Annotated in this window: 104 protein-coding genes, 5 tRNA genes, 1 pseudogene and 1 other annotated feature (2 of these 111 running past the window's edge); of the genes and pseudogenes, 54 read left to right on the plus strand and 56 right to left on the minus strand. The window is 59.4% G+C overall.

All coding sequences use genetic code 11. The features are described from left to right. From sdiA to tcyJ, 5 genes are all read right to left on the minus strand, one after another. On the minus strand, nucleotides 1-442 hold the 5' portion of the coding sequence (gene sdiA, locus ABLU95_RS01665; protein WP_044524003.1) for a transcriptional regulator SdiA. The gene continues 281 nt to the left of window position 1, outside the view; only the first 442 of its 723 coding nucleotides appear in the window; it begins with the start codon at nucleotides 440-442; its stop codon lies off the left edge, out of view. Nucleotides 443-755: 313 nt separating this feature from the next. Continuing rightward, nucleotides 756-1,508, minus strand: coding sequence for an L-cystine ABC transporter ATP-binding protein TcyN (tcyN, locus tag ABLU95_RS01670; protein WP_004203465.1), 753 nt, complete (start codon nucleotides 1,506-1,508; stop codon nucleotides 756-758). Next, nucleotides 1,505-2,173, minus strand: coding sequence for a cystine ABC transporter permease (gene tcyL / locus ABLU95_RS01675; protein WP_008804215.1), 669 nt, complete (start codon nucleotides 2,171-2,173; stop codon nucleotides 1,505-1,507). The genes tcyN and tcyL overlap by 4 nt, the downstream gene beginning before the upstream one ends. 15 nt (nucleotides 2,174-2,188) lie before the next feature. Continuing rightward, a complete protein-coding gene (dcyD, locus tag ABLU95_RS01680; RefSeq protein ID WP_023290282.1) occupies nucleotides 2,189-3,175 on the minus strand; it encodes a D-cysteine desulfhydrase in 987 nt (328 codons plus the stop codon). Nucleotides 3,176-3,270: 95 nt separating this feature from the next. Next, nucleotides 3,271-4,071, minus strand: coding sequence for a cystine ABC transporter substrate-binding protein (tcyJ, locus tag ABLU95_RS01685; RefSeq protein WP_004203468.1), 801 nt, complete (start codon nucleotides 4,069-4,071; stop codon nucleotides 3,271-3,273). A 200-nt stretch (nucleotides 4,072-4,271) separates the two neighbouring features. Between tcyJ and amyA the strand changes: the two genes are divergently transcribed. After that, the gene (gene amyA, locus ABLU95_RS01690; RefSeq protein ID WP_102003949.1) at nucleotides 4,272-5,759 is read left to right on the plus strand and encodes an alpha-amylase; all 1,488 of its coding nucleotides are present in this window, start codon (nucleotides 4,272-4,274) and stop codon (nucleotides 5,757-5,759) included. Nucleotides 5,760-5,800: 41 nt separating this feature from the next. On the opposite strand, the gene yedD is transcribed toward amyA, so the two are convergent. Continuing rightward, a complete protein-coding gene (yedD, locus tag ABLU95_RS01695) occupies nucleotides 5,801-6,235 on the minus strand; it encodes a lipoprotein YedD (protein WP_072413406.1) in 435 nt (144 codons plus the stop codon). Nucleotides 6,236-6,609: 374 nt separating this feature from the next. On the opposite strand from yedD, the gene rcsA reads away from it, so the two are divergent. Beyond that, nucleotides 6,610-7,233 (plus strand): transcriptional regulator RcsA, encoded by a 624-nt coding sequence (rcsA, locus tag ABLU95_RS01700; RefSeq protein WP_023290286.1) that lies wholly within the window; start codon nucleotides 6,610-6,612, stop codon nucleotides 7,231-7,233. A gap of 32 nt (nucleotides 7,234-7,265) precedes the next feature. Here the strand turns inward: rcsA and dsrB are convergent, their stop codons facing one another. Next, a complete protein-coding gene (gene dsrB / locus ABLU95_RS01705; RefSeq protein ID WP_004203477.1) occupies nucleotides 7,266-7,457 on the minus strand; it encodes a protein DsrB in 192 nt (63 codons plus the stop codon). A gap of 136 nt (nucleotides 7,458-7,593) precedes the next feature. Between dsrB and yodD the strand changes: the two genes are divergently transcribed. Beyond that, nucleotides 7,594-7,815, plus strand: coding sequence for a YodD family peroxide/acid resistance protein (gene yodD / locus ABLU95_RS01710; RefSeq protein ID WP_004203478.1), 222 nt, complete (start codon nucleotides 7,594-7,596; stop codon nucleotides 7,813-7,815). A gap of 299 nt (nucleotides 7,816-8,114) precedes the next feature. Here yodD and dgcQ read toward each other — a convergent pair whose 3' ends face one another. Beyond that, nucleotides 8,115-9,794 (minus strand): cellulose biosynthesis regulator diguanylate cyclase DgcQ, encoded by a 1,680-nt coding sequence (gene dgcQ, locus ABLU95_RS01715; protein ID WP_023290287.1) that lies wholly within the window; start codon nucleotides 9,792-9,794, stop codon nucleotides 8,115-8,117. Nucleotides 9,795-9,910: 116 nt separating this feature from the next. Then, a complete protein-coding gene (locus tag ABLU95_RS01720) occupies nucleotides 9,911-10,822 on the minus strand; it encodes a DUF808 domain-containing protein (protein WP_044524012.1) in 912 nt (303 codons plus the stop codon). Between the two features lie 183 nt (nucleotides 10,823-11,005). Here ABLU95_RS01720 and yedA point away from each other — a divergent pair, with 183 nt between their 5' ends. Further along, nucleotides 11,006-11,917, plus strand: a complete 912-nt coding sequence (gene yedA / locus ABLU95_RS01725; protein WP_023290289.1) for a drug/metabolite exporter YedA — start codon at nucleotides 11,006-11,008, stop codon at nucleotides 11,915-11,917. On the opposite strand, the gene ABLU95_RS01730 is transcribed toward yedA, so the two are convergent. The 4 genes from ABLU95_RS01730 to drpB form a co-directional block, all read right to left on the minus strand. Further along, complete coding sequence (locus ABLU95_RS01730; RefSeq protein ID WP_130941698.1) at nucleotides 11,892-12,386, minus strand: very short patch repair endonuclease; 495 nt, start codon at nucleotides 12,384-12,386, stop codon at nucleotides 11,892-11,894. The two genes, yedA and ABLU95_RS01730, sit on opposite strands and share 26 nt — an antisense overlap. After that, nucleotides 12,367-13,767: a DNA cytosine methyltransferase gene (locus ABLU95_RS01735; RefSeq protein WP_241516523.1), complete on the minus strand. Its 1,401-nt coding sequence runs from the start codon at nucleotides 13,765-13,767 to the stop codon at nucleotides 12,367-12,369. Before ABLU95_RS01735 ends, ABLU95_RS01730 begins: the two co-directional genes overlap by 20 nt. Before the next feature lie 76 nt (nucleotides 13,768-13,843). Continuing rightward, nucleotides 13,844-14,554, minus strand: a complete 711-nt coding sequence (locus tag ABLU95_RS01740; protein WP_241516524.1) for a phosphohydrolase — start codon at nucleotides 14,552-14,554, stop codon at nucleotides 13,844-13,846. 41 nt (nucleotides 14,555-14,595) lie between these two features. After that, nucleotides 14,596-14,877, minus strand: a complete 282-nt coding sequence (gene drpB / locus ABLU95_RS01745; protein WP_032456337.1) for a cell division protein DrpB — start codon at nucleotides 14,875-14,877, stop codon at nucleotides 14,596-14,598. A 540-nt stretch (nucleotides 14,878-15,417) separates the two neighbouring features. Between drpB and ompC the strand changes: the two genes are divergently transcribed. Then, nucleotides 15,418-16,554, plus strand: coding sequence for a porin OmpC (ompC, locus tag ABLU95_RS01750; RefSeq protein ID WP_275256577.1), 1,137 nt, complete (start codon nucleotides 15,418-15,420; stop codon nucleotides 16,552-16,554). Nucleotides 16,555-16,829: 275 nt separating this feature from the next. Here ompC and ABLU95_RS01755 read toward each other — a convergent pair. Next, a tRNA-Ser gene (locus ABLU95_RS01755) sits at nucleotides 16,830-16,919 on the minus strand. Nucleotides 16,920-17,009: 90 nt separating this feature from the next. On the opposite strand from ABLU95_RS01755, the gene mtfA reads away from it, so the two are divergent. Next, nucleotides 17,010-17,810 (plus strand): DgsA anti-repressor MtfA, encoded by an 801-nt coding sequence (gene mtfA, locus ABLU95_RS01760; protein ID WP_072096628.1) that lies wholly within the window; start codon nucleotides 17,010-17,012, stop codon nucleotides 17,808-17,810. 100 nt (nucleotides 17,811-17,910) lie between these two features. Continuing rightward, nucleotides 17,911-17,986 (plus strand) — tRNA-Asn (locus ABLU95_RS01765). A gap of 279 nt (nucleotides 17,987-18,265) precedes the next feature. Here the strand turns inward: ABLU95_RS01765 and ABLU95_RS01770 are convergent. Continuing rightward, nucleotides 18,266-18,655, minus strand: coding sequence for a RidA family protein (locus tag ABLU95_RS01770; protein WP_261902248.1), 390 nt, complete (start codon nucleotides 18,653-18,655; stop codon nucleotides 18,266-18,268). Between the two features lie 140 nt (nucleotides 18,656-18,795). Between ABLU95_RS01770 and ABLU95_RS01775 the strand changes: the two genes are divergently transcribed. Next, nucleotides 18,796-19,716: a LysR family transcriptional regulator gene (locus ABLU95_RS01775; protein ID WP_131096040.1), complete on the plus strand. Its 921-nt coding sequence runs from the start codon at nucleotides 18,796-18,798 to the stop codon at nucleotides 19,714-19,716. A gap of 384 nt (nucleotides 19,717-20,100) precedes the next feature. Here ABLU95_RS01775 and ldtA read toward each other — a convergent pair whose 3' ends face one another. The 3 genes from ldtA to nac all read right to left on the minus strand — a co-directional run bounded on the left by ldtA (nucleotide 20,101) and on the right by nac (nucleotide 23,095). Continuing rightward, nucleotides 20,101-21,042, minus strand: coding sequence for a L,D-transpeptidase (gene ldtA / locus ABLU95_RS01780; RefSeq protein WP_023290298.1), 942 nt, complete (start codon nucleotides 21,040-21,042; stop codon nucleotides 20,101-20,103). Nucleotides 21,043-21,120: 78 nt separating this feature from the next. Then, nucleotides 21,121-22,071 carry an HTH-type transcriptional regulator Cbl gene (gene cbl / locus ABLU95_RS01785; protein WP_004180456.1) on the minus strand — a complete coding sequence of 317 codons (951 nt, stop codon included), beginning with the start codon at nucleotides 22,069-22,071 and terminating at the stop codon, nucleotides 21,121-21,123. A gap of 106 nt (nucleotides 22,072-22,177) precedes the next feature. Further along, on the minus strand, nucleotides 22,178-23,095 hold the full coding sequence (nac, locus tag ABLU95_RS01790) for a nitrogen assimilation transcriptional regulator NAC (RefSeq protein WP_004203498.1): 918 nt from the start codon (nucleotides 23,093-23,095) through the stop codon (nucleotides 22,178-22,180). Between the two features lie 330 nt (nucleotides 23,096-23,425). Here nac and ABLU95_RS01795 point away from each other — a divergent pair. Further along, nucleotides 23,426-23,501 (plus strand) — tRNA-Asn (locus tag ABLU95_RS01795). 94 nt (nucleotides 23,502-23,595) lie between these two features. On the opposite strand, the gene ABLU95_RS01800 is transcribed toward ABLU95_RS01795, so the two are convergent. Further along, on the minus strand, nucleotides 23,596-25,230 hold the full coding sequence (locus tag ABLU95_RS01800) for a Na+/H+ antiporter (RefSeq protein ID WP_348878663.1): 1,635 nt from the start codon (nucleotides 25,228-25,230) through the stop codon (nucleotides 23,596-23,598). A 469-nt stretch (nucleotides 25,231-25,699) separates the two neighbouring features. On the opposite strand from ABLU95_RS01800, the pseudogene ABLU95_RS01805 reads away from it, so the two are divergent. From ABLU95_RS01805 to ABLU95_RS01815, 3 genes and pseudogenes are all read left to right on the plus strand, one after another. Beyond that, nucleotides 25,700-26,525 (plus strand): annotated as a pseudogene (locus tag ABLU95_RS01805) (TetR/AcrR family transcriptional regulator). Next, a complete protein-coding gene (locus ABLU95_RS01810; protein ID WP_074442563.1) occupies nucleotides 26,464-27,378 on the plus strand; it encodes an MDR family oxidoreductase in 915 nt (304 codons plus the stop codon). Before ABLU95_RS01805 ends, ABLU95_RS01810 begins: the two are co-directional and overlap by 62 nt. Before the next feature lie 118 nt (nucleotides 27,379-27,496). Beyond that, nucleotides 27,497-28,429 carry a nucleoside recognition domain-containing protein gene (locus ABLU95_RS01815; RefSeq protein WP_048336040.1) on the plus strand — a complete coding sequence of 311 codons (933 nt, stop codon included), beginning with the start codon at nucleotides 27,497-27,499 and terminating at the stop codon, nucleotides 28,427-28,429. Here ABLU95_RS01815 and ABLU95_RS01820 read toward each other — a convergent pair. Next, entirely contained in the window at nucleotides 28,340-29,962 is a 1,623-nt protein-coding gene (locus ABLU95_RS01820) for an alpha/beta hydrolase (RefSeq protein WP_348878665.1), read from the minus strand. The two genes, ABLU95_RS01815 and ABLU95_RS01820, sit on opposite strands and share 90 nt — an antisense overlap. Nucleotides 29,963-30,233: 271 nt before the next feature. On the opposite strand from ABLU95_RS01820, the gene pmrD reads away from it, so the two are divergent. Further along, nucleotides 30,234-30,479: a signal transduction protein PmrD gene (pmrD, locus tag ABLU95_RS01825; protein WP_023290305.1), complete on the plus strand. Its 246-nt coding sequence runs from the start codon at nucleotides 30,234-30,236 to the stop codon at nucleotides 30,477-30,479. Nucleotides 30,480-30,608: 129 nt separating this feature from the next. Further along, a complete protein-coding gene (locus ABLU95_RS01830) occupies nucleotides 30,609-32,063 on the plus strand; it encodes an AMP nucleosidase (RefSeq protein ID WP_348878667.1) in 1,455 nt (484 codons plus the stop codon). Between the two features lie 168 nt (nucleotides 32,064-32,231). On the opposite strand, the gene ABLU95_RS01835 is transcribed toward ABLU95_RS01830, so the two are convergent. Next, nucleotides 32,232-32,307 (minus strand) — tRNA-Asn (locus ABLU95_RS01835). Nucleotides 32,308-32,433: 126 nt separating this feature from the next. Then, nucleotides 32,434-33,870, minus strand: coding sequence for an EmmdR/YeeO family multidrug/toxin efflux MATE transporter (locus tag ABLU95_RS01840; RefSeq protein ID WP_348878668.1), 1,437 nt, complete (start codon nucleotides 33,868-33,870; stop codon nucleotides 32,434-32,436). Nucleotides 33,871-34,063: 193 nt separating this feature from the next. Here ABLU95_RS01840 and ABLU95_RS01845 point away from each other — a divergent pair. Both ABLU95_RS01845 and ABLU95_RS01850 read left to right on the plus strand, forming a co-directional pair. Next, nucleotides 34,064-34,139, plus strand: a tRNA-Asn gene (locus ABLU95_RS01845). Between the two features lie 253 nt (nucleotides 34,140-34,392). Next, nucleotides 34,393-35,496 carry an AarF/UbiB family protein gene (locus ABLU95_RS01850; RefSeq protein ID WP_065881029.1) on the plus strand — a complete coding sequence of 368 codons (1,104 nt, stop codon included), beginning with the start codon at nucleotides 34,393-34,395 and terminating at the stop codon, nucleotides 35,494-35,496. On the opposite strand, the gene ABLU95_RS01855 is transcribed toward ABLU95_RS01850, so the two are convergent. The 3 genes from ABLU95_RS01855 to ABLU95_RS01865 form a co-directional block, all read right to left on the minus strand. Then, nucleotides 35,493-36,464 carry a sensor domain-containing diguanylate cyclase gene (locus tag ABLU95_RS01855; protein ID WP_023290317.1) on the minus strand — a complete coding sequence of 324 codons (972 nt, stop codon included), beginning with the start codon at nucleotides 36,462-36,464 and terminating at the stop codon, nucleotides 35,493-35,495. The two genes, ABLU95_RS01850 and ABLU95_RS01855, sit on opposite strands and share 4 nt — an antisense overlap. Before the next feature lie 204 nt (nucleotides 36,465-36,668). After that, nucleotides 36,669-37,505, minus strand: coding sequence for an alpha/beta hydrolase (locus ABLU95_RS01860; RefSeq protein WP_044524034.1), 837 nt, complete (start codon nucleotides 37,503-37,505; stop codon nucleotides 36,669-36,671). A gap of 192 nt (nucleotides 37,506-37,697) precedes the next feature. Further along, nucleotides 37,698-38,273 carry a hypothetical protein gene (locus ABLU95_RS01865; RefSeq protein WP_065881026.1) on the minus strand — a complete coding sequence of 192 codons (576 nt, stop codon included), beginning with the start codon at nucleotides 38,271-38,273 and terminating at the stop codon, nucleotides 37,698-37,700. A gap of 131 nt (nucleotides 38,274-38,404) precedes the next feature. Here ABLU95_RS01865 and ABLU95_RS01870 point away from each other — a divergent pair, with 131 nt between their 5' ends. Beyond that, nucleotides 38,405-39,319 carry a LysR substrate-binding domain-containing protein gene (locus tag ABLU95_RS01870; RefSeq protein WP_049013775.1) on the plus strand — a complete coding sequence of 305 codons (915 nt, stop codon included), beginning with the start codon at nucleotides 38,405-38,407 and terminating at the stop codon, nucleotides 39,317-39,319. Nucleotides 39,320-39,324: 5 nt separating this feature from the next. Here ABLU95_RS01870 and ABLU95_RS01875 read toward each other — a convergent pair whose 3' ends face one another. Beyond that, nucleotides 39,325-39,660 carry a DUF1869 domain-containing protein gene (locus tag ABLU95_RS01875; RefSeq protein ID WP_057216128.1) on the minus strand — a complete coding sequence of 112 codons (336 nt, stop codon included), beginning with the start codon at nucleotides 39,658-39,660 and terminating at the stop codon, nucleotides 39,325-39,327. Between the two features lie 4 nt (nucleotides 39,661-39,664). Next, on the minus strand, nucleotides 39,665-39,997 hold the full coding sequence (locus ABLU95_RS01880; RefSeq protein ID WP_002911866.1) for a DUF1971 domain-containing protein: 333 nt from the start codon (nucleotides 39,995-39,997) through the stop codon (nucleotides 39,665-39,667). A 97-nt stretch (nucleotides 39,998-40,094) separates the two neighbouring features. On the opposite strand from ABLU95_RS01880, the gene ABLU95_RS01885 reads away from it, so the two are divergent. After that, entirely contained in the window at nucleotides 40,095-40,250 is a 156-nt protein-coding gene (locus ABLU95_RS01885) for a hypothetical protein (RefSeq protein ID WP_348878727.1), read from the plus strand. On the opposite strand, the gene ABLU95_RS01890 is transcribed toward ABLU95_RS01885, so the two are convergent. Beyond that, a complete protein-coding gene (locus ABLU95_RS01890; protein ID WP_032428929.1) occupies nucleotides 40,221-42,131 on the minus strand; it encodes an EAL domain-containing protein in 1,911 nt (636 codons plus the stop codon). The two genes, ABLU95_RS01885 and ABLU95_RS01890, sit on opposite strands and share 30 nt — an antisense overlap. A gap of 10 nt (nucleotides 42,132-42,141) precedes the next feature. Then, nucleotides 42,142-42,603: a molybdopterin-dependent oxidoreductase gene (locus ABLU95_RS01895; RefSeq protein WP_023290323.1), complete on the minus strand. Its 462-nt coding sequence runs from the start codon at nucleotides 42,601-42,603 to the stop codon at nucleotides 42,142-42,144. Between the two features lie 341 nt (nucleotides 42,604-42,944). Between ABLU95_RS01895 and shiA the strand changes: the two genes are divergently transcribed. Together shiA and ABLU95_RS01905 are read left to right on the plus strand one after the other, a co-directional pair. Continuing rightward, nucleotides 42,945-44,264, plus strand: a complete 1,320-nt coding sequence (gene shiA, locus ABLU95_RS01900) for a shikimate transporter (protein ID WP_348878674.1) — start codon at nucleotides 42,945-42,947, stop codon at nucleotides 44,262-44,264. Nucleotides 44,265-44,310: 46 nt separating this feature from the next. Then, the gene (locus ABLU95_RS01905) at nucleotides 44,311-45,051 is read left to right on the plus strand and encodes a lipoate--protein ligase family protein (RefSeq protein ID WP_348878676.1); all 741 of its coding nucleotides are present in this window, start codon (nucleotides 44,311-44,313) and stop codon (nucleotides 45,049-45,051) included. On the opposite strand, the gene ABLU95_RS01910 is transcribed toward ABLU95_RS01905, so the two are convergent. Next, nucleotides 45,011-45,967 (minus strand): LysR family transcriptional regulator, encoded by a 957-nt coding sequence (locus ABLU95_RS01910; RefSeq protein ID WP_023290326.1) that lies wholly within the window; start codon nucleotides 45,965-45,967, stop codon nucleotides 45,011-45,013. The genes ABLU95_RS01905 and ABLU95_RS01910 overlap by 41 nt on opposite strands. A 116-nt stretch (nucleotides 45,968-46,083) precedes the next feature. On the opposite strand from ABLU95_RS01910, the gene ABLU95_RS01915 reads away from it, so the two are divergent. Continuing rightward, nucleotides 46,084-46,473 (plus strand): tautomerase family protein, encoded by a 390-nt coding sequence (locus ABLU95_RS01915; protein WP_023290327.1) that lies wholly within the window; start codon nucleotides 46,084-46,086, stop codon nucleotides 46,471-46,473. A 21-nt stretch (nucleotides 46,474-46,494) separates the two neighbouring features. On the opposite strand, the gene ABLU95_RS01920 is transcribed toward ABLU95_RS01915, so the two are convergent. Continuing rightward, nucleotides 46,495-47,226 carry an HPP family protein gene (locus ABLU95_RS01920; protein WP_065881018.1) on the minus strand — a complete coding sequence of 244 codons (732 nt, stop codon included), beginning with the start codon at nucleotides 47,224-47,226 and terminating at the stop codon, nucleotides 46,495-46,497. Between the two features lie 199 nt (nucleotides 47,227-47,425). Between ABLU95_RS01920 and ABLU95_RS01925 the strand changes: the two genes are divergently transcribed. After that, nucleotides 47,426-48,535, plus strand: coding sequence for an adenosylhomocysteinase (locus ABLU95_RS01925; protein ID WP_004203536.1), 1,110 nt, complete (start codon nucleotides 47,426-47,428; stop codon nucleotides 48,533-48,535). 45 nt (nucleotides 48,536-48,580) lie between these two features. Here ABLU95_RS01925 and cobT read toward each other — a convergent pair whose 3' ends face one another. The 6 genes from cobT to dacD all read right to left on the minus strand — a co-directional run bounded on the left by cobT (nucleotide 48,581) and on the right by dacD (nucleotide 54,198). Further along, on the minus strand, nucleotides 48,581-49,648 hold the full coding sequence (cobT, locus tag ABLU95_RS01930; RefSeq protein WP_348878678.1) for a nicotinate-nucleotide--dimethylbenzimidazole phosphoribosyltransferase: 1,068 nt from the start codon (nucleotides 49,646-49,648) through the stop codon (nucleotides 48,581-48,583). Nucleotides 49,649-49,675: 27 nt separating this feature from the next. Then, a complete protein-coding gene (cobS, locus tag ABLU95_RS01935; protein WP_023290330.1) occupies nucleotides 49,676-50,416 on the minus strand; it encodes an adenosylcobinamide-GDP ribazoletransferase in 741 nt (246 codons plus the stop codon). 311 nt (nucleotides 50,417-50,727) lie between these two features. Next, entirely contained in the window at nucleotides 50,728-51,051 is a 324-nt protein-coding gene (locus tag ABLU95_RS01940) for a DUF496 family protein (protein ID WP_002911883.1), read from the minus strand. A 167-nt stretch (nucleotides 51,052-51,218) separates the two neighbouring features. Next, a complete protein-coding gene (locus ABLU95_RS01945; RefSeq protein ID WP_004203544.1) occupies nucleotides 51,219-52,277 on the minus strand; it encodes an FUSC family protein in 1,059 nt (352 codons plus the stop codon). A gap of 98 nt (nucleotides 52,278-52,375) precedes the next feature. Continuing rightward, complete coding sequence (sbmC, locus tag ABLU95_RS01950) at nucleotides 52,376-52,849, minus strand: DNA gyrase inhibitor SbmC (protein ID WP_023290331.1); 474 nt, start codon at nucleotides 52,847-52,849, stop codon at nucleotides 52,376-52,378. Between the two features lie 185 nt (nucleotides 52,850-53,034). Next, the gene (gene dacD, locus ABLU95_RS01955) at nucleotides 53,035-54,198 is read right to left on the minus strand and encodes a serine-type D-Ala-D-Ala carboxypeptidase DacD (RefSeq protein ID WP_023290332.1); all 1,164 of its coding nucleotides are present in this window, start codon (nucleotides 54,196-54,198) and stop codon (nucleotides 53,035-53,037) included. A 180-nt stretch (nucleotides 54,199-54,378) separates the two neighbouring features. On the opposite strand from dacD, the gene sbcB reads away from it, so the two are divergent. Both sbcB and ABLU95_RS01965 read left to right on the plus strand, forming a co-directional pair. Then, nucleotides 54,379-55,803, plus strand: a complete 1,425-nt coding sequence (gene sbcB / locus ABLU95_RS01960; protein WP_348878681.1) for an exodeoxyribonuclease I — start codon at nucleotides 54,379-54,381, stop codon at nucleotides 55,801-55,803. Then, nucleotides 55,804-55,932 (plus strand): hypothetical protein, encoded by a 129-nt coding sequence (locus tag ABLU95_RS01965; RefSeq protein WP_256555546.1) that lies wholly within the window; start codon nucleotides 55,804-55,806, stop codon nucleotides 55,930-55,932. A 105-nt stretch (nucleotides 55,933-56,037) separates the two neighbouring features. Here the strand turns inward: ABLU95_RS01965 and fusA are convergent, their stop codons facing one another. Further along, nucleotides 56,038-58,140: an elongation factor G gene (fusA, locus tag ABLU95_RS01970; RefSeq protein ID WP_032453436.1), complete on the minus strand. Its 2,103-nt coding sequence runs from the start codon at nucleotides 58,138-58,140 to the stop codon at nucleotides 56,038-56,040. Nucleotides 58,141-58,380: 240 nt separating this feature from the next. On the opposite strand from fusA, the gene ABLU95_RS01975 reads away from it, so the two are divergent. Then, nucleotides 58,381-58,689, plus strand: coding sequence for a helix-turn-helix domain-containing protein (locus ABLU95_RS01975; RefSeq protein ID WP_023290335.1), 309 nt, complete (start codon nucleotides 58,381-58,383; stop codon nucleotides 58,687-58,689). A gap of 19 nt (nucleotides 58,690-58,708) precedes the next feature. Here ABLU95_RS01975 and nifJ read toward each other — a convergent pair whose 3' ends face one another. Next, entirely contained in the window at nucleotides 58,709-62,221 is a 3,513-nt protein-coding gene (nifJ, locus tag ABLU95_RS01980) for a pyruvate:ferredoxin (flavodoxin) oxidoreductase (RefSeq protein ID WP_348878685.1), read from the minus strand. A gap of 403 nt (nucleotides 62,222-62,624) precedes the next feature. On the opposite strand from nifJ, the gene nifH reads away from it, so the two are divergent. The 14 genes from nifH to nifM all read left to right on the plus strand — a co-directional run bounded on the left by nifH (nucleotide 62,625) and on the right by nifM (nucleotide 76,242). After that, nucleotides 62,625-63,506: a nitrogenase iron protein gene (gene nifH, locus ABLU95_RS01985; protein WP_004203553.1), complete on the plus strand. Its 882-nt coding sequence runs from the start codon at nucleotides 62,625-62,627 to the stop codon at nucleotides 63,504-63,506. 16 nt (nucleotides 63,507-63,522) lie between these two features. Then, complete coding sequence (gene nifD, locus ABLU95_RS01990; RefSeq protein WP_032456353.1) at nucleotides 63,523-64,971, plus strand: nitrogenase molybdenum-iron protein alpha chain; 1,449 nt, start codon at nucleotides 63,523-63,525, stop codon at nucleotides 64,969-64,971. Nucleotides 64,972-65,026: 55 nt separating this feature from the next. After that, the gene (nifK, locus tag ABLU95_RS01995) at nucleotides 65,027-66,589 is read left to right on the plus strand and encodes a nitrogenase molybdenum-iron protein subunit beta (protein WP_023290338.1); all 1,563 of its coding nucleotides are present in this window, start codon (nucleotides 65,027-65,029) and stop codon (nucleotides 66,587-66,589) included. A gap of 39 nt (nucleotides 66,590-66,628) precedes the next feature. Continuing rightward, nucleotides 66,629-66,847, plus strand: a complete 219-nt coding sequence (gene nifT / locus ABLU95_RS02000) for a putative nitrogen fixation protein NifT (RefSeq protein ID WP_004203557.1) — start codon at nucleotides 66,629-66,631, stop codon at nucleotides 66,845-66,847. 10 nt (nucleotides 66,848-66,857) lie between these two features. Further along, the gene (locus tag ABLU95_RS02005; protein WP_087848922.1) at nucleotides 66,858-67,520 is read left to right on the plus strand and encodes a NifB/NifX family molybdenum-iron cluster-binding protein; all 663 of its coding nucleotides are present in this window, start codon (nucleotides 66,858-66,860) and stop codon (nucleotides 67,518-67,520) included. Between the two features lie 586 nt (nucleotides 67,521-68,106). Beyond that, the gene (gene nifE, locus ABLU95_RS02010; RefSeq protein WP_065881004.1) at nucleotides 68,107-69,480 is read left to right on the plus strand and encodes a nitrogenase iron-molybdenum cofactor biosynthesis protein NifE; all 1,374 of its coding nucleotides are present in this window, start codon (nucleotides 68,107-68,109) and stop codon (nucleotides 69,478-69,480) included. 9 nt (nucleotides 69,481-69,489) lie between these two features. After that, nucleotides 69,490-70,875 carry a nitrogenase iron-molybdenum cofactor biosynthesis protein NifN gene (nifN, locus tag ABLU95_RS02015; protein WP_086076218.1) on the plus strand — a complete coding sequence of 462 codons (1,386 nt, stop codon included), beginning with the start codon at nucleotides 69,490-69,492 and terminating at the stop codon, nucleotides 70,873-70,875. Beyond that, complete coding sequence (locus tag ABLU95_RS02020; protein ID WP_065881000.1) at nucleotides 70,862-71,332, plus strand: NifB/NifX family molybdenum-iron cluster-binding protein; 471 nt, start codon at nucleotides 70,862-70,864, stop codon at nucleotides 71,330-71,332. Before nifN ends, ABLU95_RS02020 begins: the two co-directional genes overlap by 14 nt. Nucleotides 71,333-71,526: 194 nt before the next feature. After that, a complete protein-coding gene (gene nifU, locus ABLU95_RS02025; protein ID WP_086076217.1) occupies nucleotides 71,527-72,366 on the plus strand; it encodes a Fe-S cluster assembly protein NifU in 840 nt (279 codons plus the stop codon). Nucleotides 72,367-72,381: 15 nt separating this feature from the next. Continuing rightward, a complete protein-coding gene (gene nifS / locus ABLU95_RS02030; RefSeq protein WP_044524059.1) occupies nucleotides 72,382-73,584 on the plus strand; it encodes a cysteine desulfurase NifS in 1,203 nt (400 codons plus the stop codon). A 15-nt stretch (nucleotides 73,585-73,599) separates the two neighbouring features. Then, a complete protein-coding gene (gene nifV / locus ABLU95_RS02035) occupies nucleotides 73,600-74,742 on the plus strand; it encodes a homocitrate synthase (protein ID WP_023290345.1) in 1,143 nt (380 codons plus the stop codon). A 2-nt stretch (nucleotides 74,743-74,744) separates the two neighbouring features. Continuing rightward, the gene (locus ABLU95_RS02040) at nucleotides 74,745-75,002 is read left to right on the plus strand and encodes a nitrogenase-stabilizing/protective protein NifW (protein WP_023290346.1); all 258 of its coding nucleotides are present in this window, start codon (nucleotides 74,745-74,747) and stop codon (nucleotides 75,000-75,002) included. Continuing rightward, nucleotides 74,999-75,442, plus strand: a complete 444-nt coding sequence (locus ABLU95_RS02045; protein WP_023290347.1) for a nitrogen fixation protein NifZ — start codon at nucleotides 74,999-75,001, stop codon at nucleotides 75,440-75,442. Before ABLU95_RS02040 ends, ABLU95_RS02045 begins: the two co-directional genes overlap by 4 nt. After that, a complete protein-coding gene (gene nifM, locus ABLU95_RS02050; RefSeq protein WP_064154361.1) occupies nucleotides 75,442-76,242 on the plus strand; it encodes a nitrogen fixation protein NifM in 801 nt (266 codons plus the stop codon). The genes ABLU95_RS02045 and nifM overlap by 1 nt, the downstream gene beginning before the upstream one ends. A 22-nt stretch (nucleotides 76,243-76,264) precedes the next feature. On the opposite strand, the gene ABLU95_RS02055 is transcribed toward nifM, so the two are convergent. Then, entirely contained in the window at nucleotides 76,265-76,795 is a 531-nt protein-coding gene (locus ABLU95_RS02055) for a flavodoxin (RefSeq protein ID WP_023290349.1), read from the minus strand. A gap of 319 nt (nucleotides 76,796-77,114) precedes the next feature. On the opposite strand from ABLU95_RS02055, the gene nifL reads away from it, so the two are divergent. The 4 genes from nifL to ABLU95_RS02075 all read left to right on the plus strand — a co-directional run bounded on the left by nifL (nucleotide 77,115) and on the right by ABLU95_RS02075 (nucleotide 82,256). Then, complete coding sequence (gene nifL, locus ABLU95_RS02060) at nucleotides 77,115-78,599, plus strand: nitrogen fixation negative regulator NifL (RefSeq protein ID WP_023290350.1); 1,485 nt, start codon at nucleotides 77,115-77,117, stop codon at nucleotides 78,597-78,599. Next, entirely contained in the window at nucleotides 78,596-80,170 is a 1,575-nt protein-coding gene (gene nifA, locus ABLU95_RS02065) for a nif-specific transcriptional activator NifA (RefSeq protein WP_348878691.1), read from the plus strand. The genes nifL and nifA overlap by 4 nt, the downstream gene beginning before the upstream one ends. Nucleotides 80,171-80,334: 164 nt before the next feature. Beyond that, complete coding sequence (nifB, locus tag ABLU95_RS02070; protein ID WP_348878692.1) at nucleotides 80,335-81,741, plus strand: nitrogenase cofactor biosynthesis protein NifB; 1,407 nt, start codon at nucleotides 80,335-80,337, stop codon at nucleotides 81,739-81,741. Beyond that, nucleotides 81,741-82,256 (plus strand): nitrogen fixation protein NifQ, encoded by a 516-nt coding sequence (locus ABLU95_RS02075; RefSeq protein ID WP_101861986.1) that lies wholly within the window; start codon nucleotides 81,741-81,743, stop codon nucleotides 82,254-82,256. The genes nifB and ABLU95_RS02075 overlap by 1 nt, the downstream gene beginning before the upstream one ends. A gap of 1,170 nt (nucleotides 82,257-83,426) precedes the next feature. On the opposite strand, the gene plaP is transcribed toward ABLU95_RS02075, so the two are convergent. From plaP to ABLU95_RS02090, 3 genes are all read right to left on the minus strand, one after another. Then, nucleotides 83,427-84,785, minus strand: a complete 1,359-nt coding sequence (gene plaP / locus ABLU95_RS02080) for a putrescine/proton symporter PlaP (RefSeq protein ID WP_004203583.1) — start codon at nucleotides 84,783-84,785, stop codon at nucleotides 83,427-83,429. A 288-nt stretch (nucleotides 84,786-85,073) separates the two neighbouring features. Next, on the minus strand, nucleotides 85,074-85,964 hold the full coding sequence (locus ABLU95_RS02085; RefSeq protein ID WP_289553784.1) for a LysR family transcriptional regulator: 891 nt from the start codon (nucleotides 85,962-85,964) through the stop codon (nucleotides 85,074-85,076). A gap of 38 nt (nucleotides 85,965-86,002) precedes the next feature. Beyond that, entirely contained in the window at nucleotides 86,003-86,827 is an 825-nt protein-coding gene (locus tag ABLU95_RS02090) for an SDR family oxidoreductase (RefSeq protein ID WP_004152513.1), read from the minus strand. A gap of 176 nt (nucleotides 86,828-87,003) precedes the next feature. Between ABLU95_RS02090 and hisL the strand changes: the two genes are divergently transcribed. From hisL to hisIE, 9 genes are all read left to right on the plus strand, one after another. Beyond that, nucleotides 87,004-87,054 (plus strand): his operon leader peptide, encoded by a 51-nt coding sequence (hisL, locus tag ABLU95_RS02095; protein WP_004899375.1) that lies wholly within the window; start codon nucleotides 87,004-87,006, stop codon nucleotides 87,052-87,054. Further along, nucleotides 87,030-87,152: a sequence feature (His leader region), on the plus strand. It overlaps the preceding gene by 25 nt. Before the next feature lie 47 nt (nucleotides 87,153-87,199). After that, nucleotides 87,200-88,099, plus strand: coding sequence for an ATP phosphoribosyltransferase (hisG, locus tag ABLU95_RS02100; protein WP_002912152.1), 900 nt, complete (start codon nucleotides 87,200-87,202; stop codon nucleotides 88,097-88,099). Nucleotides 88,100-88,138: 39 nt separating this feature from the next. Then, on the plus strand, nucleotides 88,139-89,443 hold the full coding sequence (gene hisD / locus ABLU95_RS02105) for a histidinol dehydrogenase (RefSeq protein ID WP_348878698.1): 1,305 nt from the start codon (nucleotides 88,139-88,141) through the stop codon (nucleotides 89,441-89,443). Beyond that, nucleotides 89,440-90,501, plus strand: coding sequence for a histidinol-phosphate transaminase (gene hisC, locus ABLU95_RS02110; RefSeq protein WP_085551947.1), 1,062 nt, complete (start codon nucleotides 89,440-89,442; stop codon nucleotides 90,499-90,501). The genes hisD and hisC overlap by 4 nt, the downstream gene beginning before the upstream one ends. Continuing rightward, nucleotides 90,498-91,565, plus strand: a complete 1,068-nt coding sequence (hisB, locus tag ABLU95_RS02115; protein ID WP_017899706.1) for a bifunctional histidinol-phosphatase/imidazoleglycerol-phosphate dehydratase HisB — start codon at nucleotides 90,498-90,500, stop codon at nucleotides 91,563-91,565. The genes hisC and hisB overlap by 4 nt, the downstream gene beginning before the upstream one ends. Further along, nucleotides 91,565-92,155 (plus strand): imidazole glycerol phosphate synthase subunit HisH, encoded by a 591-nt coding sequence (gene hisH, locus ABLU95_RS02120; protein ID WP_002912227.1) that lies wholly within the window; start codon nucleotides 91,565-91,567, stop codon nucleotides 92,153-92,155. The genes hisB and hisH overlap by 1 nt, the downstream gene beginning before the upstream one ends. Beyond that, nucleotides 92,155-92,892: a 1-(5-phosphoribosyl)-5-[(5-phosphoribosylamino)methylideneamino]imidazole-4-carboxamide isomerase gene (gene hisA / locus ABLU95_RS02125; protein WP_032453443.1), complete on the plus strand. Its 738-nt coding sequence runs from the start codon at nucleotides 92,155-92,157 to the stop codon at nucleotides 92,890-92,892. The genes hisH and hisA overlap by 1 nt, the downstream gene beginning before the upstream one ends. Then, nucleotides 92,874-93,650: an imidazole glycerol phosphate synthase subunit HisF gene (gene hisF / locus ABLU95_RS02130; protein WP_017899707.1), complete on the plus strand. Its 777-nt coding sequence runs from the start codon at nucleotides 92,874-92,876 to the stop codon at nucleotides 93,648-93,650. The genes hisA and hisF overlap by 19 nt, the downstream gene beginning before the upstream one ends. Further along, a complete protein-coding gene (gene hisIE / locus ABLU95_RS02135; protein ID WP_004203593.1) occupies nucleotides 93,644-94,240 on the plus strand; it encodes a bifunctional phosphoribosyl-AMP cyclohydrolase/phosphoribosyl-ATP diphosphatase HisIE in 597 nt (198 codons plus the stop codon). The genes hisF and hisIE overlap by 7 nt, the downstream gene beginning before the upstream one ends. A 38-nt stretch (nucleotides 94,241-94,278) precedes the next feature. On the opposite strand, the gene wbdC is transcribed toward hisIE, so the two are convergent. The 8 genes from wbdC to ABLU95_RS02175 are packed head-to-tail and all read right to left on the minus strand — an operon-like array spanning nucleotide 94,279 to nucleotide 106,185. Beyond that, the gene (gene wbdC / locus ABLU95_RS02140) at nucleotides 94,279-95,394 is read right to left on the minus strand and encodes an N-acetyl-alpha-D-glucosaminyl-diphospho-ditrans,octacis-undecaprenol 3-alpha-mannosyltransferase WbdC (RefSeq protein ID WP_348878701.1); all 1,116 of its coding nucleotides are present in this window, start codon (nucleotides 95,392-95,394) and stop codon (nucleotides 94,279-94,281) included. A gap of 9 nt (nucleotides 95,395-95,403) precedes the next feature. Beyond that, the gene (locus ABLU95_RS02145; RefSeq protein ID WP_008804110.1) at nucleotides 95,404-96,549 is read right to left on the minus strand and encodes a glycosyltransferase family 1 protein; all 1,146 of its coding nucleotides are present in this window, start codon (nucleotides 96,547-96,549) and stop codon (nucleotides 95,404-95,406) included. Between the two features lie 46 nt (nucleotides 96,550-96,595). Then, the gene (wbdA, locus tag ABLU95_RS02150; RefSeq protein ID WP_348878703.1) at nucleotides 96,596-99,118 is read right to left on the minus strand and encodes a polymannosyl GlcNAc-diphospho-ditrans,octacis-undecaprenol 2,3-alpha-mannosylpolymerase WbdA; all 2,523 of its coding nucleotides are present in this window, start codon (nucleotides 99,116-99,118) and stop codon (nucleotides 96,596-96,598) included. Between the two features lie 10 nt (nucleotides 99,119-99,128). Next, nucleotides 99,129-101,255 carry a methyltransferase domain-containing protein gene (locus tag ABLU95_RS02155; protein WP_348878705.1) on the minus strand — a complete coding sequence of 709 codons (2,127 nt, stop codon included), beginning with the start codon at nucleotides 101,253-101,255 and terminating at the stop codon, nucleotides 99,129-99,131. Nucleotides 101,256-101,274: 19 nt separating this feature from the next. Then, nucleotides 101,275-102,570, minus strand: a complete 1,296-nt coding sequence (gene wzt, locus ABLU95_RS02160; protein ID WP_004203600.1) for an O9 family O-antigen export ABC transporter ATP-binding subunit — start codon at nucleotides 102,568-102,570, stop codon at nucleotides 101,275-101,277. Between the two features lie 2 nt (nucleotides 102,571-102,572). Continuing rightward, nucleotides 102,573-103,358, minus strand: coding sequence for an O9 family O-antigen export ABC transporter permease subunit (gene wzm, locus ABLU95_RS02165; protein WP_004203602.1), 786 nt, complete (start codon nucleotides 103,356-103,358; stop codon nucleotides 102,573-102,575). Between the two features lie 5 nt (nucleotides 103,359-103,363). After that, nucleotides 103,364-104,746, minus strand: a complete 1,383-nt coding sequence (gene rfbK, locus ABLU95_RS02170; RefSeq protein ID WP_012967600.1) for an O9 family phosphomannomutase RfbK — start codon at nucleotides 104,744-104,746, stop codon at nucleotides 103,364-103,366. Between the two features lie 23 nt (nucleotides 104,747-104,769). Continuing rightward, entirely contained in the window at nucleotides 104,770-106,185 is a 1,416-nt protein-coding gene (locus tag ABLU95_RS02175) for a mannose-1-phosphate guanylyltransferase/mannose-6-phosphate isomerase (protein ID WP_064154354.1), read from the minus strand. A 1,076-nt stretch (nucleotides 106,186-107,261) separates the two neighbouring features. On the opposite strand from ABLU95_RS02175, the gene ABLU95_RS02180 reads away from it, so the two are divergent. Together ABLU95_RS02180 and ABLU95_RS02185 are read left to right on the plus strand one after the other, a co-directional pair. Further along, nucleotides 107,262-108,266 carry an NAD-dependent epimerase gene (locus ABLU95_RS02180; protein WP_072422140.1) on the plus strand — a complete coding sequence of 335 codons (1,005 nt, stop codon included), beginning with the start codon at nucleotides 107,262-107,264 and terminating at the stop codon, nucleotides 108,264-108,266. Nucleotides 108,267-108,665: 399 nt separating this feature from the next. Further along, entirely contained in the window at nucleotides 108,666-108,788 is a 123-nt protein-coding gene (locus tag ABLU95_RS02185) for a small membrane protein (protein WP_000429184.1), read from the plus strand. Nucleotides 108,789-109,210: 422 nt separating this feature from the next. On the opposite strand, the gene ugd is transcribed toward ABLU95_RS02185, so the two are convergent. The 5 genes from ugd to rfbB all read right to left on the minus strand — a co-directional run. Further along, the gene (gene ugd / locus ABLU95_RS02190; protein ID WP_000704907.1) at nucleotides 109,211-110,377 is read right to left on the minus strand and encodes a UDP-glucose 6-dehydrogenase; all 1,167 of its coding nucleotides are present in this window, start codon (nucleotides 110,375-110,377) and stop codon (nucleotides 109,211-109,213) included. A 180-nt stretch (nucleotides 110,378-110,557) separates the two neighbouring features. After that, entirely contained in the window at nucleotides 110,558-111,112 is a 555-nt protein-coding gene (rfbC, locus tag ABLU95_RS02195) for a dTDP-4-dehydrorhamnose 3,5-epimerase (RefSeq protein WP_137916377.1), read from the minus strand. 14 nt (nucleotides 111,113-111,126) lie between these two features. Further along, nucleotides 111,127-112,017 (minus strand): dTDP-4-dehydrorhamnose reductase, encoded by an 891-nt coding sequence (gene rfbD, locus ABLU95_RS02200; RefSeq protein WP_214455854.1) that lies wholly within the window; start codon nucleotides 112,015-112,017, stop codon nucleotides 111,127-111,129. 31 nt (nucleotides 112,018-112,048) lie between these two features. Further along, nucleotides 112,049-112,918: a glucose-1-phosphate thymidylyltransferase RfbA gene (gene rfbA / locus ABLU95_RS02205; RefSeq protein ID WP_000676431.1), complete on the minus strand. Its 870-nt coding sequence runs from the start codon at nucleotides 112,916-112,918 to the stop codon at nucleotides 112,049-112,051. A gap of 26 nt (nucleotides 112,919-112,944) precedes the next feature. After that, nucleotides 112,945-113,698 carry the 3' portion of a dTDP-glucose 4,6-dehydratase gene (rfbB, locus tag ABLU95_RS02210; RefSeq protein WP_087824181.1) on the minus strand. 311 nt of this gene lie beyond the right edge of the window, so 754 of the gene's 1,065 nt are visible here — the last part of the coding sequence; its start codon lies off the right edge, out of view; it ends in the stop codon at nucleotides 112,945-112,947.

The raw sequence follows: 113,698 nt of genomic DNA on the forward strand, positions 1-113,698 counted from the left end.
CATCAGGATAAGCGTTCGGCAAACGGTTGTTCGCGGAGACGGAGAGAAAACCCTGAGCATGATTCGGCAACGTCAGACACTGTGTCACCCCTTTTTGCAAACCATGGTCGCGCGCCCCGTCCCATAATGCCTGCGCATCGCGAAACAGCCCATCTTCCCATGGCAGATGGCCACGCATAAAATTCTCCGGGCGTAACACGGGATCTATCGTGAAATAATTCTCTGCCTGGTAATGAGACATCCATGCGCGGGGATAGGTCGACTGAAACGTGACGCGGGGGCGAGTGAAAGGCACCGGGTGACGCACACAAAGCGTGTAGTAATCATATTCCAGCGTTTCTGTTTCTCGTTGCAGGAGATTATAAACCTCCTCACCGGCGGCCATGGACTGAAATTGATGCAGCATATCCCGCCGCCAGCTGAAAAAATCATTGTCCCTCATAGCTGTGCAAATAACTCCTGATTGATAATCATTATTATAAATACAGAAAACTAACACATAAATCTTATTTATATGTATAAAATATCGTAGCTGTCGCATTTATTAGCCTGAAGGCTTGCCTTTTTTCCGCTCGCTGCGCTGAAACTAAGGCCCTCCCTTCATTTTCTACACCCTACACGGGGGGATGGGAAGCGGTGTATACGGCCAGGGGAGTCAATAGCACGAAAATGTGATGATGGGGCGTTCCCCCGGCGTGGAAGCGGGCTGAACGCGGCGGCCCTCGCGATGGAGCGCCGCCGCGCCAGCGCCTGCTCTACTGCATCAGGAATTTTTCGAGGAACTGGCGGGTACGCGGCTGCTGAGGCGAGGCGAACAGCGCTTTGGCCTCGCCTTGTTCAACGATGCGTCCCTGATCCATAAAAATCGCCCGATCGGCAACGTCGCGAGCGAAGCTCATTTCATGGGTCACGATAACCATGGTGCGTTTCTCCTGCGCCAGCTGGCGGATGGTATTGAGCACCTCCCCTACCAGCTCAGGATCAAGGGCCGAGGTCGGTTCATCAAACAGGATCACGTCCGGACGCATGGCCAGCGCGCGAGCAATGGCGACCCGCTGCTGCTGACCGCCGGAGAGGCGGCGCGGATAGCTGTTCTCTTTGCCGCTGAGGCCTACCTTCGCCAGCAGATCGCGCGCCCGCGCCATCGACTCCTGCTTGTCTTCGCCTTTTACGATGACCGGCCCTTCAATAATGTTCTCCAGTACCGTCCGGTGGGGAAACAGGTTAAAGTTCTGGAAGACAAAACCCACGTGCTGGCGCAGCCGCCGAATAAGCCCTTTTTGCGGCCCGAGGCTGCGACCGGCGTCGATCGTCACATCGCCGACGCGGATAGTGCCACTCTCCGGTTGCTCCAGCAGATTAATGCTGCGCAGCAGGGTAGTCTTCCCCGAGCCGCTGGGACCGATGATCGCCACCACTTCGCCTTCCTGCACCTCCAGGTCGATACCGTGGAGCACCGTCTGGCCATGGAATTTTTTCACCAGGCTTTTTACTTCAATCGCACTCATTTCGGATCACGCTCCTGGCGGTTCAGCTGGTTTTCAAAATAGTTCTGCAGCGAGGAGAGTACCGTCGCCATCACCCAGTAGATCAGAGAGGCTGCCAGATACATGGTGAAGACCTCCAGCGTACGCGAGGTGATAAGCTGCGCCTGACGGAACAGCTCCGGCACCTGGATCGTCGCCGCCAGCGAGGTATCTTTTACCAGGCTGATAAAACTGTTAGAGAGCGGCGGCAAAGCGACCCGCGCCGCCTGGGGTAAAATAGCCCGACGCATTGTCTGCCACGGGGTCATACCGATACTGGCCGCCGCTTCCCATTGCCCTTTGTCAATCGAGGCGATGGCCGCGCGCAGGGTTTCCGCCGCGTAGGCCGCCGTGTTCAGCGACAGGCCGATCATCGCCGCCGGGATCGGGTCAAGTTCAATGCCAAACTGCGGCAAACCGTAGTAGATCATGAACAGCTGGGCGATAAGCGGTGTCCCGCGAAAAATGGAAATATACATGCGCGCCAGCCATTTTACCGGCCAGAGGGGCGACATGCGCATCAGCGCCAGGATAAAGCCCAGCACCAGGCCGAAAAACATCCCGCCAATGCTCAGCTGCAGCGTAAAGACGGCGCCTTTCAGCAGAAAAGGCGCGGAATCGATGACCAGTTGGATACTTTCTTGCATGCTGTGGTTTCTATATTAGACGTGAGGATGATAGGCAAACAGCGCCGGCGCTCCGCCGGTATGGACGAACAAAATCGGCCCTTCATCCTTAAAGCGCTTCTGCGTAATGCCATCGATAAGTCCGGCCATCGCTTTGCCGGTATAGACCGGGTCAAGCAAAATACCTTCCAGTTGCGCCAGCAGCTTCACGGCGGCCATCCCTTCCTCGTTTGGCGTCCCGTAGCCCGGTGCAAAGTAATCATCCCACAGGATGATCTCGGCTTTCGCCTGCAGCTCAAGGCTGTTGGCCACGGCCTGCTGCAGCGCCACCACTTTCGGCAGCTGGTCGGCAACAGCGCGCGACACCGTCACCCCGATCAGTTCCGCCTGCGGCATCAGCTGTTCAAGGCCGACCGCCAGGCCGGCATGGGTGCCGGCGCTCCCGGAGGCGACCACCACCGACGAAATCTCCACCGCGTCTTCGCACTGCTGGGCGATTTCCAGCGCGCTTTCCACATAGCCTAGCGCCCCAAGGGCGTTAGAGCCGCCGACCGGAATGACATACGGGCGGTACCCCTGCGCTTCGATACGGGTCGCCAGCTCGTCGAGCTGGGCCGCGGGATCGGTCAGGGCATCGCACATCTCAATCTGGGTATTAAACAGATCCAGCAGCAGGCGGTTGCCATTGCTCAGATAGTTCTCCGCCCGGGTGCCGATGGGATTTTCCAGCAGCGCTACGCAGTGCAGGCCCAGTTTGGCGGCGACCGCCGCCGTCTGGCGCACATGGTTAGACTGGATCGCGCCGGCGGTGATTAAGGTATCCGCCCCTTCGCGCAGCGCATCGGCGGCGAGAAACTCCAGCTTACGCAGTTTGTTGCCCCCCATCGCCAGCGGCGTCGTATCATCACGTTTGATAAAAATTTCGCGCCCGAGGTGATCGGACAGACGCGGCAGATACTCCAGCGGCGTCGGCGCGCCGATCAGTTCCAGACGCGGAAAGCGGGTTAAATTTTGCAGTGACATGGCCCCTCCTGACTCAGTTATGCTTCATTATGCACACAGTTACGCGCTAAATAAAAAAAGGCGCTTCCAGGAGCGCCTTTTTTCACCGCTGGCCGTTATTTTGTCACGTCAGCGCCAAACCATTTCTCGGACAGCGCCTTCAGGCTGCCATCTTTTTGCATATCCGCAATCGCGCCATCTACCGCTTTCAGCAGGTCATCGTTGCCTTTACGCAGCGCAACGCCAGCTTCCTGACGGGAGAACGCTTCGCCGGTGACCGCCAGCGTATTGTTGGTTTTCTTCACCAGATCCAGCGCCGCCAGACGGTCAACCAGAATGGCGTCAATACGGCCTACGCGCAGATCCTGGTATTTGGTCGGGTCGTCGTCATAGGTGCGGACATCCACGCCCTGGACGTTCTGACGCAGCCACTCTTCATAGTTAGTGCCCAGCCCGACGCCCACTTTCTTGCCTTTCAGATCCGCCGCGGTTTTAATCGCGCCTTCGTTGCCTTTCTTCACCAGCGCCTGCACACCGGAGATCGTGTACGGGGTAGAGAAATCGTATTTCTTCTTACGCTCATCGGAGATAGTGACCTGGTTAATCACCACGTCAATGCGTTTGGAGTCCAGCGAGGCCAGCATACCGTCCCACTTGGTCGGTTTGAGGTCGGCCTTCACGCCCAGATGTTTCGCCAGCTCGTTGGCGAACTCCACTTCAAAGCCGGTCAGCTTGCCGTCATCACCCTGGAAGCTAAAGGGAGGATAGGTGCCTTCGAGGCCCACGCGCAGCGTGCCGCGCTCTTTAATCTGATTGAGCAGGTTTTCCGCCGCAAAAGTTTTCACGCTAACGCCAGCCATCAAAACAACGGCCATTGCGCCCATCAGCGCTTGACGACCCAGAAGTGCTAATTTCATAGATACCCCGAAGATTAGGATTTTCCTGTAGTGTAAGGCGCTTAACGGCCCGACACCAACATCGTTACGCTACATCTTATGCAAATTTATTATATATGATCCGCTTTAGGGTATAGCGAAATTCAGGGCTTTCCTCACCCGTTTTGCGGGATATCTCCCATACTGCAAAGGTCAGCCTGTTGACGTCTGGAGCATGGAAGATGAAAAACCCCACCTTGTTGCAATGTTTTCACTGGTACTACCCCGCCGGCGGCGAACTGTGGCGTGAAGTCGAAGCGCTGGCCCCCAGTCTTAACGAAATCGGCATCAATATGGTCTGGTTGCCACCCGCCTACAAAGGCGCCTCGGGCGGTTATTCCGTCGGCTATGACACCTACGATCTCTTCGACCTCGGCGAGTTTGATCAAAAGGGCTCTGTCGCCACCAAATATGGCGATAAAACCCAGCTGCTGGCGGCGATCAACGCCCTGAAGGAGCACGACATCGCCGTGCTGCTGGACGTGGTGGTGAACCATAAAATGGGCGCCGATGAAAAAGAGGCCTTGCGCGTGCAGCGCGTCGATGAGCAGGATCGCACGCAAATTGACGAGACGATCATAGAGTGCGAGGCATGGACTCGCTATACCTTCCCGGTGCGCGCCGGGCAGTATTCGCAGTTTGTCTGGGACTACAAGTGTTTTAGCGGCATTGACCACATCGAGAATCCGACGGAAGACGGTGTATTTAAAATCGTCAACGACTACACCGGCGAAGGCTGGAATGAGCAGGTCGATGATGAGCTTGGCAACTTCGACTACCTGATGGGCGCTAATATCGATTTTCGTAATCACGCCGTCACCGAAGAGATCAAATACTGGGCGCGCTGGGTGATGGAGCAGACCGGCTGCGACGGTTTTCGTCTTGACGCCGTGAAGCATATCCCCGCCTGGTTTTACAAAGCATGGATCGAACATGTTCAGGAGGTGGCCCCGCAGCCGCTGTTTATTGTCGCGGAATACTGGTCCCATGAAGTGGAAAAGCTCCAGCAGTATATCGACCTCGTCGAGGGCAAGACGATGCTTTTCGATGCCCCGCTGCAGATGAAATTTCATGAAGCGTCCCGCCAGGGGCGCGATTACGACATGAGCCAGATTTTCAGCGGGACGCTGGTGGAAGCCGACCCCTTCCATGCCGTCACCCTGGTCACCAACCATGATACCCAGCCGCTGCAGGCGCTCGAGGCGCCGGTTGAGCCATGGTTTAAACCGCTGGCCTATGCGCTGATTCTGTTGCGTGAAAATGGCGTGCCCTCGGTCTTCTATGCCGATCTCTTCGGCGCTTCCTATGAAGATACCGGCGGCGACGGACAAACCTACGCCATAGAAATGCCTGTCATCGAGCAGCTACACGAACTGATCGACGCCCGTCAGCGCTTTGCCCACGGCGTGCAGACTCTCTGGTTCGATCACCCTAACTGCATTGCCTTCAGCCGCAGCGGCACCGACGAGGATCCCGGCTGCGTGGTGGTGATGTCCAATGGTGATGAGGGAGAAAAGACCCTGACGCTGGGCGAGAACTATGGCAACAAGCGCTGGCGGGATTTCCTGGGCAACCGGGAAGAGATTGTCGAAACCGACGACGAAGGCTGCGCAACCTTTACCTGTAACGGGGGAAGCGTCAGCGTGTGGGTGCTGGAGGCGGTGCTGTAGTCATCTGACGCCGGACGGGCCAGCAGTGGCCCGCCGGAACCTTAGCGCGCGGTGGTCGGCGCGCTGACCGGAGCGGCGGCACGCGCTTTAGCCCACGCCTTCTCGCACTCCGGGGTGAGACGTTCAACGCGGGTCAACGTCATACGATCGTAGGAAAGGGTATTGCCCTCGCGCTCGATCGGGTAGATATCCAGGGAAGCGGTCACGTTGTAGATATCGCTATCGCGGTTCATCAGTTTCCCCGGCTGGGCGATCACACGCTGCCACTGGCGGCAGTCGAAGGTGTCCCCTTCTTTGGTGACGATCAGGCTGGCGATGGCGTCCGGACTCATCATCTCGCTCTGCGGCCCTTTCGTCTGCCAGTAGCCTTCCAGGCCTGCCGGCGCTGGCGCTTTAACAACCTCTTCGTAACGATCAACCTGCACGCATCCGGCCAGCGCCAGCACCATGCCAGCAAAAACTAACTGTTTCATCATTCATCCCACAAGCTGATAAAAAAGTATTGTGGCATTAAAGCGTTAAGCCTTCCACCCCCGCCGCAGGCGGAGAAGCCGGGCAAAACACGGCCAGGCATCGCAGCCTTCATTTGAAATAAGGAAATTCTGAAAGTAAAAGAATGTTTGGGGCCTAACCATAGCATCCGTGGGCACTTTTTGTTTTTAATTCGCTCACACTACCGGTTCTTGACTTTACTTTAAGAGTTTTCCTGGCAAATTATATACAGAGATGCGGAATAGTTTAATGGAACTAATGGGTTCTTTCTTAAACCTACTATTATCACCGCCCGCAAGGACTGCTTCGCACAGCCAGTGTGAAGTGTATATCGTTACGTGTTGATTGAGGATGGGTCATGTCAACGATGATTATGGATTTGTGCAGTTATACCCGGTTGGGACTAACGGGATATCTGACCAGTCGGGGAATTAAAAAACAGGAAATCGTTGAGGTCAACTGCGCTGAGGATCTGCACAGGCATTGTGCGTCATGTTGCCCGGCGGTGGTGTTTCTGAATGAAGATTGCTTTGTGCATGATGATGAAAGTAATGGCATTATTCGCCAGATCATCACGCAAAACCCGGCGACGTTGTTTGTGATTTTTATGTCGCTGGCGAACATCCATTTTGACCGCTATCTACGGGTGCGTAAGAACCTGCTAATCAGCTCAAAATCGATCACTCCAAAAGACCTTGATGTCATTCTGGTTAATTATCTTAAATACAAGAACACGAGTCTGGGGCAGTTAAATTTACCGACGTTGTCGCTGAGCAAAACAGAATCAAATATGCTGCAAATGTGGATGGCCGGGCATGGTACTTCGCAAATTTCAACGCAAATGAACATCAAAGCGAAAACGGTATCATCGCATAAAGGCAATATTAAAAAGAAAATACAGACGCATAATAAGCAGGTGATTTACCACATCGTTCGGCTGACCGAAAACATTACCAGCGGTATTCAGGTGAATCTACGCTGAAACAAACTGGCGGTGGTCCCGCCAGTTCGGTTTTACGAGATTTCTTTTTCCACGAAGATCCCATCCGGGTGCCCTATTTCATTGAAAAACCAGATCCCCAGGGGATAGTCTTCCAGCGAAACCAGATACATCGTCCCTTCACTAAACGACTCAATTGCCAGCACTACGCCCGATCGACGTGGGCCACCGTCGGTCTTCACCGTGACACGATCGTTCACCTGCATAATCCATCTCCTCTCTATTTCCAGCCAGTGTAGAACAAAACCACGCCGCTCGCAGCGTCGCGGGCAGTGACTGGCGTTTTTTTAGACCGACTATACTTAAAGAGGCTTGAGCGACGCTCAGCGAGGGGGGGTAATGATGAAGAACCGATTGACAGACCAGACCGGGAACGACGTTGATGTCAACGTTGATGCTCTGCTGGCGGCGATTAATGAGATCAGCGAAAGCGAAGTCCATCGCATCCTCGATGACCCACAGCGCGCCAGTATCGATGGCCGCGGGGCGCATACCTGGCGTGAACTGGCGGAGGCATTTGAACTCGATATTCATGATTTCAGCGCCAGTGAAGCCAACCGCTAGCGATGGGCGAAAAAAATCCCGACTCGCAGGAGTCGGGATCAAACTTGCTAATGCAAGAAGCACTTGAAAATTCGTTACACCGGGAAATCCGATGCGTTGAAACATTATCCTCAATTATTTTGCATGACAAGCGATATTCATGGCGCAAAATATTGAGAAAGTTGGCGCTTCGCAGCAGAAAGGGCTGCAGGGCTGATGCGATAAGGCTTAGCCGCAAACCGGTTTCATTCGATAGCGCGATCCCCGTCGAAAACTTTAAGAAAAATCTCATTTTGCCTGATTCGGGCGAAACGTTTTGCTCACGCTTCGCTGCGATACCAGACCTGGTTGCGGCCATTTTGCTTGGCCAGATACAATCGACCATCGGCGACCGACTGCAGGGCTTCAAAGTGATACTCCCCCCGCTCTTCGCTGCCGCTCACCCCTAACGACGCGCTGACCCGCAGCGTCACGTTGTTATGCAAAAAGACCTCCCGGCCATGAATACGCAGGCGTAGCCGCTCCGCTACCGCCGCCGCTTCCTGCAGCGTGGTATTCGGCAGCACGACACAAAACTCCTCTCCGCCCACGCGGCCAAGCAAATCACCGTCCCGGACGGTGCCGGCAAGCGTACTGGCCACCATCGACAGCACTCTGTCACCCGCCTGATGGCCATAGCGATCGTTAATGCCCTTAAAGTGATCCAAATCGAGCTGGATGACCGCCAGCGGTCGTCCGCTGCGCTGGCAGTCGCTGGCTACCGCCATCGCCTTCTCAAACAGCGCCCCGCGATTGAGCAGGCGGGTTAAGGCATCGTGCCAGGCCTGCCACTCCAGGGAGGTCTGGAGAACGCTCATATTGCGGACCATACGGCGGATCACCAGCCAGGAGAGCAGTAGCATTAAGGTGAAGAGGATCCACATCAGGGTCAGGGCGATGGTGATGGTGCCAAAGTTGCCGCGTACGCCTTCCCGCAGAGTATGGATCCGCAGCAGCACGCCATCAAAATTGCGCAGTTTGGCCCAGCTGATATAGCGCGTCAGCAGACGCAGACCGCCCTGATTATCATGAGCAAACGCGCGGCTGAGCAGTTCCTGTTCGCGCGGCGACAGCAGCGTCAGGACATTCCCCGGCGCAGAAGAGGCCAGCAGGCTAAGATGGCTGTCATAAAGCTGGTATTCCCCCTCCTGCCCGCCCTGCATCGCGCTGATTAAAAATGCTTTTATTTCGCTGACTGAGAAATCCATCGCCAGCACGCCGCGCCAGTAACCGGCAAAATCCAGCGGTATCGAGGCGGTGACCACCTGCTCTTCCAGCTGCGGGTCATCGTCAGGAAAGGTTTGCCAGATAACGCCGCGGTGCGGATTGTTCCGCTGGGTCTGCCGGGTAAACCAGAGGGCGCTGATGGCGCGCGAATAGTAGGTCTTCACCTGCGATTCATCGCGCAGCGGCAGGGTCGAGGTGAAAAAACCGCTGCGGGAGATATATTGCATCCGCTCGGCAAAATCGCGATCATGCTGCGTCAGGTTTAACAGATAACCCAGCTCCAGCGTCGCCATCAGTTCATTGACCACCAGCGGATCGTCCGGCAAGAGCAGCGGGTGATCCCTGACGACGCCCTCCGAGACGCCAAACACCGGCAGCGTCCGGCGGTTGGGGAGCGCCACCCGCCAGGTCTCCTGGTGGCGTTGGCTCAGATAGCGCTGGCTGGCTTCGTGCAACACATCGACGTCGAGCGGGCGTTCAAGCGCGGACTGCATACCGTGGCGAAAAAACATCATCCTGTCGATGTTGAACTGCAGCAGGCCATCCATTTCATGCGCGACGTTAGCCAGATTATTGCGCTGGTTCGCCACGTAGGCCTCTTCCAGGACATTGATTTCGCGCCAGATCAGCAGCGTGGAGAAAAACAGCACCACGATAAAACAAATGTTAACCACATGCGCCGGGCGAGTCAGGTGGTAGAGTTTTTTCAACTTCAACCGTAGTGGCTTTTCCATCTTTCTCTCGCAGTACGTTGCGCAAATCTGACGTCGTCAGCACGCCCGGTCTCTGCCGATACCGGAGGCGCTTTTAGCGTAGACCACGCGGCGCCGTCATGCGGCGCCGCACCTGACTACTTCACCGCGCCACGCAGGCGACTGACCGCCTTGACGCCCGCCAGCACCACCGCGCCGATGATAAAACCCAGCACCAGATTAGCCACCATCGGCAGCAAGGCGGCCAACATGCCGCCCAGCCCCGCGCTCCAGTGCTCAATGGCATGGTGTAGCGGCGCAATACCGTGAACCACAATCCCGCCGCCCACGAGGAACATGGCCAGCGTTCCGACGATAGAGAGCACTTTCATCAGCCAGGGGGCCACGGTCAATAACCCTTTGCCCAGCCACTGCGCCAGGGTACTGCGTTTCTCCGCCAGCCAGTAGCCCATGTCATCCAGTTTGACGATCACCCCCACCAGGCCATAGACCCCGACGGTGACCAGAATCGCGATCCCCGACAGAATGAGGATCTGATTCAGCAGCGGCGCTTCCGCGACAATGCCGAGGGTGATGGCGACAATTTCCGCGGACAAAATAAAGTCGGTGCGGATCGCCCCTTTGACTTTGTCACGCTCAAAGGCCAGCGGATCACGATCCGCCAGCGCCTGAAGACGCTGCTGCCGTTGCGCTGGGTCCTCTTTGTGCTTACGCGCTTCCAGGCTGTGGAGCACCTTTTCCACCCCTTCAAAACAGAGAAACGCGCCGCCCAACATCAGCAGCGGCGTAATCGCCCAGGGAATGAAGGCGCTGATTAGCAGGGCCAGCGGCACGAGGATGATTTTATTGACGAACGACCCTTTCGCCACGCCCCAGACCACAGGCAGCTCACGATTTGCCCGCACGCCGGTCACCTGTTGGGCGTTGAGGGAGAGATCGTCGCCCAGCACCCCCGCCGTTTTTTTCGCCGCCAGCTTGCCCATCATGGAAATATCGTCCAGCAGCGTGGCGATATCATCGAGTAATGTTAAAAGACTACTTCCTGCCAAAATGATTTTCCTTCTCTTTTCATCAATGTCTCCCTCGAGTATGCGTTAAAAAACGGCCGCTGCCCAAGGTACAATTAGTCAATATAAATTTAACAACCTGACGCAAATTAAGCGCTCGCCAGCAGGATAGTTTTCACGTTTACTATATGTCCCCTTTCTATCTCTGCACCGTCGTGAGGAAGTATGTCTACCCGTCAGCTGTTACCGCTTATCGGGGCGCTGTTTGCGCTGTATATCATCTGGGGCTCTACCTATTTCGCCATCGCCGTCGGCGTCGCCAGCTGGCCGCCGCTGATGATGGCCGGAATTCGCTTTCTCTCTGCCGGCGTGCTGCTGCTGGGATGGCTGTTGGCCACCGGCCATAAACTGCCGGCCCGCGGACCGTTGCTTAACGCCGCGCTGATCGGGGTTTTGCTGCTGGCCGTCGGCAACGGCTTTGTCACCCTGGCCGAACATCAGCACGTTCCCTCCGGGATCGCCGCGGTCATGGTCGCCACCGTTCCGCTGTTCACCCTGTGCTTCAGCCGCTTTTTCGGCATCGCCACTCGTAAACTGGAATGGCTGGGGATTGCCATTGGCCTCGCGGGTATTGTGATGCTTAACAGCGGAGGCAACCTGAACGGCAACCCCTGGGGCGCGCTGCTGATCCTGATTGGCTCCCTGAGCTGGGCCTTCGGCTCGGTTTACGGCTCGCGGATCGAGCTGCCGACCGGCATGATGGCGGGGGCAATCGAGATGCTCGCCGCCGGGATCGTCCTGCTGGCCGCGTCATGGCTGAGCGGCGAAACCTTAACCCGTGTTCCGTCGTGGTCCGGGATCGCCGCTGTGGCCTACCTGGCTATCTTTGGCTCGCTGATTGCCATCAACGCCTACATGTTTTTGATCCGCAATGTCACCCCGGCAGTGGCCACCAGCTACGCCTATGTTAACCCGGTGGTGGCGGTTCTGCTTGGTACCGGATTCGGTGGCGAAAGCCTGTCCCTGATCGAGTGGCTGGCGCTGGCGGTGATTATTTTCGCCGTCGTGCTGGTGACGCTGGGGAAATATCTCTTCCCGGTTCGCAGCGAAGCTACCCCTTGTAAGGCGTCGAAATAAGCGCCAGTTCGCGGATCCCCTGGGTGTCGATCTGCGCGTCGTGTCCGGCGCCGCAGATCCACTCTTCCAGACGCTCGGTGAGCGCCTCGTCATTCAGCTTCAGCCGACCGCGCAGGGCGCATTCCCAGACGATAAGCACCCGCCAGCCCTGCTCGGCCAGCTTTTGCCGGTCACGGGCATCGCGCGCCACGTTGCCGGCGATCTTGTCCAGCCAGAACGCGGTCCGGGTAGCCGGCACCTTAAACAGGTAACAGTTATGGTGATGCCAGAAACAGCCGTGGGTAAAGATGACGCAACGGTAATCGGGTAAAGCGAAATCAGGGCGTCCCGGCAGCTCGCGATCCTGGGCAACAAAGGTGAATCCCGCCTGAGTCAACAGCGCCGCTATCCGCTTCTCGATCGCCGTATCGCGCGTGGCGATAGCCCGCATATTTTTACTGCGCGTGGCTTTATCGTGAACATCCGCCATCGTTATCACCCGTTTCGCGACGCGCCACCGCCTGAGCGATGCGCGGGGCCAGGAGCTTCGCCACCGCGGCGAAGACCGGAACCACCACCGAGTTGCCGAACTGACGATAGGCCTGGGTATCCGACACCGGGATGCGGAAACGCGCCCCCTGAGGCGATTCGAAGCCCATCAATCGGGCGCACTCCCGCGGCGTCAGCCGACGAGGACGCCGCTGTTGATTCTGCGGATCGTCAAAATGCGTCTCGCCCAGCGGCCGGTCCCAGCCGCGATCGACGAGAATTTCGGCGCCATCTTTATAGTAGCGGGCGGAGAGCGTCCGGGCCACGCTGTGGGGATTGGCGGGGTCCACCAGGCCATAACCAAAGCCATTGCCCCGCGCCTGATGCTTGCGGGCATATCGATAAAGATATTTCCACAGTACCGGCGTGAGGATAAATTTGGCATCCACCGTCGGCTCCAGCAGCTCGCCAAATGTTGGCCGAACCGTCGGGTATAGCGCCGCGATATCGCGCAGCGTAAACCCCTCGTGCAGCTGCAGATCGCGACGGAAGCCCACCAGCACGATGCGCTCCCGGTGCTGCGGTAAGAAATGGCGCCCGTCGATCACCTTCGGATCGTCCGGCCCGCTATGCCCGGCGTCAGCGACCTCATACCCCAGCTCATCCAGCGTCTGCATGATGATGCGGAAGGTCCGCCCCTGATCGTGGCTTTTGAGATTTTTAACATTCTCCAGCACAAAGATCGCCGGCTGACGGGCAGCGATAATTCTCACCACATCAAAAAACAGCGTCCCCTGGGTTTCGCAGGCAAAGCCGTGGGCGCGACCCATGGCATTTTTTTTCGACACGCCGGCGAGTGAGAAAGGCTGGCAGGGAAAGCCGGCCAGCAGCACATCATGCTGCGGGATAGTCTCGCGGATATGCTGCGCCGCCTCGTCATCGCTAACGTCGGGGCGATGGCTGAGGGTGATATCGCGAATATCTTCATTGAAACGGTGTTGCTGCGGATCACAATACCAGTTGGCCTTATAGGTGCGCACCGCATGCTTGTTCCACTCGCTGGTAAAGACGCACTGCCCGCCGATAGCTTCAAAACCGCTGCGGATCCCGCCGATACCGGCAAACAGATCGACAAAGCGGAATCCATAGTGCGGATGATGGGCCGGCGGCGACGGCAGCAGCGTCGCCAGATGAGCGACCTCCTGCGGACGCAAACGCGCTGCCGCGCGGCTGAGGGCCGCCACGCGCTTGAGGATCGCCGCGCTCCAGTGCTGCTCCCCGACGCTCACCAGTTCGGCGACCAGCGTTTTCACATCGTAGATCGTCATCAGCTGGCGCAGCAGCGCCTGAGCCTCTTCACCGGCCTGTTCCGTCAATGACAACGACCTGTTTTCCTTGCTTAACTTTTGTGGCATATCCTCAACCAGCGCGGACGATTTTTGCAGAGAGTACCATAAATCACTGGTCGGTTGACGGCTGCGGTACAAAGCGGCGTAAAACCGCCTCATCCAGCGCCAGGGGTTCCCCCTTCAGCTCCGCGCTGATCTTGGCCATAAACTCGACGAGGAAGCGCGCATTATGCTGCGCCATAGCCCTTCCTCCAGCGGTCTGCATGGTTTCCGGCAGGCGCAGGAGCTTGCACTGGAAATGGTCGAGGGCATATTTTCTGTCATCCAGCGCTCGCCGGTCGGCGAAAGGATCGTTGGCATCAAACAGAATGGTGTTCAGGGCGCCGGCGACGGCGAAGACCCGCGCCAGGCCAATCGCCCCCAGCGACTCGAGACGGTCGGCGTCCTGGACGATTTTCGCCTCCAGCGTGCGCGGCGGGATCGCCGCGCTAAAGCTGTGCGCCTCAATAGCATGGCTGACCGCCGCATAGCGGTCTGCGGGAAAATCGGTAAACGACGACTGCAAAATCGCCAGGGTTTTCTCGGCAGCCATCATCGAGGAGCGGCTTCGCTCCGGATGATTTTTAGGCAGACTGACAATGTCATGAAAATAGCAGGCCGTGAGAAGCACCAGCCTGTCGACTTCCACCTCCCCGGCGGCCAGCCGGGTGGCGGTGGCCCAGACGCGACGAAAATGGGACAGATCGTGCGCCGCATCCTCCTGGGCGTGGTGCGTCAGTATCCAGTGCTCAAATCGTTGCTGCCAGTCTACCAGGTTCATAGGCGTTCCTTATCTGAAGGTCAGCCTCGAGCATAGCAACTTTACGACCGATGATCCCGCCCGCTTCTGGCGGGCCGTGTATACCAGACGACAGCACCAAGGATCGCGCCAATGCCGGCGAGCACCAGCATCCCCAACAGGGCGCCAAGCCATTTCCCTGCCATTGTGCCAAAGTCGCCCTCCGCGCTGGCACCGGGAACGCTGTGAATTTTCCCTACCACCCACCAGTAACGCACAATTACCCAGACACAATATCCACAAAAGGCATACAACGCCCAGAGCGCGAGTTTGCCGCCCGGGCTGCGTTTTGCCTGCTCTTCCATCTCATTCTTCTCCGTGACAAATCATACTACTGCCACCCAAAACGTGACACGCATCACATTATACCGCCAACCTGCGCCACAGGCAGCAGTTTCATCCTTGTCTTCTGCACCCACTTATCACTTATTCTGCCAATGGAAATACGCAGGGGTGGTTTTTTTATTCTTTACCCACGGGCTTAAACATTAACGACACCCAGTCATGCCGTGTATTTAAATTATCCCTCCGCCGGCGGAATTGACTAATAAATTATATTTAAAGGCTGAATAACCAATTCACTGTAAATTAATACAAATAATTTCATTCAGTTAACCACGAACGCAACACAGCAACATAACCTATTGCTATACAACAAAATAATCATTAAAACAGATTCATTTAAATTTAATATAATGAACCACATAGAAATATTTTGTAATATCTTACATTATTTATTTACATATTTTATTTTAAATAAAAATGAACTTAGTCGTTAGTATCTTACAGGCATTCCGGAGGGATTGTCATAATTCACAGAAATTATTATTAAAAGGGAATATATAATGAAAAGAAAAGTACTGGCACTCATGGTACCGACATTACTCATGGTCAATGCCGTTAATGCTGCAGAAATTTATAACAACAACGCCAACAAACTGGACCTTTATGGGAAAGTCGCCGGCCTGCGTTACTTCTCTGACGACACCAGCGAGGACGGCGACCAGACCTATGCTCGCTTAGGCATCAAAGGCGAAACGCAGATCGCTTCCGAGTTAACCGGCTACGGTCAGTGGGAATACAATGTCAAAGCGAACACCAGCGAAGGGGAAGGCGCGAATTCATGGACTCGTCTGGCCTTCGCCGGTCTGAAGTTTGCTGACTATGGCTCACTGGACTATGGCCGTAACTACGGCGTGGTGTACGACATCGAATCCTGGACTGATATGCTGCCGGAATTCGGCGGCGATACCTACACCCAGACCGACGTTTACATGACCGGCCGCACCAACGGGGTGGCCACCTACCGTAACAGCGATTTCTTCGGCCTCGTCGACGGCCTGCATTTCGCCCTGCAGTATCAGGGGAATAATGAAAACGCCGGTTCTGGCGAAGGCACTAACAACGGCGGCGCTCGTAAACTGGCGCGGGAAAATGGCGACGGGTTTGGTATCTCCAGCTACTACGATCTCGATATGGGCATCAGCTTCGGGGCCGCCTACTCGGCTTCCGACCGTACCCATAACCAGCTGGCGGCAGCACGCAGCAGCCATATTTACGCTAACGGTGATAAAGCCGAGGCCTGGACCGTCGGCGCAAAATATGACGCCAACAACATCTATCTGGCCGCCATGTATGCGGAAACCCGCAACATGACCTTCTACGGCAACGGCGCTATTGCCAACAAGACGCAGAACTTTGAAGTCGTCGCCCAGTACCAGTTCGATGAGTATAATTTACCGCTGCGTCCATCCGTGGCCTATCTGCAATCGAAGGGGAAAGATCTTTACAACTACTCTCGCTATAGCGACAAGGATCTGGTCAAGTATGTCGACATCGGCATGACCTACTACTTCAATAAGAATATGTCCACCTATGTGGATTACAAAATCAACCTGCTGGATGAAGACGACCGCTTCTACCGCAACAACGGTATCTCGACCGATGATATCGTGGCCCTCGGTCTCGTTTACCAGTTCTGATCCCCATCAAAGCCCGCGCTCAGCGGGCTTTTTCTTGTTCCCGCTCCGTTGAGATCACTCTTTTCAACATTGCCGCTTTCCAGGCGTACCTTCCCTCTTTATGATGCGTTTAAGCTCGTTCGGGCAAATTGCGGCGGTAAGACCACAAAAGGACAAGGCGCACTACCGCGTCTTTACGCTGAAACCAGGACGATGATGATGGCGATACCCCAGCGCAGGCGTTATACCTGAAGCTAACGGTGTTATTGAAGGGGAATGGTTAGAGAAAGAATAGTTGGCGGAGAGAGGGGGATTTGAACCCCCGGTAGAGTTGCCCCTACTCCGGTTTTCGAGACCGGTCCGTTCAGCCGCTCCGGCATCTCTCCGCTGTTGTGGTTGCTATAATGCCAGGATCTTTGGCATTTTAATAGCTCCCGTTTCGGTAATCGTGTTCAAGTGACGACTTTGCGAGCAATATGATGTTTAAATGGCCCTGGAAAGCAGATGATGAGTCCGGCAACGCAGAGATGCCCTGGGAGCAAGCGCTTGCCATTCCGGTTTTAGCCCACCTTTCGCCCGCTGAGCAACACAAGCTGACGCAGATGGCTGCCCGTTTCTTACAGCAAAAACGTCTGGTGGCGCTTCAGGGGCTGGAGCTGACTCCGTTGCACCAGGCGCGGATAGCTATGCTCTTTTGCCTGCCGGTACTTGAGCTAGGGATTGAGTGGCTGGACGGTTTTCATGAAGTGCTGATCTACCCTGCCCCCTTTGTCGTGGATGATGAGTGGGAGGATGATATTGGTCTGGTCCACAACCAGCGGGTGGTGCAGTCGGGGCAAAGCTGGCAGCAGGGTCCCGTAGTGCTGAACTGGCTGGATATTCAGGACTCCTTTGATGCGTCAGGCTTTAACCTTGTGGTGCATGAGGTGGCGCATAAGCTTGATGCGCGAAATGGCGATCGGGCCAGCGGGGTGCCGCTGATCCCACTGCGCGAAGTCGCCGGCTGGGAGCACGATCTCCACGCGGCGATGAACAACATTCAGGATGAGATAGATCTGGTGGGGGAAAGCGCCGCCAGCATTGACGCCTATGCCGCCACCGATCCCGCGGAGTGCTTCGCCGTCCTTTCGGAATATTTTTTCAGCGCGCCTGAACTGTTCGCGCCCCGCTTCCCGGCCCTGTGGCAGCGTTTTTGCCATTTTTACCGCCAGGATCCGCTGGCGCGCAGACGTGAAAATGGCCTGCAGGACGAAGACGAGCGGCGCATTGTTCACTAAAACAACGTGTTGAGCTAAATTTAGCCATTTGAATCAGCAGGTTAATTTTAGTGTTGACACAAAAATGCCGGGCCAGTAGTATGCGCCTCGTTCACACGATTCCTCTGTAGTTCAGTCGGTAGAACGGCGGACTGTTAATCCGTATGTCACTGGTTCGAGTCCAGTCAGAGGAGCCAAATTTAAAAAGCCCGCTCAGGGAAACCTGAGCGGGCTTTTTGCTTTCCGTGAGCCCCCCGCCAGCGGGTATAAGCAGCATCGTACCGTTGGTACCGTCCAACGTTCCGTATGCGATCCCCGCAGGTGAAAAGCAGCGTCGCTGCTCCCAACCTTATGGCTACAGACTTTCGATCCGACGGTAACCACTGGGTCTACTGCTGGGTAGCAGACGATCCCGATTCGGCAGTTACCGCTACAGACAGCGCGGACTGCCCAACTGGCGGAAAGACCCTTAACGCTTAGGGTAGCCTGGCAATAACCTTAATCTCGAACTTAAATCCATAAAGCCACGTCACGCCGATCCCGGTCAGCGTAGGGTAAGGCGCTTCTCCCCAATATTCTGGCAGGATACTCCAGATAGCGTCGAGATTTGACTCAGGATCGACGACAAAGAGGGTAACGTCAACCACGTCCCTAAACGTGCAGCCCGCCGCTGCGAGCACAGCATTAAGATTTTTGAACGCCAGCCTGACCTGTGCTTTCAGATCGTGCTCAGGCGAACCATCCTCGTGGCTACCCACCTGCCCCGAAACAAACAAGAAACCATTGGATTTGATGGCCGGTGAATAACGATTGCGCTCATAGAGCGCCTGCCGACCGAGGGGAAAAACGGCTACGCGTGCTGTCATGTTTGTACCTTTATGCTGGGGCGAATTCAGCCCGGTGAATGTAAAGGCACTGTACAACGGCAAGATCGGGCGGATAAACAAGCGACTTTGTCCCTCATTGTTTGTAATATCCAAACAATCGATGAAATACAGGATAAGAAATGGATCGTTTCGATGCGATGCGCGCCTTTGCTCGGGTGGTGGAGGCAGGGAGCTTCACGAAGGCTGCCCAAACGCTTCATATGAGCAAAACCACGGTGACGCAACTTATTCAGCAACTGGAAGCGCGACTGCGCGTCAAATTGCTCCATCGCACCACCCGCAAGCTTGGGGTGACTCCCGATGGCGCGGTCTACTACGAGCGCGTCATCCGCCTGCTGGCGGACATGGAGGATGCTGAAAACAGCCTGTCCAGTGCGGCGATGACGCCCAGGGGAAGGCTACGGGTGGATGTGCCCAGTCCGCTAGCCCGCCTCATCCTGGTGCCGGCGCTACCGGCTTTCCACGCCCGCTACCCTGATATCCAGTTCGACATGGGCGTGAGCGACCGGAAGGTAGATCTGATCGGCGACAACGTGGATTGCATCCTGCGCGGTGGCGAAATCACCGACCAGTCCCTAATCGCACGCCATGTCGGCGATTTGCCAATCGGCGTCTACGTCGCCCCCCGTTATGTGGAACGCCTTGGCGCTCCCGCACACCCGCGAGAGCTGCAAAATACTGACCATTGCATAGTGGGATTCTTGTCCTCACGCACCAGTAAGATTGATCCTTTGGTACTGCGCAGTGAGAATGAACGTATTGAAATCACGGGCAACTACGTCCTTGCCGTGGATGATGGCAATGCTTACCTCGAAGCTGGGTTAGCTGGCTTAGGCGTGATTGCGCTGCCCAACTATATGGCGGCAGCGCATCAGGCCGTTGGCGCTTTGATTCCGTTATTTACACAATGGCGGATTAGCCCAATGCCTCTGTACCTGGCGTTTCCACCGAACCGCCATGTCAACGCCAAGCTGCGCGTTTTTATTGACTGGATCGTTGAAGTGATGCAGCAGCATGTCCCGATTGCCAACAATAAATAACGACATCCCAGCCCCCTGATTCGCTTATCAACGACGATGGGGGTCAGCGGTAGTGGGTGTGGTCAGGAGTGTTTTGACAATATGGATTCTGCAGCACTCATCAGTATTATATTCTGGATATTGGCTATCATAACGGGGATATTCGCTTTCATGGACAATGGCAGCCAAAAAAAAGATCCTCAGTAACAATATTAAGTCCATAGATATATTTGCAGACTTTATCATCTCCGCCTGAGCCTCTCCTGGCGCCCTCATTAACACGCCATCACCGCCACTGTTGATAAGTTAAGGATCGGTTTCCCGATCCTTATCCCCAACAACGTTGAATGCATCGACAGCAAAAGAGCCTTCTTACAATAGCCGTTAATCAGGCTAAACGACCCGCTACAAACTCCCCTGCGCCGCTGTGGCGCTGATATTCACCGGCATGCCGGAGCGGCGCTGCAGGGTTTGCTCGGCCTGCGAAGGACTCACTCCCGGTCCCTGAGTAAATTCGCGCAGCGCCGAGGTCATCGGCAAGGGGACTTTTCTGTCGGATTCAAATTCCGCCCGGTTGCGCGACAGCGGCTCGTGCACCTCCAGCCAGTGGCTGCCATCCGGTTCCACGGTGTACTTCACCGGCTGATCGATCAGCTGGACGCGCGTCCCCACCGGCACGTTATCAAACAGGAATTTAATGTCGTCATTGCGCAGGCGGATGCATCCCTGGCTGACGCGCAGCCCGATGCCAAAGTTGGCATTGGTGCCGTGGATGGCGTACAGCCTGCCGATATAGATCGCATACAGCCCCATCGGATTATCGGGGCCGGGCGGCACCATCGCCGGCAGGGTTTTGCCCTCTTTCGCATATTCACGGCGGGTATTGGCGGTCGGTACCCAGGTGGGCCCTTCCTGCTTGCGCTCTACCGCCGTCACCCAGTTACGCGGCGTTTCGCGTCCCGCCTGGCCAATGCCGATTGGCAGGACTTCCACGCTATTGCCCAGCGGCGGGTAATAATAGAGGCGCATCTCGGCGACGTTGATAACGATCCCCTCACGCACGGTGTCAGGCAAGATCAGCTGCTGCGGAATGGTCAGCGTCGAACCGGAGTGCGGCAAATAAACATCGACGCCGGGGTTCGCCTCCAGCATATTGCTCAACCCCTGGCCGTACTGGGCGGCAAAGCTTTCCAGTGGTTGAGTGTTGTTCTCCGGCACGGCAATGGTAAAAGCGCTGCCCACCAGACGGCTCCCCTCCGGCGGCAGCGGATAGCTGACGGCCAGCGCGCTGTGGCTGGCGAACAGCATCAGCGCCGAACAGAGTAATGTCACACGCCGCATCGTCATTTTCCCTTCCTCAGTCGCGACTCTCGTGTGTGAATTATAGCGGCATTTCCTCTCCCCGATCCGCTGGCCAGCATTTCCTTAAATCTGATAGTCGATAGCGGCCTCTTCCGGCTCCATCGCCTGGCGCTTGATCTCATCCAGCGACAGTCCGGCATTGCACAATTCGATAAAGCGCCAGACGTAATTACGCTGCAGCTGACCCCGCTTCAGTCCCAGCCATACGGTATTGGCATCAAACAGATGGCGGGTATCGAGCCGCGTAAAGGTGTCCGCTTCCCGGGCATCCCCGGACTGCTCGGCAACCAGCCCGACGCCCAGCCCCAGCTCGACGTAGGTCTTGATCACATCGGAATCCTGGGCGCTCAGCACAATATCCGGCATCAGCCCTTTGCGGTTGAAGGCCTCATCGATCCGCGAACGGCCGGTGATCCCCTGGCGATAGGTGATTAACGGCCAGCGGGCAATCGCCTCCAGCGTCAGAGGAGACACCTGGGTCAGGGGATGGTCTTTGGGTACCAGCAGGCTGTGATGCCAGCGGAACCAGGGGAAAGCCGCCAGCGTCGGGTCGTTGCTCAGACGCTCGCTGGCGATGCCGATATCCGCCCCGCCGTTATGCAGCAGCGCTTCGATTTCCTGCGGGGTGCCCTGCACCAGCTCGACGCGAACGTCGGAGAACAGCTCGCGGAAAGCTTTAATCACCGGGGGCAGGCTGTAGCGCGCCTGGGTATGGGTGGTGGCGATGGTTAAGACGCCGGAGGCATCGTTAGTGAAGAGATCCGCCAGCCGCCGGACGTTGCTGGCTTCATTGAGGATCCGCTCAGCAATGGATAACAGCGCTTTACCCGGCTCAGTCATGCCTAACAGGCGTTTGCCGCGACGGATAAAGATCTCAATCCCCAGCTCCTCTTCCAGTTCCCGGATATGGCGGCTGACGCCTGACTGCGAGGTATAGAGCATATTCGCGACTTCCGTCAGGTTGTAATCCTGACGGGCCGCCTCACGGATAATTTTCAGTTGCTGGAAGTTCACCCTTTCCTCCGGGCCAATGGACTTAACGTATCTGCTATTGTTAAAGTCTGTTGTCCCGGGTAACAAATAATAAAAACCAGCAACTTATTCCTTAAGAGAATATAGCCTAACTAACCAGCTGCAGTTCGCGGTTCTCCAGCGACGGACGGCTCACCAGAGACAGCAGGATCTCCTTCACCGCCTGCGCCTGCGGCGACAAACCGCCGCGCGCCGACATGTTCAGCGACAGCGACAGGCTCATTGACGGCGTGCTAATCCGCGCCATCCAGCCGTTCGCCGCGCCGCACAGGGAGCGGGCAGCGGATTCCGGCAGGACCGTCGCCCCCATGCCGCTGGCGATGGCCGCAGTCAGGGTGGTAATGGATTCGATCTCGCCGATAATTTTCGCCGACAGACGACGCAGGGTGAACGCCTCAGTGACCCGCGCCCGTACCGCGCTGTAATCTCGCGGCAGGAACAGGTTCATCTCCGCCACCGCCGTAAGGTCCACGCTCTGCCCCGGGCAGTCGCGGGTGCCGACCAGGTAGAGGTCTTCTTTCAGCAGCGGCTGACTGACGATGCCGGCCACCGGCGAACGCTCATACAGCACCGCCATATCCAGCTGGCCCGCCAGCAGCTTGTCATTCAGCGCAGTGCCGCTGCTCTCCTGCAGATAGACCATCACCTCGGGCAGCTCATTACGCACCGTCTGCAGCAACGGCATGGTAATGGCGGAGGCCGCTGTGCCCGGCGCCAGGCCGATCGAGACCTGGCCACGCAGCGTCTGGCCGACGTTATTGACCGCCAGCTGCGCCTGCTCACACTGGCGCAGGATGGTCCGCGCATGGGTATAAAGGATTTTACCGGCTTCCGTTGGCGTGACCCCTCGCTTGGTGCGTATCAGCAGCTGCTGGTCCATTTCACCTTCCAGGGTCGCGACCTGCTGGCTGAGGGCCGGTTGGGCGATGTGCAAGACTTCAGCGGCCTGGGTCAGACTGCCGATATCGACGATTTTCACAAAATATTTCAGTCGTCTTAAGTTCATTTTGCCTCCTGTAAGGAACGCCAGCGTCAACGCTGGAAGTATGATGAAACTGGTTTTGCAATTTGCTTGCCAGCTTTTCATTTCCGCTGCCGTTGCCCGCCACAGGCGGTGTTATAAGGGATAGTGATAGCAATCCGGTTTTTATTTGCCCGGTAAGCAGATTGTGGTATGCCCCATTAGGGGTACATTCGCACTACAACGGTGCAATCTGGTGAAAAAAACAGCGCATGCGCGGGGGTTGCTGAAATTGTCAGCAGTCGAACGCAATTCTTTGAATCAGGCTTTGACAAGGCCGGGTGGCATCGTTAATATGCGCCCCGTTCACACGATTCCTCTGTAGTTCAGTCGGTAGAACGGCGGACTGTTAATCCGTATGTCACTGGTTCGAGTCCAGTCAGAGGAGCCAAATTTAAAAAGCCTGCTTTCGAGCAGGCTTTTTGCTTTTCCGCGCCAGCTGCGCTGCCGGAAGGCGAAGGATCCCCCCTCCGGCGATGGCGCCCCTAGCGCAAGCTCTCTTCCTTCAGGTCTATCTCTCGCAGCACCTCATAAAAGGTGATATCGCTAATGTTGTGGGCGCGACGCAGCCGGAACAGCTCCTGACGCTGGGCGATAATGACCTCTCTTTGCATATATTTCTCCAGCCTGGCGCGCTTAGCCAGCTCCAGCCCGACGTCCTGCCCTTCGTCATTGTCGTTATAGTGCAGCCGACGCTGGTAGGTTTCCAGCAGCATATTACCGGCATCAGCCCGCAGGGCCTGCTCAGTCGGATCCTCCACCGGCTCGTCGAGTAGCGCATTCAGCCGGTTGATAGCCACTTCGGTCATGACGGCGCCAATATCGTCTTTGCCGGTGTCATGGGGTAAATCATCGGCAAGATAGCGGGTCATGAACGGCAGGCCGATAGCCGCCACCACCAGCGACATCAGGATCACCGCCATTGAGAGAAAGATCAGCAGTTCGCGGCCCGGGAATGGTGAACCATCCGCCAGCACCGCCGGCAGCGTCAGAATACCGGCGAGCGTCACGGAGCCTTTGACCCCCGCCAGCGCCATGACGGCGAGGATGCTGAATCGCGGACGGACGGTGATGGCTTTGCCCCGGCGTTTGCGGCGAAAAATGGTCAGCGTCATCGACAGCCATACCCAGGCGAAACGCATCAGACCGAGCGCGAGAGTGATGGCCACGGCGTACAGCAGCAGATACCAGGACGAAGGGACGCCGGCCTGGCTGGCTACCGCCGGCAACGTCCTGAGCATGCGGGGCAACTGCTCGCCCAGCATCAGGAAGATCATCCCGTTGAGGGTAGTCTGCAGCATGGACCACACCGCGCTGCTTTTCATGCGCGTCGCGGGTAGCCGGGGCCCCGACAGCTGTTCATAGTGCATCGCAATGCCGGCGGCGACGGCGGCAAGAATGCCTGAGACATGGAACGCCTCGGCCAGCAGGTAGGCGGCGAAGGGGATAAGCAGGCTGATCAGGATCTGGATGGCCGGCTCCTCGCGGGTGCGCCGTACCAGAAAGTTATTACATTTGCCTGTGACCCACACCACCACGAGCCCACTGAGGATGCCCCCGAACGCCATCAGGAAAAACTTCATCACCGCCTCTCCCGGGGAGAAGCTGCCGGTCAGCACCGCGGCGATGGCGAAATTAAAAGCGACGAGGCCCGAAGCATCGTTTAACAGCGATTCCCCTTCGAGGATATGCGCCATCCGGGAAGGCAGCGGCGAGCTGGCGGTCATTGCCGATACCGCCACCGGATCGGTGGGTGACAGAATCGCCGCCAGGGCAAACCCCGCCGCCACGGTGATCGCCGGAATAAGCCAGTGAATAAACAGGCCAATGCCGAGGATAGTGACCATCACCAGGCCTATCGCCAGCGATAGAATCGGCTTCATATCGCGGAAAAACGCGTCTTTCGGGATCCGCCAGCCATCGAGGAAAAGCAGCGGCGGGATAAACAACAGCAAAAAGATGTGCGGATCGAAATCGACCTGAAAACCACCGGCGGCCAGCGCGGCGCCCGCGGCGATCTGGATCAGCGGCAGCGGCACTTTAACGGGCAGAAGATGGGAAATGAACACCGTCACCACGATGGCCATCATAAAGACCAGCACAATTGCGATTAGCGACATTCATCCCCTCCTTTGACGGCAATATTCATTCTGTACATCAGGCTGTTATTCCTTTTTCGCAGGTGTGGTTTCGGCGGCGGGTTATTTATCCAGACGCCGATAATAAAGGACAGGCTTTCCTGTCTTGCGGGGTTATTATTTAAACTGAGGTGGCAACCGGCGCCCCTTCAGGGGGGACAATGTGTTTTATCATGCCGGAGTTGTCAATCCGCCAGAGTCTGCAAATCATCGCCAGCCCGGCAATATAATCGCTACCATTCATCCTTATCATTCCGTGGCGGCCAGAGAGATATATGGTCAGCGGATTGATATTCTCTGCAGCAGCCGCGCGGAGAACCACGCATTAATAATTGATGATAATCCGCGTCGCCTTCTGCCTCGAATTCCCGCCCTACTCTGCCATACATGGCTTGCCCCCCACCGGGATTGGGGGTACCCTGACAAACAATTAAACCATACGGTCTAAATGATGAATCCCGCTACCTCCGCCAACCAGAAGCCCCGCCGCGGCCGACCGCCCAAGGCCGATCGCCAGTTTGTCGACACGCGACAGGCGCTGATTCGCTCGGGCCTGGAGGTGCTGACCGAAACGGGCTATCTCGCGGCGGGTATTGATGCGGTGATCAGGAACATCGCCGTGCCGAAGGGGTCGTTTTACCACTGTTTCAAAAGCAAGGAGGCCTTTGGCCTCGCCGTGCTTGCCGCCTATGGCGACTACTTTGCGCATAAATTAGATAAATTCCTGCTGGACGACGCCGTGCCGCCGCTGGAACGGATGGCGGCCTTCGTGCGTGATGCCGGTCAGGGAATGGAGAAATACCAGTTTCGTCGCGGCTGCCTGGTAGGCAACCTGCTACAGGAAGCTCCCCTGTTGCCCGAGGCATTTCCCCAGCGGTTGCAGACCATCCTGGCGGCATGGGAGGCGCGCGTGGCCCGCTGCCTGCACGAGGCGCGGGCTGCCGGGACGATCGCCAGCGACACCTCGCCGGAGGCGCTGGCCCAGGTGTTCTGGATCGGCTGGGAAGGCGCGGTGATGCGCGCCAGGCTGGTCCAGTCCGCCGCTCCCCTTAACCAGTACTGGGATTTCTTTGCGCACACTATGATGACAATAACACCTGCACAGGACGGCGATAGCGCCGATAACTCCCTTCAGACGAGGAATACTCAGTCATGAAAGCATTAGTTCTGGACCAGATTGACAACCGCACCGTGGCCGCCGTCAAAGCGATTGACCTGCCCGCCCTCACCGAAGGCGACGTGCGGGTCGCCATCGACTGGTCGAGTCTCAACTATAAAGATGCCCTGGCGATCACCGGCAAAGGCAAAATCATCCGCCAGTTCCCGATGGTGCCGGGGATTGATTTTGCCGGCCGGGTAAGTGAAAGCCGCGACCCGCGCTTTGTTCCCGGCCAGGACGTGATCCTCACAGGCTGGGGCGTGGGCGAAAACCACTGGGGCGGTCTGGCCACCGAGGCCTGTGTCAAAGGCGACTGGCTGGTTGCCCTGCCGGAGGCGCTCAGCGCGCGCCAGGCGATGATCATCGGCACCGCCGGCTTCACCGCGATGCTGTGCGTCGATGCCCTCGTCAGCGCGGGCATCACCCCGGAAAGCGGTGATATCCTGGTCACCGGCGCCAGCGGCGGGGTCGGCAGCACCGCGGTGGTACTGCTGAAAGCGCTCGGCTACCGGGTGACGGCCGTATCGGGCCGCGAGTCGACGCACGACTACCTTCGCCAGCTCGGGGCCGACGCCATCCTGCCGCGCAGCGACTTTGCAGAGACCCGCCCGCTGGAGAAACAGCTGTGGGCGGGCGCGGTGGATACCGTTGGCGGCACGATGCTGGCCAAAGTGCTGGCGCAAACGCACTATCGCGGCTGCGTCGCCGCCTGCGGTCTGGCCGGGGGCTTCGATCTGCCAACCACCGTGATGCCGTTTATTCTGCGCAATGTGCGTCTGCAGGGGGTGGATTCGGTGATGGTGCCCACCGCAGAACGCGACGCGGTGTGGCAGCGTCTGGCCCAGCTGCTGCCGGAAAGCTACTACCAACAGGCAGCCACCGAAATCACGCTGGAGCAGGCGCCAGCGTATGCCGCAGATTTCCTCAGCAACAATATTCATGGCCGCACGCTGGTCAACATCGGCCAGTAATCCTCTCCTCCCGGCGCCCCACGGCGCCGGTCCCCGGGGCGATCCTGACATATCATTTCCTTCCCCACGGGATTATGATGACGCGAACGAATGGCTTTGCGAGTGGTAAAGAACGTAAATGGATGTCATAAGCATCATTATGGCGGCGGGCAAATCGTCCGTTGACGTCGCGCTGTATACGCTGTTGCCGATCATGGTGATCATGCTGATTATCATGAAATATCTGGAGGTCCGCGGCATCCTCGATGTGATTGTGCGCTGGGTTGCGCCATTGCTGAAGCCCTTCGGCTTAACCGGGATGAGCGCCTTCGCCCTGATCCAGATTAACTTTGTCAGCTTCGCCGCCCCGCTGGCCACGCTATCGATTATGGACAAACGCGGCGTTTCTGACCGGCAAATGGCCGCCACCCTGGCCATGGTCTTCGCCATGGGGCAAGGCAACGTCTTTTATCCCCTCACCCCTTTCGGCCTGCACTGGCTGGCCTCGATCGTTATCTCAGTGGTCGGCGGCCTGTGCGCGGCGGCGGTCGCCTGGCACGTCACCGGACGGCGCCTATCGGTCGCCGAGAACCCTCGCGCGGAAGCGCTGCCCAACGCCGAGCAGAACAGTCAGGGCATTCTGGCGGTGATCAACAGCGCCGGCTCCGACGCCATCCGCCTGGCGCTCGGCGCGGTGCCGATGCTGATCCTGTCGTTAACCATCGTCGGACTGCTGCAGGGCGCTGGCGTCATCGACCTGCTGCAGCAGCTACTGAAACCGGTGCTTGGCTGGCTGCATATTCCGCAGAACTTTGTGCTGCCGGCGCTGGTGAAGTGCGTCGCCGGGGGCACCGCTTATTTTGGCGTCATTTCCGAGCTGATCCAGCAGGGCAAAGTCACCGTCAGCCAGGTCAACGCCTCGGCAGGCCTGCTGATCCAGACCTTCGATCTGCCCGGGATCGGTATTTTCCTCGGCATCAGCTCACGGTTTGTCCGCCTGTTTCGCTTCGTGGCTCCCGCGGCGATCGTCGGCATTCTGCTGCGCACCGTCCTGCACCTGATCCTCTTTTAATGCCTCCGCGCTGGCCTGCGCCTTCAGGCAGGCCACCACCGCCGCCTGCTCGCCGCAGGCGATATGCTCATCGACGCGGGCCAGCATCCACGGAAAGAAAGGATTGGAGGTGACGCGCATTAACGTCTCCAGCCCCACGCTCAGCGTCCCGGTCTCTCCGCGCAGTGAAATGGTGCCCAGGCTAATGCCGTAGCGGTTCTTCTCGTCCGGCTCGCGACCATACAGCGAGTCGCTCAGGGGAAACGGCACTGCCACATGCGACAGGGAGTACATATCCGCCGGCCAGGCAAGGTGTAAGGGATAACGATGCTCTTCGCGTTCCTGCGCCAGCGTGGTACGGGCGATGGTCTGCAGGGTGTGCGCCGTCGCGTTGGTCACCACCGTCGTGGTATAGGCTCGCGGCGCCGGCGGCAACAGCGTATTCACCGCCGCATAGAGCGCGGGACGGAACAGGACCCGGAGATCCGCCGCCTGATTTATGTCGAACACCACCAGCTCGCTGCCGTTGTCCGGCAGGTAGCGATACAGGGACTCTACCACCGCCCGGGTGCTGACGGTGGAATCCATTACCGACTGAAAGGTGAGGACCGGCGGCAGCGCTTTCAGCGCCCCCTGACGGGACGCGCGAATGATCTGCTGCTGCAGCGCCTGGCTCAACAGCCAGGACTGTCTCGCCGCTTTTACCGGAAACGAGTTGTACTTGAACGGATTAAACTCAGGCGCCACGTTCAGCCAGGCCGCGCGGGCAAACGCCGGGAAGATGGACGGCAGCCCGGCGAGACCGGCAAAACGGGCAAACGCCGTCACGCCGATCATCGGCGACAGCAGGATAATCTGCTGCGGCTGGCGCAAGTGGCTGTCCTCCAGGCTATCGAGGGCATACTTGAGCGCCAGCGCGCCGCCGTTAGAGTAGCCGACCAGATGCAGCGGCACGTCCGCCCCGGCCAGGCGCGTCGCTTCGCGCACCGCCAGACGCGTTGCCGCCAGCCAGGTCTCCCAGTCAACGGCGGTTAACGCCCCCGGCGCGGTGCCGTGGCCCGGCAAACGCGGCGCCACCGCCACATAGCCCCGCTGCCGCCAGAGTTGCGCCAGATAGCGCACGCTGTAGGGCGAATCGGTCAGGCCATGGAGCAGCACCACGCTGCCGCGCGGCTTGCCCTGCGGCAACAGTATAAAAGAACGGTTCCAGTCCTGCGTAAACTGTCCCGGCCAGACGCGGCTGTGGCGATAAAAGCGGTTGACGGGGGTTTTATCTTCCTCCGGTAAAGCATCCGTCACCTCGCGCTGGAGATCGGCGAAAATGGTCTTCTCCCGCGCCAGATATTGGGCAAAGGTCGCCTGGTCGATCTCTTTGGCCGCCATCTCGTTGCCGCGCCAGGTATGCCAGCGATGCAGCGCCGGGCCGCGCTGCGACTCATAGATCCGTCCGGCGAGAAACACCACCAGCAGCGCCAGCACCGCAATGCTCCCTTTTTTCAGCAGTGAGCCGATAACGGTACCCGACGTTCGCCAGTGTCGTAATAGATGCTTCATAACGCTCTCTCTGATATTTACCGCATAGCCGGACGCATTCTGCCCTATTCCTGACAGGCGCTTCTCACGGTCTGCTTTTCAGCATAGTCATCGCTTCCGGCAAATTAAACCCGGCAGATCATTCCCTGCCGGCGAAAAAAAACCTACCGCTGAGATCAACGTTTGGTCGCCTATTTTTAAACACTGCATAAACCAGTGGGATAATCTTATTGTCAGATTTTTAAGAAACATGAATTATCGGCGGATGTGTCACCAGGAGAGGAAAAAACAGATGGAGTGGTGGGTAAAAAAAGTCCAGGATAATTCTCCGTCCAGCCCCTGCCGCGTCGTGCTCCAGAGCGGCGCACTGGAGATGATCGCTGAGATTGAAGCCTGTCGCCTCCGCCTGCGGGAAGGGGATAAACTCACACCGCTGGCCGATGCGCGCTATTGTCTGAATAATAATCCGGCGCAGACATTGAAGATCCGCAACGCCAGCCATTATAGCAGCGCGCGCTGGGCAAACGCCGGCAAATAAATCGAGTCCGGCCCCTGTGCCGGTATTGATCTGAGTATCTTCGCAACTGACAGATAAATTCCCCTTCGCCCTTTTCCCGCTGTGACATACTATCGGGAATGTCAGCAGACCTGAAACAAGGAGCGAATCATGAATAACAAGGCCGCCAGTCTGACCCCGGAACAAGCGCTTGCCGAGCTGGAAGCGCGCTATGAAGCTTCGGTCACGGCGTTGCGCAAAGCCATCGGCGACTATATTGACCATCATACGCTCCCTGATACCGAAGCCCGCGCGGAAGGCCTTTTTGTCTATCCGCAGCTGTCGGTCTCCTGGGACGGCGCCGATCATAAAGCCCTTAAAACGCGCGCCTGGGGACGTTTCACCCATGCCGGGTGCTATACCACTACCATCACCAACCCGAAACTGTTCCGCCACTATTTGCTCGAACAGTTGACCCTGCTGTATCAGGACTATGGCGCCCATATTAGCGTCGAGCTGTCACAGCATGAAATCCCCTACCCTTACGTGATAGACGGTTCCACCCTGACCCTTGACCGTTCGATGAGCGCCGGTCTGACGCGCTATTTTCCCACCACCGAGCTGTCGCAGATTGGCGATGAGACCGCGGACGGCCTGTTCCATCCTACCGAGTTCTATCCGCTGTCGCACTTTGACGCCCGCCGCGTCGATTTTTCGCTGGCGCGTCTGCGGCACTATACCGGCACCCCGGCGGAACACTTCCAGCCCTATGTGCTGTTCACCAACTATACCCGCTACGTGGATGAGTTTGTCAGCTGGGGCTGCAGCCAAATCCTCGATCCTGACAGCTCCTATATCGCCCTCTCCTGCGCCGGCGGGATCTGGATCACCGCCGAAACCGAAGCGCCGGAGCAGGCCATTTCCGATCTGGCGTGGAAGAAGCACCAGATGCCGGCCTGGCATCTGATCACCCACGACGGCAAAGGGATCACCCTGATTAACATTGGCGTCGGCCCGGCCAACGCCAAAACCATCTGCGACCACCTGGCGGTGCTGCGCCCGGATGTCTGGCTGATGATCGGCCACTGCGGCGGCCTGCGTGAAAGCCAGGCCATCGGCGACTATGTGCTGGCCCACGCCTATCTGCGCGACGACCATGTACTGGATGCGGTGCTGCCGCCGGATATTCCCATCCCCAGCATTGCCGAAGTGCAGCGCGCCCTGTACGACGCCACCAAGCAGGTGAGCGGGATGCCGGGCGAGGAAGTGAAGCAGCGGCTGCGTACCGGGACGGTGGTCACCACCGACGACCGTAACTGGGAGCTGCGCTATTCCGCTTCCGCGCTGCGCTTTAATCTCAGCCGCGCGGTGGCTATCGATATGGAGAGCGCGACCATCGCCGCCCAGGGCTATCGCTTCCGCGTCCCCTACGGCACGCTGCTCTGCGTCTCGGACAAGCCGCTGCACGGTGAGATCAAGCTCCCCGGTCAGGCCAACCGCTTCTATGAGGGGGCCATCTCTGAGCATCTGCAGATCGGCATTCGGGCCATCGACCTGCTGCGCGCCGAGGGGGATCACATGCACTCGCGTAAGCTACGCACCTTCAACGAACCGCCGTTCCGCTAACCGGCAACGGGGAAAGAGAGAGGAAAACGCTGGCGTTACCCGCAGGGGAGCGTCAGTGGCCGGGTGAGCGACACAAACGTCCCGGCGGTGGCTGCGGATGTTGAGTCCGCAAGGAAACGGACAGACAGAAAAGCAAAAAGCCTGCTCGAAAGCAGGCTTTTTTAAATTTGGCTCCTCTGACTGGACTCGAACCAGTGACATACGGATTAACAGTCCGCCGTTCTACCGACTGAACTACAGAGGAATCGTGTGAACGGGGCGCATATTAACGATGACGCCGGACGCTGTAAAGCCTGTTTTTAATAAAATGAATCGTTTGCCGAATTATTCCTCACTTTGCGCAAAAAATGGCGTTTATCCGGCAAACGGATCAGGTATCCGGCGTTGAGGCCTTCACCCGCGGGTACTTCCACAGCCATCGGCCGCTCACCATGCGGAAGTAAAACAGCGCGCCGCGCACTGCCCAGTCGAGCACCATCCCTAACCAGACGCCGATCACCCCCATCCCCAGCACGATACCCAGCGTATAGCCCGCCACCACCCGGCAGCCCCACATGCCGAGCATCGACACCCACATGGTATAGCGTACGTCACGGGCGCCTTTGAAGGCGCAGGGTAAAGTCCACGACAGCGACCAGATCGGCATAAACAGGGCGTTGAGCCACAGCAGCTGCTTCACCACCTCTTTTACGTCTTCTTCATGGGTATAGAACGAGACGATAAAGCCCGCGAACGGGGCGCTGCCCCAGGCAATCAGCGTCAGAATAATGGTCGACAGCCAGAACACATGCCAGGCCTGGAATTCCGCCTGGCCAATCTGCCCTTTCCCCAGCCGCTTGCCGGTAATGATCGTCGAGGCGGAGCCGAGGGCGTTGCCCGGCAGGTTAATCAGCGAGGCCACCGAAAAAGCAATGAAATTGCCGGCGATAACGTTGGTGCCCATCCCGGCGACAAACATCTGGGTCAGCAGCTTACCGCCATTGAACAGAACCGATTCGATACTGGCCGGGATGCCGATCCCCATCACCTCCCAGATAATGGCGAAGTTAAAGGGTTTGAAGTAGCCCTTCAGCGACAGCCGCAGCGCGGGATTGAGGCCCACCATCAGCACCCAGATAGTGGCGATGGCGCCAATATAGCGGGCAATGGTCAGCCCGAGACCGGCGCCGACAAAGCCCAGCCCCGGCCAGGAGAAGAGGCCATAGATGAGCACGCTGCTGATTAGGATATTGAGGATGTTCATCCCGCCGTTGATCAACAGCGGGATTTTGGTGGTCCCGGCGCCGCGCAGCGCCCCGCTGCCGATCAGCGCAATCGCCGCCGCCGGATAGCTCAGCACCGTCAGCTCGAGATAGGTCAGCGCCAGGTCCTTCACCTGCGGGGTGGCATCGCCGGCGACAAAATTAATAATCTCCTGACCAAAAGCGTGGATCACTCCCGCCAGCACAATAGAAAACAGGGTCATAATGGCCAGCGACTGGCGCGCGGCCGCTCTCGCCCGCCGCCGATCTCGCTTGCCGAGGCTAAAAGCCACCACCACCGTGGTACCCAGATCGATAGCGGCAAAAAACGACATGATCACCATGTTAAAGCTATCGGCCAGGCCCACCCCGGCCATGGCCTCTTTGCCCAGCCAGCTGACAAGGAAGGTGCTCAACACCCCCATCAACAGCACACAGGCATTTTCCAGCAGAATGGGCACAGCGAGGGGGCTGATTTCGCGCCAGTACAGCACACGATAACGCTGACGTTTTTTAAACCAGGATGTCCGTTCGACGGCCTGGCGTACGGCGGAGGTGACGTTCAAGAGAGACCTTAGTGAGAGATGTTGAAACAACATTTCAAATGATGATCGAGAAATGGATATCCTGCAAAGTATTTTTCCGTAATCATTGTCGGAAATGACAACAAATTGTTGATGGAAGCGGCAGTTGCACCTGAACGGGCGAATTGATGTTTGACAAAAGATTTTTCGCCGCTAAGATACGACTCCACACGATTCCTCTGTAGTTCAGTCGGTAGAACGGCGGACTGTTAATCCGTATGTCACTGGTTCGAGTCCAGTCAGAGGAGCCAAATTTAAAAAGCCTGCTTTCGAGCAGGCTTTTTGCTTTCTTGCGTCTCTGGCGTTAACTCAGAATCGCACCCAGCCTGGCAAACACCTCATTGACAACGGCGTCAGGGCCGCCGCCCTACGCCCCAGGTATCCTCCGTGAACGCGCCTCCGCTCAGCCTGAAAAAGCGCCTGGCGGTAGGATGATTTTGCTGACGCTTGCGGGTGAGATAGCGTGGATAAATCACTCTGTCCCATGTCTTTTAAGGAGGCGCCATGAACCTCAGACAACAGCAGCAGCAGGCGTTCGATCGCAGCGGAGAACCTCTTATCGTCGGCGACGTCAATCACTGTCCACTGCCGCCGGAGACCCTCGCCGCGCTGGCTGCGGATTCACCCTATGTGGTGCAGGTATACGGTTCGGGGCTGACCGGCGAGGTTTACCGGCTGCGCATCGCCGGCAAGGAGTACAATTTAAAGAAACGACGCGCCGTCGCCGGCGTTGCCAACCTTAACGGACAGTTGTCGTTTTTAAACGAGGTACAGCGCCGGCAGGCGCTGCAACGGCTGAAGGATGACCCAAATACCGCACCGCGCTTCACCCACATCGTCCCGACGCTGTATGCCGATTATCGCCTCGGCATCCTCCTCTCCCCCTGGATCGATGGCGAGCCGATTCACCAGCTGACCCCGCCGCTGATCGCTCAGCTGTTCACCACGCTGGAAGCCTGTGAGGAGCAGGGGCTGATGGAGTGGGATCTCTGTAGCGGGAACCTGCTGGTGGACCGGGAGGAGCAGCTGTGGCTGTTCGATTTTGGCTATATGTATCCCTTCGACCCGCTGAGAGAATTCAACAGCAACGGTCTGGCCGATCCCCTGTTTCACTTTGTCGAGCGCTTTGAGACCCGCTTCTTTTTTAGCTGGCTGATGACCCGGGTGCCCGATGCCGAACAGCAGCTGGCGCAGTATCGCGAGATGAAGCGGCTGGCGGTCGAAAGCTACCGGCGCAAGCTGGTGTGGCTTCGCGCCCGGCGGGCATCTCCGCAGGTGCAGGCTCATTTTCAGCAGATAACGGCGCGCTGGGAAACGGCGCTGGCGGACCCTGCCGCGCTGAGCCGGTTGTTTGCCCTGGAGGCCTTCCGCTCCCATGTGCTGGATATTGAAGACGACCTGCATGGCCAGTCCTGCACCTTGCTCACCCTGCAACGTATCGACTGGGTGATAGGCCAGCTGGAACAGCATTATCACTTTATCGCCGATCAGGGCGGCCTGTTTTATGACAACGCGGGGAAATCGCAGCAGGCGCTGCTCGGTGACTATGCGCAGAAGCGGCAGCAGGCGCAGGAGTACCTGCTGAATGCCGCCGCCGCAAAGGATTAACGACGCTCGCGCCCCTGTTTCTGCTTCGCCTGATACATCAGGCGGTCGGCAGTGGCCACCAGCGCGTTGAGACTGGGGTGGCTGGCGGGATCGTACTCCACGCAGCCCCAGGAGAAGGCCAGCTGCCAGGGGTGAGCCGCCTGCTGGTTGAAACGCGCCACGTTGTGGCTGAGCGTCTCCATCGCCGCCGCGGCATCGTGGCGGCTGGTATTGGCGAACAGAATAATAAACTCATCGCCCCCCTGCCTGGCGAGGATATCGGATTCACGGAAGGCGGCTTTCATCAAATCGGCGATGGCGATCAGCGCGCGATCGCCCTCTTCATGCCCCCAGGTATCGTTGATGTGCTTAAAGCGATCGAGGTCGACAAACGCCAGGCTGACCGGCTCATGACGGCGCTGGGCCGTCAGCAGGGCATACTCGGCCAGGGTGAGGAATCCCCGGCGGTTAAACAGTCCCGTCAGCTCATCAGAGGTTGCCGCATCCAGCACCTTGAACTCATCCTCCACGATCGCCGCCAGATCGCTTAAGATCTGCATTTCATGCGCGGAAAACGAACGCGGCTGATGGTCCATCAGACAAAATGACCCCACCGTCGCGCCATCCGGCAGCTGCACCGGATACCCGGCGTAAAAGCGGATAAACGGCGCCTGAATCACCAGCGGGTTGTCGTGAAAACGCTCGTCCTGCTGCATGTCGTTAACGATAAGCGGGTCGGTTTGCAAAATGGTATGGGCGCAAAATGAAATGTCTCTCGGCACCGTGTCCACATCCAGACCGGCACAGGATTTGATATGCAGCAGATCTTCCCCTACCAGGCTGATGGACGCCACCGGCAGGTTATACAGCGAACGGGCAAGCCTGGTCAGGCGATCAAAGCGTTCTTCTTTTCCGCTATTCAACAGCCCGGAAGAGCGAAGCGATTGCAGGCGACGCTGCTCGTCGGGATGAAGTCCGGCTAATTTCATTGTCTCTCTCTTGTCTCTTGCGCAGAATTCCACCGGGCTTCCCGCGGGAAACCCGGCGTTTTATCCTGCCAGGGGGAAAATAGTCGTCAGGTATCCCATGAGTTAAGCAGATTTCCCCTGCTCGTCAACCGGCGCGCCCCGGCGACGGGCGGCAGGGGCGCTGGCGGAAGGCCATTGCGGCATTCCGCCCGGCGAAAGGGAAGATCAGGCGCGGATAAACGCCAGCAGATCGGCGTTGATGGTATCGGCGTGGGAAGTGTGCATCCCGTGCGGGAAGCCAGGGTAAACGATCAGCTGGCTGTTGGGCAGCAGCTGGTCCTGCAGGATAGCGGCATTTTTATAGGGAACCACCTGATCGTCATCGCCCTGCATGACCAGCACCGGCAGCGTAATCGACTTAAGATCTTCGGTCTGGTCCGTTTCTGAAAACGCCTTAATACCTTCATAATGGGCTTTGGCGCTGCCGATCATCCCCTGTCGCCACCAGTTCTGGATCGTCCCCTGCGACACCTCCGCTCCTTCACGATTAAAGCCATAGAACGGGCCAGAGGCGACGTCGAGATAGAACTGGGCGCGGTTAGCCGCCAGCGCTTTGCGGAAACCGTCAAACACCTCGATCGGCGTGCCGCCAGGATTCTGTTCGGTTTTGACCATCAGCGGTGGAACGGCGCTGATGAGCACCGCCTTCGCCACCCGCCCCTGCGGCTGGCCGTAGCGGGCCACGTAGCGGGCGACCTGGCCGCCGCCGGTGGAGTGCCCGACGTGGACCGCATTGTGCAGATCCAAATGCTCCACTACCGCCGAGACGTCTGCCGCATAATGGTCCATATCATGCCCCTCGCTGACCTGATCGGAGCGGCCATGGCCCCGGCGGTCGATGGCGATGACCCGAAAGCCTTCGGCAAGGAAAAACAACATCTGGTTATCCCAGTCGTCGGCGCTTAACGGCCAGCCGTGATGAAAAACAATCGGCTGAGCTTCCTTTGGACCCCAGTCTTTGAAGTAAATATTGACGCCGTCTTGGGTGGTGACAAATGCCATGTTACAGACTCCTCTTTCAGGATAACCAGCCTGCAGGCCCGTGCCTGGACTGAATGCCGACGGCGGCCGGCTGAGAAGCCAGCCGCGCAGGAATGTGATGCCAGTAACAGTGTAGAAGAAATTTATCACCCCGCCGGTCGACTGATCCCGTTTCGCTTGATCGGCTCGCCTGAACCCGGCAAGCGGCGGCGGCTACGCCGCACTCTCCTGCTGGCGGATCCGCACAATCAGCGCGCCGAGCAGCGCCCAGTCCAGCAGCACGGCAAAGGCAAAGTTCACGCCGCCGCGTCCTGCCCCGGCGGTGTGCCAGGTCAGCAGCGTCGCCGCGATAGCGACAGCCACGCTCAGCGCCGTGGCGCCGCTGACGCGGCGACCCGACAGTGCCGCCCGCCCGGCGGCAATGCGCCAGGCGACAGCCGCCCCCGCGCTGCCGAACGTCACGCCGGGGAGGAGCGCCGGCCAGGCCTGGCCGCCATACCAGGCCACCAGCGCCAGCAGCCAGCCGGCCGCCGACACCAGGAAGGCCCAGCGCGTCGCCGTCAGGGGCGCCCGATAGAGCCAGGGCTGCGCGCGCGCGAATCCCCATCCGGCGCCGAAGGCAGCGATCAGGAGCGCCAGCAGACCCAGCGTGCCGCTCTCCCCGATAACGGGGGCCATGATGAACAGCAAGGCCCCGGCGGCGAAGACCACGCTGAGGGCGATGGCGCGACCGCGCGGGTCGATGGTTCCCCCCTCCTTCGCGACGGCATGGTGGTGTAAAACGTGCATATTCAGCTCCTGACACATTAAACGGCATGAAAATAACTCATGTCATCGTCTTTACATGCCCGTAGCCTATCGCCACTATACAGGGACACACAAACGCATAGTTTTCAGCCATAGATGAGAAAAACTCAGCCATGAGAACCCCCCGCCTGCCGCCGCTGGGTGCCCTGCGCGCCTTTCACGCCGTCGCTCGCCAGCGTAGTTTTAAACTGGCCGCCGGGGCGCTCGGCGTCAGCGCGACGGCGGTCAGCCATCAGATTAAACTGCTGGAATCGGTCCTGGAGTGCCGGGTCTGCGAACGCAGCGCGCAGGGCGTCAGCCTGACCGCCGATGGTGAGATCCTCTACGCCGCTACCCAGCGCGCCTTCAGCGCCCTGGAGCAGGCCGTCGTCCAGATAGCCCAGGCCCGCCAGCCGCCATCCTTAACCGTCACCACCACCTCCAATTTTCTCACCCACTGGCTGGTGCCACGGCTGGCGGACTTCACCGCCCGCTTTCCGGCTATCGACCTGCGTCTGCATACCAGCGTCGAACGGGTGGATCTGCATCTGGGCACCGTGGACGCCGCGATTCGCTATCGCGAAACGCCCGAGCCGGATCTGTGCTGTACCCTGCTGCATAAGGATCGCTTTATCGTGGTCGCCAGCCCGACGCTGGCCCTCAGCCGGCCTGACGATCTGGCGCAGGTGACGCTGTTTCACGTCGCCAACCGGCACGTACCGGCCGATTCGCCGAGCTGGGAGAACTGGCGTCGCCGCTATGGACCGCCGACGCTGAATATTGACGCGGGGTTAACCTTTAGCGATGAAACCCATGCCCTGCAGGCGGCGGTGGCCGGCCAGGGGGCGGTGATCGCCAGCGAACTGCTGGCGCGGGATCTGCTGCAGCGCGGGGTATTATCCGCGCCATTCAGCGGCGCATTGCCGGGCGCCAGCTACTATCTGGTCACCACCGAAGCGGCAGCGCAGCGGGCGGATATTATCGCGCTGCGGGAGTGGCTGGTGGGTCAGATGGCCCTGGGCGACAGCGGCCAGCCGGCAGCGGGATAGCGGCCTTACCAGCCGCAAACGTTGGTCTCTTCGTCGGACTCATAGCCGCGGACGATATTGATCAGCTCCTTCACCGCATCGGCCGCGGTAAGCGGGTCGCGCAGCGCCGCCAGCGAGGAAAAGCTTTTATCGACCGAGACGCCGTTATTGTTATTGGTGACCGTCAGCACAAACTCCCCCTCTAAATTGTCGTCCGGCAGATCGCTCAGCAGCCCATTAACGGCCTCCACCGCCTGCTGCGGAATATACAAGACCATCGGTTTGAGGAATATTTTTTCTTGTTTCCGCTGAAGCCGGCTATTCTCTACCGCTAAGGTGTAACCTTTATTTTCACTGTTCATAATTTTATCCCTCGATGAGAATTTTCGGATCAACATAGAAGTCGACATTAAAAACCGTGTCCTCGCTGAGCGCCTCAATGCAGTGCCATTTTTCCGGCGGAAAAACGCCAAACTGGCCGGCTTCAATGGTCAGGGTTTCAACCGGTTCGGGGCTGGTTTCATCGGCATAGCCGAGATAGCGGATCGCCCCCTGCATCACCGACAGCCGGGGATAGACCCCCTGGCGGGTGCCAGCGTCCAGATGGCGGCGCCAGATAGAGGCCGGGGCGGTCTCCTTAGTCCACAGCGGCGTGCTGCGGGTATGAACGTAATGGGTGGGAATAATAATTCGCTGCATGATTGCGCCTCACTTTACCGTCGCAAAAGATACGGTCAGAAATAGCCTATATGATGCATATCATATACCTCTTTCAAAGGTGAAGGATATTATTTTCCTGGCGAATTTTACCTCTACTCCTTTTTATACCCCTCTGGGATTAGCGCTAAGGGAAAATAAAAAAGGCGATTTCAGCTTGCTGAAATCGCCCGGAATAATATCTTTAAGGGCCTTCATATTTCATTTAACGCAGCGGACTCGGTTTGCCGATTAAATAGCCCTGCACCAGGTCGCAGCCCAGCGCCTGCAGCGAGGCCAACTGCTCTTCGGTCTCCACGCCTTCAGCCACAATGCGCATATGCAGGCTCTTTCCCATGCTGATAATCAGGCGCACGATATCCAGATCGTCTTTTTGCTCCGGAATATTGATAACAAACGAGCGGTCGATTTTGATTTTATCGAACGGGAAGTAGCTTAAACGCGACAACGAAGAATAGCCGGTACCAAAGTCATCGATGGAGATTTGAATGCCCTGCTCGCGCAGCTGGCTGAGAATTTCCAGCGAACGGGTGTTCTCATTGAACACATCCGACTCGGTGATCTCCAGATCCAGCCGTCGTGGATCGAGTCCAGTCTGCTGCAATACGCTGATAATGGTGTCGGTCAGCGAGGTGTTCATCAGCTGAATCGGTGAAACGTTGACCGAGACCTTGAGCGGCGTCGCCCAGCTGGCCGCTTCGGCACAGGCGGTTTTCAGCACCCACTCGCCGAGGGCATTGATAAGGCCGATTTTCTCTGCCACCGGGATAAACACCGTCGGCGGCACGGCGCCGCGCACCGGATGGAACCAGCGAACCAGCGCTTCATAACCGTAGATTTCGCGCGTAACGGTATCGGCGATCGGCTGGTAGTAGACTTTGAATTCGTCATGGGCCAGGGCCTGCAGCAGATCGTCTTCAAACGATTTATTCTCCTGCAGACGCTGCAGCATTCCGGGCCGGAAGATTTGCACATGGCCGCTGCCCTCTTTTTTCGCCTCATACAGGGCGAGGTCGGCGCACTTGTACAGATAATCGGTCCGGCTTTCGCCATCAGAGATCACGATCCCGATGCAGGCGTCGATATTAATCTGCGCATCGTAGATCTGATAGGGCTGGCTGATCTTCTCCCGGATAACATTGGCCCGCTCGAGCGCCATCTCTTCGGTCAGATCGTAAGAGAGCATCGCGAACTCATCGCCGCCGAGACGATACAGCGTCTCTGAGGTTTTACGGAAAAAAGAGAGGCGGCTGGCCAGATCCTGCAGCAGCTTATCGCCGGCGTCATGGCCGAGGGTATCGTTTACATCCTTAAAGCTGTCGAGGTCGAAAAGCATCACCACGGCGCAGCCATTATAGGGGCGCACCTGATTGACGATCTCCTGCAGACGCTGCCAGAAAGAGAGACGGTTTGGCATACCGGTCAGCGAATCATGGTAGGCATCGTACTGCAGTCGACGGTTCTGCACCTGCAGCTTCTCTTTCGAGGCCTGCAGATCGTTGGCCAGGGTTTTCATACGAACGTGGGCGCGCCGCAGGTTATTATTCTGCCGCAGCATCAGCAGGCCGAGGGAAATACACATGGCGATCAGCAGAATGGAGATCACCGAGTAGATATAATAGAGATGCTGAATTTTATCATGGGTGATATTAACGATATTAATATCTTGCGTCAGCGTGGCGGCCGCCATTGAGGTCAGGGGGCCATCCAGCTCGCTTAACACCGGCAGGATCGCTTTAACCTGCGCCGGCGTCATGGTATCAACTTGTTTATCAAGCAAATGGAGATTGCGGATCAGCGTGGCGACCACCGCCTTCCGCTGTTCGCTTTTATTAATAAAGCGACCCAGATCGCCCTCCTGCAGGAGTTCGATCTGGCTCATCATGATCTCGAGGCGCAGGCGCACCTCATCGTGGTCCGCCCCTTCGGCCCCAATCGCCATTCCCGCCAGACGAGACTCCAGTCGCATATATTCCGATACCATCTGCGACATTGACCACGAGTCCGTATAGCGGGTAAATTTTTGCAACTCACTTTGTCGCTCATGCACCAGATAAGTAATATATCCAGTCACAATAAACAACGACAAAATAATAGCCGTGAGTATTCGATTCAAGATCCGACCCTTACTCTATTATAATCTTAGAAACTTGCCAGGCCGATCGGGAATAATAGATCTGGTTCTGTAATTCAGCGCTGCTGTCGTAAGGGTAGACGATAAATAACGGGCCTTTATCCCGAACGCGCATATATTGGCCGTTCATTTTTAACGCCATAATGACCGGGAATTTATAAAAATCGTCCATCGGGATAATGGTGGTGTAGTCGTTGAGCGCCAGCACGCGGACGGATTGGCCTTTAGCGCCGACTAAATCCATGAGTTTATTAAGGGGAATGCCGTCAAAACGGACCTTGCCGGTGTACCAGGGGGTAGTGGTTTCCACCGTCTTCATGCCCAGCTTTTCCAGCATCGCGAGATCAAAAACCGCCTTGTCACCGACGTTCGTATTTCCGATTTTGCCGGAAATGGTCAGTACAGGTTTTCCTGTCGGCGCAGGCAGTTTTTCAGCATAAGCAGAAGGCAACATGACAGAACAAAATAAAACTGCAAGAAGTAGACGCATTTAACTCACCATTCCAGAGAAGGAGACATGTTAAGTGTAAACCATTTACGTCAATTCTTAAAAGGTGCTCCTCTTTGTTATCCGTTGATTTAATTAAAAGTATAAGCTTGCTGGCAAATTGCCAGAATGTTGAGTAAAGGGTGTGATTTCGCCCGCCTTTCCGGTCGCTTATTTTTGCACCAGCTCGCCGCTTAGCAGGCAAACTACTTTCCTCCACGGCCGCTGCGCGGTAGTCTCAGTGCAGACGCTACGCTAAAAGCGTCTCATTCCAATAACAACGAATTACGTGACTGACAGGACAGGGTATGGATTCAACAATAAGCGTGCAGCCCGGCGAGGCGCCGGATTCGCTGCATCGGGCCCGGCGGGCGGCATGGGGCAGCTTTGCCGGCGCCGTGGTCGACTGGTACGATTTTCTTCTCTATGGCATTACCGCCGCGCTGGTGTTCAACCGCGAATTTTTCCCGCAAATCAGCCCGGCGATGGGCACCCTTGCCGCGTTTGCCACCTTCGGCGTCGGGTTTCTTTTTCGCCCGCTGGGCGGGATTATCTTTGGCCACTTCGGCGACCGTCTCGGGCGCAAGCGGATGCTGATGATGACCGTCTGGATGATGGGTATCGCCACCGCCTGCATCGGCCTGCTCCCCTCATTCAGTCAGATCGGCTGGTGGGCGCCGGTGCTACTGGTGTTCCTGCGGGCGGTTCAGGGCTTTGCCGTCGGCGGCGAATGGGGCGGCGCAGCGCTGCTCTCGGTGGAGAACGCGCCGAAGGGAAAAAAAGCCTTTTACAGCAGCGGGGTGCAGGTGGGCTACGGCGTCGGCCTGCTGCTCTCCACCGGGCTGGTATCGCTGATCAGCAGCCTGACCACCGACGAGCAGTTCCTCAGCTGGGGCTGGCGCTTACCCTTCCTGTTCAGCGTGGCGCTGGTTCTGATTGCGCTGTGGATCCGTAACGGTATGGCCGAATCGCAGGAGTTTGAAGCCCAGCAGAGCCAGGCCAACGCGCAGCAGGTGAAAAAGCGACTGCCGGTGGTGGAAGCCCTGCTTCGCCATCCCGGGGCGTTTTTACTGATTATTGCCCTGCGGTTGTGCGAACTGCTGACCATGTACATCGTCACCGCCTTCGCCCTCAACTACTCGACGCAAAACCTCGGCCTGCCGCGCGAGCTGTTCCTCAACATCGGCCTGCTGGTGGGCGGCCTCAGCTGTCTGACTATCCCCTGCTTCGCCTGGCTGGCAGACCGCTTTGGCCGTCGGCGGATCTATATTACCGGGGCGCTGATCGGCACGCTGAGCGGTTTTCCGTTCTTTATGGCGCTGGAGAGTCAGTCCGTTTTCTGGATCCTGTTCTTCGCCCTGATGCTGGCCAATATCGCCCATGATATGGTGGTCTGCGTCCAGCAGCCGATGTTTACCGAGCTGTTCGGCGCCAGCTATCGCTACAGCGGCGCCGGCGTCGGCTACCAGGTGGCGAGCGTGGTCGGCGGCGGCTTTACGCCCTTTATCGCCGCGGCGCTGGTCACCTTCTCCGGGGGCTCCTGGCACAGCGTGGCCCTCTATCTGACCGCGGGATGCCTGCTGTCAGCGCTCACCGCGCTGCTGATGAAAAAGCATACCGTCGACTGACCAGCCTTCGGAGGGCGCGACCCGCGCCCTCCGGTAAGGAGAACGCATGTCTCTGTTGCCCCTGGCCGACTGCTGGCCACGCCGCTTTACCCCCGCCTCGCTGGCGCTGCAGTTTTGCGGGGACCCCACCCAGGCGGAACAACCGCTGTTTGCCAAAGCCGGCGCCGGCGAGGCCGTCGCCCAGCTCTGGCAGGCGCCGCAGGGATTCGTGGTGCCGGGGAGCTATCGTCAGTTTGCGGACCTGCCGGCGGTCAGCGCGCGTTTTGCCGCGCGGGGCTGGCCGGTATGGCTCCGCCGCTCCGGGGGCGGTCTGGTGCCCCAGGGGCCGGGGATTATCAACCTCAGCCTCGCCTGGCCGGTGCAGCAGCCGCTCGGCGAGGCCGCCGAACCCATCTATCACTCGCTGTGCGCTGTGCTGCAGCGCACCCTCGCGCGCTTCGGCGTTGCCAGCCACGCCCGGGCGGTGAGCGGTTCCTTTTGCGATGGCCGGTATAACCTCGCCTGCGGGGAGGGAGAGGAGGCGCGCAAGATTGTCGGTACCGCCCAGTACTGGCGGCCGCAGACGGCGAGCGGCGGCCATGTGGTGCTGGCCCATGCGGTGATCCTTATTGACGCCGACCTTAGCGCTGCGCATCAGGCGGCGAACGCCTTCGAAGCGCAGCTCGGTAGCGGGCGGGTCTACCGCGCCGACAAAACCGTCACCCTGGCGCAGTTGCTTCCCGGCGAGCGCCATCTGCTCCCCCGCTTCAGCGAGGCGCTGGCCCGGGAGCTGGACGCGGCTCGCTGAAGGTCGCTTTCAGGTAGCGGCTAAAGGTCTCCACCGCGCGCGACACCCGCGGAGTATAGGGCCGGATGACGTACAGCCGATCGGCGAACACCTCCACCGGCTGCCACGCCGGCAGCAGCTCCTGCACTAGCCCGCGGCCGATAGCCTCCCGGGCGCTAAAATCCGGCAGCAGCGCCACCCCCAACCCCGCCAGCACCGCATCGCGCAGCGACTCGCTGTTGTTGGTGGCGAACGGCCCCTGCACGTTGATGGTCACCCGCTCATCGGGCGTCTGGCGGGAGGCGAACGTCCACTGCGGGCGCTGGGGCCCACGGGGATAGGTCAGGCACTGGTGTTGACGCAGATCGTCGGGCATCTCCGGGCGGCCATGGCGGCGAATATAGTCGGCGGATGCGACGATCAGCGTGGCCGTGTGGCACAGCGGCCAGGCGACGTGGGTGTCCGGGAGCGCCTCGCGCCGACAGTGGCGGATGGCGAGGTCGAACCCTTCGCTGCCGAGAGAGACCAGCCGGTCGGTCACCTCCAGCTGCAGATGCAGCTGGGGATGCTGGTGCAAAAACGGTGCGATCGCCGGCACCAGCTGCTGACGGGAAAAGGCCACCGGCGCGGTCAGGCGCAGCGTCCCCCGCAGCGGCCCGCCCTCATCGCAGGCGCCGGTGAAAATATCCCGCAGCTGGCCAAACGGCTCACTGAGCTCCGCCACCAGCCGCAGCCCGTCGTCGCTGAGGCTGACGCTGCGGGTGGTGCGATGGACCAGCGTTTTACCGGTCACCCGCTCCAGCTCGCTGATTTTCTGGCTGATGGCCGACTTGCTGATCCCCAGCTTTTCCGCGGCCCGGGTATAGCTTTTCTGCTCTTCCAGCACCGTCAGCCAGTAAAGATGGGCCCAGTAACTCTCCGGACGACTCTCGCTCATATTGATTGTTCACCAGTAAAAACAATGTATTCAACTATAGCGGTTTTTGCCCGCGACGGCATCGGCTAGCATCCATATCAGACAGCGATTATTCCCTAACGATAAGGACCACCTGCATGCCATTACTGACTTTTGACCTGATTGAAGGCCGTACGGAACAGGAGATCAGAACCCTGCTGGATGCCGCTCATCGCGCCGTGCTGCGCGCCTTCGAGGTACCGGAACGCGACCGCTACCAGATTGTTCACGAAAACAAAGCCCACCATATGGTGATTGAAGATACTGGCCTCGGACTGACCCGCACGCGGGATCAGGTGGTGGTGCGGGTTTATACCAGCCCGCGCAGCGACGCGCAGAAGCAGCGTTTCTTCGCCATTCTGCAGGAGGAGCTGGCGGAGCACTGCGGCCTGAGCGGGGATGATGTGATGGTGTCGATTATCAGCAACCAGAAAGGCGACTGGAGTTTTGGCCGCGGGGTCGCGCAGTATCTTACCGGCGATCTCTAAGCCGCGGCCGGGAGGGCGCTGTCAGCGGCGGCCTGCCGCCGCGATGCGCTGGCGCGCCTGCTGTTCGATATTTTCCAGCAGTTCCTGGACATCGTCTTCGTCAATGTCGAGGAACTGGCCTTCCAGCAGGGCGGCGTGAATATCTTCCCGGGTAACCGAAATGCCCAGCGGCACCGCACGGGATTTGACCTCCTCCGCCGCCAGCGGATGGGGGTAGCGGCGGCCAACCAGATTGTTAAACACGATGGCCAGCAGCGCCAGCATCAGCGAGTTGAGCAGCACCGGCGTCAGCACAAAGTGATAGCCTTCGCTGTGTACCCCGGCGCCGCCGAGGATCGCCGTCAGGGCCACCGCGCCGCCGGGAGGATGCAGGCAGCGCAGAAAATACATCCCGGCGATGGCCAGCGCCGCCGCCAGCCCGCAGGCCAGCGCCGGGTCGGGCACCAGAATCCCCACCGTGACGCCGATCAGCGCCGACAGCACATTACCGCCGACAATCGACCACGGCTGCGCCAGCGGACTGCTCGGCACGCCAAACAGGAGTACCGCCGATGCGCCCATGGGGGCAATAAACCACAGGTTGACTTCGCCGAGCAGCCAGTGGCTGAACATGCTGGTCACCGCCAGCCCGGTGCCGGCGCCGATGGAGCCCAGCACAATATGCCGACGAGCCACCGGCAGCGCATGCGGCTTTAGCCGCCCAAGGAAAATCCGCAGCCGTGAAAACAGGCCCGCGGGAATAACACTTAACATCGCTTTATCGCTCAGATCATAGGAGTTACTTATATTTTATTTTCTTTTTTTAACCTTACATTAACAACCCTGTATTTAGCAGGGGATCGCGCGGGCGGCGATTTCCGGGCGGCACAGGGCTGTGAATTCTCGCCCGGGCTGATAGAATCCCTTTTCTGTCAGGGGGATACCCCTTTTGCGAACTGAAGGTCATAACCCAGTGAATAATAAAATCTCTTTAGCGAAAGAAGTGGCATGGGCCAGCCAGAATATGCCGCGTACCCTGCGTCAGGTCGCCGCCCTGCCCGACCTCAGCGGCGTCCGCCTTGCCTGCTGTATGCACCTCGACATGAAAATGATCCCGCTGGTGCAGGGGATCCTTGACAAGGGCGCTCAGGTCTTTTTAACCACCTGTAACCCCACCACCGTGCAGGACGACGTGGTGGCCTGGCTGGTGGAGCGCGGCGCCGAGGCCTGCGCCTGGCGCAATATGAGCGATGCCGACTGGCAACAGTCGTGGGAAAAAGCGATCGCCTGGCAGCCCACTCACCTGTGCGAAATGGGAGCCGATATCACCACCCTCCTCCATCAGCGCGGCGAGTTCGGCAACATCGTGGCGGGTCTGGAAGCCACCGGCTCCGGCGTCAATCGGCTGGGGGATATTCAGCCCGGCTATCCGATCTTTAACTGGGACGATCTGCCGGTCAAAGAGGGGCTACATAACCGCCATATGGTCGGACTCACCGCCTGGCACACCTTCTTCCAGACCACTCATCTCACCCTGCATGAGAAAAAAGTGCTGGTGATCGGCTACGGCCTGGTTGGCCAGGGCGTCGCGGCGGCGGCAAAAGCCTTTGGCGGCCAGGTGATGGTGGCGGAGATCGATCCTGCCCGTCGGCTGCAGGCGGCCTATGACGGCTGGCACGTGGTCGATCTCCAGGAGGCTATCGCCTCGGCGGACGTGGTAGCCACCGCGACAGGCGGTAAAAACGTGGTTAATCGCCAGGCGCTGGACCGGGCGAAAGCGGGCGTGTTTATCCTTAACGTCGGCCACGTGGCGGAAGAGATCGACGGCGAGTACCTGCGCCAGTACCCTCAGGAAGAGGTGATGCCGTATATCAACGCCTACCGCATGGCTGACAAAACCGTCTACCTGATGGCCAATGGCTCGATGCTCAACCTGACCGCCGGCTTCGGCGACAGCCTTAACGCCTTTGACGTCACCCTGGCGGTGATGGCCAGCGGTATCGGCCATATTGTCAGCGACGGTATGCGCGCCCCGGCGCAGGTTTACCTACTGCCGCAGGCGGTCTGGCAGCAGGCGCTGTAAACGCAGCGCATCGTCCCCCTATAGTGGAGACGATGCGCTTTTTCATCAGGACGCTGGCGCGCTGTCGGGCAGCACAATGTTGCTCTGCGCCAGGGTCCCCATCTGGTGGTACATCGCGCTGGCGGCATCCAGCAGGTGCATGGCCAGCGCCGCGCCGCTGCCCTCCCCCAGCCGCATGTCCATATCGAGATACGGGCGCAGACCCAGCGCGTCGAGGGCGATCCGCGCCCCTTTCTCCGCCGACAGGTGCGAAGGGATAAGATACGGGTGCGCCGCCGGGGCCATGCGGCAGGCCGCCAGAGCCGAAGCGTAGGAGAGGAAGCCATCCAGCACCACCGGCAGGCCGCAGGAGGCCGCCCCGAGGATCACCCCGGTCATACCCACCAGATCAAAACCGCCCACCTTAGCCAGCACGTCCAGCCCGTCCGCCGGGTTCGGCTGGTTATGAGCGATCGCCTGGCGCACCACCGCCACCTTATGGCCCCGCTGCGCCAGCGGCAGATTGGCCCCGCAGCCCACCACCGCGTCGGGGTCGCTGCCGGTCAGGACGCTGATCGTCGCAGCGGCCGGGGTGGTATTGGCCATCCCCAGCTCCCCCACGCCAAAGACTTTCACCCCGTCGGCGGCGAGCTGGCGGGCGAAACGCATGCTGGCCAGCAGCACCGTCTCCGCCTGCTGACGGCTCATCGCCGCCGTCCGGGCGATATTCCCGCTACCGCGGGCCACCTTGAGGTTGATCAGGCCCGGCAGCGGCTCGGCGTCGATGCCGACATCCACCACCTCCACTCTCACGCCGGCCTGCGCCGCCAGCACGCAGACGCCGGTGTTGCCCCGCACCATATTGCCGGCATGAATGGCCGTCACCGCCTGCGGGGAAGGGGTCACGCCTTCATGCCAGACGCCGTGGTCGGCGCACATGACCACGATGGCTTTTTCAGTCAGCGCCAGCTGCCCCTGCAGCCCCGGCAGACCGGCCAGCTGTACCGCCAGGCTCTCCAGACGGCCAAGGCTGCCGGGCGGCTTTAACAGGCCATCAATATGCTGCTGCGCGCGCGCCATGCCCGTCACATCGGGCTGCGGAATGAAAGCCAATAACGCCGAAAGTGTTTCCATTCTGTTCCTCACCGTTGATGCCAGGCCTTACAGTAGCGCCAGTAAAAAGAGTAATTCACCCAGCTCGATCGCCGCTCCGAGGGTATCCCCGGTCTGCCCGCCGAGGGTTCGCTTCAGCGCCCACCCCAGACCCCAGATCAGCACCAGGGCGATCAACGCGGCGCGCAGCCCCTGCAGCCCCAGCAGGGCGGTGGCCAGCGCGATCGCCAGCGCCATCGTCACCAGCGTCTGCTGCAGGCTAATTTTGCCAATAAACAGATTGCCCAGCCCTTTTTCCCGCGCATAGCGATGGCGATACATCAGCAGCACCGCCATTCCGCGACCGACGGCGCAGGCCGCCGCCAGCGCCGCGATGGGGTTGACATCGCGCAGCAGCAGTTCGCCGACCACCAGCACCTTCGCCACCAGCACAAAAATCAGCGCCAGCCCGCCGTGGGTACCCAGCCGGCTGTCGCGCATGATCTCCAGCATTCGATCGCGGGTGCGGGCGGAGAAGATGCCGTCGCAGGTATCGGCCAGCCCGTCAAGGTGAAATCCGCCGGTGAGCAGCGCCAGCGCCAGCGCGCCGAACAGCGCCGCCAGCGGGACGCCGCACCACGGCTGCAGGAGGTACACCACCGCGCCGGCGATGGCGCCGAGCAGTAAACCGACCAGCGGGAAGGTGACGATACTGCGCTGGTACTGTTCGATCTCCAGGCCCTGAGATAACCGCGCCGGGACCGGCAGACGGCTGATAAACGAGAGTGCGGCAAAGAATGACTTAATCACGTGGGGTTGACTCCTGTCGGCGAAAGCAGCGGAAGAGATTCTGTCGCGCCCGGTCAGCACCTGAGTTTGTCTTCTGGCGAATCGATCGTCGGAGAGGTGAGAGGTGTTGAGATATCGCCCTGACGCCGCTGCGTCAGATGCCCGGCCAGGATGAGAGAAACCTTTCCGATATCAATACGTTTTCGCGGGGCAGTATAGCAAAGAGTCGGTGCAGAGAGGCAGTTGCCGGGACAAAGTTTTCGCAGAAAAAGAGACGGGAGGGGGTAGTGCAGAACAGCCCGGCGACGCTGACCGCCGCCGGACAGCTGGGATTAGCCTTCGACTTTGGCTTCACCCATCACTTTCAGTTTTTTAGAGATGTCGCGGCGCTCTTTGGACAGCTCGGCATTCTTGATGATGTAGTCATCAACGCGGTCTTCGTAATCGCTCTTCATGCTGGCGATGATGCCCTGGATGGCTTCCACGCTCATGCCCGGTTTGATGTAGTCGCTGAGGTTGTCCAGCAGCAGAACGCGCTTCTGGTTATCACGGATCTTTTTCTCAACGTCCTGAATTTCACGCTGCAGTTTGTTCTTACGCCGGTACAGACGAACAAACTCCAGTACGTCCTGGAAAGAAGGCTTAGTTGTTTCCATTTTTACACCCCTAATAATTGAGATTCGGATTCGTAAAGCGACTGCGTTATAGGGCTAACATAACTGCTAGCAGTCGCTGATGACAATGTTTTTTCCTTTGCGTTTATCATAACCCTAAACGCTGCTGAATCGAAACAACCCGTGCAGTTACCCGGTGCATCTGGTGCTTATTTGCGCAACGCGCGGCAGATCAGATGCGACAGCAGCTCCAGCTGGCGCGCCAGTTCAATAGAGAGCCAAACATAGCCATGGATCGGGGTTTCCGCCAGGCTATCGTCACCCTGCTCTTTCATCAGCTGGCGCAGTTCGAGGACGATTTCATTCAGCTTTTCATTATTGGCGCGCACAGGCTGAGGGTTCCCTTCGTACAGCGCGTGGGCGATGGCCAAAAGCGTCTGCTGGGTCATCTGCTGCGTCTCCCGCAGGGTGTGCGCATTGAGCATGACGAAGTGGCCCGGACGGGTTGCCCACCAGGCGTTGATCTGCAGCTCCAGCATGCACACGAGGTTGCGGCTGACGGTCTGGATAGCCTCGAAGATCGCCTTCTGGATGTGCGTCTCTTTGCTGGCGGGGGTGATCAGCCCGCGCATTTTGACGACGTCGTTGAGCGCCTGTTGGAGATGCTTTTCCAGCCGCGGCCGATCCACCAGATTTGGCGAGAAGCCGGCCTGGTAGAGGCGGTTGAAGTTAGTGACATAGCTGGCCATCTGGATGCGCCAGTGGATAAACGCCCGCTGCGGCCAGATACCGGTAAACAGCATCGCCAGCAGCGAGCCGAAGATCACGTCGCCGCTTCGCCACAGGGCGGTATGCATATCGCCCGGCGGCGCCCCGACCACCACCGACAGGGTGATGCCGATCAGCAGCGCCTGATAGGGTTTCTTGCCCAGCGCCAGCCAGCCGCAGAGGAACATCGCCGCCGCGCACCAGAGGACCATCAGCGGCAGGGAAATAAGCTCAAGCTTGAGCGCCACCAGCCCCAGCGCCGAGCCGAGGATCGTGCCGCCGATGCGCTGAAACGCCCGCGGCACGACGTTGCCCCAGAAGGAGATCGGCCCCATCACCACCACCAGGGTGATGAGAGGCCAGGTCCCCTCAGGCACGTTCAGCAGCCGCACCAGCAAAAAGGTGAGCACAAAGGCCAGCGCAATCCGCACACCATGCACCACCCGATAATGGCGATACAAACGGATCTCAAATGGCTTGAGTGATTTATCAGCGCGCACAACCCTCTCCGGCAAAACGAAAAGGCCAATTGTAACTGCTTTTTCGCCCGGAGCGTGCCGGGAATGTAAAAATCCTTGTCCGGAACAGGGGTAAATCGCTACGACGCGACGCGGGCGACGGGAACATACATGTCGATATCCCAGTAGCCGTCGTGGTTGCCGTCGTTAAGATAGACCTCAAAGCAGGGCTGGGGGGCGATGCGATACGCCGTGCTCTGCAGCAGGCTGTCGAAAAACTGCCTCCACGGGGTGGCGAAGTCGTGATCCACCACCCGCGCGCGGGCGCAGGCGTAATCCCCGCCGGCAATCGCCGTTATGATCACCCCTTCGCTGTTAGCGGGAATGACGTAATCCTCGTCAACCGCGACCACGGTGGCGCAGCGCAGTTTTTCCGCCGGCACGTCCTCCGGGTTATCGTAGTAGACGGCAAGCCACTCGCGGGCGGGCACCTGCTGGCCTTCAACCCACATCATCAGTTGCTCAAACCCCTGCCTGACGGTTTGATCCCAGGGCCCAACCAGATGGAAACCGGCAATGGTTTTCTTGCCGAGGGGGGTGACGCTGTAGTTCATCTTGCCTCCTTTGGAGATAAATGACTGTATGAATATACAGTTAATTTAACAGGAGATCCCCCCTCAGTATGTGCGCGAATTCACAGAGTCGCCATTGCGGCTGATGAAAAAAACGGCGATGTTGTCACCGTGTCTGCCGGGCGGCAGGCGAAAAAAAACCGCCTGCAAAGAGGCGGTTGGCGTGGTTACAGCTCGTGGTGCAGGTAATCGCTCATTCGCGAGAACACCCCGCCTTTATTAATGCTTTCGAGGGTGACCAACGGATAGTGGCCCACGACCTTGTCGCCGTCATACAGCGAAATCTCGCCGACCCGCTGGTTGGCGGCGATCGGCGCCTCCAGATCCTTTTTATCCAGCACGTATTTCGCCTTAATCCGCGACACTTCCGCCTTAGGCAGCGCTAACCAGAAATCCTGATCGGTGCCGAGCTTAATCTGCTCTTTATCGCCGTACCAGATGCGCTCGCTGCCGACCTTCTGCCCCTTCTGCAGCACCTGCACGGTGTCGAAGTTTTGCTGCCCCCAGTGCAGCAGTTTCGCGGCCTGCTGCTCGCGGCCTTTCGGGCTGTCGGCCCCCATCACCACGGCGATCAGCCGACGCTGGCCATCCACCGCCGAGGCGATCAGGTTGAACCCGGCGCCCGACGTGTGTCCGGTTTTCAGGCCATCGACGTTCAGGGTTTTATCCCATAGCAGACCGTTACGGTTTTGCTGGGTAATGCCGTTCCACGTCAGGCTTTTCTGGCTGTACATGTGGTAGACGTCAGGCTCGCCATGGATAATCGCCCGCGACAGCACCGCCAAGTCATAGGCCGAACTGTGCTGGCCCGGGGCATCGAGGCCGTGGACGGTTTCGAAATGGGTATCCTGCAGATGCAGTTTTTCGACATACTGATTCATCAGGGCGACAAACTGCGGCTGACCGCCGGCGACATAGTCGGCCAGCGCGACGCAGGCGTCGTTGCCGGAGTCGACAATCAGCCCGCGGCTGAGGTCGCGGACGCTGACGCGATCCCCTGGCTTTAAGAACATCAGGGATGACCCGTCGAACACCGGGTTGCCCTTCGCCCAGGCGTCTTTCCCCACGGTGACGATATCGTCAAAGGTGATACGATGGCTGTCGATGGCGCGATCGACCACGTAGCCGGTCATTAATTTGGTCAGGCTGGCAGGATTGCGCTGCTGATGTTCGTTACCCGCGGTCAGTACCTGACCGGTGGTGTAATCCATCAGCACCCAGGAGCCAGCCTGAATGGAAGGCGGCGCGACCGTAGCAGGTAAGTCGACGGCAAATGCGCAGGAAACGCTCGAAGCGAGCAAAGATACAGCAATAAACAAACGGCCTTTCAACGGCATATCCTCTAGATTTACAGATCCGCCGTCCTTTTTACGGAACTTCGCGTTTCATATCAGGGTTTAATTGCAAGAAAATATGACACGGCGGAGGATGTTGCTTGCCGTTACCCTTCTGATGACCGGGCAAATCGTTTACCATACCGGTCGCACGCCACCACGGATAATGAACAGACTATGCAAGACAGCGTCAACCAGCCCGGATTTTTATTCCACGATTATGAAACCTTCGGCACCAGCCCTTCCCTTGACCGGCCGGCGCAGTTCGCCGCCATCCGCACCGACGCGGAGCTGAACGTGCTGGGCGAGCCCGAGGTGTTTTACTGCAAGCCCGCTGACGATTACCTGCCGCAGCCGCAGGCGGTAATGATCACCGGGATCACCCCGCAGGAAGCGCTGGCCAAAGGGGATAACGAGGCCGCGTTTGCCCGCCGCATCCACGATCTGTTCACGGTGCCGCAAACCTGCATCGTCGGCTATAACAACGTGCGCTTTGATGACGAAGTGACGCGGAATATCTTCTATCGCAACTTCTATGACCCTTATGCCTGGAGCTGGCAGCACGATAACTCGCGCTGGGATCTGCTCGACGTGATGCGCGCCTGCTATGCCCTGCGTCCGGAAGGGATCGCCTGGCCGGAAAATGACGAGGGTCTGCCGAGCTTCCGCCTTGAACATCTGACCGTCGCCAACGGTATTGAACACCAGAACGCCCATGACGCGATGGCCGACGTGTACGCCACCATCGCCATGGCGAAGCTGGTGAAAACCCGGCAGCCGCGGCTGTTTGACTATCTCTACAGCCACCGCAATAAGCGCAAGCTGGCGACGCTCATCGACGTACCGCAGATGAAGCCGCTGGTGCATGTCTCCGGCATGTTCGGCGCCGCGCGCGGCAACACCAGCCTGGTGGCGCCCCTGGCCTGGCATCCGGAAAACCGCAATGCGGTGATTATGGTCGATCTGGCAGGGGATATGGCGCCGCTGCTGGAGCTGGATGCGGACGCCCTGCGCGAGCGGCTTTACACCCCGCGCGCCGAGCTTGGCGATCTGCCGGCGGCGCCGATTAAGCTGGTGCATTTGAACAAATGTCCGGTGCTGGCCCAGGCCAATACCCTGCGCCCGCAGGATGCCGACCGGCTGGGGATCTCCATTCAGCGCTGTCTGGAGAATGCCCAGCTGCTGCGGGCGAATCCGCAGGTGCGGGAGAAAGTGGTGGCGGTGTATGCCGAAGCCGAGCCGTTCATGCCGTCCGAAAACGTCGACGCCCAGCTTTACAATGGGTTCTTTAGCGATGCCGACCGCGCGGCGATGAAAATCGTGCTGGAAACCGAACCGCGCAATCTGCCGGCGCTGGATATCACCTTCGCCGACAAGCGCATCGAACGCCTGCTGTTTAACTACCGGGCGCGCAACTTCCCCGGCACGCTCGATGAACATGAGCAGCAGCGCTGGTTAGAGCACCGTCGTCAGGTATTTACGCCTGAGTTTTTGCAGGCCTATGCCGATGAACTGCAGATGCTGTATCAGCAGTATGCGGATGATAAAGAGAAGCTGGCGCAGCTGAAGGCGCTGTGGCAGTACGCGCAGGATATTGTCTGATTGGCTGAAATTCCCGGGTTGCGGCTAACGCCTTACCCGGGCTACAAACTGTATCAGCTGTATGCGGATGATAAAGAGAAGCTGGCGCAGCTGAAGGCGCTGTGGCAGTACGCACAGGATATTGTCTGATTGGCTAAAATTCCCGGGTTGCGGCTAACGCCTTACCCGGGCTACAAACGATGGCTGGACTCGTAGCCCGGGTAAGACGCCTCGCGTCGCACCCGGGAACGTTGCTTAACTTTTCGCGCGGCTGGCGATGATTTCATCCGCTACGTTGCGCGGCGCTTCCGCGTAGTGGTGGAACTCCATGCTGTAGGTTGCTCGTCCCTGAGACATCGAGCGCAGCGTGGTGGAATAACCAAACATCTCCGCCAGCGGCACATCGGCGCGGATGATCTGGCTGCCGAAGCGCTCTTCCATCCCCTGCACCATCCCGCGACGGGAAGAGAGATCGCCCATGATATTCCCGGCGTACTCTTCCGGCGTTTCCACCTCCACGTGCATCACCGGCTCAAGGATCACCGGGTCCGCTTTGCGCGCCCCTTCCCGGAAGCCGAAGATCGCCGCCATGCGGAACGCCATCTCCGAGGAGTCCACATCGTGGTACGATCCGAAGGTCAGGGTCGCTTTCACGTCAACCACCGGATAGCCCGCCAGCACGCCCGTGCCCATCGCTTCGCGCAGCCCTTTCTCCACGGAAGGGATGTACTCGCGCGGCACTACCCCGCCTTTGGTGGCGTCCTCGAAGACGAAACCGCTGCCCGGCTCCAGCGGCTCAAGGGTCAGCACGACGTGCCCGTACTGTCCTTTACCGCCGGACTGGCGCACAAATTTGCCCTCCACGTCCGTCACTTTCTTGCGCAGGGTTTCGCGGTAGGTGACCTGCGGACGACCAATGTTGGCCTCGACGTTAAACTCGCGCTTCATCCGGTCGACAATGATCTCCAGATGCAGCTCGCCCATGCCGGAGATAATCGTCTGGCCGGACTCTTCATCGGTATGCAAACGGAACGACGGATCTTCTGCCGCCAGTCGCTGCAGCGCGATGCCCATTTTCTCCTGGTCCGCTTTGGTCTTCGGCTCAATCGCCAGCGAAATCACCGGCTCCGGAAACTCCATCCGCTCAAGGGTAATCACCGCATCCGGGTCGCATAACGTATCGCCGGTAGTGACATCCTTCAGCCCAACGCAGGCCGCGATATCTCCGGCGTGCAGTTCGTCCACTTCGTGGCGATCGTTGGCCTGCATCAGGACGATACGCCCGATGCGCTCTTTCTTGCCCTTCACCGGGTTCCATACCGCATCGCCTTTCTTCAGCGTCCCGGAGTAGACGCGGATAAAGGTCAACTGGCCGACGTAGGGGTCGGTCATCAGTTTGAACGCCAGCGCCGACAGCGGCTCATCGTCGCTCGGATGGCGTTCCGCCGGCTGGCCTTTCTCATCCACGCCCTGTATCGCCGGAATATCCAGCGGCGACGGCATCAGCTCCACCACCGCGTCGAGCATGCGCTGCACGCCTTTGTTTTTAAAGGCGCTACCGCAGAGCACCGCCTGGATTTCACCCTTCACCGTGCGCTGGCGCAGACCGGCGACGATCTCCGCCTCGTCCAGCTCGCCGGTTTCGAGGTATTTATCCATCAGCGCGTCGCTGGCCTCCGCCGCCGCCGAGACCATTTTCTCCCGCCACTCGCGGGCAGTCGCCAGCAGATCGTCAGGGACCGGCCCGTAGCTGAAGGTCATGCCCTGGGTGGCGTCATCCCACAGGATGGCGCGCATTTTCACCAGGTCGACGACGCCGGTGAAATGCTCTTCGGCGCCAATGGGGATGACAATCGGCACCGGGTTGGCCTTCAGGCGGTCGATCATCATCTGCACCACGCGGAAGAAGTCCGCGCCGGGGCGGTCCATCTTGTTGACGAAGGCCAGCCGAGGGACATGGTATTTATTCGCCTGGCGCCAGACGGTCTCCGACTGGGGCTGCACCCCGCCGACGGAGTCATACACCATCACCGCGCCGTCGAGCACGCGCATGGAACGTTCCACCTCAATGGTGAAATCCACGTGCCCCGGGGTGTCGATGATATTGATCCGGTGCGGCTCGAAGCTGCGGTCCATACCCGGCCAGAAGCAGCTCACCGCCGCCGAGGTAATGGTGATCCCACGCTCTTGCTCCTGGGCCATCCAGTCGGTGGTTGCCGCGCCATCGTGTACTTCACCCAGCTTATGGCTCATCCCGGTGTAAAACAGGATGCGCTCGGTGGTGGTGGTTTTACCGGCATCGATATGCGCGGAGATACCGATGTTGCGATAACGTTCGAGGGGGATGGGTCGGGGCATGATGCGTCCTTAGTCGTTTTGACTGTCAGTCTGCGGTCGGAATGATCCGCAGTTCATTTCACTGCCGCTTATGATAGTACAATTGTACGAGTATATTCGAACTATTTTTACTATTATTATGATTGGTCAGGTTGCGGCGGCGCGCGTGGCATGAGAACAGGAGTTTGGGTATAGTAGCCGCCAGCCGCCGATACGGGCTGCGGCAGCCATGCGCCGCGCCACCGCCGACACAGGATTATTATGATCGCCAATCACCCCGAACGAGAACAAATTCGCCTGGAAAATGTCCTTTCCGCGCTCGGCAACCCGCTGCGACTGGAGATCATCCGCACGCTGGCCGACGGCAGCGAGCAGAGCTGCAACGCTCTGCGTCAGGAAGAGGTGGCCAAGTCCACCATGACCCACCACTGGCGCGTCCTGCGCGACAGCGGTGTGATCTGGCAGCGGCCTCAGGGACGGGAAAATATGATTTCGCTGCGCCGGGAAGATCTGGATGCCCGTTTTCCCGGCCTGCTGGATACGCTGCTGAACGTGATGCAGCAGTCGTGAATCGCTAACCTGCTGCCTGCTACTCCCCCGCCAGCCGCTGGTACTGCCTGAAACGGGCCCGGGCATCCTCCTCCGTTTGCCGGAACAGCGCGTCCGCCAGATCCGGGGTGGTTTTGTGCAGCGCGGCATAGCGCACCTCGCCAAGCAGAAAGTCGCGGAAGCTCTCTTCCGGCTCTTCGGAGTCCAGTATAAACGGCGTTTTGCCCTCGGCTTCGCGCTGTGGATGGTAGCGCCACAGGTGCCAGTATCCCGCCTCCACCGCCCGCTTCGCCTCGCGCTGACTGCAGCGCATCCCGGCTTTCAGGCCGTGGTTGATACAGGCGGCGTAGGCGATCACCAGCGACGGTCCCGGCCAGGCTTCAGCCTCGGCGATGGCCCGCAGGGTCTGATCTTTATCAGCGCCCATGGCGATCTGCGCAACGTAAACATTGCCGTAGCTCATCGCCATCATGCCGAGATCTTTTTTCCGCGTGCGTTTCCCCTGGGCGGCAAACTTGGCGATCGCCGCCACCGGGGTCGATTTGGACGACTGGCCGCCGGTGTTGGAGTAGACCTCGGTATCGAACACCAGAATATTGACGTCTTCCCCGCTGGCCAGCACATGATCGAGACCGCCGAAGCCGATATCGTAGGCCCAGCCGTCGCCGCCGAAGATCCACTGCGAACGCCGGACGAAATAGTCACGGTTCTGCCAGAGCTGCTCCAGCAGCGGAACCCCCTCTTTTTCCGCCGCCAGCAACGCACTGAGGCGGTCCGCACGCTCGCGGGTCCCCTCCCCCTCGTCCTGCTGCGCCAGCCATTGCCGCATCGCGGCGTGAAGCGCGTCGCTGACCGGCAGCGCCAGGGCGCGAGTCATCTCCCCGGCGATCTGTTGGCGGATCGCCTGGCCGCCGAGCATCATGCCCAGCCCGAACTCGGCGTTGTCCTCAAACAGCGAGTTTGCCCAGGCCGGCCCGTGGCCGCGGTGGTTGGTGGTATAGGGCATCGAAGGCGCGCTGGCGCCCCAGATCGAAGAGCAGCCGGTGGCGTTGGCGATCAGCATCCGGTCGCCAAACAGCTGGGTGATCAGCCGGGCATAGGGCGTTTCGCCACAGCCCGCGCAGGCGCCGGAAAACTCCAGCAGCGGCGTTTCGAACTGGCTGCCTTTGACCGTCGTTTTGCGAAACGGGTTGTCTTTTGGCGCCAGCCCCAGCGCGTAGTCCCAGACCGGGGCCATCGCGCGCTGGCTGTCGAGGGAGGCCATCTGCAGCGCCTTGCCGCGCGACGGGCAGCTCTCCACGCAGTTGCCGCAGCCGGAGCAGTCCAGCGGCGAGATAGCCAGATGATAGTGGTAGTCTTTGGCCCCCTGGGCCGGTTTGCTCAGCAGCCCGGCGGGCGCCGTATCCTGTTCTTCAGCGTTCAGCAACGCCGGGCGGATCGCCGCATGCGGGCAGACGAAGGCGCACTGGTTACACTGGGTGCAGCCGTCGGGCTGCCAGACCGGCACCTCCAGGGCAATGCCGCGCTTCTCCCAGGCGGCGGTGCCGGAGGGAAAGGTGCCGTCTTCCATCCCGGCGAAGGCGCTCACCGGCAGCAGGTCGCCGCGCTGGCGGTTCATGGGCTGCAGAATATCGCGGATGAAGTCCGGCATCAGGGTTGTCGCCTGGGGCGCCGGCGCATCGAGGGTCGCCCAGTGGGCGGGAACCGTCACCCGACGCAGCGCCGCCATCCCCAGCTCGATCGCCCGCTGGTTCATCTCAATGACGCTCGCCCCTTTGCTGCCATAGCTTTTCTCCACCGCCTGCTTGAGATAGTCCGCCGCAGTTTGCGGATCGATAATCGCCGTCAGCTTAAAGAACGCCGCCTGCATCAGCATGTTAAAGCGCCCGCCGAGGCCCAGCTCGCGGGCGATGTCCACGGCGTTGAGGGTATAAAAGTCGATCTTTTCCTGCGCCAGATAGCGCCGAACGCTGACCGGCAGGTGCTGCTCCAGCTCCGCCTCGGACCAGCTGCAGTTGAGCAAAAAGGTGCCTCCCGGCTTCAGCCCCTCCAGCAGGTCGTAGCGGTCGACATAGGATTGCTGAGAGCAGGCGATAAAATCGGCCCGTTGGATCAGGTAGGGCGAGGTGATTGGCCGGTCGCCAAAGCGCAGGTGCGAGACGGTGATCCCCCCGGACTTTTTCGAGTCGTAGGAAAAGTAGGCCTGAGCATAGAGCGGCGTGTTATCGCCGATGATCTTGATGGCGCTTTTGTTCGCCCCGACGGTGCCGTCCGAGCCCATGCCCCAGAATTTGCAGGCGGTGATCCCGGCGTGGGAGACCGCCAGCGGCACCTGCCGGGCGGGCAGCGAGGTAAAGGTGACGTCATCGACAATGCCCAGGGTAAACCCGTCCTTCGGCAGCGGCTGCCGAAGATTGTCAAACACCGCGGCGATATCGTTGGGCAGCACATCCTTACCGCCGAGGGCGTAGCGGCCGCCGACAATCAGCGGCGCATCGTCGCGTTGATAGAAAGCGTTTTTGACGTCGAGGCACAGCGGTTCCGCCTGCGCCCCCGGCTCTTTGGTGCGGTCAAGGACGGCAATGCGCTGCACGCTGGCGGGCAGTTGCGCGAAAAAGTGCGCCAGCGAGAACGGGCGATAGAGATGAACGCTGAGCAGCCCCACCTTCTCCCCCGCCGCATTCAGCGCATCCACCACCTCCTGGACGGTGTCGCACACTGAGCCCATGGCGATAATCACCCGCTCGGCGTCCGGCGCGCCGTGGTAATTAAACAGGTGATATTCCCGCCCGGTGAGCGCGGTGATCTTCGCCATATAGCTTTCCACCAGATCGGGCAGCGCGAGGTAGAAGCGGTTACCGGCCTCCCGCTCCTGGAAGTAGATATCCGGGTTTTGCGCGGTGCCGCGGATCACCGGGTGATCCGGATGCAGCGCCTGACGACGAAAGCGCTCCAGCGCCGGGCGGTCCAGCAGCGCCGCCAGTTGCTCATACTCCAGCACCTCGATCTTCTGTATTTCGTGCGAAGTGCGAAAGCCGTCGAAGAAGTTGATAAAGGGTATCCGCCCGGCGATCGCCGCCAGATGCGCCACCGCCGACAGGTCCATCACCTGCTGAACGTTATTCTCCACCAGCATGGCGCAGCCGGTCTGGCGCACCGCCATCACATCCTGATGGTCGCCAAAAATATTCAGCGAATTGGTCGCCAGCGCCCGGGCGCTAACGTGAAAGACGCCCGGCAGCAGCTCCCCGGCAATTTTGTACAAATTTGGGATCATCAGCAGCAGTCCCTGCGACGCGGTGTAGGTGGTGGTGAGCGCCCCCGCCTGCAGCGCGCCGTGCACCGCCCCGGCGGCGCCGGCTTCAGACTGCATCTCCATCAGGCGCACCGGCCGACCAAAGAGGTTCTTTTTCCCCTTAGCGGCCCATTCATCGACATTCTCCGCCATCGGGGTGGAGGGGGTAATGGGATAGATGGCCGCCACGTCGGTAAAGGCGTAGGAGATCCAGGCCGCCGCCGCGTTGCCATCCATTGTTTTCATGTTTCCGGACATCGTTCAATCCTCGAAGGTGAGCGTTCTCTTTACCGCGACAGCCCGCGGCAAACCCTGTTTCCTCTTCAAGCACAGCCTGTGCCAGCTCGCGGATTGCCGCCTGTCGCTTATTAATTCAACAGGTTAAGGGAAGAGAGGCGCAGGTCCGTCCGGCGGAATTGCGGGGAATAAGACACAGGGCGCGACAAGCTGTTGAACAGGCGACAAAGCGCCGCGCCGGGCCGGTGGCGGGAAATTGTTCTGTTTCGCACATTTGGTGGCGTTATTGTGCCGTTTGCGCAGGCCCCCGGCGCGGCCGGTTTACAGAAAACACTTATTTATCAGCAGACTGCATAAAAAATCACAGCTGGTATGTTCCCTGCACTTCTCTGCTGGCAAACACTCAACAACAGGAGAAGTCACCATGACCATGCGTCAATGCGCTATCTACGGTAAAGGCGGTATCGGTAAATCAACCACCACCCAGAATCTCGTCGCGGCCCTCGCCGAGATGGGTAAGAAAGTAATGATCGTCGGCTGCGATCCGAAGGCGGACTCCACCCGTCTGATCCTCCACGCGAAAGCCCAGAACACCATTATGGAGATGGCGGCGGAAGTGGGCTCGGTCGAGGATCTGGAGCTCGAAGACGTACTGCAAATCGGCTATGGCGATGTACGTTGCGCCGAATCCGGCGGCCCGGAGCCAGGCGTTGGCTGCGCCGGACGCGGGGTGATCACCGCCATCAACTTCCTCGAAGAAGAAGGCGCCTATGAAGAAGATCTGGATTTCGTCTTCTATGACGTCCTCGGCGACGTGGTCTGCGGCGGCTTCGCCATGCCGATCCGCGAAAACAAAGCCCAGGAGATCTACATCGTCTGCTCCGGGGAGATGATGGCGATGTATGCCGCCAACAATATCTCCAAGGGGATCGTGAAGTACGCCAAATCCGGCAAGGTACGCCTCGGCGGCCTGATCTGTAACTCGCGCAAAACCGACCGCGAAGACGAGCTGATCATCGCCCTGGCGGAGAAGCTCGGCACCCAGATGATCCACTTTGTTCCCCGCGACAACATTGTGCAGCGCGCAGAGATCCGCCGAATGACGGTGATCGAGTACGACCCGACCTGTCAGCAGGCCAACGAATATCGTCAGCTGGCGCAGAAGATCGTCAATAACACCAAAAAAGTGGTGCCGACCCCCTGCACCATGGACGAGCTGGAGTCGCTGCTGATGGAGTTCGGCATCATGGAAGAAGAAGACACCAGCATCATTGGTAAAACCGCCGCTGAAGAAAACGCGGCCTGAGCACAGGATCCTCACCATGACCAACGCAACAGGCGAACGTAACCTTGCGCTCATCCAGGAAGTCCTGGAGGTGTTTCCCGAAACCGCGCGCAAAGAGCGCAGAAAGCACATGATGATCAGCGATCCGCAGATGGAGAGCGTCGGCAAGTGCATTATCTCGAACCGTAAATCGCAGCCCGGGGTGATGACCGTGCGCGGCTGCGCCTACGCCGGCTCGAAAGGGGTGGTGTTTGGGCCGATTAAAGACATGGCCCATATCTCGCACGGCCCCATCGGCTGCGGCCAGTACTCGCGCGCCGGACGGCGCAACTACTATACCGGCGTCAGCGGCGTCGACAGCTTCGGCACCCTGAACTTCACCTCAGATTTTCAGGAGCGCGATATTGTCTTCGGCGGCGATAAAAAGCTGAGCAAACTGATTGAAGAGATGGAGCTGCTGTTCCCGCTGACCAAAGGGATCACTATCCAGTCGGAGTGCCCGGTGGGCCTCATCGGCGATGACATCAGCGCCGTGGCCAACGCCAGCAGCAAGGCGCTGGATAAACCGGTGATCCCGGTGCGCTGCGAAGGCTTTCGCGGCGTCTCGCAGTCGCTGGGCCACCATATCGCCAACGACGTGGTGCGCGACTGGGTGCTGAACAACCGCGAAGGGCAGCCGTTTGCCAGCACCCCGTACGATGTCGCCATCATTGGCGATTACAACATCGGCGGCGACGCCTGGGCCTCGCGCATTCTGCTGGAGGAGATGGGGTTGCGCGTAGTGGCGCAGTGGTCCGGCGACGGTACTCTGGTGGAGATGGAGAACACCCCGTTCGTTAAGCTAAACCTCGTCCACTGCTACCGCTCGATGAACTATATCGCCCGCCATATGGAGGAGAAACATCAGATCCCGTGGATGGAATATAACTTCTTCGGCCCGACCAAAATCGCCGAATCGCTGCGCAAGATCGCCGATCAATTTGATGACACCATTCGCGCCAATGCGGAAGCGGTGATCGCCAAATATGAGGGGCAGATGGCGGCCATCATCGCCAAATATCGCCCGCGGCTGGAGGGGCGCAAAGTGCTGCTGTACATGGGGGGGCTGCGGCCGCGCCACGTCATCGGCGCCTATGAGGATCTCGGGATGGAGATCATCGCCGCCGGCTACGAGTTTGCCCATAACGATGATTACGACCGCACCCTGCCGGACCTGAAAGAGGGCACTCTGCTGTTTGACGATGCCAGCAGCTATGAGCTGGAGGCCTTCGTCAAAGCGCTGAAGCCCGACCTCATCGGCTCCGGGATCAAAGAGAAATATATCTTCCAGAAAATGGGGGTGCCGTTCCGCCAGATGCACTCCTGGGACTATTCCGGCCCCTATCACGGCTATGACGGCTTCGCCATCTTTGCTCGCGATATGGATATGACCCTGAACAATCCGGCGTGGAACGAACTGACTGCCCCGTGGCTGAAGTCTGCGTGATTGCCCCTTCACTGTCCCGTCAGTCCACCGATTTGTGGCGCGGGAGGAGAACACCATGAGCCAAACGATCGATAAAATTCACAGCTGTTATCCGCTGTTTGAACAGGATGAATACCAGACCCTGTTCCAGAACAAAAAGAGCCTTGAAGAGGCGCACGACGCGCAGCGCGTCCAGGAGGTATTTGCCTGGACCACCACCGCCGAGTATGAAGCGCTGAACTTCCAGCGCGAGGCTTTGACCGTCGACCCGGCCAAAGCCTGCCAGCCGCTCGGCGCCGTACTCTGCGCGCTGGGGTTCGCCGGCACCCTGCCCTACGTCCACGGCTCTCAGGGCTGCGTCGCCTATTTCCGCACCTACTTTAACCGCCATTTTAAGGAGCCGGTGGCTTGCGTCTCCGACTCGATGACCGAGGACGCGGCGGTGTTCGGCGGCAACAACAACATGAATCTGGGCCTGCAGAATGCCAGCGCGTTGTATAAACCCGAGATTATCGCCGTCTCCACCACCTGCATGGCCGAGGTGATCGGCGACGATCTGCAGGCGTTTATCGCCAACGCCAAAAAAGAGGGATTTGTTGACGACAGTATCGCTATTCCTTACGCCCATACCCCCAGCTTTATCGGCAGCCATGTCACCGGCTGGGACAATATGTTCGAAGGGTTCGCGAAGACCTTTACCGCTGACTACGCCGGGCAGCCGGGCAAACTGCAAAAGCTCAATCTGGTGACCGGATTTGAGACCTATCTCGGCAACTTCCGCGTGCTGAAGCGGATGATGGCGCAGATGGATGTCCCCTGCAGCCTGCTCTCCGACCCTTCAGAGGTGCTCGACACCCCCGCCGACGGCCATTACCGGATGTACGCCGGCGGCACCAGCCAGCAGGAGATCAAAACCGCGCCGGACGCCATTGACACCCTGCTGCTGCAGCCATGGCAGCTGGTGAAAAGCAAAAAGGTGGTTCAGGAGATGTGGAATCAGCCCGCCACGGAGGTAGCCGTTCCGTTGGGTCTGGCCGCTACCGACGCGCTGCTGATGACCGTCAGTCAGCTGACCGGCAAACCGATCGCCGACGCCCTGACCCTTGAGCGCGGCCGGCTGGTGGACATGATGCTGGACTCCCACACCTGGCTGCACGGCAAAAAATTCGGCCTCTACGGCGATCCGGATTTCGTGATGGGCCTGACGCGCTTCCTGCTGGAGCTGGGCTGCGAGCCGACGGTGATCCTCAGCCATAACGCCAATAAACGCTGGCAAAAGGCGATGAAGAAAATGCTCGACGCCTCGCCATACGGCCAGGACAGCGAAGTATTCATCAACTGCGACCTGTGGCACTTCCGGTCGCTGATGTTCACCCGTCAGCCGGACTTTATGATCGGTAACTCCTACGGCAAGTTTATCCAGCGCGATACCCTGGCGAAGGGCAAAGCCTTCGAAGTGCCGCTGATCCGTCTCGGCTTTCCGCTGTTCGACCGCCATCATCTGCACCGCCAGACCACCTGGGGCTATGAAGGCGCGATGAACATCGTCACGACGCTGGTGAACGCCGTGCTGGAAAAACTGGACCACGACACCAGCCAGCTGGGCAAAACCGATTACAGCTTCGACCTCGTTCGTTAACCATCAGGCGCCCCGCCGCAGGCGGGGCCAGGAGGGAGTATGCCCATCGTGATTTTCCGTGAGCGCGGCGAGGCGCTGTATGCCTATATCGCCAAACAGGATCTGGAGGCCCGGGTGCTTCAGGTCGAACATGACGAGACGGACCGCTGGGGCGGCGCGATTGCCCTTGAAGGGGGACGTCGCTACTACGTCAATCCGCAGCCGGGGCGGCCGGTCTTTCCGATAAGCCTGCGCGCCACCCGCAGCACGCTGCTATAAGGAGCTGGAAATGTCCGATAACGATACCCTTTTCTGGCGTCTGCTGGCGCTGTTCCAGACGCTGCCGGAGCTGCAGCCGGTGCAAGTCGTCGACTGGCTGGCGCAGGAGTGCGGCGAAACCTTGACCCCGGAACGGTTAACCACCCTGACGCAGCCTCAGCTGGCCGCCAGCTTTCCTTCGGCGACGGCGGTGATGTCCCCGGCCCGCTGGGCGCGGGTCATCGCCTGCCTGCAGGGGGCGCTGCCCGGCCATTTGCGCATCGCCCGGTCACCCCAGCGGACGCCCCAGCTGCGGGTCGCCTTTTGTTCGCAGGATGGCCTGGTCATCAATGGTCATTTTGGCCAGAACCGGCTGTTTTTTATCTATGCCTTCGATGACCAGGGCGGCTGGCTGGCGGATCTGCGCCGCTATGCCTCCCCTTCGGCGACGTCTGACGCCAGCGAGATGCGCGCCAGGCTGCTGGAGGATTGCCATTTGCTGTTTTGCCAGGAGATCGGCGGGCCTGCCGCCGCGAGGTTGATCCGCCATCAGATCCATCCGATGAAAGCGCCGCCGGGCACGACGATCCAGGCCCAGTGCGAGGCGATCAATACGCTGCTGGCCGGCCGTTTGCCGCCGTGGCTGGCGAAGCGCCTCAACCGGGATAACCCTCTGGAGGAACGTGTTTTTTAATCGTTGTGTTGTGCTTGTTGCCCGCCGACCCCGCGGGCCTTTTTTTGCCCCTGCAGGTGACATCCTTTCTTTCAGCAAGGCAAGCGCCGCAGGACAGGGACAAAAGTGACAGCGGGGGGTTAGGCGCATCAGGAAAATTGGCGAGAACGCAGGCGCGCATCCAGGACTGGCCGCCAGGACGGCGGCCAGAGGGCGGTCGAGACAAGGATGTCGAGTCCGCCCGTTCCGCCAGATGAAGCCGGAGTGGAGCGGACCGCGCAGCGGCAATTTTCAGCGCCATGCGGGGGGTCATGGGGGGCGGGCGAAACGCCCCCCATGCCGTTCACCCGCAGAGGGCGCGATGAAATAGTGAGGAAGGTCGGTGAACGGAATATTCCACCTTATCGACGCTTCCCGTCATTCGCCAATATGCGGCAATACTGTCGCGGTAAATCCAGTTATCAGCGCGATAAATCATGCCTTACCCCTGTTTGATTGTTGCCTTTGTCGCAAAGCCCACAACCCTTTTTCCTTAAAAATCAACCCCCCTCTCCCTGGAGCGCGAATTGCATCACCTCCCCGGTCTCCCACCGTCAACGAGGTCACTATGAAGGGAAAGGAAATTCTGGCGCTGCTGGACGAACCCGCCTGCGAGCACAACCAGAAGCAAAAATCCGGCTGCAGCGCCCCTAAGCCCGGCGCCACCGCCGGCGGCTGCGCCTTCGACGGCGCGCAGATAACGCTCCTGCCCATCGCCGACGTCGCGCACCTGGTGCACGGCCCTATCGGCTGCGCGGGAAGCTCGTGGGATAACCGCGGCAGCGTCAGCGCCGGCCCGGCCCTCAACCGGCTCGGCTTTACCACCGATCTCAACGAACAGGATGTGATTATGGGCCGCGGCGAACGCCGCCTGTTCCATGCCGTGCGTCACATCGTCGACCGCTATCGCCCGGCGGCGGTCTTTATCTACAACACCTGCGTACCGGCGATGGAAGGCGATGACATTGAGGCGGTGTGCCAGGCCGCGCAGACCGCCACCGGCGTCCCGGTCATCGCCATTGACGCCGCCGGCTTCTACGGCAGCAAAAATCTTGGCAACCGGATGGCGGGCGACGTAATGCTCAGGCAGGTGATTGGCCAGCGCGAACCCGCCCCATGGCCGGACAACACGCCCTTTGCCCCGGCCCAGCGCCACGATATCGGCCTGATTGGCGAATTCAATATCGCCGGCGAGTTCTGGCAGGTCCAGCCGCTGCTCGACGAGCTGGGGATCCGCGTCCTCGGCAGCCTCTCCGGCGACGGCCGCTTTGCCGAGATCCAGACCCTGCACCGGGCGCAGGCCAATATGCTGGTGTGCTCGCGAGCGCTGATCAACGTCGCCCGGGGGCTGGAGCTACGCTACGGCACGCCGTGGTTTGAAGGCAGCTTCTACGGGATCCGCGCCACCTCCGACGCCTTGCGCCAGCTGGCGGCGCTGCTGGGGGATGACGACCTGTGCCGCCGCACCGAGGCGCTGATCGCCCGTGAAGAGCAGGCAGCGGAGCAGGCGCTAGCGCCGTGGCGCGAGCAGCTCCGCGGGCGCAAAGTGCTGCTCTACACCGGCGGCGTGAAATCCTGGTCGGTGGTCTCGGCCCTGCAGGATCTCGGCATGACCGTGGTGGCCACCGGCACGCGGAAATCCACCGAGGAGGACAAACAGCGGATCCGGGAGCTGATGGGCGACGAAGCGGTGATGCTTGAGGAGGGCAACGCCCGCACCCTGCTCGACGTGGTGTACCGCTATCAGGCGGATCTGATGATCGCCGGCGGACGCAATATGTACACCGCCTGGAAAGCCCGGCTGCCGTTCCTCGATATCAATCAGGAGCGGGAGCACGCCTACGCTGGCTACCAGGGCATCATCACCCTCGCCCGCCAGCTCTGTCTGACCCTCGCCAGCCCCGTCTGGCCGCAAACGCATGCCCGCGCCCCGTGGCACTAGGAGAACACCATGGCAGACCTTATCCGTAGCGAAAAACCGCTGGCGGTGAGCCCGATTAAAACCGGGCAACCGCTCGGGGCGATCCTCGCCAGCCTTGGGCTGGCCCAGGCCATCCCGCTGGTCCACGGCGCCCAGGGCTGCAGCGCCTTCGCCAAAGTTTTCTTTATTCAGCATTTTCATGACCCGGTGCCCCTGCAGTCGACGGCCATGGATCCGACCGCCACGATCATGGGCGCCGACGGCAATATCTTCACCGCGCTCGATACCCTCTGCCAGCGCCACAGTCCGCAGGCCATTGTGCTGCTCAGCACCGGTCTGGCGGAGGCGCAGGGCAGCGATATCGCCCGGGTGGTACGCCAGTTTCGCGAGGCGCATCCCCGCCATAACGGCGTGGCGATCCTCACCGTCAACACCCCGGATTTTTTTGGCTCCATGGAAAACGGCTACAGCGCGGTGATCGAGAGCATCATCGAGCAGTGGGTGGCGCCGACGCCGCGTCCGGGGCAGCGGCCCCGGCGGGTCAACCTGCTGGTCAGCCACCTCTGTTCGCCAGGGGATATCGAATGGCTGAGCCGCTGCGTGGAGGCCTTTGGCCTGCAGCCGGTGGTCCTGCCGGACCTCTCGCTGTCGATGGATGGCCACCTGGGTCAGGGGGATTTTACGCCCCTGACCCAGGGCGGCGCCTCGCTGCGCCAGATTGCGCAGATGGGCCAGAGCCTGGGCAGCTTCGCCATCGGCGTGTCACTGCAGCGGGCGGCATCGCTCCTGAGCCAGCGCAGCCGCGGAGAGGTGATCGCCCTGCCGCACCTGATGACCCTCGACCACTGCGATACCTTTATTCATCAACTGGCGAAGCTGTCCGGGCGCCGCGTACCGGCCTGGATTGAGCGCCAGCGCGGCCAGCTGCAGGATGCGATGATCGACTGCCATATGTGGCTGCAGGGCCAACGCATGGCGATGGCCGCGGAGGGCGACCTGCTGGCGGCCTGGTGTGATTTCGCCCGCAGCCAGGGGATACAGCCCGGCCCGCTGGTCGCCCCCACCAGCCACCCCAGCCTGCGCCAGCTGCCGGTCGAGCGGGTGGTGCCGGGGGATCTGGAGGATCTCCAGCAGCTGCTGAGCCAGCAACCCGCCGATCTGCTGGTGGCTAACTCTCACGCCCGCGATCTGGCGGAGCAGTTTGCCCTGCCACTGATCCGCGTCGGCTTTCCCCTTTTCGATCGGCTCGGCGAATTTCGCCGGGTCCGCCAGGGATACACCGGCATGCGCGACACGCTGTTTGAGCTGGCCAATCTGGTGCGCGACCGCCATCACCACACCGCCCTCTACCGATCGCCGCTTCGCCAGGGCGCCGACCCCCAGCAAGCTTCAGGAGACGATTATGCAGCCCATTAACCGTCAGTTTGAGATGGTCCACGCCGACGAGTGGTCGATGAAAGTCGCCTTCGCCAGCTCCGATTACCGCCATGTCGATCAGCATTTTGGCGCCACGCCGCGGCTGGTGGTCTACGGCGTCAAGGCGGATCGGGTCACCCTGCTGCGGGTGGTGGAGTTCCCGGTCGTCAGCGGCCATCAGACCGAGAAAATTGCCGAGCGCATCCACGCCCTGGAGGATTGCGTCACCCTGTTCTGCGTGGCGATTGGCGAGGCGGTTTTTCGCCAGCTGCTGCAGGTGGGCGTCCGCGCCGAACGGGTTCCCGATCAGACCACCATCCTCGGCTTACTGCAGGAGATCCAGCTCTCCTGGTATGAAAAAGCGCAGCGCCGCAGCGCGCGGCAACGCGATCCGCAGCGCTTTAACCGCCTGCTGGAGGAGCAGACGTGGCGGGAGGAGCCCGACCCGCAGCCCTGAGCCTGTCGTTTATGTGACAAAGCCCACAAAACGCCACAACAGTGTCGGCTCTGTCGGGGGCGGTTAACCCGCCAGGTCATTAACAAATAAGGTTTTTATGCGTTGGTACCGCAATTGCTTGGGGAACAGTACCACCGCCAGTCTGCGGTGCACCGCGCCCCGGCGTTTTCGTCATCATCCCTGGAGCTGACAGCATGTGGAACTACTCCGAGAAAGTGAAAGACCATTTTTTTCATCCCCGCAACGCGCGCGTGGTCGACAACGCCAACGCGGTGGGCGATGTGGGTTCATTAAGCTGCGGCGATGCGCTGCGCCTGATGCTGCGGGTTGATCCGCACACCGAGATCATCGAGGAGGCCGGCTTCCAGACCTTCGGCTGCGGCAGCGCCATCGCCTCCTCTTCCGCGCTGACGGAGCTGATTATCGGCCACACCCTGACCGAAGCCGGGCAGATCACCAACCAGCAGATCGCCGACTACCTCGACGGCCTGCCGCCGGAGAAAATGCACTGCTCGGTGATGGGCCAGGAGGCGCTGCGTGCGGCTATCGCCCATTTTCGCGGCGAAAGCCTTGAGGAGGAGCATGAGGAGGGCAAGCTGATCTGTAAATGCTTCGGCGTCGACGAAGGACATATTCGCCGGGCCGTGGTGAACAACGGCCTGACCACCCTCGAGGAGGTGATCAACTACACCAAGGCCGGCGGGGGCTGTACCACCTGCCATGAAAAAATTGAGCTGGCGCTGGCGGCGATCCTCGCCCAACAGCCGCCCGCCCCCCTGCCGGCGGAGACGGCCCACGATGCGCAGTGGCAAAGCGTGGTCGATACCATCAACGAGCTGCGCCCGCACATTCAGGCCGACGGCGGCGACATGACGCTGGTGAGCGTCACCCCGCGCCAGGTCACCGTCAGCCTCTCCGGCAGCTGCAGCGGCTGCATGATGACCGACATGACCCTCGCCTGGCTGCAGCAAAAGCTGATGGAGCGCACCGGAAGCTACATGGACGTGGTGGCGGCCCCGGCCGCGGTTAACTAACCCCAGGGGGACACAATGAAACCTGTTTATCTCGATAACAACGCCACCACCCGTCTCGACCCGATGGTTCTCGACGCGATGATGCCCTTTTTGACCGACTTTTACGGCAATCCCTCGTCGATTCACGATTTTGGTCTGCCGGCGCAGGCCGCCCTTGAACGGGCGCACCAGCAGGTGGCCGCTCTGCTCGGGGCCGACTACCCCAGCGAGATCATTTTTACCTCCTGCGCCACCGAGGCCACGACCACCGCCATCGCCTCAGCGGTGGCCCTGATGCCGGAGCGGCGCGAGATCATCACCAGCGCGGTCGAACATCCCGCCACCCTGGCGGTGTGCGAACAGCTGGAGCGCCAGGGATACCTGATCCACCGTATCGCCGTGGATCGGCAGGGCGCTCTGGATATGGCGCAGTTTCGGGCGGCGCTTAGCCCACGCGTGGCGCTGGTCAGCATCATGTGGGCCAATAACGAAACCGGCGTCATGTTCCCGGTGCCCGAGCTGGCGGAGCTGGCCCATGAGCAGGGCGCGCTGTTTCACTGCGACGCCGTGCAGGTGGTGGGCAAAATCCCGATGGCGCTCAGCCAGACGCGGATCGATATGCTCTCCTGCTCGGCGCATAAATTCCACGGCCCCAAAGGGGTGGGCTGCCTCTGGCTGCGGCGGGGAACGCGTTTTCGCCCGCTGCTGCGCGGCGGCCACCAGGCGCATGGCCGGCGGGCCGGGACGGAAAATATCAGCGGCATTGTCGGCATGGGCGCCGCCAGCGAGCTGGCGCAGGTCCACCTCCCGGGCATGGCGCAGATTAGCCAGCTGCGCGATCGCCTTGAACATCATCTCCTGAGCGCCATTCCGGCGGTAACGGTGATGGGCGGCAGCCAGCCGCGGGTGCCCGGCACGCTTAATCTGGCCTTCGAGTGCATTGAAGGCGAGGCGATCCTGCTGCTGATGAATCAGGCCGGGATCGCCGCCTCCAGCGGCAGCGCCTGCACCTCCGGCTCGCTGGAGCCGTCGCACGTCATGCGGGCGATGAATATCCCTTACACCGCGGCCCACGGCACCGTTCGCTTCTCCCTCTCGCGCTACACCCGGGAAAAAGAGATCGACTACGTCATCGCCGCCCTGCCTCCTGTTATCGACCGGCTGCGCGCCCTGTCGCCCTACTGGCGAAACGGCCAGCCGCTCCTGCAGGATGGCGCCTTCGCGCCGGTCTTCGGTTAAGACGGAGAGACGACAATGGGACGCGTACTGATCAATGACACCACCCTGCGCGATGGCGAACAGAGTCCCGGCGTGGCCTTCCAGGCCAGTGAAAAAATCGCCATCGCCGAGGCGCTGTACGCGGCGGGGATCGAGGCGCTGGAGGTCGGCACCCCGGCGATGGGCGAGGAGGAGTGCGCCCGTATCCGGCTGGTGCGCCGTCAGCTCCCGGGCGCCACGCTGATGACCTGGTGCCGGATGCAGGCCGGCGAAATTCGCCTGAGCGCCGAGCTGGGCATGGACTGGGTGGATATCTCCATCCCCGCCTCCGACAAGCTGCGGCAGTACAAACTGCGCGAGAGCTTACCGCTGCTGCTGGAGCGGCTGACGGGTCTGATCCACCTCGCCCATACCCTTGGCCTGAAGGTCTGCATTGGCTGTGAGGACGCCTCGCGGGCCAGCGACGCGACGCTACGGGATATTGCCCGGCAGGCCGGCGAGGCGGGGGCTGCCCGTCTGCGCTATGCCGACACCGTCGGTATCCTCGACCCGTTTACCACCGCGGCGCAGATCGCCGCCCTGCGTAACGTCTGGCCCGGCGAACTCGAGATGCACGCCCATAACGATCTCGGGCTGGCCACCGCCAACACCCTCGCGGCGGTACGCGCCGGGGCCACCAGCGTGAACACCACCGTGCTGGGCCTGGGCGAACGGGCGGGCAACGCGGCGCTGGAAACGGTGGCGCTCGGGCTGGAACGCTGCCTGGGCGTCGAGACCGGGGTGCGTTTCACCGCCCTGCCGGCGCTGTGCGAACAGGTGGCCCTCGCCACCCGCCGCCCTGTCGATCCCCAGCAGCCGCTGGTGGGCGAGCTGGTTTTTACCCATGAGTCCGGCGTGCACGTCGCGGCGCTGCTGCGCGACAGCGAGAGCTATCAGGCGATCGACCCCGCCCTGCTGGGCCGCGGCTATCGGCTGGTGCTGGGCAAACACTCCGGTCGCCAGGCGGTTAACGGCGTCTTCGACCGGATGGGCTATCACCTGACGTCAGCGCAAATTGACCAGCTGCTGCCGGCGCTCCGCCACTTTGCGGAAACCGGCAAACGCAGCCCGCGGGATGATGAGCTGGCGGCAATCTATCACGCGCTCTGCGGCGCCGAAACGCTGCAGGCCAGGGGGTAAGCATGGAGTGGTTTTATCAGATCCCCGGCGTAGACGACCTGCGCTCCGCCGACGCCTTCTTTCAGTTTTTCGCCGTTCCCTACCAGCCCGAGCGTCTGGCCCATTGCAGCCTGCCGGTGCTGGCCGCCTTTCACCGCAAGCTGCGGGCGGAAGTTCCCCTGCTCAACCAGCTGGAGGAGAACCCGCGCGCCCACTGGCTGCTGGCGCGCCGGCTGCTGGCGGAGAGTTATCAGCAGCAGTTCGAGGAGAACACGCCATGAGACCCACATTTACCTTTAGCGAAGCGGTCCGCGTCGTGCGCGCCATCCGTAACGATGGCACCTATGCGGGCCTGCCGTCCGGCGCCCTGCTGGTGCGCCGGGGCAGCATCGGCTATGTCCGCGACTGGGGGGTATTCTTGCAGGACCAGGTCATCTACCAGGTCCACTTCCCGGAGAGCGACCGGATCGTCGGCTGCCGCGAACAGGAGCTGATTGCCGGCGATCGTCCCTGGCTGGCGGGGAATCTGCAGTATGGCGATAACGTCACCTGCCAGACGGCGCTGACGTTGCAGGGCGAAGTGGTGGTCAACGTCGGTCAGCAGGGGCGTATTGAGGCCACCGATCGGGGCGAGCGCGGGGACGGCTATATCGTCGACTTCGGCGGCCGCTGGTTCCAGGTTCCGGTGACCGCGCTGGCCCTGGCAGAGGAGGAAGAATAATGCAGCCATGGCAACGATTTGGCCGGCGGCGGCTGGCGCAGAGCCGCTGGAACTGCGAACCGGCGGCCATCGCCGCGGCGGACCGGGAGGCCTTCGAGGCGGCCTGGCAGCGTCAGGCCAGCGTGGAGCAGGCGCTGGTCGCCGAGGTCGCGGCAGAGGCGATCCCCGCCGCGCTACGGGAAGGCCTCGCCGCTTCGCTGCGCCTCTGGCTGGATGAGGGCGGATTTACGCCGCCGGAGCGGGCGGCCATCGTCCTGCACCATGCCCGGCTGGAAACCGCCTTCGCCGGGATTGCCAGCCAGGCGCCGCTGCCGGATCCCACCGCGGTGCAGGCGTGGTATCTGCGGCATCAGGCGCAGTTTAGGCGCCCGGAACAGCGGTTGACCCGCCATCTGCTGCTCACCGTCGATGGCGATGAGCAGGCGGTTTACTCGCGCATCCAGGCGCTTCATGGGCAAATCGCGGCCTCCCGCGAGGCGTTTGCGCCGCTGGCCCAGCGACACTCCCACTGCCCGAGCGCGCTGGACGGCGGGCGACTGGGGTGGATCGGGCGGGGGTTGCTCTATCCGCAGCTGGAGGAGGCCCTGTTTGCGCTGACGGAAAATGCGCTGAGCGCGCCGGTGGCCAGCGAGCTGGGCTGGCACCTGGTATGGTGCGAAGCCATCCGCCCCGCCGCGCCGATGACGCCTGAACAGGCGCTGGAAAGCGCCCGTGAATACCTCATTCAACAGAGCCAGCGCCGCCACCAGCGCCAGTGGCTGGCTGAGATGTTAGCGCGCCAGCCGGGGCTGTGCGGGTAGCCGACAGGCCACCCGCCAGCGTCTACAGCAGGTGCGGTTTGATCTCCTCAAGCCAGGTCGCCAGACGCGTTTCGGTCTCGTCGAACTGGTTATCCTGGTCCAGCACCAGCCCGACAAACCGCTCCCCCTCCAGCGCCGATGAGGCGCTGAACTCATACCCCTCGTTCGGCCAGCTGCCGATCATCGTCGCCCCGCGGGCGCGCAGGGCGTCGTACAGCGGCCGCAGCCCGCTGGCGAAGTTATCGGGATAGCCGCGCTGATCGCCGAGGCCAAACAGCGCCACCGTTTTTCCCTGCAGGCTGACGTCGCCGAGGTTGCGGATAAACTCTGCCCACGACTCACTCTCGCCCCCGGCCTCAAGGCCCGGCAGCTGGCCGTCGCCCAGCGTCGGCGTGCCCAGCAGCAGGGCCGGGTAGGCCAGCAGGTCCGCCAGCGTGGCGCGGTTAATATTGACCGGGGCGGCGGCGGCCTCCCCCAGCTGCTTGTGGATCAGTTTCGCGATCTTGCGGGTTTTACCGGTATCGGTGCCAAAGAAAATGCCAATGTTCGCCATAGTACGCTCCTGTCGGAATGGTGTCGGAAATAGGGATTACCGCAGGGGTATTGCGAAGGCTGTGCCAGGTTGCCCTGCACCGTGACGGCTCATCCCTGCCCCATCAGGATCGCTTCCCGCCGCCGCAGCGCCCGCGCAAGGCGCCCCCGGCGGACCGAAAGGTAAAAATCAGCGGATTTTCCCCCTGTCGGATCAATGTTTCGTTCGGTCGTTTCGATAAGGGCGCACCGTTTGCATGGTTATCCGGGTTCGGCTCAGCCCGCCGCGATCCGCGCAGGGTGTCGGACAATTTGTCATAACTGCGACACAGGAGTTTGCGATGACCCTGAATATGATGCTCGATAACGCCGCGCCGGAAGCCATCGCCGGCGCGCTGACTCAACAACATCCGGGGCTGTTTTTTACCATGGTGGAACAGGCCTCAGTGGCGATTTCCCTCACCGACGCCAGCGCCAGGATCATCTACGCCAACCCGGCGTTTTGCCGCCAGACCGGCTATTCGCTGGCGCAATTGTTAAATCAGAACCCGCGCCTGCTGGCCAGCAGCCAGACGCCGCGCGAGATCTATCAGGAGATGTGGCATACCCTGCTCCAGCGTCAGCCGTGGCGCGGCCAGCTGATTAACCAGCGGCGGGACGGCGGCCTGTACCTGGTGGAGATTGACATCACTCCGGTGCTCAGTCCGCAAGGGGAACTGGAGCATTATCTGGCGATGCAGCGGGATATCAGCGTCAGCTATACCCTGGAGCAGCGGCTGCGCAACCATATGACTCTGATGGAGGCGGTGCTGAATAATATTCCCGCCGCCGTGGTGGTAGTGGACGAGCAGGATCGGGTGGTGATGGACAACCTTGCCTATAAAACCTTCTGCGCCGACTGCGGCGGCCGGGAGCTGCTCACCGAGCTGCAGGTCTCCCCAGGCCGGATGACGCCCGGCGTGGAGCAGATCCTGCCGGTGGCGATCCGCGGGGCCGCGCGCTGGCTGTCGGTGACCTGCTGGCCGCTGCCCGGCGTCAGCGAAGAGGCCAGCCGCTACTTTATCGACAGCGCCCTGGCGCGAACCCTGGTGGTGATCGCCGACTGTACCCAGCAGCGCCAGCAGCAGGAGCAGGGCCGCCTCGACCGGCTGAAGCAGCAAATGACCGCCGGCAAGCTGCTGGCGGCGATCCGCGAGTCGCTGGACGCCGCGCTGATCCAGCTGAACTGCCCGATTAACATGCTGGCGGCGGCCCGTCGGCTGAACGGCGAGAGCAGCGGCAACGTGGCGCTGGAGGCCGCCTGGCGCGAAGGGGAAGAGGCGATGGCCCGGCTCCAGCGCTGTCGCCCGTCGCTGGATCTCGAAAACCCCGCCGTCTGGCCGCTGCAGCCCTTTTTCGACGACCTGTGCGCCCTCTACCGCACCCGCTTCGATGCCGAGGGGCTGCAGCTGGACATGGCCTCGCCGCATCTGATCGGCTTTGGCCAGCGCACTCAGCTGCTGGCGTGCTTAAGCCTGTGGTTCGACCGCACCCTGGCCCTCGCCGCCGAGCTGCCTTCCGTCCCGCTGGCGATGCAGCTCTATGCCGAGGAAAACGACGGCTGGCTGGCGCTGTACCTGACCGACAACGTGCCGCTGCTGCAGGTGCGCTACGCCCACTCCCCCGACGCGCTGAATTCGCCGGGCAAAGGCATGGAGCTGCGGCTGATCCAGACCCTGGTGGCGCACCATCGCGGGGCCATCGAGCTGACTTCCCGGCCGCAGGGCGGCACCTGCCTGACCCTGCGTTTCCCGCTGTTTAACACCCTGACCGGAGGTGAAGCATGATCCCCGAATCCGACCCGGACACCACCGTCAGACGCTTCGACCTCTCTCAGCAGTTCACCGCCATGCAGCGGATAAGCGTGGTGCTGAGCCGCGCCACCGAGGCCAGCAAAACGCTGCAGGAGGTGCTCAGCGTATTGCACAACGATGCCTTTATGCAGCACGGGATGATCTGTCTGTACGACAGCGAGCAGGAGATCCTCAGTATCGAAGCGCTGCAGCAAACCGAGCAGCAGACTCTCCCCGGCAGCGCGCAGATCCGCTATCGTCCCGGCGAGGGGCTGGTGGGGACGGTGCTGGCCCAGGGGCAATCGCTGGTGCTGCCCCGGGTCGCCGACGATCAGCGTTTTCTCGACCGCCTGAGCCTCTACGATTACGATCTGCCGTTTATCGCCGTGCCGCTAATGGGGCCCAACGCCCGGCCCATGGGAGTGCTGGCGGCCCAGCCGATGGCGCGCCAGGAAGAGCGGCTGCCGGCCTGCACCCGCTTTCTCGAAACCGTCGCCAACCTCATCGCCCAGACCATCCGGCTGATGATCCTCCCGGCCTCCGCCACCCTGCCGGGCCGCCAGCCGCCGAAGGTGGAACGGCCGCCGGCCTGCTCGTCGTCGCGCGGGGTGGGCCTTGACAATATGGTCGGCAAGAGCCCGGCGATGCGCCAGATCGTGGAGGTGATCCGCCAGGTTTCGCGCTGGGACACCACTGTGCTGGTACGCGGCGAAAGCGGCACCGGGAAAGAGCTGATCGCCAATGCCATCCACCACCATTCCCCGCGGGCTAGCGCCGCCTTCGTCAAATTTAACTGCGCGGCGCTGCCGGACAACCTGCTGGAAAGCGAACTGTTCGGCCATGAAAAAGGCGCTTTTACCGGCGCGGTGCGCCAGCGTAAGGGGCGTTTTGAGCTGGCGGATGGCGGCACCCTGTTCCTCGACGAGATTGGCGAAAGCAGCGCCTCGTTCCAGGCTAAGCTGCTGCGCATCCTGCAGGAGGGAGAGATGGAGCGGGTCGGCGGCGATGAGACCCTGCGGGTGAATGTCCGCATCATCGCCGCCACCAACCGCCACCTGGAGGAGGAGGTCCGGTTGGGCCACTTCCGCGAGGATCTTTACTATCGCCTGAACGTGATGCCCATCGCCCTGCCCCCGCTACGCGAACGTCAGGAGGACATCGCCGAGCTGGCGCACTTTCTGGTGCGCAAAATTGGCCAGCATCAGGGGCGCACGCTGCGGATCAGCGAGGGGGCGATCCGTCTGCTGATGGAGTACAGCTGGCCGGGCAATGTTCGCGAACTGGAGAACTGCCTCGAACGATCGGCGGTGATGTCCGAGAGCGGCCTGATCGATCGCGACGTGATCCTCTTCACCCACCAGGAACGTCCGGCCAAAGCCCTGCCCGCCAGCGGGCCGGCGGAAGACAGCTGGCTGGACAACAGCCTGGACGAACGCCAGCGGCTGATCGCCGCGCTGGAAAAAGCCGGCTGGGTGCAGGCCAAGGCGGCGCGGCTGCTGGGGATGACGCCGCGCCAGGTCGCCTACCGGATCCAGATCATGGATATCACCCTGCCGCGTCTGTAAGCCACGGTGTCAGGTTCAGGACATTGTCGCCTGCGCGGCGGGAACGCGACAATATTTTGCCGCAGGGATGCGGAATAACACCTTTCTTTTCAGCATGATAAAAAATCCCTCTCTGGTATGCCCTTTGCAGCAGGAAGGTATCGCCCAACCATGAAGGTACGACCATGACTTCCTGCTCTTCTTTTTCCGGCGGCAACGCCTGTCAGTCGGCGGACGCCAGCGCGTTAGCGCCGCGGGTGGCCGATAAGGTCGCCGCGCACCCCTGCTACTCCCGCAGCGGGCACCACCGTTTCGCCCGGATGCATCTCCCGGTCGCCCCGGCCTGCAATCTGCAGTGCAACTACTGCAACCGTAAATTCGACTGCAGCAATGAATCCCGCCCCGGGGTGTCTTCGACGCTGCTGACCCCCGAGCAGGCGGTGCTGAAAGTGCGCCAGGTGGCCCAGGCCATCCCGCAGCTGTCGGTGGTCGGCATTGCCGGGCCCGGCGATCCGCTGGCCAATATGACCCGCACCTTCCGCACCCTGGAGCTGGTCCGCGATCAGCTTCCGGACCTGAAATTATGCCTGTCGACCAACGGGCTGATGCTGCCCGACGCGGTGGATCGCCTGCTGGAGGTCGGTGTGGATCACGTTACGGTGACCATCAATACGCTGGATGCCGGCATCGCCGGACAAATCTACGCCTGGCTGTGGCTCGACGGCGAACGCTACTGCGGGCGGGAAGCCGGGGAGATCCTGATAGCCCGCCAGCTGGAGGGGGTCCGCAGGCTGACCAACGCCGGGGTGCTGGTCAAGATAAACTCGGTGCTGATCCCGGGGATCAACGACAGCGGCATGGCCGAGGTCAGCCGTTGTTTGCGGGAAAGCGGCGCGTTTATTCACAATATTATGCCGCTGATTGCCAGACCGGAGCACGGCACGGTCTTTGGCCTCAACGGCCAGCCAGAGCCGGACGCCGGGATGCTCGCCGCGATCCGCAGCCAGTGCGGGGCCGCGATGCCGCAGATGACGCATTGCCACCAGTGCCGCGCCGACGCCATCGGCATGCTGGGCGAAGACCGCAGCCAGCAGTTTACCCAGCTGCCGGACCCGAACAGCCTCCCCGACTGGCTGCCCATCCTCCATCAGCGCGCCGAACTTCATGCCAGCCTCGCCACCCGGGGAGAGTCGGAGGCCGATGATGCCTGTCTGGTGGCCGTGGCCTCCAGCCGCGGCGAGGTAATTGATTGTCATTTTGGCCATGCCGACCGCTTCTCGATCTACAGCCTGTCTGCCGCCGGCATGGTGCTGGTGGGCGAGCGCTTTACGCCGAAATATTGCCGCGGCGAGGAGGAGTGCGAGCCGCAGGAGAGCGAAGCCAGACTGGCGGCGCTCCTCGCGCTGCTCGCCGACGTGAAAGCGGTGTTCTGCGTGCGTATCGGCCATACGCCATGGCAACAGCTCGAGCGACAGGGCATTGAGCCGCAGGTGGACGGCGCGTGGCGGTCGGTCGCCGAGGTGCTGCCCGCCTGGTGGCAGCGGCGGCGACAGAGCCTGGCGACATCGCGCCTGCGTCAGGGGGTCGCCTGATGGCGCCGGTCGACTGGTTGACCCACCTGTGGCGACGATATCACGCCGGAAAAGGCTGCTTTCCGCTGCGCATGGGGCTAAGCGTCGAGGCGTGGCTGGCCCTGCAGCAGCGGCTGGGCGAGGTGGCGACGCCGCTGGACAGCGAGGCGCTGAGCCGCCGCCGGCTGATGACGGAGCTGAATGCCACCCGCGACGAAGAGCGCCGCCAGCTGGCGCGATGGCTGGCGGAGTGGATCGCGCCGGGAGCCGAACCGATGGCGCCGATCGTCGCCGGGGCGGCGCTGGCGTTTAATCATCTATGGGAGGATCTGGGTCTGGATTCGCGGGCGGAACTGGGCCGGCTGATGAGCGACTGCTTTCCGCAGCTGGTGGCGCAGAATGTCCACCATATGCGCTGGAAGAAGTTCTTTTATCGCCAGCGCTGCCTGCAGTCGCAGGGGGAGATCGTCTGCCGCTCGCCGAGCTGCGACGAATGCCTGGAGCGTAGCCTCTGCTTCGAACCGCCGCCGCAATAGACACCCCGCAGGTGCCCCAAAAATGCCCCTGTTTTACCGCTTTACGCGGATTTCTGCCGGGTGGCGCTTCGCTTACCCGGCCTACAAAACCATCTACCTATCAGAAGGTTACTCAACACCCCAGGTCCGGCAAGCGCCGCGCCGCCGGGCAAGGACAGCGGGCGCGATGCCGCTTGTGTGCCGGGTGGCGCTTCGCTTACCCGGCCTACAACGCCATTTACCTATCAGAAGGTTACTCAACACCCCAGACCCGGCAAGCGCCGCCGGGCAAGGACAGCAGGCGCGGAGCCGCTTGTGTGCCGGGTGGCGGCTACGCCTTACCCGGCCTACAACGCCATTTACCTATCAGAAGGTTACTCAACACCCCAGGTCCGGCAAGCGCCGCGCCGCCGGGCAAGGACAGCGGGCGCGGTGCCGCTTGTGTGCCGGATGGCGGCTGCGCCTTACCCGGCCTGGAGTTCGTGCGACCTGTCGTTAATTTATTCACCAGCCTTGCTGAAACTGCCGGTGCTGGCGGCCTCAAAATCGCTGAGACGTTCCCGGAAGGCCGGGGCAGCCCGCATGGATGCGGGCTGAGGGCCGTGTTTTGCACGGACGCTGCCTCGGCCCGACCCGAAGCCTGCAGGGATAAGTCGAAGGGACCGCGCAGCGGCGATTTTGCTGGCCGGAGCCCGGGGGCACAGGGGGCGGCGGCGACTGGCCGCCCCCTGTGCGCTCCCTGCGCCACAAAAAACAGAGTGCAGAAAAATTAACCGGAAGCGCAATGTGCGCTGAAGCCACAGATAACATAAATGACCACACGGCGTTGCTTCCCCTCACCCTGGCCCTCTCCCCAAGGGAGAGGGAACCGTCCGGCCATCGTTTCCGTGGCCAACATATTGCCGGGTGGTGGCTGCGCCTGACCCGGCCTACGGAGTCTGAGAACGTGGTAAACCGATAACAGTCTCCACCGCCGCCGGGCAATACATCAGGCTCCGTGCCCAATATGTTGCCGGGTGGCGCTTCGCTTACCCGGCCTACATCACCATTAAATTTCAGAAGGTTAACCATCACCGTAGGCCCGCGCAAGCGCAGCGTCGCCGGGCAAAAAAGCAGCCCCAGACGCAGACAGCAGACGAAAAAAAACCGGAGGTTTCCCTCCGGCTTTTCTCATTCACATCACGCTACGCCTTACGCCACGTCTTCGTACTGCGGCACCGGGTTGCGGAAGCTTTTGGTCACGCAGGCCAGATAGACCAGACCGATACCGGCCCAGATCAGGCCCAGAATCATCGAGCTCTCTTCCAGGTTGACCCACAGCGCGCCGACGGTCAGGGCGCCGCACATCGGCAGGAACAGATACTGGAAGTGGTCTTTCAGCGTCTTGTTGCGTTTCTCACGGATCCAGAACTGCGAAATCACCGACAGGTTAACGAAGGTAAACGCCACCAGCGCACCAAAGTTAATCAGCGCCGTCGCCATCACCAGGTCGAAGTTAATCGCCAGCAGGGCGATAGCGCCGACCAGGATGATGTTCATCGCCGGGGTGCGCCAGGTCGGGTGCACATAGCCGAAGAAGCTTTTAGGGAACACGCCGTCACGGCCCATCACGTACATCAGACGCGCCACGCCAGCGTGCGCCGCCATACCGGACGCCAGTACGGTAATGGTGGAGAAGATCAGCGCGCCAACCTGGAAGGCTTTACCTGCCACGTAGAGCATAATTTCCGGCTGTGACGCATCCGGATCTTTAAAGCGCGAGATATCCGGGAAGTACAGCTGCAGGAAATAGGTGGCAAAGATGAAGATCAGGCCGCCGATCAGCGCGGTCAGGAAGATCGCGCGCGGAATGACGCGCTCTGCATCTTTGGTCTCTTCAGACAGGTTGCTGATGCCGTCGAAGCCGGTAAACGAGAAGCACAGGATTGTCGCCCCGGTAATCATCGGGATCACGTGCGCGTCACCGGACCAGAACGGACGGCTGCTGGCCAGCGTACCGGCGCCTTCGCCGCCAAACACGCCATAAATCACCATGCCGAGGATAACGGCAATCAGCACCACCTGCAGCACCACGATCACGGTGTTGAAGTTGGCCACAGATTTAATGCTGCGCAGGTTAAAGGCGGTCATAAAGGCGACCAGCGCGATAACAAACACCCACGACGGAATCGAAGGCACCAGCGCTTCAAAATAGATTTTCGCCAGCAGAATGTTGATCATCGGCGCGAACAGGTAGTCGAGCAGCGAGGACCAACCCACCATAAAGCCAACGGTCGGGCTGATGGATTTCTGCGCATAGGTATACGCCGAGCCGGCGGACGGGTAACGACGTACCAGCTTGCCATAGCTCAGGGCAGTAAACAGGATAGCGATTAACGCAAAGGCGTAGGCCGTCGGCACGTGACCGTCGGTCATACCAGAGACGATACCAAACGTATCGAACAGCGTCATCGGCTGCATATAGGCCAGGCCCATCATTACAACCGGAACTAACGTAAGTGTTTTACGTAATTCCACGCGAGAGGTATTTGGAGTAGCGTTATGCGACATAGTTATCCCCTTTTACGGTGAACGCCAGCGCGTAAGCAAAAAATTGCCCCATTTCTTTCTATTCCTCAGCGACAACGACTGTCGGTTTTTAGTAAATATCTATCCGGTACGAAGCCCGGCCTCTTGGTATTGAATGATGTGTCTTTCGACCAAAAAAATAACCGACACTTTAAAAAAAGCGTCGGCTAGTCTCTGGTTTTCAGGCCGCATATTTTGCAACAATATCAACGGCGTTGACAAGATGTTATGAAGTTCATTGCGTGAGCATAATTTTTAAGATGCTAATATCTATACGATTTCCGTATGATAAATTGTAAAAATAGCACTATTTGCTAATAGCGCTTCGCGCCACCATTTCCCGGCCAAACCGCAGGCGGCGTCATTCCAGGCGATCCACGCGCGCTGACGAGGCGACAGCCCGCGCACGGCCAGGCTAACCAGCTCGCCGCTCTCCAGCAGCCCCTGCACCTGATAACGCGGCAGGCAGCTCCACCCCAGCCCCATGCGCAGCAGCGCCAGCTGCCCCGCGGCGTCACACACCGTCAGGGTCTCCTGATCGGCGAGCAGCGCCCCGCCCTCGCCGGTGGCCACCGCGCGGTAACGCCGCAGGGTTCGCCAGCTCAACGGGGCGCGGCGCTCCGCCAGAGGATGCTGCGGGGAGACCACCAGCAGCAGCTCCAGCTCGCCAAGGGGAAGATAATCATAGCCACTTAACGGCGGCGGCTCGCCGAGCGCCCCCAGCAGGAGATCGGCCTGCCCTTCCGTCAAGGGCCGCCAGTCCAGCAGCGAGGGGGTCAGCGTGAAGCGCAGCCGTGTCAGCGGCTGCTGTTGATAAAAGGCGGCGATCAGCGGCGCGAGTTGCGCCACGGGAAAGGTGCTGTCCACCGCCAGGCGGAGGGTATGTTCCCACCCCTGCTGCAGCTTAACCGCCCGGATCTCCAGTTCGCGGGCGATGTGCAACACTTCCCGCCCTTTCTCCAGCAACATCTGTCCGGTGGGGGTAAAGCGCGCGCGGTGGCCGCTGCGGTCGAGCAGCTGAATATTGAGATCGCTTTCCAGCCGGTGAATGGTGTAGCTCAGCGCCGAGGGCGTTTTAAAGAGCTTTGCCGACGCCGCGGCAAAGCTCCCCTCTTTTTCCAGCGCGTCGAGGATCACGAGGACATCCAGCAGTGGTTTCATCGCTACCCCCTTACGGTATGCGAATCACCGCTGGCGGATCACTCCATCGGCATCACCAGCGGATCGGGGTACTGGTACTCAAACCCCAGCTCATTGCAGATACGATTGCCATCCACAATCTTGCCCTGGCCGCCGTCCGGGCTGTCGCTGAAGACCGGCGGCGGCAGCCCCAGCTCGCGGGCCATCTGCGGATAAAAGAGGCCGCGCGCCGGATGGCGGGGCGCACATAGATTATAGATGTGCCCGCCCTTCGGAGCCTGCAGCAGCAGTTCGATGGCGGCCACCACATCCTGCAAATGCACCAGGTTGACCACGTGCTGGCCATCCGGCGCCGACTTGCCGGCGAAAAAACGCCCCGGATGGCGGGACGGCCCCACCAGCCCGGCCAGGCGCAGAATATCCACCGAGGTCCCCGGCAGATTGTGCAGCCAGTCCTCCAGCTCCTTGAGCACCTGCCCGCTGGCGGTTTGCGGCAGGCGCGGGGAGTTCTCTTTCACCGTACCGTTGACGTTGCCATACACCGAGGTGGAGCTGGTGAAGACGATCCGCGGAATATGGTACGCCAGCGCGGTATCGACGATCTCCTGCACCGCCTGCAGATAAAACCCTTCCCCTGCCCCGGTCCGCCGGGCCGGTAGCGTGATCACCAGCGCATCGACGTTCATCAGCGCGTCGAGGTCCTCGGTATCACAGACCAGCTGCGGCTCCAGGCGCAGCGGATAGCTGTCGATCCCGCACATCCGCGCCGCCTCCACGCCATCCTGCGTGGTTTTACTGCCGGTGACCTGCCAGCCTCGCGCCGTCAACGACAGCGCCAGCGGCATCCCCAGCCATCCCAAACCGACTATCGCGACCTTTTTCATCCCAGGCTCCTGACTCTTTCGCTGTGCTGATTACAGGCTACGCCAGCCAGCGGCAACTGACAATTTCTTCGCTCAATGTGAAATGAATTAATGATAGAAAAAAGCCCTTGCTTTCTGCGGCGAAAGTGGTTTAGGTTAAAGGACATCAAATGCATAGTCATTCACAGAGAATTTTTATGAACCGCGTTCAATTTAAACACCACCATCATCACCATCATCCTGACTAGTCTTTCAGGCGATGTGTGCTGGAAGACATTTGGATCTTCCAGTGGTGCATGAACGCGCAGAGAGCCCCCGGAAGATTCACTTCCGGGGGCTTTTTTTTGGACCAAATTCGGACAGATTCAGACAGGTATTCAGAGGAAAAGAACAATGTTAGACAACACCCGTTTACGCATAGCTATTCAGAAATCAGGCCGTTTAAGCGAAGATTCACGCGAATTACTCAGCCGCTGCGGCATTAAAGTCAATTTGCACACCCAGCGTCTGATTGCGCTGGCGGAAAATATGCCAATCGACATTCTGCGCGTGCGTGATGACGATATCCCGGGCCTGGTGATGGACGGTGTTGTCGACCTCGGCATTATCGGCGAAAACGTGCTGGAAGAAGAGCTGCTCAGCCGCCGCGCCCAGGGCGAAGACCCGCGCTATTTCACCCTGCGTCGCCTGGACTTCGGCGGCTGCCGCCTGTCGCTGGCGACCCCGGTGGATGAAGCCTGGAACGGCCCGGCGGCGCTGGACGGCAAACGTATCGCCACCTCTTACCCGCACCTGCTGAAGCGCTACCTCGATCAAAAAGGTATCTCCTTTAAATCCTGTCTGCTGAACGGCTCCGTGGAAGTGGCGCCGCGCGCCGGCCTCGCCGACGCCATCTGCGACCTCGTCTCCACCGGCGCCACCCTGGAAGCCAACGGCCTGCGCGAAGTGGAAGTGATCTACCGCTCCAAAGCCTGCCTGATCCAGCGCGACGGCGAAATGGCCGACGCCAAACAGCAGCTGATTGACCGCCTGCTGACCCGTATTCAGGGCGTGATCCAGGCCCGCGAGTCGAAATACATCATGATGCACGCCCCGACCGAACGCCTTGAGGAAGTGGTTGCCCTGCTGCCGGGCGCCGAGCGTCCGACCATTCTGCCGCTGGCAGGCGACAAGCAGCGCGTGGCGATGCACATGGTCAGCAGCGAAACCCTGTTCTGGGAGACCATGGAAAAACTGAAGGCGCTGGGCGCCAGCTCCATTCTGGTGCTGCCGATTGAGAAGATGATGGAGTAATCGGCCAGCCGGTCACGGGACACACAGGGGAAAACAATCATGAGCTTCAACACAATCATCGACTGGAACGGCTGTAGCGCAGACCAACAGCAACAACTCTTAACGCGCCCGGCGATTTCCGCCTCCGACAGCATCAGTAAAACGGTGGCGGCGATCCTCGATAACGTCAAAGCCAACGGCGACGCGGCGCTGCGCGAATACAGCGCGAAGTTTGATAAAACCACCGTCGCCGCGCTGCAGGTGAGCGAGGCGGAGATCGCCGCCGCCGGCGAGCGCCTCAGCGACGAGCTGAAGCAGGCGATGGCGGTGGCGGTGCAAAACATCGAGACCTTCCACAACGCGCAACAGCTGCAGGCGGTGGATGTCGAAACGCTGCCGGGGGTGCGCTGCCAGCAGGTGACCCGCCCTATCGCCTCCGTCGGGCTGTATATTCCGGGCGGCTCGGCGCCGCTGTTCTCCACGGTGCTGATGCTGGCGACGCCGGCGCGCATCGCCGGCTGTCAGCAGGTGGTGCTCTGCTCGCCGCCGCCGATCGCCGATGAGATCCTCTACGCCGCGCAGCTGTGCGGCGTGAAAACCATCTTTAACGTCGGCGGCGCGCAGGCCATCGCCGCCCTCGCCCTCGGTACCGAGTCGGTGCCGAAGGTGGATAAAATCTTTGGCCCGGGTAACGCTTACGTCACGGAAGCCAAACGCCAGGTCAGCCAGCGTCTGGACGGCGCGGCCATCGACATGCCGGCCGGCCCGTCGGAAGTGCTGGTGATCGCCGACAGCGGCGCCAACCCGGACTTTGTCGCCTCTGACCTGCTGTCCCAGGCGGAACACGGCCCGGACTCGCAGGTGATCCTCCTGACCCCGGACGCCGGGATGGGCAGCCGCGTCGCCGAGGCCGTGGAGCGCCAGCTGGCCGCCCTGCCGCGCGCCGAAACCGCCCGCGTGGCGCTCTCCGCCAGCCGGATCATCGTGGCCCGCGACCTGACGCAGTGCGTGGCCATCTCCAACCAGTACGGTCCGGAGCACCTGATCATTCAGACCCGCCAGGCCCGTGAGCTGGTGGACAGCATCACCAGCGCCGGCTCGGTTTTCCTTGGCGACTGGTCGCCGGAATCCGCGGGCGACTATGCCTCGGGCACCAACCACGTCCTGCCGACCTATGGCTATACCGCCACCTGTTCGAGCCTCGGCCTGGCCGACTTCCAGAAGCGGATGACCGTGCAGGAGCTGTCGCGCGACGGCTTTGCCGCCCTCGCTTCAACGATTGAGATTCTGGCCGCCGCCGAGCGCCTTGACGCCCACAAAAACGCCGTAACGCTGCGCGTTGCCGCCCTGAAGGAGCAAGCATGAGCATTGAAGATTTAGCCCGCGCCAACGTCCGCGCGCTGACCCCGTATCAATCCGCTCGCCGCCTGGGCGGGAAAGGCGACGTCTGGCTGAACGCTAACGAATTCCCCACCGCCGTGGCCTTCCAGCTGACCGAGCAGACGCTGAACCGCTACCCGGAGCCGCAGCCGAAGGCGGTGATTGAGAACTACGCCCGCTACGCCGAGGTTAAACCGGAGCAAGTGCTGGTCAGCCGCGGCGCCGACGAAGGCATTGAGCTGCTGATCCGCGCCTTCTGCGAGCCAGGCGAAGACGCGGTGCTCTACTGCCCGCCCACCTACGGCATGTACAGCGTCAGCGCCGAGACCATCGGCGTCGAATGCCGTACCGTGCCGACGCTGGCCGACTGGCAGCTCGACCTGCCGGGCATCGAGGCAAAGCTGGACGGGGTGAAAGTGGTCTTCGTCTGCAGCCCGAACAACCCGACCGGGCAGATTATCGACCCGCAGTCGATGCGCGACCTGCTGGAGATGACCCGCGGCAAAGCCATCGTGGTGGCCGACGAAGCCTATATTGAATTCTGCCCGCAGGCGACCCTCGCCGGCTGGCTCAGCGACTACCCGCACCTGGTGGTGCTGCGCACGCTGTCAAAAGCCTTTGCCCTCGCCGGCCTGCGCTGCGGCTTCACCCTCGCCAACGCCGAGGTGATTAACGTGCTGCTGAAAGTGATCGCGCCGTACCCGCTCTCCACGCCGGTGGCCGATATCGCCGCCCAGGCGCTGAGCGCGGAAGGGATCGCCGCGATGCGTCAGCGCGTGGCGCAGATCCTCGACGAGCGCCGCTACCTGGTGGAACAGCTGCGCGGCATCGCCTGCGTGGAGCAGGTCTTCGATTCCGAGACCAACTACGTCCTGGCGCGGATAACCGCCTCCAGCGCAGTGTTTAAATCTTTGTGGGATCAGGGCATTATCTTACGTGACCAGAATAAACAACCTTCATTGAGCGGCTGTTTGCGTATCACTATCGGTACCCGTGCCGAGAGCCAGCGCGTGATTGACGCCTTGACTGCGGAGAATGTATGACCCAGAAGTATCTCTTTATTGACCGTGACGGCACCCTGATTTCCGAACCGCCGGTAGATTTCCAGGTGGACCGTTTCGACAAGCTGGCGTTTGAGCCGCAGGTGATCCCGGCGCTGCTGAAGCTGCAGCAGGAAGGCTATAAGCTGGTGATGATCACCAACCAGGACGGTCTGGGTACCGACAGCCTGCCGCAGGAGGCGTTTGATGGCCCACACAATCTGATGATGCAGATCTTCGCCTCGCAGGGCGTTAACTTTGAGGAAGTGCTGATTTGTCCGCACTTCCCGGGCGACAACTGCGCCTGCCGCAAGCCGAAAACCCAGCTGGTGCTGCCGTGGCTGGAAGAGGGCGTGCTGGATAAAGCCCACAGCTACGTGATTGGCGACCGGGCCACCGATCTTGAGCTGGCGGATAACATGGGGATTATCGGTCTGCGCTATGACCGCGAGACCCTGAACTGGCCGACCATCTGCGAGCAGCTGACCCGCCGCGACCGCTATGCCCACGTCGAGCGCATCACCAAAGAGACCCAGGTGGATGTGAAAGTGTGGCTGGACCGCGAAGGCGGCAGCAAGATCCACACCGGCGTCGGCTTTTTTGACCATATGCTCGACCAAATCGCCACCCATGGCGGCTTCCGCATGGAGGTCAACGTCGGCGGCGATCTGTACATCGACGATCACCACACGGTGGAAGATACCGGCCTGGCCCTCGGCGAAGCCCTGAAGCTGGCGCTCGGCGACAAGCGCGGCATCAACCGCTTCGGCTTCGTGCTGCCGATGGACGAGTGTCTCGCCCGCTGCGCGCTGGATATCTCCGGCCGTCCGCACCTGGAGTATAAGGCGGACTTCACCTATCAGCGCGTCGGCGATCTGAGCACCGAGATGGTGGAACACTTCTTCCGCTCGCTCTCTTACACCATGGCGGTGACGCTGCACCTGAAAACCAAGGGCAAGAACGATCACCACCGCGTGGAGAGCCTGTTCAAAGCCTTTGGCCGTACGCTGCGCCAGGCGATCCGCGTCCAGGGCGATGCCCTGCCGTCTTCCAAAGGGGTGCTGTAATGAATGTGGTGATCCTTGATACCGGGTGCGCCAACCTCAATTCGGTGAAATCGGCGATTGGCCGCCACGGCTATGAGCCGGTGGTCAGCCGCGATCCGGAGGTGGTATTGCGTGCCGATAAACTGTTTCTTCCCGGCGTCGGCACCGCCCAGGCGGCGATGGACCAGCTGCGCGACCGCGAGCTGATCGACCTGATCAAAGCCTGTACCCAGCCGGTGCTGGGTATCTGCCTGGGCATGCAGCTGCTCGGCAAGCGCAGCGAAGAGAACAACGGCGTCGATCTGCTGGGCATTATCGAGGAAGAGGTGCCGAAGATGACCGACCACGGCCTGCCGCTGCCGCACATGGGCTGGAACCGGGTGTATGCCAAAGCGGGCGATCGTCTGTTCCGCGGCATTGAAGAAGGCGCGTATTTCTACTTCGTCCACAGCTACGCCATGCCGGTCAACCCGTACACCATCGCCCAGTGCAATTACGGCGAGGCGTTTACCGCCGCGGTGCAGAAAGATAACTTCTTTGGCGTGCAGTTCCACCCGGAGCGCTCCGGGAGCGCCGGGGCGCAGCTGCTGAAAAACTTCCTGGAGATGTGATGATTATTCCTGCGTTAGATTTAATCGACGGCACCGTCGTTCGTCTCCACCAGGGCGATTACGGCCAGCAGCGCGACTACGGCAGCGATCCGCTGCCGCGCCTGCAGTCCTATGCCGCTCAGGGGGCGGAAGTCCTGCACCTGGTCGACCTGACCGGGGCGAAGGATCCGGCGAAGCGCCAGATCCCGCTGCTGAAATCGCTGGTCGCCGGCGTTGACGTCCCGGTGCAGGTCGGCGGCGGCGTGCGGACCGAGGCGGATGTCGCGGCCCTGCTTGACGCCGGCGTCGCCCGCGTGGTGGTCGGCTCCACTGCGGTGAAATCCCCGGAGGAAGTGAAAGGCTGGTTTAAACGCTTTGGCCCTGAACGGCTGGTGCTGGCCCTCGACGTGCGTATCGACGCCGACGGCAATAAGCAGGTGGCGGTCAGCGGCTGGCAGGAAAACTCCGGCGTGACCCTGGAGGAGCTGGTGGAGAGCTATCTGCCGGTCGGCCTGCAGCATGTGCTGTGCACCGATATCTCCCGTGACGGCACGCTGGCGGGCTCCAACGTCTCGCTGTATGAGGAAGTCTGCGCCCGCTACCCGCAGGTGGCGTTTCAGTCATCCGGCGGCATCGGCGATCTCAATGATATTGCCGCCCTGCGCGGCACCGGGGTGCGCGGCGTGATTGTCGGTCGCGCGCTGCTGGAAGGTAAATTCAACGTAACGGAGGCCATTCAATGCTGGCAAAACGGATAATCCCCTGCCTCGACGTCCGCGACGGCCAGGTAGTGAAAGGCGTGCAGTTCCGTAATCACGAGATCATCGGCGACATCGTTCCGCTGGCCAAGCGCTATGCCGACGAAGGCGCCGACGAGCTGGTGTTCTATGATATCACCGCCTCCAGCGACGGCCGGGTGGTCGACAAGAGCTGGGTGTCGCGGGTGGCGGAAGTGATTGATATTCCTTTCTGCGTGGCGGGCGGGATCAAGTCGCTGGAAGACGCGGCGCAGATCCTCTCCTTCGGCGCCGATAAGATCTCGATTAACTCCCCTGCTCTCGCCGACCCGACGCTAATCACCCGCCTTGCCGACCGCTTTGGCGTGCAGTGCATCGTGGTGGGGATCGATACCTGGTTTGATGCACAGACCGGCAAGTATCACGTTAATCAGTACACCGGCGACGAGAGCCGCACCCGGGTGACGCAGTGGGAAACCCTCGACTGGGTGGAGGAAGTGCAGAAGCGCGGCGCGGGCGAGATCGTCCTCAATATGATGAACCAGGACGGGGTGCGCAACGGCTACGACCTGCAGCAGCTGGCGAAGGTCCGCGCGGTGTGCCATGTGCCGCTGATCGCCTCCGGCGGCGCAGGCACCATGGAACACTTCCTCGAAGCCTTCCGCGACGCCGACGTTGACGGCGCGCTGGCGGCCTCGGTATTCCACAAACAGATTATTAATATTGGCGAACTGAAAGCGTACCTGGCGGCACAGGGCGTGGAGATAAGGGTATGTTGACTGAACAGCTGGACTGGGAAAAAACGGACGGCATGATGCCGGCCATCGTGCAGCACGCCGTATCCGGCGAAGTGCTGATGCTGGGCTACATGAATAAGGACGCGCTGGAGAAAACCGAAGCCACCGGCAAGGTCACCTTTTACTCACGCACCAAACAGCGGCTGTGGACCAAGGGTGAAACCTCGGGCAATGTCCTCAACGTAGTGAGCATCACGCCGGACTGCGACAACGATACGCTGCTGGTGCTGGTGAACCCGATCGGGCCGACCTGCCACAAAGGCACCACCAGCTGCTTCGGCGACGCCGGGCACCAGTGGCTGTTCCTGTATCAGCTGGAGCAGCTGCTGGCCGAGCGTAAGCACGCCGACCCGGAGAGCTCCTACACGGCGAAGCTGTATGCCAGCGGCACCAAGCGCATCGCGCAGAAAGTGGGAGAAGAAGGCGTAGAGACCGCGCTGGCCGCCACGGTGAACGACCGCTTCGAGCTGAAGAATGAGGCGTCGGACCTGATGTATCACCTGCTGGTGCTGCTGCAGGACCAGGGTCTGGATCTCGGGGAAGTGATTGATAATCTGAAAAGTCGGCACTAACGCGTTGACCCCCGCCGCAACGGCGGGGGTAGCTGGCCTCAGGATTTGCTTTCCAGCAGCGTAGTGTAGAGATTGACGTAAGCTTCAATCATATGGTCGGCAGTAAACATCTCTTCAAAACGACGACGCGAGTTTTCGCCATAGCGGCTGGCGGTTTCATCGTTATGCCAGAGCTCATTCATCGCCTCCACCAGCGCCTGGCTGTCATTCGGCGGGATCACGCAGCCATTCACTTTGTCCTGGTTAATGAACGAGGTCCCGGTGCCGATCTCGCAGGAGATCAGCGGCCTGGCGAAGCGCGCGCCTTCCAGTAACGTAATGCCAAACGCCTCGGAGCGCAGATGCGAGGGGAAGACCACGCCACGGCAGAGCTGGAAGAGAATGTATTTATCTTCGTCGTTGAGCATGCCGGTAAATACCACATTGCTCAGCCCGCGCTGCTGCGCTTCACGACGCACTTCCGCCTCCAGCGGCCCGCCCCCGACGATCACCACCGGCAGCCGGCTACGCTCGGCGGCATCCAGCAGAATGTGCAGCCCTTTGTAGTAGCGGAAAGCGCCGACGAAGAGGAAGAAGTTATCGCCGACGGTTTCCCGCCAGTGCGTCACCCGCTGCGGATCGTGCTGCACGTCGTGCTGCTCCAGACCAAACGGGATCACCACGGTTTTATCCTGATATTTTTTCAGGGTCTGGCTGGAGGCCACGTAGTTGGGCGACGAGGCGACAATGCAGTCTACGCTGGCGAGGAATCGCTCCTGCAGCGGCTGGTACAGCTTCATCAACCGTTTTTGTTTCACAATATCAGAGTGATAGGTCACCACCGTTCTGGCGTCAGGCCGCGCCGAGAGATGCAACATGTCCATGAATGGAAACGGAAAATGGTAGTTGATGATGTCGTAATCATCTTTAATCTGCTTAAAACGCTTTAACGCTCTCAGCGAAAACGGCGTGGAGGCAATTTCAAAAAGCTGCTTATTATAAATGACCCGATGGTCTTCGTAGGCGACAGGTCCTGTCTCTTTGTCCGGGCTAAAAGTAAATACATCTGCTGCGATTCCCCGGCGGGCGCAGCCCTGACTGAGCTGATAAATGACCTGCTCAATACCGCCGTAGGTATCGGGATAGTAGGTCTTATAGACGTGTAGAACTCTCAACTGACACCCTTAGAGTAATTTATAGGCGTTAATGGTCTGGGTCGTACAGTTCTCCCACGAAAACTGTTTCGCCTGGGCAAGACCGCGCGCGGTGGCGATTTCCCGCCAGCTATCATCCTGCAGGCTCTGCAAAATATGCGCGCTAATCGCGTCTACATCATTAGGATCGGCAACGAGGCCGGCATCGCCAACCACCTCAGGCAAAGAAGTGACATTGGAACATACTACCGGCACACCGCAAGACATCGCTTCAAGAATAGGTAAACCGAATCCCTCATAGAAGGAGGGATAAACAAAGGTTCTGGCCGCCGCGTACAGATAAGGCAGGTCTTCATCCGGGACATAGCCCAGGTAACGGATCCACCCTTCCCGCGTACCGCGCTCGACTAACTGCCACAGCACATCGTCTTCCCAGCCGCGATAACCGCTGAGGATCAGCGGGTAGCGCATGCGGGTCTCCATCGGCAGCAGCTGATAGGCCTGCAGCAGACCGCGGATATTTTTACGCGGCTCCATGGTGCCGATATACAACGCATAGCCCTGCCACGCCAGCTGATATTTTTGCAGGACCGGCAGGCACTCCGCCGGGCTGCGCGGAATATAGTCGCTGCTGCAGGCCAGCTTGGTGGTGACGATCCGATCCGCCGGATAGTTGAACAGGCGGATGATTTCACTGCGCGAGAAGTCAGAGACGGTCAGGATCAGCTTTGCCGAATCCAGGCTCTCGTGCAGGGACTTCTCCATATAGCGAACCCGATCTTTTGGATGATATTCCGGGCAGGTAAAAATGGAGATGTCATGAAACGTGGTCACGGCGCGTTCCAGGCGATGCGGCAGATAAAAATTGGGACCATGGTAGATGTAATCTTTATAGTCGCGCAATGCCCATGCCTGGCGCCGCGGATGCAGCAGGCGATACGCCTCAATCAGCAGCGGCTGGCGGCGCAGAAACGCCGACAGACGACCATGATTGCTGGCTTTGGTATCGCTTTTATTCTCAACCTGGGGGATCTGATCGATAAACGACGCGCCGTGAAACAGCTTCAGCTCTTCGATTTCGCGAGCGACCGCCAGCCGCTTAACCAACTCCAGGGAATACCGACCGATGCCCGTTAATGGGTATTTAATTGGCTCAGTAGCAAAAATAATTTTCATAACGAACTCATCACAAGGGCCACCGGAGTAGCCCTGTTGATAGCGATTATTGCTTCGCGGCTGGCGCGATAATCGGCAGGTTTTTCAGGAGAAATTCCGCGCTCTGTTTCCAGGTTAACCAGTTGATATTTTCGGAACGAGGATGCGCGTTTTGCTCGTACAGGGCTAACCACTCTTCTACCGCCTTCGCGATGTCGGACGGCGCTTCACCGGAGAAATACCAGGCATGTTCCTGAGCAATCTCTTTAAACACTGGAATGTCGCGAATAATCACTGGCAGCTTTTTCTGCGCCGCTTCAATCAACGGCAGGCCAAAGCCTTCTCCCTGCGAGGCAAAGATCAGCGCGCGTGAACGAGCGTATAGCTCGGCCAAAAACTCGTCGCTGATATTCTGCAGCCAGAACAGCTTTTTGTTCAGCTGCGGATGATGGCGTAATTTTTCGCACAAGCTGTCAACGTTCCAGCCCTGTTTGCCGACGATAAACAAGTTGTAGTCTTTGCCCTCGCGCCACAGTTCCTCGAAGGCGGCCAGCGTCTGGGCGTGGCCTTTGCGCGGCTCCATGGTACCCACCATGATAAATGACGGGGCTGCAGCCATCGCTGCTAACAGCGCCTGTGCATTTTCCGGCATGCCAGTGGACGGTACGCTGGCATCGAGGTCGGCTCCCAGATGGAAGTTGCTGACGGTCTGCAGCGGGTTCGGTTTCACCCAATGGCTATTTTCCGCAATCCACGCTTTCACATCTTCGGCGACGCTGGCAGAGACGCATATCAGCCGGTCGGCGTGCTCTGCGAGGCAGGACAGCCAGATCGGGAAATCACGCTGAATGCCTTCGATACTCCACTCCGGACGTCGTAATGGCAGAATATCATGCACCACGAAGCAGGCGAACGCCCCGGCGGCGCGCATGCTGTCAATTTGCGTCACCAGCTCCGGGAAGAGATGCGCGGTCAGATCGGTGGCGATAAGCACATCGTCTTTGCTGAACAGCACCGGTTCATCAGCACCAAATTCGCCCGGGAAATGACTGGACAGATATTGGTTGGCGTAGCGGTAACACTCGCCAGGGGTGTAGTAGACGGCGGAAACCTCGTAACCCGGCACGCCAGATTTCAGTAATTCGCTGAGGATGCTGCGCGAGACACGCTGGATCCCGGTCTTCGCGTCATGCTGCGCCAGAACCGAAATGTCCACCAGCAGCTTGCGGGTATGGCGCTTAAAGCTATTGCGCGCAACCGCCCATGCCAGACCAAGACGGTCGACTTCGCTCAGCGCATCGATTTTCTGCATCGTCTGAAGGCGGGAGGCGGTCACGCTTTCCGCCTGCCCGGCATCCGCCTCTTGGGACGACTGCAGCAGACGAGTGAAACCCTCGATCGCCAGATGGGCGGTGTTGGCCCAGGAGAATTTGGCCGACTGCGTCAGAGCATGCGCCTTCAGCTCACGGTAAAACGCCTCATCGGTCAGCGCCTTCTCCATCACCCGGCGAATATCCTGCACGTCATGCGGATTGAACATGGCATCTTCCCAGCCAATGACTTCCGGCAGGCTGGTAATGTTTGAACCTAAGGTCGCCGCCCCGCAGCGCATCGCTTCCAGCGGCGGCAGACCGAAACCTTCATGCAGCGACGGGAACACGAACAGTTTGCACAGGTTGTACAGGGCAATCAGATCGTCGTCGGTCAGGAAACCGGTAAAGATAAGCTGGCTGCGTGACAGACCATAGCTTTCCGCCAGACGCAGAATCCGCTCCAGATCCTCCGGGTGCACCTTATACGCCAGCACCATCGGATAGCGCTGCTGCAATTCGGCAGGCAGCATGCTGTAGGCGTGAATAAGCGCTTCGATGTTTTTCCGCGGCTCGATCATCGCCAGCGTCAGAATAAACTCATCGGGCAGGCTGTATTTGTCTTTTAAAGACTGAATACGCTCGGCGGAATAGTCGATAACCGCAAACTCTTCCCCCACCGCCGAGGAGATGTTCAGCACTCGATCGCTGGCGATGTCGGTATATTCGATCACTTCCTGGGCTGCCGACTGCGAAATAGCGAAGATCGCGTCTGCCCGCTCAAATTCCGCCAGCTTATTCATATAAAACTCACGGAAATTCGGATCGCCGAGATAACGCTCTTTATTTAACAGCGGGATCAGATCGTGGCATACGCACACCGTTTTCCACGGCACATTATCCGCCGGAATAGACACGGTATAACTATCGCTATGCCCCTCGAAGAAGCTAATAACATAGACGATATCAGGCGCGATATTGGCGATAGCGATATCGCGGGCCGCCTGGGCCGCTTTACTGCGGCCATGGTTTTCAATATGACGATAGGCTGTTGGCGCGACGGCTGAGAAGATGAACATATCTTCATCCGTCAGCAGGTCCCGATAGGCCATTTTAACATCATTAATATTATCAATGGGATACATGCCATTGATCAAAATACTGACGCGATGTTCACCGGCATTTTCAATAATGGCGCGGCTCATGGCCAGGGTACTGCGACCAATACCACGGACTTTACTTTCCGACTGGTAACCCTGGACATCAATCAAAATATGCAAGTTAATCTCCTTATTTATTTTTCGTTAGTTTGAGATAAATTTCATAAACCTCCGGAGGTAAAAGCTCCGGATGCATCACTTGCAGTTCAGTCTGCGATAAAATCTGCGCATCAGCCTGATACTGACTGTGCGGCAGCGGATTCATACGACGATACAAACGATAGGCCGGCTGATAAAGGCCCAGCTTATGTAAACCATTTACCGCGGTATGTTTTACCTGCGGATGTTTTCTCATAAATGAGAAAACAAACCGCAGGACGCGCTTAATAAAATGTTTACACCGCTGCACTAAACCATACTGCCTCAGCAAATGGATCTGCAGGCCCAGATAACGATAACCCTTGGTCATTCTCCAGGAACGGCTGCGATGGATTTTTTCAATTTCCTGGCGAAGCTGTTGGTTTTCGTTGCTTAAATGGTGGATCTCCCGGTTAGCGGCTTCCAGTCGCTGCAGTAGCTCAGCGGTTTCAGGGGGCAACTCGGGCTGAACGTCAGCCTGGGCGTGCGCTTGTGCCGACTCCAGCAGCGCGGTCAGCTGCGCCATATTCTCACCAAGCCAGGCGAGTTCATGGCTGACTTCCACTGGCTGTTGCGCTTTCTCGACTAACGTATCCTGAGCAGACTGCAGCTGAGCCATCTGCTCTTCCAGGGTATGGATTTGGCCGCGCAACGCCTCCGAGCCGGCGCTTTCATTTCGCACCCGGGACTGGAGCTCCAGCAGCACCGTCTCCTGAGCGATGATCCACTGCTCCGTCGCCCCACGCTGCTGTTCAGCTGACGGCAGCTTCGCTTTCTTGTCGAACTGCGCTAACAGCAGGGCAAAGTTCCAGCGTTCAACCGGCTCCTGCCAGACCGCATACAGCCAGTTAGACCACGGCTGAGGCAGATTAAACGGATGAACAGGCGCCGAGCGCCAGAAACCGTTCCAGCTTTTGTTTTCGGCAAACAGCTCATTCACAAACACGAAGAACGACTGGACAAGGTTCGTCGGCCAGCTGCAGTCCTGCGGCTTGGTAACGATAGAGCCGAAGTCAATTAAGCGGGCATGCTGTCGGGCATCGACCATCACGTTCCACGGGCGTACATCGTCATGCCAGAACCCTTGTTTCTCCAGCGCCGCTAAGGAACGGAGCAAGCTACCCAGGATTTTTTCACGATCGATCTCCTCTCCGGCTGCCAGCATATCGCTCAGCAAACGACCCGGGAGTTTTTCCATCACCAGCCAGCCAGACTGAGCATTTTCGCCGTGGGCCAGTACTGCCGGCGCGTCAAAGCCCGCTGGCGGTTGCGTCAGGAACTTTATTTCATTATGCAGTTCATGTTTATTACGCTGGCTCTCTTCCGCCGTCAGGATGCCGTGGGGCATGTCGTAATAGAAAAACTTGCATACATAATCTTCGCCAAAGAAGTAGCGACGGCTGCGCTTATGCGCGAGGCCGGCCCCGGCATAGGGCTGATTCTGCCAGTGCTGGAACGGCTGATTAAAATCGTTGAGCACCACCCGGTGGTTGCTGACCAGGTACATCGGGCGCGGAACGGGGGATAAATGGGTATCAAACTCGCCAATCAGGCGATAAAACGCGCACTGCTCAATCAGTTCGCGCGGGTCGTCCGGCTGAGAAACGCCCCAGTAGAGCGGTTCTTCTTTCACCGCCAGCTCAAGGATCACCGCCTGGGTGACATCCGCCAGGCGCGAGAGCAGACGTTTAACTTCATCGATACCATGAAGATGAACAATATGGTGAAACACGCTTAAGCCAATGGCCAGATCAAACTCGCCCTCTTCCAGCGCGGCGATCACCTCTTCAATTCTGCCTACCCGGAATTCGGCGGCAAAGTCGGGGTTTTCTTCGGCCAGCGCGCGGCACACGTTAATATTTTCCTGCTGGAAATCGATACCAACGATAGTCGCGCCTTTGCTTGCCAGGCTCAGGCTGAAAAAGCCCTGAGCGCAGCCCAGATCGAGAACTTTAAGCGGGCGGCCCAGCGCGCGGGATAAGTTATCGTACTGTTCGGTAATCAAATCGAGACGTTGATTACAATCGCGAGCGGCGTCGCCATCCCACTCGGGATGGCCAAAAATAGTTTGATAAATCTCAGGTAATTCGCTAACCAGCGTGTTTAAGTCTTTAGTCATGGAATCGTTTTTCTCAACGTCATTGGTAGCTAGTAAAGGACGACTTAAGATCGATGACACCCCAGAAATCCATGCTCTTGGTCACATGTAAAATAATGGAGTCGTAACGTCTGTCCAGCGGCGTCATATCCGTCTGTGGGTTGCCGGCAGAGATACCAAATGACAGCAGGTAATCGCCACTGTTTAAATCAACCGGAAGGCTAAATTTAAAGACCCGAACATCGCCGCGGGAAACCGAAATATTTTCCCGCCCTTCAGAGGCGAGGAAAGAGTTGGTTCCGTAGAGGAATAAGCCATCGAGGGTCTTAATCAGGATGCCTGGCACCACGCAATCAAAATCGTATTCAAACACGACCTTCATCAGAAAATCGGTCTGCTGATTGCCCGTCAGCGAGGGCGGAAAATCAACCCCGGCGCTCTGAATATGGTAATCGATGATTTTCGCGCCACCCTGCCCCCAGCGGTACTCTTCCGGACGGTAGCCTGGTCGCGTGTGGTACACATCTTCAATCTCATCGAGCGACATCTGGCTTTCGCCACTGGCTGACGAGGTAGCCGTTTCGCTTTTCTTGGCGCTGTCTTTATCAGGTTTGCCAAACAGCTCATCCAGGTAACGGTTGGTCACGTCACGGGCGGTGCCGTCCATGCAAATGTCACCATTTTTGAGGAAGATGGCGCGGTCGCAGTGTTTGACGATATCCCCGGCGCTGTGGGAAACCAGCAGCAGCGTGGTGCCCTGCTTTTTGAAGTCCGCAATGCGGGCGTAGCACTTCGCCTGAAAGCGGGAGTCGCCAACGGAGAGCGCTTCATCGACGATCAGAATATCCGGGCGAGAAGCGGTGGCCACGGCGAACGCCAGGCGCATTTGCATGCCGCTGGAATAGATGCGCACCGGCTCTTCAATGTAGTCGCCGATATCCGCAAAGGCTTCGATCTCCGGCATTAAGCGCTCGATCTCTTCCCGGCTCAGGCCCATCATCAGCCCGGACATATACACGTTCTGCCGGCCGGTAAAGTCGGGATGGAACCCCATGCCCAGCTCCAGCAGCGCGGCGACGCGCCCCTGGATCTCAATGCTGCCTTTGGTGGGCTGGGTGGTGCCGGTCAGCAGCTTCAGCAACGTACTTTTACCTGCGCCGTTCACCCCGACAATACCGACTGCTTCACCGGGTTCAATGCTGAAATTGATGTCTTTTAACACCCATTTTTTGCTGTGCCGCGGCTTATCGCCCGGCAGCAGCTTCTCAATGACCCGGTTCCATTTGGATGGATAATATTTATACGCCTTGCCGACGTGCTGAACTTTGATACTCATGATTAAATCTCGTCCACAATATCAGCGGCATGTTTTTTAAATAAACGCCAGGCAAATAAAAACAGAATGACCGACACCACTGTGACCGGAAGCAGCGCCATCCAGTCAGGGCTCTGGTGATAGAGCATCACGTTCTGGTAGGAACCGATAATGGTCGCCATCGGGTTATAGGCCAGCAGGCCTGAAACCCATTCCGGCAGCGTTTTGGACACGTAAACAATAGGCGTAAACCAGAACCAAAACTGCAGCAGGATATTGACGAACTGGCCGATGTCGCGGACAAAAACGTTCAGCACGCCGAGGATAATCCCCAGGCCCAGGGTGAACAGCATCTGGACGATCAGCACCGGAATGATTTCAAAGAAAATCATGCCCGGGAAATTGCCCGTGACGATCAGAAACAGTACAAACAGACCAAAAATGATCAGGAAGTTAATGAACGCCGAGGCGGTGACAATGATCGGTAAACAGATCCGCGGAAAGCTGAGCTTTTTAAGAATGTTGGCGTTGGTCAGAAAAACGTTGACCAGACTGTTGAGCGTTTCCGTGAACAGCCCCCAGGTTAACACCCCGGAACAGAGGTAGATGCTATAGGCAAAAGGGCCGTCCATGCCCGCCAGGCGGGCACGCATTAATTCAGAAAAGATTAATGTATAGACGGAAATCATGGCGATCGGCTGCAAGATCAGCCATGCCGCGCCTAAAAAGCTGGTCTGGTAACGGGACTGAAAGTCCCGTTTAACGCTGTCAATAATAAAGCCACGGTAGCGATAGATCGCTGAAAACATAGGACTCAAAGCGATTCCTCTTTTAACAGGTTGAGCAGCTCGGCGGTTTTCTCGTTCATCAACGCCGTATCCGCTCTGGACTCAACGTTCAGACGCACCACCGGCTCCGTGTTGGACGTGCGCAGGTTAAAGCGCCACTCAGGGTATTCAATACTGATACCGTCCGTTGTGTCGATGTGTGCGGCCGCCGGCTCATACTGCGCCCGGATGCGCGCGATCGCCTCCGCCGCATTTCCCAGCTTGCGGTTGATCTCCCCCGATGCCGGGAACGCCGCCTGGCGGTCCGCCACCAGCGATTTCAGCGAGCTGTTCTTCAGGCACAGCAGCTCCGCCACCAGCAGCCACGGGATCATCCCGCTGTCGCAGTAGGCGAAGTCGCGGAAGTAGTGGTGCGCGCTCATCTCCCCGCCGTAGATGGCGTCTTCCTGGCGCATCCGCTCCTTGATGAACGCATGCCCGGTCTTCGACATCACCGGCTGCCCGCCGCTGCGGGTCACGATGTCCACCGTGTTCCACGTCAGGCGCGGGTCGTGAATGATTTTCGCCCCCGGCTGCTTCTGCAGGAACGCTTCCGCCAGCAGGCCGACAATGTAGTACCCCTCGATAAACGACGCCTCGTCATCGAACAGGAAGCAGCGGTCGAAGTCGCCGTCAAAGGCGATACCCATGTCTGCCTGATGCGCACGCACCGCGTCGGCGGTGTCCTGGCGGCACTCCGGCAGCAGCGGGTTCGGGATACCGTTCGGGAAATGGCCGTCCGGCTGGTGATGCACCTTGATAAAGGTCACCGGCGCCCCGGCCGCCGCGAAGCGTTTCTCCACCTCATCAATCACGTGCCCCGCCGCCCCGTTGCCGGAGTTCACCACCAGCTTCAGCGGACGGGTGAAGTTCGCCAGGTCCACGTAGCCCATCAGGTGGTCAACGTACTCCTTCAGCACCGAAATCTGGCGCAGGGTGCCGCGACGCGCCGGGTCCACCGGCGGGAACTGGTTTTCCTCCGCCAGGCGCTGGATATCCCGCAGACCGGTGTCGCCGCTGATGGGCTTCGCGTTCTCGCGCACCAGCTTCATGCCGTTGTAGTTCATCGGGTTGTGGCTCGCCGTCACCTCGATACCGCCGTCCACCCCGAGGTGGAAGGTGGCGAAGTAAATCTCCTCGGTGCCGCTCAGGCCGATATCCAGCACGTCGGTGCCGGCGTCCATCAGCCCGCGGGCCAGCGCCAGCTTCAGCGACTCGCTGGTGAGGCGCACATCGCCCCCCACCACTATCTTCCCGGGTTTCAGAAATTCGCCGTAGGCGCGGCCGATACGGTAGGCGATGTCCTCGTTCAGCTCCTCGCCCAGTTCACCACGGATGTCATAAGCCTTAAAGCATGTTAACTGTGTCATTCTGCGTTTTGTCCCGAAAAAAATTAGCAACGACCATACTGGTCTTTAATACGAATAATGTCGTCCTCGCCGAGGTACGACCCCGACTGGATCTCCAGCACTTCCAGCGGAATGCGGCCCGGGTTTTCCAGGCTGTGCTCGGCGCCAATCGGAATAAAGGTGGACTGGTTCTCGGTCAGCAGGAACTGCTTGCCGTTGACCGTCACCTGGCCGGTGCCGGCGAGAATGACCCAGTGCTCGGCGCGGTGGTGGTGCATCTGCATCGAGAAGGCGCCGCCCGGTTTCACGGTGATACGGTTAACGTTGAAGCGCGGGGTCTGGACCACCACGTCGCAGCGGCCCCAGGGACGGTAAATCTCGCGGTGGCGCTTGTATTCGCTGCGCTGGTTCTGCTTGAGGAACTCGACCGCCTTCTTCACGTCCTGGGAACGCTCGCGGTTCATCACCAGCACGGCGTCCTTGGTGCTGACAATCACCAGGTTCTCCACGCCGATGGCCGCCACCAGCTTCTCGTCGCTGTTGATGTAGCAGTTTTCGCTGTTGTGCACCCACGCGTCGCCGCTGAGGACGTTGCCCTGCTCATCTTTCGGGCTGACCTCCCACAGGGCGGACCAGGAGCCGACGTCGCTCCAGTCGGCATCGAGACCGACCACCACCGCGTCGGCGGTTTTCTCCATCACCGCGTAGTCCACGGACTCGTCCGGGCACTCGCAGAAAATGTCATGCGGAATGCTGATGAAGTCGCTGCCGTTGTCGGCGGCGTTCACCGCGGCCTGGCAGGCTTCGAGGATATCCGGGCGGAATTTGGCCAGCTCGGAGAGGTATTTTTTGGCGCGGAACATAAACATACCGCTGTTCCAGTAGTACTCCCCGGAGGCGAGGTAGGCCTCAGCGCGCTCGCGGTCCGGCTTCTCCACGAAGCGGGCCACCTGGTACGGGGTGTGGGCGCTGTCGGTGAGGGCCACGCCGCGCTGGATGTAGCCGTAGCCGGTTTCCGGGGCGTTCGGCACGATACCGAAGGTGACCAGATGGCCTTCATCGGCATACTGCTCGGCGACGCGGATGGCGTCGTGGAAGACCGGCTGGTTATTGATGATATGGTCGGCGGCGAGGACCAGCATCAGCGGGTCGTCACCGTGGCGGGTGGCCTGAAGGGCCGCCAGAGCAATGGCCGGGGCGGTGTTGCGCCCGACCGGCTCGAGAATAATGTTGTTGGACAGCCTGTTGAGCTGGCGCAGCTGTTCGGCCACCAGGAAGCGGTGCTCTTCGTTACAGATGACCATCGGTTCATGGATTTCAAGGCCCGAGAGTCGGGTGATGGTTTCCTGCAGCATGGAGTTCTGCCCGTACAGCCGGAGGAACTGTTTCGGGTAAAGCTCGCGAGACATCGGCCAGAGACGACTGCCGGTACCACCAGCCATAATTACAGGAAGTAACATAATGAAATCCTTAAATAAATAATTGCTTTATTTTACTATCAATCAATCGACCGTCGGGTGGAATGGCCTTTTCCAGGCACGCTACCGCCATTGGCTGTCGCAACCAAAATGCGTACTGCTCCCGTGCTTCAGGCTAAACGCCACCCTCTTTCGCTTCAGGCTGTCGGCAGAACGTTCACTCAGCGGCCTGAAAAGCCAGCCTGACGGAACGGGTGTCCTGAAAACCTAAAAGCAGAGATATGTCCTGGGACATATCTCTGCTTTTAATGTGCATCTGTCCTCACCTGGCCGCGAAATGCCCCACACTTTCCGCATTTGCCGCCGGGTTAACCATCAGGACTTTCTCATTTACGCAGGGTATCACGCGTGCGCTTTCCGCCACCGACGAAAGGGAAACGGGCGGCCTGCCGGTGTCAGCAAGCGTCAGAAAGGAGCGTCCACGATGCGGGGAAAGATAAGAAGAGACATCGCTTTCGCCGCCAGGGAGACAACGCGCGGCCAGGCTTGATGGCCCTATGCACATGGCGACGGCGCTTTGTTCCGACAGGAGGGATAAACGACTCATGCTCTACACTGCACATTCCACAAAGAAAATCGTCCGCAGATTATAGCGCTGGTCGCGGGGAATAAAAATAAAAAAGCCTACTGATTAATGGATTACTCAAATAATACACATTATAAACATTCACTAAACAAACAAAACCAATCTAATCCATTGATATTAATCAAAAAATCAGAGAAAACACTACAGAGATTTTGCCCATTTGCTAAATCATCCGCTGACGAAAATATAACTTTAAACAAAATTACGCCATACCGGGGGGATTGGCGACCTTTATGATTGCGCCATGAATCGCTAAACCGCTGACAGGTCACAAGGTTATTATTCGACAGCTAACAGTCAAATGAGAAACATTGTTATTTATCAGCCTTTGCCACCACGATTTTGCCAGAAAAAAGCGCCCTTCACTTCACGCCTGGCGGATAAGACGCGGCAAAGCAAGTGATCCCAGCCGCAAGCCAGTGTAAAATCGGCCCTTATGTAGAACGGGATATCCACACCCCGGAGGAAAAATATGAAGTTTTTGGTCACTGGTGCCGCAGGTTTTATCGGCTTTCATATCGCGCAGCGCCTGCTGAATGAAGGGCATGACGTTGTCGGGATCGACAACATGAACGACTACTATGACGTCAGCCTGAAGCAGGCCCGTCTGGATCGCCTGTCCTCTCCGGCATTCCATTTCCAGCAGCTGGATCTTGCCGACCGTGAGGGTATGGCGACGCTGTTCGCCGCAGAACAGTTTGACCGCGTGATCCACCTTGCGGCCCAGGCCGGCGTGCGCTATTCGCTGGAAAACCCGTATGCCTACGCCGACGCAAACCTGATGGGGTACCTGAATATTCTGGAAGGCTGCCGTCATACCAAAGTGAAACACCTGGTATACGCCTCCTCCAGCTCGGTTTACGGCCTTAATCGCAAAATGCCGTTCTCCACGGAGGATTCCGTCGATCATCCAGTCTCCCTGTACGCCGCCACCAAGAAAGCCAATGAGCTGATGGCGCATACCTATTCCCATCTGTACGGCATCCCTACCACCGGGCTGCGCTTCTTTACGGTCTATGGTCCGTGGGGCCGCCCGGATATGGCGCTGTTCAAGTTCACGAAAGCGATGCTGGAAGGGAAAAGTATCGACGTTTACAACTACGGCAAAATGAAGCGCGATTTCACCTATATCGACGATATCGTCGAGGCGGTGGTGCGCGTTCAGGATGTGATCCCGCAGGCCAATGCCGACTGGACCGTTGAGAATGGTTCCCCGGCCACCAGCTCCGCGCCGTACCGGGTCTATAACATTGGCAACAGCTCGCCGGTGGAACTGATGGATTATATCACCGCCCTGGAAGAAGCCCTGGGGATGGAAGCGAAGAAGAATATGATGCCGATTCAGCCGGGCGATGTGCTGGACACCAGTGCAGACACCCAGCCGCTATATGACCTGGTGGGCTTTAAGCCACAGACATCAGTGAAAGAAGGCGTGAAGAACTTCGTGGAGTGGTATAAGGATTACTATCAGATCTAACCTGTCTCTGCCCTGCCGCAATCCGCTGATTGCGGCAACGGATAAGCATCCCGTATTGTCTTCCTTTATCATTCATTTCTTTACCCGAGCCTGGCACAGGCTATACTTTTTTGTGCTAAAGAATAATTTTTACTGGTTTTAACGACGGTGCCGAAACCAGTTTCATCTGCCCGCCAGCGAAAAAGCCAACAACTTTAAGCCCGGTCCCCTGCTATCACTCTTTTCAATACTATTTTTAATGGCTCCTCCAGCATTTTCTCCTGATAAATAAAAGACATTACTTTCTGTAGGAATTTTCTTAAGAACAGGATATGTTAGAGATCGCAATTCAGCGCTTCCGGGCTGACGTGTTGCTTAACATGCTAATGATTCAACCAACAAAAAGCTGTGGTAGATATTATGGAAAACCTATTTTTCTTAGTGGTCGCTGCCATACTACTTGCTGTGTCTGTTTTCTTTTTAATTTCATATTTGAAAGACAGAAAGAAAACAAAACTGACGTTTAATAAACGCAAGTGGTAAGACTCGCTCCATATTGCATTTAGATTAAGATAATATTAAGAGATAAAAAAATGATATGACAGAATGACCGTTCATTCTGCGTTTTGGCGTGGCCTTAAGGCAAGAAAAAATAACGTTACTCGCGTCCTGTTCCACATATTTCCTCAGGGCATAAATAACAAAAGCCTGCGTTGCAGGCTTCGTTTTACCTCCCGGCGCTTATCTCCGGCATCTACATCACAGTGACGGTAGCTCTTCACAAGGTAAGTTTAACTTATCGGACCTGTTTTCAACCCGCAACGGGTTTTGAGCAGGATCGTAATGTCCATCACAATTTATTGAGGTTAATCTGAATGTGCGAGAAATACGCGCAGTGAGGGATATAGCGGGGAGATAAAGAAGCATACTGGCGGCGGGGAGCCGCCAGTGTCAGACAGGCAGAATTAATCGTTACCAAACAGATCGCGGGTATAAACCTTATCCGCGACATCCGCCAGCTCTTCAGCCATACGGTTAGAAATGATCACATCCGCCTCTTGTTTGAAGGCATCCAGATCGCGCACGACGCGGGAGTTAAAGAACTCATCTTCCTGCATCACCGGTTCATAGATAATAACCGGAATACCTTTTGCCTTGATGCGCTTCATAATGCCCTGAATAGAAGAGGCACGGAAGTTATCTGAGCCGCTCTTCATGATCAGGCGATACACACCCACCACTTTTGGCTTACGGGCGAGAATAGAATCCGCAATAAAGTCTTTACGGGTACGGTTGGCATCGACGATAGCCGCGATAATGTTGTTCGGGACCGATTCGTAGTTCGCCAGCAGCTGCTTGGTATCTTTCGGCAGACAGTAGCCGCCGTAGCCAAAGGACGGGTTGTTATAGTGGTTGCCGATACGCGGATCCAGGCATACCCCTTCGATAATCTGCTTGCTGTTCAGCCCCTGGCTTTCAGCATAGCTGTCGAGTTCGTTGAAATAGGCAACGCGCAGCGCCAGATAGGTGTTCGCGAACAGTTTGATCGCTTCCGCTTCAGTGGAGTCGGTAAACAGGGTCGGGATATCCTGCTTGATCGCACCTTCTTTCAGCAGGTCTGCGAAACGTTCGGCACGCGCAGAGCGCTCACCGATGACAATACGCGACGGGTGCAGGTTGTCGTACAGCGCACGACCTTCACGCAGGAACTCAGGAGAGAAAATAACATTATCAATCCCTAAACGTTCTTTGATGTCGCGGGTGAAACCCACCGGGATGGTCGATTTAATGATCATCACCGCATTCGGGTTGATCTCGGTGACATCGCGAATAACCGCTTCAACCGTTGAGGTATTAAAGTAGTTGGTTTTCGGATCGTAGTCAGTCGGCGTCGCAATGATCACGTAGTCGGCATTACGATAGGCGTCGTGCTTGTCCGTGGTGGCACGGAAATTTAACGGCTTTTCTGCCAGATATTCCTGAATCTCTTTATCGACAATCGGAGAGATCTTCTGGTTAAGCATATCCACTTTGGCCTGTACGATATCCAGGGCCACCACTTCGTGGTTTTGCGCAATCAGGACACCGTTCGATAAACCAACATAACCTGTACCGGAAATAGTAATTTTCATGAGATTACACTTTAATCAGTTAACTGGATAATGGCGGATAGCCACAAAATTAAATAATGCTGTGGGCGGTTTTACGCTTAGAAAGAAGGTTAGTCAAGTCAGCCGGTTGACCCGGCTTGTTAACGAATAAACATGACGAGTTCCATCTGGAACCCGCCATTTGAGGAAAAAACAACCTAATTATTTATATACTTCTGCGGTGGCCAGAGTATGTGCCTGTAGATCTTTCTCCGACAGCGACAGTGCGCAGTCGCTCAGCGCCGGCCAGTCAATCCCTATCTCCGGATCGTTCCAGATGATGCTCCGTTCTGAATGCGGCGCGTAGTAATTCGTCGCCTTGTAGACAAACTGCACAGTTTCGCTCAGCGCCATAAAACCGTGGGCGAACCCTTCCGGGATCCACAACTGACGTTTATTCTCTGCGCTGAGCACCGCTCCCACCCATTTGCCAAAGGTTGGCGATGAACGACGGATATCCACCGCCACGTCAAATACCTCGCCTTCCACACAGCGGACCAGTTTGCCCTGGGCGTGCGGATCCAGCTGATAGTGCAGCCCGCGCAATACGCCTTTCTGGGACTGGGAGTGGTTATCCTGGACGAAATCCACCTGGCGGCCCACCGCCTCATTAAACACCTTGCTGCTGAAGCTCTCAAAGAAGAAGCCCCGCGCATCACCAAACACGCGCGGTTCAAAAATCAGCACGTCAGGAATCTCTGTTTTAATAATGTTCATCTTTTGCTACCCGTTTATTTGCCCAGAACTTCCGTTACCACGCGAGCCACACCCTGACGCCAGTCCGGGAGAGTCACCCCAAATGCCTGCTGGAATTTTTCATTCGACAGGCGCGAGTTGAGCGGACGCTTCGCCGGCGTCGGATAGGCCGTCGTCGGAATGCCCTTCACTTCCTGAACCGCCAGCTCGGCACCATGGGCTCTCGCCACCTCAAAAACATAGCGGGCGTAGTCGCACCAGCTGGTCTCGCCGCTGGCCACCAGATGATAGGTGCCGGCCAGTGCCGGATTGCGCAGCGTTTCACGGATTGCCGTCGCCGTGCAGTCTGCCAGCAGCTCAGCGCCGGTGGGCGCCCCGTGCTGGTCGTCAATGATGGAGAGCGTCTCTTTCTCACCCGCCAGGCGGAGCATGGTTTTAGCAAAGTTGGCGCCGCGGGTGGCATACACCCAGCTGGTACGGAAAATCAGGTGACGCGGGTTACCCTGCTCCAGCGCCAGTTCACCGGCGCGCTTGGTTTCACCGTAGACGTTCAGCGGGCCGGTTGCCTCATCTTCCCGGCGATAATGGCTGCCGGCGCCGTCGAACACATAGTCCGTGGAATAATGCACCATCAGGGCACCCAGCTTCGCCGACTCTTCCGCCAGTACCGCTACCCCTTTGTCGTTCAGCAGGTCGGAGAGCTCCCGCTCGCTTTCTGCCTTGTCCACTGCCGTGTGCGCGGCGGCATTCACCACCACGTCCGGGCGGACGGTACGCACGGTCTGCGCGATGCCTTCCAGATTCGTCAGGTCGCCGCACAGCTCTTTGTCAAAATAGTCCACCGCGACCACGTCGCCGAGGGTGGACAGTGAACGCTGCAGCTCCCAGCCCACCTGGCCATTCTTGCCAATCAGTAAAATCTTCATTCTCTGTATCCTGTCGTTGACGGAGAGGGCATTAACGCTCGTTCAGCAGGCGCTTCAGATAAGCACCGTACTCGGTTTTCTTCAGGCGTTCGGCCTGAGCCGCCACCCCTTCCGCCGACAGCCACTGATTGCGGTAACCAATCTCTTCCAGGCAGGCGACCTTCATCCCCTGGCGCTTCTCAATGGTGTGAATAAACTGTGATGCGTCCATCAGGCTGTCGTGGGTGCCCGTGTCCAGCCAGGCAAAACCGCGCCCCAGCAGTTCCACATGCAGGTCGCCTTGCTCAAGATACATCTGGTTCAGGGTAGTAATCTCGAGCTCCCCGCGCTCGGAAGGCTTCACGTCCTTCGCCATCTCCACCACGTTGTTGTCGTAGAAGTAGAGCCCGGTCACCGCCCAGTCGGATTTCGGCTTCAGCGGTTTCTCCTCGATGGACAGCGCCTTAAAGTTCTCATCGAACTCCACCACCCCGAAGCGCTCCGGATCCAGCACCTGATAACCAAATACCGTGGCACCGGAGGTCTTCGCCGCCGCCGCTTCCAGCTTTTTACCGAAGCTCTGGCCAAAGTAGATATTATCTCCCAGCACCAGGGCGCAGGCATCGTTGCCAATAAACTTCTCGCCAATGATAAAGGCCTGCGCCAGGCCGTCCGGCGACGGCTGGACGGCGTAGCTGAAGTTCACCCCGAACTGCGACCCGTCACCCAGCAGGCGCTGGAAGGAAGGCATATCGTCCGGCGTGGAGATGATAAGAATATCGCGAATGCCCGCCAGCATCAGGACAGACACCGGGTAGAAAATCATCGGCTTGTCGTAGATAGGCAGCAGCTGCTTGGAGACGCCCTGGGTGATGGGATATAAACGCGTGCCGGAGCCGCCGGCCAGAACAATACCTTTCATAAATCTATTCCTTAATCAGTCAGATATCAGTTATTGAGGCCCAGACGCTCGCCGGCATAGGAGCCGTCCAGCACGCGCTGCCACCAGGTCTGGTTGTTCAGGTACCAGTGCACGGTTTTCTCAATCCCGCTCTCGAACGTCTCCTGCGGTACCCAGCCCAGATCGCGCTGAATTTTTGCGGCATCAATGGCGTAGCGCAGATCGTGTCCCGGACGGTCGGTGACAAAAGTGATCAGGTCTGCGAAATGAGTGATGTTAGCGGGCTTCTGCGCCACCACCTTGTCGAGAATGGCGCAGATGGTACGTACCACATCGATATTTTTACGCTCGTTATGACCGCCGATATTGTAGGTCTCGCCGCTTTTACCTTCGGTCGCCACTTTGTACAGCGCACGGGCATGGTCCTCAACATACAGCCAGTCACGGATCTGCTCCCCGTTGCCATATACCGGCAGGGGTTTACCCGCCAGGGCATTAAGGATAGTCAGTGGGATCAGTTTCTCCGGGAAGTGATACGGACCATAGTTGTTGGAGCAGTTGGTCACCACCACCGGCAGGCCGTAGGTGCGGTTCCAGGCGCGAACCAAATGGTCGCTGCCCGCTTTGGAGGCGGAGTACGGGCTGCTCGGCGCGTACGGGGTTTCTTCAGTGAACAGATCATCGGTGCCGTGCAGGTCTCCGTACACTTCATCGGTAGAGATGTGGTGGAAGCGGAAACCTTTTTTCTGCGCTTCTCCAAGCCCGGACCAGTAGTGACGGGCCGCCTCCAGCAGAGTGAAG

Source organism: Klebsiella sp. GG_Kp146, assembly GCF_040061975.1.
GTDB classification, from domain to species: domain Bacteria; phylum Pseudomonadota; class Gammaproteobacteria; order Enterobacterales; family Enterobacteriaceae; genus Klebsiella; species Klebsiella quasipneumoniae.

Excerpts from the sequence above, each read along its gene's own strand:
- nifJ (WP_348878685.1), bottom strand. The coding sequence starts at position 62,221 with ATGTCCGGAAACATGAAAACAATGGATGGCAACGCGGCGGCGGCCTGG.
- yodD (WP_004203478.1), top strand. The coding sequence starts at position 7,594 with ATGAAGAACCGATTGACAGACCAGACCGGGAACGACGTTGATGTCAAC.
- hisG (WP_002912152.1), top strand. The coding sequence starts at position 87,200 with ATGTTAGACAACACCCGTTTACGCATAGCTATTCAGAAATCAGGCCGT.
- hisIE (WP_004203593.1), top strand. The coding sequence starts at position 93,644 with ATGTTGACTGAACAGCTGGACTGGGAAAAAACGGACGGCATGATGCCG.
- ABLU95_RS01880 (WP_002911866.1), bottom strand. The coding sequence starts at position 39,997 with ATGCAGCGAATTATTATTCCCACCCATTACGTTCATACCCGCAGCACG.
- nifA (WP_348878691.1), top strand. The coding sequence starts at position 78,596 with ATGATCCCCGAATCCGACCCGGACACCACCGTCAGACGCTTCGACCTC.
- fusA (WP_032453436.1), bottom strand. The coding sequence starts at position 58,140 with ATGCCCCGACCCATCCCCCTCGAACGTTATCGCAACATCGGTATCTCC.
- ABLU95_RS02185 (WP_000429184.1), top strand. The coding sequence starts at position 108,666 with ATGGAAAACCTATTTTTCTTAGTGGTCGCTGCCATACTACTTGCTGTG.
- tcyL (WP_008804215.1), bottom strand. The coding sequence starts at position 2,173 with ATGCAAGAAAGTATCCAACTGGTCATCGATTCCGCGCCTTTTCTGCTG.
- ABLU95_RS01815 (WP_048336040.1), top strand. The coding sequence starts at position 27,497 with ATGGATGTCATAAGCATCATTATGGCGGCGGGCAAATCGTCCGTTGAC.
- nifL (WP_023290350.1), top strand. The coding sequence starts at position 77,115 with ATGACCCTGAATATGATGCTCGATAACGCCGCGCCGGAAGCCATCGCC.
- ABLU95_RS02155 (WP_348878705.1), bottom strand. The coding sequence starts at position 101,255 with ATGACTAAAGACTTAAACACGCTGGTTAGCGAATTACCTGAGATTTAT.
- ABLU95_RS01860 (WP_044524034.1), bottom strand. The coding sequence starts at position 37,505 with ATGGCATTTGTCACCACCCAAGACGGCGTCAATATTTACTTCAAAGAC.
- nifD (WP_032456353.1), top strand. The coding sequence starts at position 63,523 with ATGACCAACGCAACAGGCGAACGTAACCTTGCGCTCATCCAGGAAGTC.
- nifV (WP_023290345.1), top strand. The coding sequence starts at position 73,600 with ATGGGACGCGTACTGATCAATGACACCACCCTGCGCGATGGCGAACAG.
- ABLU95_RS01820 (WP_348878665.1), bottom strand. The coding sequence starts at position 29,962 with ATGAAGCATCTATTACGACACTGGCGAACGTCGGGTACCGTTATCGGC.
- ABLU95_RS02175 (WP_064154354.1), bottom strand. The coding sequence starts at position 106,185 with ATGTTACTTCCTGTAATTATGGCTGGTGGTACCGGCAGTCGTCTCTGG.
- nifM (WP_064154361.1), top strand. The coding sequence starts at position 75,442 with ATGCAGCCATGGCAACGATTTGGCCGGCGGCGGCTGGCGCAGAGCCGC.
- nifU (WP_086076217.1), top strand. The coding sequence starts at position 71,527 with ATGTGGAACTACTCCGAGAAAGTGAAAGACCATTTTTTTCATCCCCGC.
- ABLU95_RS02040 (WP_023290346.1), top strand. The coding sequence starts at position 74,745 with ATGGAGTGGTTTTATCAGATCCCCGGCGTAGACGACCTGCGCTCCGCC.
- shiA (WP_348878674.1), top strand. The coding sequence starts at position 42,945 with ATGGATTCAACAATAAGCGTGCAGCCCGGCGAGGCGCCGGATTCGCTG.
- tcyJ (WP_004203468.1), bottom strand. The coding sequence starts at position 4,071 with ATGAAATTAGCACTTCTGGGTCGTCAAGCGCTGATGGGCGCAATGGCC.
- yedD (WP_072413406.1), bottom strand. The coding sequence starts at position 6,235 with ATGATGAAACAGTTAGTTTTTGCTGGCATGGTGCTGGCGCTGGCCGGA.
- ABLU95_RS02045 (WP_023290347.1), top strand. The coding sequence starts at position 74,999 with ATGAGACCCACATTTACCTTTAGCGAAGCGGTCCGCGTCGTGCGCGCC.
- rfbD (WP_214455854.1), bottom strand. The coding sequence starts at position 112,017 with ATGAAGATTTTACTGATTGGCAAGAATGGCCAGGTGGGCTGGGAGCTG.
- hisA (WP_032453443.1), top strand. The coding sequence starts at position 92,155 with ATGATTATTCCTGCGTTAGATTTAATCGACGGCACCGTCGTTCGTCTC.
- hisD (WP_348878698.1), top strand. The coding sequence starts at position 88,139 with ATGAGCTTCAACACAATCATCGACTGGAACGGCTGTAGCGCAGACCAA.
- ABLU95_RS01975 (WP_023290335.1), top strand. The coding sequence starts at position 58,381 with ATGATCGCCAATCACCCCGAACGAGAACAAATTCGCCTGGAAAATGTC.
- ABLU95_RS01740 (WP_241516524.1), bottom strand. The coding sequence starts at position 14,554 with ATGAACCTGGTAGACTGGCAGCAACGATTTGAGCACTGGATACTGACG.
- nifS (WP_044524059.1), top strand. The coding sequence starts at position 72,382 with ATGAAACCTGTTTATCTCGATAACAACGCCACCACCCGTCTCGACCCG.
- yedA (WP_023290289.1), top strand. The coding sequence starts at position 11,006 with ATGTCTACCCGTCAGCTGTTACCGCTTATCGGGGCGCTGTTTGCGCTG.
- ABLU95_RS01830 (WP_348878667.1), top strand. The coding sequence starts at position 30,609 with ATGAATAACAAGGCCGCCAGTCTGACCCCGGAACAAGCGCTTGCCGAG.
- nifT (WP_004203557.1), top strand. The coding sequence starts at position 66,629 with ATGCCCATCGTGATTTTCCGTGAGCGCGGCGAGGCGCTGTATGCCTAT.
- nifK (WP_023290338.1), top strand. The coding sequence starts at position 65,027 with ATGAGCCAAACGATCGATAAAATTCACAGCTGTTATCCGCTGTTTGAA.
- ABLU95_RS02085 (WP_289553784.1), bottom strand. The coding sequence starts at position 85,964 with ATGAAACCACTGCTGGATGTCCTCGTGATCCTCGACGCGCTGGAAAAA.
- drpB (WP_032456337.1), bottom strand. The coding sequence starts at position 14,877 with ATGGAAGAGCAGGCAAAACGCAGCCCGGGCGGCAAACTCGCGCTCTGG.
- hisH (WP_002912227.1), top strand. The coding sequence starts at position 91,565 with ATGAATGTGGTGATCCTTGATACCGGGTGCGCCAACCTCAATTCGGTG.
- ABLU95_RS01775 (WP_131096040.1), top strand. The coding sequence starts at position 18,796 with ATGGATCGTTTCGATGCGATGCGCGCCTTTGCTCGGGTGGTGGAGGCA.
- dsrB (WP_004203477.1), bottom strand. The coding sequence starts at position 7,457 with ATGCAGGTGAACGATCGTGTCACGGTGAAGACCGACGGTGGCCCACGT.
- ABLU95_RS02075 (WP_101861986.1), top strand. The coding sequence starts at position 81,741 with ATGGCGCCGGTCGACTGGTTGACCCACCTGTGGCGACGATATCACGCC.
- ABLU95_RS01915 (WP_023290327.1), top strand. The coding sequence starts at position 46,084 with ATGCCATTACTGACTTTTGACCTGATTGAAGGCCGTACGGAACAGGAG.
- ABLU95_RS02180 (WP_072422140.1), top strand. The coding sequence starts at position 107,262 with ATGAAGTTTTTGGTCACTGGTGCCGCAGGTTTTATCGGCTTTCATATC.
- nifN (WP_086076218.1), top strand. The coding sequence starts at position 69,490 with ATGGCAGACCTTATCCGTAGCGAAAAACCGCTGGCGGTGAGCCCGATT.
- ldtA (WP_023290298.1), bottom strand. The coding sequence starts at position 21,042 with ATGACGATGCGGCGTGTGACATTACTCTGTTCGGCGCTGATGCTGTTC.
- ABLU95_RS01770 (WP_261902248.1), bottom strand. The coding sequence starts at position 18,655 with ATGACAGCACGCGTAGCCGTTTTTCCCCTCGGTCGGCAGGCGCTCTAT.
- ugd (WP_000704907.1), bottom strand. The coding sequence starts at position 110,377 with ATGAAAATTACTATTTCCGGTACAGGTTATGTTGGTTTATCGAACGGT.
- ompC (WP_275256577.1), top strand. The coding sequence starts at position 15,418 with ATGAAAAGAAAAGTACTGGCACTCATGGTACCGACATTACTCATGGTC.
- plaP (WP_004203583.1), bottom strand. The coding sequence starts at position 84,785 with ATGTCGCATAACGCTACTCCAAATACCTCTCGCGTGGAATTACGTAAA.
- rcsA (WP_023290286.1), top strand. The coding sequence starts at position 6,610 with ATGTCAACGATGATTATGGATTTGTGCAGTTATACCCGGTTGGGACTA.
- pmrD (WP_023290305.1), top strand. The coding sequence starts at position 30,234 with ATGGAGTGGTGGGTAAAAAAAGTCCAGGATAATTCTCCGTCCAGCCCC.
- tcyN (WP_004203465.1), bottom strand. The coding sequence starts at position 1,508 with ATGAGTGCGATTGAAGTAAAAAGCCTGGTGAAAAAATTCCATGGCCAG.
- ABLU95_RS01910 (WP_023290326.1), bottom strand. The coding sequence starts at position 45,967 with ATGAGCGAGAGTCGTCCGGAGAGTTACTGGGCCCATCTTTACTGGCTG.
- nifE (WP_065881004.1), top strand. The coding sequence starts at position 68,107 with ATGAAGGGAAAGGAAATTCTGGCGCTGCTGGACGAACCCGCCTGCGAG.
- dgcQ (WP_023290287.1), bottom strand. The coding sequence starts at position 9,794 with ATGGAAAAGCCACTACGGTTGAAGTTGAAAAAACTCTACCACCTGACT.
- rfbC (WP_137916377.1), bottom strand. The coding sequence starts at position 111,112 with ATGAACATTATTAAAACAGAGATTCCTGACGTGCTGATTTTTGAACCG.
- nifB (WP_348878692.1), top strand. The coding sequence starts at position 80,335 with ATGACTTCCTGCTCTTCTTTTTCCGGCGGCAACGCCTGTCAGTCGGCG.
- ABLU95_RS02145 (WP_008804110.1), bottom strand. The coding sequence starts at position 96,549 with ATGAAAATTATTTTTGCTACTGAGCCAATTAAATACCCATTAACGGGC.
- ABLU95_RS01895 (WP_023290323.1), bottom strand. The coding sequence starts at position 42,603 with ATGTTGCCTTCTGCTTATGCTGAAAAACTGCCTGCGCCGACAGGAAAA.
- ABLU95_RS01940 (WP_002911883.1), bottom strand. The coding sequence starts at position 51,051 with ATGGAAACAACTAAGCCTTCTTTCCAGGACGTACTGGAGTTTGTTCGT.
- amyA (WP_102003949.1), top strand. The coding sequence starts at position 4,272 with ATGAAAAACCCCACCTTGTTGCAATGTTTTCACTGGTACTACCCCGCC.
- ABLU95_RS01850 (WP_065881029.1), top strand. The coding sequence starts at position 34,393 with ATGAACCTCAGACAACAGCAGCAGCAGGCGTTCGATCGCAGCGGAGAA.
- wzm (WP_004203602.1), bottom strand. The coding sequence starts at position 103,358 with ATGTTTTCAGCGATCTATCGCTACCGTGGCTTTATTATTGACAGCGTT.
- rfbK (WP_012967600.1), bottom strand. The coding sequence starts at position 104,746 with ATGACACAGTTAACATGCTTTAAGGCTTATGACATCCGTGGTGAACTG.
- sbcB (WP_348878681.1), top strand. The coding sequence starts at position 54,379 with ATGCAAGACAGCGTCAACCAGCCCGGATTTTTATTCCACGATTATGAA.
- ABLU95_RS02090 (WP_004152513.1), bottom strand. The coding sequence starts at position 86,827 with ATGAAAAAGGTCGCGATAGTCGGTTTGGGATGGCTGGGGATGCCGCTG.
- ABLU95_RS02020 (WP_065881000.1), top strand. The coding sequence starts at position 70,862 with ATGCAGCCCATTAACCGTCAGTTTGAGATGGTCCACGCCGACGAGTGG.
- wzt (WP_004203600.1), bottom strand. The coding sequence starts at position 102,570 with ATGAGTATCAAAGTTCAGCACGTCGGCAAGGCGTATAAATATTATCCA.
- hisC (WP_085551947.1), top strand. The coding sequence starts at position 89,440 with ATGAGCATTGAAGATTTAGCCCGCGCCAACGTCCGCGCGCTGACCCCG.
- sbmC (WP_023290331.1), bottom strand. The coding sequence starts at position 52,849 with ATGAACTACAGCGTCACCCCCCTCGGCAAGAAAACCATTGCCGGTTTC.
- ABLU95_RS02005 (WP_087848922.1), top strand. The coding sequence starts at position 66,858 with ATGTCCGATAACGATACCCTTTTCTGGCGTCTGCTGGCGCTGTTCCAG.
- dcyD (WP_023290282.1), bottom strand. The coding sequence starts at position 3,175 with ATGTCACTGCAAAATTTAACCCGCTTTCCGCGTCTGGAACTGATCGGC.
- ABLU95_RS01905 (WP_348878676.1), top strand. The coding sequence starts at position 44,311 with ATGTCTCTGTTGCCCCTGGCCGACTGCTGGCCACGCCGCTTTACCCCC.
- ABLU95_RS01730 (WP_130941698.1), bottom strand. The coding sequence starts at position 12,386 with ATGGCGGATGTTCACGATAAAGCCACGCGCAGTAAAAATATGCGGGCT.
- hisF (WP_017899707.1), top strand. The coding sequence starts at position 92,874 with ATGCTGGCAAAACGGATAATCCCCTGCCTCGACGTCCGCGACGGCCAG.
- ABLU95_RS01920 (WP_065881018.1), bottom strand. The coding sequence starts at position 47,226 with ATGTTAAGTGTTATTCCCGCGGGCCTGTTTTCACGGCTGCGGATTTTC.
- ABLU95_RS02055 (WP_023290349.1), bottom strand. The coding sequence starts at position 76,795 with ATGGCGAACATTGGCATTTTCTTTGGCACCGATACCGGTAAAACCCGC.
- ABLU95_RS01800 (WP_348878663.1), bottom strand. The coding sequence starts at position 25,230 with ATGTCGCTAATCGCAATTGTGCTGGTCTTTATGATGGCCATCGTGGTG.
- hisB (WP_017899706.1), top strand. The coding sequence starts at position 90,498 with ATGACCCAGAAGTATCTCTTTATTGACCGTGACGGCACCCTGATTTCC.
- mtfA (WP_072096628.1), top strand. The coding sequence starts at position 17,010 with ATGATGTTTAAATGGCCCTGGAAAGCAGATGATGAGTCCGGCAACGCA.
- rfbA (WP_000676431.1), bottom strand. The coding sequence starts at position 112,918 with ATGAAAGGTATTGTTCTGGCCGGCGGCTCCGGCACGCGTTTATATCCC.
- ABLU95_RS01855 (WP_023290317.1), bottom strand. The coding sequence starts at position 36,464 with ATGAAATTAGCCGGACTTCATCCCGACGAGCAGCGTCGCCTGCAATCG.
- ABLU95_RS01875 (WP_057216128.1), bottom strand. The coding sequence starts at position 39,660 with ATGAACAGTGAAAATAAAGGTTACACCTTAGCGGTAGAGAATAGCCGG.
- ABLU95_RS01870 (WP_049013775.1), top strand. The coding sequence starts at position 38,405 with ATGAGAACCCCCCGCCTGCCGCCGCTGGGTGCCCTGCGCGCCTTTCAC.
- cobT (WP_348878678.1), bottom strand. The coding sequence starts at position 49,648 with ATGGAAACACTTTCGGCGTTATTGGCTTTCATTCCGCAGCCCGATGTG.
- ABLU95_RS01865 (WP_065881026.1), bottom strand. The coding sequence starts at position 38,273 with ATGCACGTTTTACACCACCATGCCGTCGCGAAGGAGGGGGGAACCATC.
- nifH (WP_004203553.1), top strand. The coding sequence starts at position 62,625 with ATGACCATGCGTCAATGCGCTATCTACGGTAAAGGCGGTATCGGTAAA.
- nac (WP_004203498.1), bottom strand. The coding sequence starts at position 23,095 with ATGAACTTAAGACGACTGAAATATTTTGTGAAAATCGTCGATATCGGC.